This is a genomic window from Shewanella sp. SW32, assembly GCF_025653365.1.
GTDB classification, from domain to species: Bacteria; Pseudomonadota; Gammaproteobacteria; order Enterobacterales; family Shewanellaceae; genus Shewanella; species Shewanella oncorhynchi.
On the sequence record NZ_JAKKSJ010000003.1, the window covers coordinates 57,672 to 173,014 of the forward strand.

At 43.5% G+C, this 115,343-nt stretch carries 90 protein-coding genes, 4 tRNA genes, 3 pseudogenes and 1 riboswitch (2 of these 98 cut by a window edge); of the genes and pseudogenes, 46 read left to right on the forward strand and 51 right to left on the reverse strand.

The window, feature by feature from the left end; all coding sequences use genetic code 11:
- The 10 genes from L5M28_RS02345 to L5M28_RS02390 all read left to right on the forward strand — a co-directional run.
- A tRNA-Val gene (locus L5M28_RS02345) sits at positions 1-5 on the forward strand (it extends 71 nt beyond the left edge of the window).
- A gap of 48 nt (positions 6-53) precedes the next feature.
- A tRNA-Val gene (locus L5M28_RS02350) sits at positions 54-129 on the forward strand.
- Positions 130-157: 28 nt separating this feature from the next.
- A tRNA-Val gene (locus tag L5M28_RS02355) sits at positions 158-233 on the forward strand.
- 28 nt (positions 234-261) lie between these two features.
- Positions 262-337, forward strand: a tRNA-Val gene (locus L5M28_RS02360).
- Between the two features lie 167 nt (positions 338-504).
- The gene (locus L5M28_RS02365; RefSeq protein ID WP_105252063.1) at positions 505-735 is read left to right on the forward strand and encodes a hypothetical protein; all 231 of its coding nucleotides are present in this window, start codon (positions 505-507) and stop codon (positions 733-735) included.
- Positions 736-1,203: 468 nt separating this feature from the next.
- A complete protein-coding gene (locus tag L5M28_RS02370; RefSeq protein ID WP_113941003.1) occupies positions 1,204-2,223 on the forward strand; it encodes a TRAP transporter substrate-binding protein in 1,020 nt (339 codons plus the stop codon).
- Between the two features lie 59 nt (positions 2,224-2,282).
- Positions 2,283-2,939, forward strand: a complete 657-nt coding sequence (locus tag L5M28_RS02375) for a TRAP transporter small permease (protein ID WP_173497702.1) — start codon at positions 2,283-2,285, stop codon at positions 2,937-2,939.
- The gene (locus L5M28_RS02380) at positions 2,939-4,336 is read left to right on the forward strand and encodes a TRAP transporter large permease (protein WP_028761090.1); all 1,398 of its coding nucleotides are present in this window, start codon (positions 2,939-2,941) and stop codon (positions 4,334-4,336) included. The genes L5M28_RS02375 and L5M28_RS02380 overlap by 1 nt, the downstream gene beginning before the upstream one ends.
- 129 nt (positions 4,337-4,465) lie before the next feature.
- A complete protein-coding gene (locus L5M28_RS02385) occupies positions 4,466-6,262 on the forward strand; it encodes an ATP-binding protein (protein WP_028761091.1) in 1,797 nt (598 codons plus the stop codon).
- A 4-nt stretch (positions 6,263-6,266) separates the two neighbouring features.
- The gene (locus L5M28_RS02390) at positions 6,267-7,646 is read left to right on the forward strand and encodes a sigma-54-dependent transcriptional regulator (RefSeq protein ID WP_028761092.1); all 1,380 of its coding nucleotides are present in this window, start codon (positions 6,267-6,269) and stop codon (positions 7,644-7,646) included.
- 16 nt (positions 7,647-7,662) lie between these two features.
- On the opposite strand, the gene L5M28_RS02395 is transcribed toward L5M28_RS02390, so the two are convergent.
- Complete coding sequence (locus L5M28_RS02395) at positions 7,663-8,910, reverse strand: MFS transporter (RefSeq protein WP_219234031.1); 1,248 nt, start codon at positions 8,908-8,910, stop codon at positions 7,663-7,665.
- 162 nt (positions 8,911-9,072) lie between these two features.
- On the opposite strand from L5M28_RS02395, the gene L5M28_RS02400 reads away from it, so the two are divergent.
- Entirely contained in the window at positions 9,073-9,954 is an 882-nt protein-coding gene (locus L5M28_RS02400) for a LysR family transcriptional regulator (RefSeq protein WP_263202342.1), read from the forward strand.
- A gap of 85 nt (positions 9,955-10,039) precedes the next feature.
- Here L5M28_RS02400 and L5M28_RS02405 read toward each other — a convergent pair whose 3' ends face one another.
- The 4 genes from L5M28_RS02405 to L5M28_RS02420 form a co-directional block, all read right to left on the reverse strand.
- Positions 10,040-13,936 (reverse strand): S8 family serine peptidase, encoded by a 3,897-nt coding sequence (locus L5M28_RS02405; RefSeq protein WP_263202343.1) that lies wholly within the window; start codon positions 13,934-13,936, stop codon positions 10,040-10,042.
- A gap of 739 nt (positions 13,937-14,675) precedes the next feature.
- Positions 14,676-15,077, reverse strand: a complete 402-nt coding sequence (locus L5M28_RS02410) for a YbaY family lipoprotein (protein WP_028761096.1) — start codon at positions 15,075-15,077, stop codon at positions 14,676-14,678.
- 1 nt (position 15,078) lies between these two features.
- Positions 15,079-15,945: an acyl-CoA thioesterase II gene (gene tesB, locus L5M28_RS02415; RefSeq protein WP_028761097.1), complete on the reverse strand. Its 867-nt coding sequence runs from the start codon at positions 15,943-15,945 to the stop codon at positions 15,079-15,081.
- Positions 15,946-16,182: 237 nt separating this feature from the next.
- Positions 16,183-17,121 carry an SDR family NAD(P)-dependent oxidoreductase gene (locus L5M28_RS02420; protein WP_173243966.1) on the reverse strand — a complete coding sequence of 313 codons (939 nt, stop codon included), beginning with the start codon at positions 17,119-17,121 and terminating at the stop codon, positions 16,183-16,185.
- A 342-nt stretch (positions 17,122-17,463) separates the two neighbouring features.
- Between L5M28_RS02420 and L5M28_RS02425 the strand changes: the two genes are divergently transcribed.
- Positions 17,464-18,339 carry a 1,4-dihydroxy-2-naphthoate polyprenyltransferase gene (locus tag L5M28_RS02425; protein ID WP_028761099.1) on the forward strand — a complete coding sequence of 292 codons (876 nt, stop codon included), beginning with the start codon at positions 17,464-17,466 and terminating at the stop codon, positions 18,337-18,339.
- A gap of 145 nt (positions 18,340-18,484) precedes the next feature.
- Here the strand turns inward: L5M28_RS02425 and L5M28_RS02430 are convergent, their stop codons facing one another.
- Together L5M28_RS02430 and L5M28_RS02435 are read right to left on the reverse strand one after the other, a co-directional pair.
- Positions 18,485-19,300, reverse strand: a complete 816-nt coding sequence (locus tag L5M28_RS02430) for a DODA-type extradiol aromatic ring-opening family dioxygenase (protein WP_263202344.1) — start codon at positions 19,298-19,300, stop codon at positions 18,485-18,487.
- A 97-nt stretch (positions 19,301-19,397) separates the two neighbouring features.
- A complete protein-coding gene (locus L5M28_RS02435) occupies positions 19,398-19,880 on the reverse strand; it encodes a DoxX family protein (RefSeq protein ID WP_212600842.1) in 483 nt (160 codons plus the stop codon).
- Between the two features lie 163 nt (positions 19,881-20,043).
- On the opposite strand from L5M28_RS02435, the gene L5M28_RS02440 reads away from it, so the two are divergent.
- Complete coding sequence (locus L5M28_RS02440) at positions 20,044-20,943, forward strand: LysR family transcriptional regulator (protein ID WP_168824327.1); 900 nt, start codon at positions 20,044-20,046, stop codon at positions 20,941-20,943.
- A 46-nt stretch (positions 20,944-20,989) separates the two neighbouring features.
- Here L5M28_RS02440 and L5M28_RS02445 read toward each other — a convergent pair whose 3' ends face one another.
- The 5 genes from L5M28_RS02445 to L5M28_RS02465 all read right to left on the reverse strand — a co-directional run bounded on the left by L5M28_RS02445 (position 20,990) and on the right by L5M28_RS02465 (position 28,759).
- The gene (locus L5M28_RS02445; protein ID WP_263186729.1) at positions 20,990-21,457 is read right to left on the reverse strand and encodes a hypothetical protein; all 468 of its coding nucleotides are present in this window, start codon (positions 21,455-21,457) and stop codon (positions 20,990-20,992) included.
- Between the two features lie 10 nt (positions 21,458-21,467).
- Positions 21,468-23,594 carry a S8 family serine peptidase gene (locus L5M28_RS02450; RefSeq protein WP_168824331.1) on the reverse strand — a complete coding sequence of 709 codons (2,127 nt, stop codon included), beginning with the start codon at positions 23,592-23,594 and terminating at the stop codon, positions 21,468-21,470.
- A gap of 833 nt (positions 23,595-24,427) precedes the next feature.
- The gene (gene gndA, locus L5M28_RS02455) at positions 24,428-25,954 is read right to left on the reverse strand and encodes an NADP-dependent phosphogluconate dehydrogenase (RefSeq protein ID WP_263202346.1); all 1,527 of its coding nucleotides are present in this window, start codon (positions 25,952-25,954) and stop codon (positions 24,428-24,430) included.
- Between the two features lie 207 nt (positions 25,955-26,161).
- Positions 26,162-26,476 carry a quaternary ammonium compound efflux SMR transporter SugE gene (gene sugE / locus L5M28_RS02460; protein WP_263202348.1) on the reverse strand — a complete coding sequence of 105 codons (315 nt, stop codon included), beginning with the start codon at positions 26,474-26,476 and terminating at the stop codon, positions 26,162-26,164.
- Positions 26,477-26,800: 324 nt separating this feature from the next.
- Positions 26,801-28,759, reverse strand: coding sequence for a propionyl-CoA synthetase (locus L5M28_RS02465; protein ID WP_263202349.1), 1,959 nt, complete (start codon positions 28,757-28,759; stop codon positions 26,801-26,803).
- Between the two features lie 291 nt (positions 28,760-29,050).
- Here L5M28_RS02465 and L5M28_RS02470 point away from each other — a divergent pair, with 291 nt between their 5' ends.
- The 13 genes from L5M28_RS02470 to L5M28_RS02530 all read left to right on the forward strand — a co-directional run bounded on the left by L5M28_RS02470 (position 29,051) and on the right by L5M28_RS02530 (position 42,997).
- The gene (locus L5M28_RS02470) at positions 29,051-29,458 is read left to right on the forward strand and encodes a MerR family transcriptional regulator (RefSeq protein WP_006082318.1); all 408 of its coding nucleotides are present in this window, start codon (positions 29,051-29,053) and stop codon (positions 29,456-29,458) included.
- Between the two features lie 140 nt (positions 29,459-29,598).
- On the forward strand, positions 29,599-30,768 hold the full coding sequence (locus tag L5M28_RS02475; protein ID WP_263202351.1) for an isovaleryl-CoA dehydrogenase: 1,170 nt from the start codon (positions 29,599-29,601) through the stop codon (positions 30,766-30,768).
- A gap of 116 nt (positions 30,769-30,884) precedes the next feature.
- Positions 30,885-32,492 carry a carboxyl transferase domain-containing protein gene (locus L5M28_RS02480; protein ID WP_263202352.1) on the forward strand — a complete coding sequence of 536 codons (1,608 nt, stop codon included), beginning with the start codon at positions 30,885-30,887 and terminating at the stop codon, positions 32,490-32,492.
- Positions 32,493-32,535: 43 nt separating this feature from the next.
- Positions 32,536-33,405, forward strand: coding sequence for an enoyl-CoA hydratase-related protein (locus L5M28_RS02485; protein WP_263202354.1), 870 nt, complete (start codon positions 32,536-32,538; stop codon positions 33,403-33,405).
- Entirely contained in the window at positions 33,405-35,468 is a 2,064-nt protein-coding gene (locus L5M28_RS02490) for an acetyl/propionyl/methylcrotonyl-CoA carboxylase subunit alpha (protein ID WP_263202356.1), read from the forward strand. The genes L5M28_RS02485 and L5M28_RS02490 overlap by 1 nt, the downstream gene beginning before the upstream one ends.
- A 1-nt stretch (position 35,469) precedes the next feature.
- On the forward strand, positions 35,470-36,393 hold the full coding sequence (locus L5M28_RS02495) for a hydroxymethylglutaryl-CoA lyase (RefSeq protein WP_263163485.1): 924 nt from the start codon (positions 35,470-35,472) through the stop codon (positions 36,391-36,393).
- An 87-nt stretch (positions 36,394-36,480) separates the two neighbouring features.
- Positions 36,481-37,185 carry a CoA transferase subunit A gene (locus tag L5M28_RS02500; protein WP_263163487.1) on the forward strand — a complete coding sequence of 235 codons (705 nt, stop codon included), beginning with the start codon at positions 36,481-36,483 and terminating at the stop codon, positions 37,183-37,185.
- A gap of 127 nt (positions 37,186-37,312) precedes the next feature.
- Positions 37,313-37,969 (forward strand): 3-oxoacid CoA-transferase subunit B, encoded by a 657-nt coding sequence (locus L5M28_RS02505; protein ID WP_006082325.1) that lies wholly within the window; start codon positions 37,313-37,315, stop codon positions 37,967-37,969.
- 572 nt (positions 37,970-38,541) lie between these two features.
- Positions 38,542-39,564: a hypothetical protein gene (locus tag L5M28_RS02510; protein ID WP_263163489.1), complete on the forward strand. Its 1,023-nt coding sequence runs from the start codon at positions 38,542-38,544 to the stop codon at positions 39,562-39,564.
- Between the two features lie 136 nt (positions 39,565-39,700).
- On the forward strand, positions 39,701-40,303 hold the full coding sequence (locus L5M28_RS02515) for a DJ-1/PfpI family protein (protein ID WP_113940987.1): 603 nt from the start codon (positions 39,701-39,703) through the stop codon (positions 40,301-40,303).
- A 38-nt stretch (positions 40,304-40,341) separates the two neighbouring features.
- Positions 40,342-40,659, forward strand: a complete 318-nt coding sequence (locus tag L5M28_RS02520; protein WP_263163490.1) for a cytoplasmic protein — start codon at positions 40,342-40,344, stop codon at positions 40,657-40,659.
- 191 nt (positions 40,660-40,850) lie between these two features.
- Positions 40,851-41,609: a sulfite exporter TauE/SafE family protein gene (locus L5M28_RS02525; protein ID WP_263181603.1), complete on the forward strand. Its 759-nt coding sequence runs from the start codon at positions 40,851-40,853 to the stop codon at positions 41,607-41,609.
- A gap of 170 nt (positions 41,610-41,779) precedes the next feature.
- Positions 41,780-42,997 carry a PQQ-dependent sugar dehydrogenase gene (locus L5M28_RS02530; RefSeq protein WP_263202357.1) on the forward strand — a complete coding sequence of 406 codons (1,218 nt, stop codon included), beginning with the start codon at positions 41,780-41,782 and terminating at the stop codon, positions 42,995-42,997.
- Between the two features lie 148 nt (positions 42,998-43,145).
- On the opposite strand, the gene L5M28_RS02535 is transcribed toward L5M28_RS02530, so the two are convergent.
- Complete coding sequence (locus L5M28_RS02535) at positions 43,146-46,223, reverse strand: transglycosylase domain-containing protein (protein WP_263202358.1); 3,078 nt, start codon at positions 46,221-46,223, stop codon at positions 43,146-43,148.
- A gap of 369 nt (positions 46,224-46,592) precedes the next feature.
- On the reverse strand, positions 46,593-47,189 hold the full coding sequence (locus tag L5M28_RS02540) for a thymidine kinase (protein WP_263163494.1): 597 nt from the start codon (positions 47,187-47,189) through the stop codon (positions 46,593-46,595).
- 541 nt (positions 47,190-47,730) lie between these two features.
- Here L5M28_RS02540 and L5M28_RS02545 point away from each other — a divergent pair.
- Together L5M28_RS02545 and L5M28_RS02550 are read left to right on the forward strand one after the other, a co-directional pair.
- A complete protein-coding gene (locus L5M28_RS02545) occupies positions 47,731-49,830 on the forward strand; it encodes a multiheme c-type cytochrome (protein ID WP_105252040.1) in 2,100 nt (699 codons plus the stop codon).
- A 203-nt stretch (positions 49,831-50,033) separates the two neighbouring features.
- Entirely contained in the window at positions 50,034-52,184 is a 2,151-nt protein-coding gene (locus L5M28_RS02550; protein WP_263202360.1) for a M3 family metallopeptidase, read from the forward strand.
- 144 nt (positions 52,185-52,328) lie between these two features.
- Here L5M28_RS02550 and L5M28_RS02555 read toward each other — a convergent pair whose 3' ends face one another.
- The 3 genes from L5M28_RS02555 to L5M28_RS02565 form a co-directional block, all read right to left on the reverse strand.
- Positions 52,329-53,897: a Na+/H+ antiporter NhaC family protein gene (locus L5M28_RS02555; RefSeq protein ID WP_263163498.1), complete on the reverse strand. Its 1,569-nt coding sequence runs from the start codon at positions 53,895-53,897 to the stop codon at positions 52,329-52,331.
- Positions 53,898-53,976: 79 nt separating this feature from the next.
- A riboswitch (Lysine riboswitch) is annotated at positions 53,977-54,173 on the reverse strand.
- 95 nt (positions 54,174-54,268) lie between these two features.
- On the reverse strand, positions 54,269-55,195 hold the full coding sequence (locus L5M28_RS02560; protein ID WP_263202362.1) for an electron transfer flavoprotein subunit alpha/FixB family protein: 927 nt from the start codon (positions 55,193-55,195) through the stop codon (positions 54,269-54,271).
- Positions 55,196-55,945 carry an electron transfer flavoprotein subunit beta/FixA family protein gene (locus L5M28_RS02565; RefSeq protein WP_028761124.1) on the reverse strand — a complete coding sequence of 250 codons (750 nt, stop codon included), beginning with the start codon at positions 55,943-55,945 and terminating at the stop codon, positions 55,196-55,198.
- Positions 55,946-56,255: 310 nt separating this feature from the next.
- Between L5M28_RS02565 and L5M28_RS02570 the strand changes: the two genes are divergently transcribed.
- The 7 genes from L5M28_RS02570 (at position 56,256) to L5M28_RS02600 (ending at position 65,288) form a co-directional block, all read left to right on the forward strand.
- Entirely contained in the window at positions 56,256-56,648 is a 393-nt protein-coding gene (locus L5M28_RS02570; RefSeq protein ID WP_028761125.1) for an H-NS family nucleoid-associated regulatory protein, read from the forward strand.
- A 216-nt stretch (positions 56,649-56,864) separates the two neighbouring features.
- Positions 56,865-59,954, forward strand: a complete 3,090-nt coding sequence (locus tag L5M28_RS02575; RefSeq protein ID WP_263202364.1) for an amidohydrolase family protein — start codon at positions 56,865-56,867, stop codon at positions 59,952-59,954.
- Positions 59,954-61,300, forward strand: coding sequence for an amidohydrolase family protein (locus L5M28_RS02580; RefSeq protein WP_263202366.1), 1,347 nt, complete (start codon positions 59,954-59,956; stop codon positions 61,298-61,300). The genes L5M28_RS02575 and L5M28_RS02580 overlap by 1 nt, the downstream gene beginning before the upstream one ends.
- Positions 61,301-61,378: 78 nt before the next feature.
- Entirely contained in the window at positions 61,379-61,759 is a 381-nt protein-coding gene (gene rcsF / locus L5M28_RS02585) for an Rcs stress response system protein RcsF (RefSeq protein ID WP_105252035.1), read from the forward strand.
- 193 nt (positions 61,760-61,952) lie between these two features.
- Entirely contained in the window at positions 61,953-62,687 is a 735-nt protein-coding gene (tsaA, locus tag L5M28_RS02590) for a tRNA (N6-threonylcarbamoyladenosine(37)-N6)-methyltransferase TrmO (RefSeq protein ID WP_131523130.1), read from the forward strand.
- Positions 62,688-63,317, forward strand: coding sequence for an acyltransferase (locus L5M28_RS02595; protein WP_131523129.1), 630 nt, complete (start codon positions 62,688-62,690; stop codon positions 63,315-63,317).
- Between the two features lie 255 nt (positions 63,318-63,572).
- Complete coding sequence (locus L5M28_RS02600) at positions 63,573-65,288, forward strand: proline--tRNA ligase (RefSeq protein ID WP_263176958.1); 1,716 nt, start codon at positions 63,573-63,575, stop codon at positions 65,286-65,288.
- Positions 65,289-65,382: 94 nt separating this feature from the next.
- On the opposite strand, the gene L5M28_RS02605 is transcribed toward L5M28_RS02600, so the two are convergent.
- Positions 65,383-66,324 (reverse strand): helix-turn-helix transcriptional regulator, encoded by a 942-nt coding sequence (locus L5M28_RS02605; RefSeq protein ID WP_317629993.1) that lies wholly within the window; start codon positions 66,322-66,324, stop codon positions 65,383-65,385.
- A gap of 186 nt (positions 66,325-66,510) precedes the next feature.
- On the opposite strand from L5M28_RS02605, the gene panB reads away from it, so the two are divergent.
- From panB to L5M28_RS02635, 6 genes are all read left to right on the forward strand, one after another.
- Positions 66,511-67,353 carry a 3-methyl-2-oxobutanoate hydroxymethyltransferase gene (panB, locus tag L5M28_RS02610; RefSeq protein WP_263163514.1) on the forward strand — a complete coding sequence of 281 codons (843 nt, stop codon included), beginning with the start codon at positions 66,511-66,513 and terminating at the stop codon, positions 67,351-67,353.
- 136 nt (positions 67,354-67,489) lie between these two features.
- On the forward strand, positions 67,490-68,614 hold the full coding sequence (locus L5M28_RS02615; RefSeq protein ID WP_028761134.1) for a patatin-like phospholipase family protein: 1,125 nt from the start codon (positions 67,490-67,492) through the stop codon (positions 68,612-68,614).
- A gap of 194 nt (positions 68,615-68,808) precedes the next feature.
- Positions 68,809-69,057, forward strand: a complete 249-nt coding sequence (locus L5M28_RS02620) for a hypothetical protein (RefSeq protein ID WP_028761135.1) — start codon at positions 68,809-68,811, stop codon at positions 69,055-69,057.
- 143 nt (positions 69,058-69,200) lie between these two features.
- Complete coding sequence (locus L5M28_RS02625) at positions 69,201-69,908, forward strand: YjbF family lipoprotein (RefSeq protein ID WP_028761136.1); 708 nt, start codon at positions 69,201-69,203, stop codon at positions 69,906-69,908.
- A gap of 10 nt (positions 69,909-69,918) precedes the next feature.
- Positions 69,919-70,704 carry a capsule biosynthesis GfcC family protein gene (locus L5M28_RS02630; protein WP_028761137.1) on the forward strand — a complete coding sequence of 262 codons (786 nt, stop codon included), beginning with the start codon at positions 69,919-69,921 and terminating at the stop codon, positions 70,702-70,704.
- Positions 70,704-73,067, forward strand: a complete 2,364-nt coding sequence (locus L5M28_RS02635) for a YjbH domain-containing protein (RefSeq protein ID WP_263163518.1) — start codon at positions 70,704-70,706, stop codon at positions 73,065-73,067. The genes L5M28_RS02630 and L5M28_RS02635 overlap by 1 nt, the downstream gene beginning before the upstream one ends.
- 147 nt (positions 73,068-73,214) lie before the next feature.
- Here L5M28_RS02635 and rfbC read toward each other — a convergent pair whose 3' ends face one another.
- The 4 genes and pseudogenes from rfbC to L5M28_RS02655 all read right to left on the reverse strand — a co-directional run bounded on the left by rfbC (position 73,215) and on the right by L5M28_RS02655 (position 77,089).
- Positions 73,215-73,754, reverse strand: a complete 540-nt coding sequence (rfbC, locus tag L5M28_RS02640; RefSeq protein WP_263163520.1) for a dTDP-4-dehydrorhamnose 3,5-epimerase — start codon at positions 73,752-73,754, stop codon at positions 73,215-73,217.
- Positions 73,755-73,798: 44 nt separating this feature from the next.
- Positions 73,799-73,966, reverse strand: a pseudogene (locus tag L5M28_RS02645) (sugar phosphate nucleotidyltransferase); the annotation flags it as partial.
- 214 nt (positions 73,967-74,180) lie between these two features.
- Entirely contained in the window at positions 74,181-75,551 is a 1,371-nt protein-coding gene (locus L5M28_RS02650; protein ID WP_263202370.1) for a GAF domain-containing sensor histidine kinase, read from the reverse strand.
- A complete protein-coding gene (locus L5M28_RS02655) occupies positions 75,548-77,089 on the reverse strand; it encodes a DUF3369 domain-containing protein (protein ID WP_263139279.1) in 1,542 nt (513 codons plus the stop codon). Before L5M28_RS02655 ends, L5M28_RS02650 begins: the two co-directional genes overlap by 4 nt.
- A gap of 259 nt (positions 77,090-77,348) precedes the next feature.
- Here L5M28_RS02655 and L5M28_RS02660 point away from each other — a divergent pair, with 259 nt between their 5' ends.
- Both L5M28_RS02660 and L5M28_RS02665 read left to right on the forward strand, forming a co-directional pair.
- On the forward strand, positions 77,349-77,801 hold the full coding sequence (locus tag L5M28_RS02660; protein ID WP_113940966.1) for a copper resistance protein NlpE: 453 nt from the start codon (positions 77,349-77,351) through the stop codon (positions 77,799-77,801).
- A 146-nt stretch (positions 77,802-77,947) separates the two neighbouring features.
- Positions 77,948-78,706 (forward strand): HutD family protein, encoded by a 759-nt coding sequence (locus L5M28_RS02665; protein WP_411569165.1) that lies wholly within the window; start codon positions 77,948-77,950, stop codon positions 78,704-78,706.
- A gap of 107 nt (positions 78,707-78,813) precedes the next feature.
- Here L5M28_RS02665 and rfbB (L5M28_RS02670) read toward each other — a convergent pair whose 3' ends face one another.
- The 20 genes and pseudogenes from rfbB (L5M28_RS02670) to rfaH all read right to left on the reverse strand — a co-directional run bounded on the left by rfbB (L5M28_RS02670) (position 78,814) and on the right by rfaH (position 103,579).
- Entirely contained in the window at positions 78,814-79,764 is a 951-nt protein-coding gene (gene rfbB / locus L5M28_RS02670; RefSeq protein ID WP_263202372.1) for a dTDP-glucose 4,6-dehydratase, read from the reverse strand.
- A 130-nt stretch (positions 79,765-79,894) separates the two neighbouring features.
- Positions 79,895-80,392 (reverse strand): annotated as a pseudogene (gene glmM / locus L5M28_RS02675) (phosphoglucosamine mutase); the annotation flags it as partial.
- A gap of 159 nt (positions 80,393-80,551) precedes the next feature.
- On the reverse strand, positions 80,552-81,718 hold the full coding sequence (locus tag L5M28_RS02680; RefSeq protein WP_263202373.1) for a nucleotide sugar dehydrogenase: 1,167 nt from the start codon (positions 81,716-81,718) through the stop codon (positions 80,552-80,554).
- A gap of 261 nt (positions 81,719-81,979) precedes the next feature.
- Positions 81,980-82,984, reverse strand: coding sequence for an NAD-dependent epimerase (locus L5M28_RS02685; protein ID WP_263202376.1), 1,005 nt, complete (start codon positions 82,982-82,984; stop codon positions 81,980-81,982).
- Between the two features lie 101 nt (positions 82,985-83,085).
- Entirely contained in the window at positions 83,086-84,225 is a 1,140-nt protein-coding gene (locus L5M28_RS02690) for a glycosyltransferase family 4 protein (RefSeq protein ID WP_263202377.1), read from the reverse strand.
- On the reverse strand, positions 84,222-85,349 hold the full coding sequence (locus L5M28_RS02695) for a glycosyltransferase family 4 protein (protein WP_263202378.1): 1,128 nt from the start codon (positions 85,347-85,349) through the stop codon (positions 84,222-84,224). The genes L5M28_RS02690 and L5M28_RS02695 overlap by 4 nt, the downstream gene beginning before the upstream one ends.
- Entirely contained in the window at positions 85,312-86,151 is an 840-nt protein-coding gene (locus L5M28_RS02700; RefSeq protein ID WP_263202379.1) for a hypothetical protein, read from the reverse strand. The genes L5M28_RS02695 and L5M28_RS02700 overlap by 38 nt, the downstream gene beginning before the upstream one ends.
- 328 nt (positions 86,152-86,479) lie before the next feature.
- On the reverse strand, positions 86,480-87,592 hold the full coding sequence (locus tag L5M28_RS02705) for a glycosyltransferase (protein WP_263202380.1): 1,113 nt from the start codon (positions 87,590-87,592) through the stop codon (positions 86,480-86,482).
- Complete coding sequence (gene asnB, locus L5M28_RS02710; RefSeq protein ID WP_263202381.1) at positions 87,583-89,469, reverse strand: asparagine synthase (glutamine-hydrolyzing); 1,887 nt, start codon at positions 89,467-89,469, stop codon at positions 87,583-87,585. The genes L5M28_RS02705 and asnB overlap by 10 nt, the downstream gene beginning before the upstream one ends.
- 366 nt (positions 89,470-89,835) lie before the next feature.
- Entirely contained in the window at positions 89,836-91,107 is a 1,272-nt protein-coding gene (locus tag L5M28_RS02715) for a glycosyltransferase (RefSeq protein ID WP_263202382.1), read from the reverse strand.
- 1 nt (position 91,108) lies between these two features.
- Positions 91,109-92,521, reverse strand: a complete 1,413-nt coding sequence (locus L5M28_RS02720; protein ID WP_263202383.1) for a lipopolysaccharide biosynthesis protein — start codon at positions 92,519-92,521, stop codon at positions 91,109-91,111.
- Positions 92,522-92,567: 46 nt separating this feature from the next.
- Complete coding sequence (rffA, locus tag L5M28_RS02725; RefSeq protein WP_263202384.1) at positions 92,568-93,698, reverse strand: dTDP-4-amino-4,6-dideoxygalactose transaminase; 1,131 nt, start codon at positions 93,696-93,698, stop codon at positions 92,568-92,570.
- A complete protein-coding gene (locus L5M28_RS02730) occupies positions 93,682-94,248 on the reverse strand; it encodes an acyltransferase (RefSeq protein WP_263202385.1) in 567 nt (188 codons plus the stop codon). The genes rffA and L5M28_RS02730 overlap by 17 nt, the downstream gene beginning before the upstream one ends.
- 15 nt (positions 94,249-94,263) lie before the next feature.
- Positions 94,264-95,124 carry a glucose-1-phosphate thymidylyltransferase RfbA gene (gene rfbA, locus L5M28_RS02735; RefSeq protein ID WP_263202387.1) on the reverse strand — a complete coding sequence of 287 codons (861 nt, stop codon included), beginning with the start codon at positions 95,122-95,124 and terminating at the stop codon, positions 94,264-94,266.
- Positions 95,125-95,196: 72 nt separating this feature from the next.
- Positions 95,197-96,318, reverse strand: a complete 1,122-nt coding sequence (gene rfbB / locus L5M28_RS02740) for a dTDP-glucose 4,6-dehydratase (RefSeq protein WP_263202388.1) — start codon at positions 96,316-96,318, stop codon at positions 95,197-95,199.
- 32 nt (positions 96,319-96,350) lie between these two features.
- Positions 96,351-97,340, reverse strand: a complete 990-nt coding sequence (locus tag L5M28_RS02745) for an exopolysaccharide biosynthesis polyprenyl glycosylphosphotransferase (protein ID WP_263202390.1) — start codon at positions 97,338-97,340, stop codon at positions 96,351-96,353.
- A gap of 97 nt (positions 97,341-97,437) precedes the next feature.
- Positions 97,438-98,403 (reverse strand): Wzz/FepE/Etk N-terminal domain-containing protein, encoded by a 966-nt coding sequence (locus L5M28_RS02750; protein ID WP_263202391.1) that lies wholly within the window; start codon positions 98,401-98,403, stop codon positions 97,438-97,440.
- 304 nt (positions 98,404-98,707) lie between these two features.
- Positions 98,708-99,154 (reverse strand): annotated as a pseudogene (locus L5M28_RS02755) (four helix bundle protein).
- Between the two features lie 255 nt (positions 99,155-99,409).
- Positions 99,410-102,148: an SLBB domain-containing protein gene (locus L5M28_RS02760; RefSeq protein WP_263202393.1), complete on the reverse strand. Its 2,739-nt coding sequence runs from the start codon at positions 102,146-102,148 to the stop codon at positions 99,410-99,412.
- Between the two features lie 924 nt (positions 102,149-103,072).
- Complete coding sequence (rfaH, locus tag L5M28_RS02765; RefSeq protein WP_263162273.1) at positions 103,073-103,579, reverse strand: transcription/translation regulatory transformer protein RfaH; 507 nt, start codon at positions 103,577-103,579, stop codon at positions 103,073-103,075.
- Positions 103,580-104,052: 473 nt separating this feature from the next.
- On the opposite strand from rfaH, the gene L5M28_RS02770 reads away from it, so the two are divergent.
- A complete protein-coding gene (locus L5M28_RS02770) occupies positions 104,053-105,558 on the forward strand; it encodes a peptide MFS transporter (RefSeq protein ID WP_263202394.1) in 1,506 nt (501 codons plus the stop codon).
- Positions 105,559-105,676: 118 nt separating this feature from the next.
- Here L5M28_RS02770 and L5M28_RS02775 read toward each other — a convergent pair whose 3' ends face one another.
- Positions 105,677-106,780, reverse strand: coding sequence for a response regulator (locus L5M28_RS02775; protein WP_198572616.1), 1,104 nt, complete (start codon positions 106,778-106,780; stop codon positions 105,677-105,679).
- A 121-nt stretch (positions 106,781-106,901) separates the two neighbouring features.
- Positions 106,902-107,687, reverse strand: a complete 786-nt coding sequence (locus L5M28_RS02780) for a VacJ family lipoprotein (RefSeq protein WP_219233968.1) — start codon at positions 107,685-107,687, stop codon at positions 106,902-106,904.
- Positions 107,688-107,906: 219 nt separating this feature from the next.
- Between L5M28_RS02780 and L5M28_RS02785 the strand changes: the two genes are divergently transcribed.
- Both L5M28_RS02785 and L5M28_RS02790 read left to right on the forward strand, forming a co-directional pair.
- A complete protein-coding gene (locus L5M28_RS02785) occupies positions 107,907-109,814 on the forward strand; it encodes a hypothetical protein (protein ID WP_263202397.1) in 1,908 nt (635 codons plus the stop codon).
- A 61-nt stretch (positions 109,815-109,875) separates the two neighbouring features.
- The gene (locus L5M28_RS02790; RefSeq protein WP_028761167.1) at positions 109,876-110,184 is read left to right on the forward strand and encodes an EscU/YscU/HrcU family type III secretion system export apparatus switch protein; all 309 of its coding nucleotides are present in this window, start codon (positions 109,876-109,878) and stop codon (positions 110,182-110,184) included.
- A 53-nt stretch (positions 110,185-110,237) separates the two neighbouring features.
- On the opposite strand, the gene L5M28_RS02795 is transcribed toward L5M28_RS02790, so the two are convergent.
- From L5M28_RS02795 to L5M28_RS02825, 7 genes are all read right to left on the reverse strand, one after another.
- Entirely contained in the window at positions 110,238-110,636 is a 399-nt protein-coding gene (locus L5M28_RS02795) for a DUF2802 domain-containing protein (RefSeq protein ID WP_028761168.1), read from the reverse strand.
- A 230-nt stretch (positions 110,637-110,866) separates the two neighbouring features.
- The gene (locus L5M28_RS02800; RefSeq protein ID WP_006082380.1) at positions 110,867-111,361 is read right to left on the reverse strand and encodes a chemotaxis protein CheW; all 495 of its coding nucleotides are present in this window, start codon (positions 111,359-111,361) and stop codon (positions 110,867-110,869) included.
- Positions 111,362-111,368: 7 nt separating this feature from the next.
- The gene (locus tag L5M28_RS02805) at positions 111,369-112,364 is read right to left on the reverse strand and encodes a chemotaxis protein CheW (protein WP_168824448.1); all 996 of its coding nucleotides are present in this window, start codon (positions 112,362-112,364) and stop codon (positions 111,369-111,371) included.
- The gene (locus tag L5M28_RS02810; protein ID WP_028761170.1) at positions 112,348-113,139 is read right to left on the reverse strand and encodes a ParA family protein; all 792 of its coding nucleotides are present in this window, start codon (positions 113,137-113,139) and stop codon (positions 112,348-112,350) included. Before L5M28_RS02810 ends, L5M28_RS02805 begins: the two co-directional genes overlap by 17 nt.
- A gap of 71 nt (positions 113,140-113,210) precedes the next feature.
- The gene (locus L5M28_RS02815; RefSeq protein WP_263202419.1) at positions 113,211-113,732 is read right to left on the reverse strand and encodes a membrane anchored protein in chemotaxis locus; all 522 of its coding nucleotides are present in this window, start codon (positions 113,730-113,732) and stop codon (positions 113,211-113,213) included.
- Positions 113,733-113,745: 13 nt separating this feature from the next.
- Entirely contained in the window at positions 113,746-114,873 is a 1,128-nt protein-coding gene (locus L5M28_RS02820) for a chemotaxis response regulator protein-glutamate methylesterase (RefSeq protein ID WP_263202398.1), read from the reverse strand.
- Positions 114,874-114,893: 20 nt separating this feature from the next.
- Positions 114,894-115,343 carry the final stretch of a chemotaxis protein CheA gene (locus tag L5M28_RS02825; protein WP_263202399.1) on the reverse strand. Its footprint extends 1,794 nt past the window's final position, so the window shows 450 of its 2,244 coding nt (coding positions 1,795-2,244); its start codon lies beyond the right edge, outside the window — the gene reads right to left on this strand; it ends in the stop codon at positions 114,894-114,896.

Below are 115,343 nucleotides of genomic sequence, written 5' to 3' on the forward strand. Positions count from 1 at the left end.
CACCATTCTTTAGTGAAGAATGACTTAAAAAATGTGTAATTTAAGAATGCCCAGGTCGCTTAGCTCAGCTGGGAGAGCACCTCCCTTACAAGGAGGGGGTCACTGGTTCGAGCCCAGTAGCGACCACCATATTCTGCAATACACACGTTATATCCCAGGTCGCTTAGCTCAGCTGGGAGAGCACCTCCCTTACAAGGAGGGGGTCACTGGTTCGAGCCCAGTAGCGACCACCATATTCTGCAATACACACGTTATATCCCAGGTCGCTTAGCTCAGCTGGGAGAGCACCTCCCTTACAAGGAGGGGGTCACTGGTTCGAGCCCAGTAGCGACCACCATAAATCTCCCCCAATAAACTTTACCCACGTGCTCACTCAACTATGCTTGATCTCAATCAGCGAGTGATAAGTTATGCTATTCGGCATTTTATATTTCGTTAAATACTAAGCACTATCGACACTCAGCCTGATTTCATTCTGCTTTAGCATTTTTGGAGATCTACATTATGGCCAGCGTCAGTCAATCCGCTTCTCTTGCCAATATCGCCACTTATTTAAAGCATACCCACGCCTGCGATGAGCAAACGGCTCTAAAAGAAGCGCGGGAAGTCATGCATAATCTCGTCAGCATGCGCCAAAAAGGCTTTATTACCGGTTGGTACTTTGATGAACAAGGCCATTTAGCCTTGTTACCTAGCGATGCTATCCTTAAACGTATTCTTTTAGAGGATGACTAACAGTCATCAAATGAATTGTGTCTTGATTGACTACGATAGCTATCGACTTAACCTCCCTAGACTTCACATCTCACCTACACTGCTTCTCCTAAAGCAACCCACCACAATATTTGTCGTTATATCGCATACTTTTACGGCTTTTTTTGATCTCAAAATAACTAAGTTTGTTTAATTTATCTGCAACGACAAGAGCCGTCAATTTGGGGCCGATCTTCACTATGGGTGGGTTTCCACCCAAACACAAAATCACTGTGAGCGAGATCTCACCCACCAAACTAAAAGTGTGACAAACATCAAATGAACTACACTTTAGTAACCAAACACTTACAGAAGCCAGTGTAAGTTGGCGTGGTATTTGCCTTTAGTAAGACAGACCTCAGGGAAATCAAGGCTGTATTCCTACTCAAACTTGGTAACAAACTAACCAAGACTGAGGACAAATCCTAACAACAGAAAAAGGAACTCAAGATGATATTGAATCAACAAACTGGATTGACCCGTCCACTCAAAACCTTAGTCAAAATGCTCGCTGTTGCCTCCGTATTTGCGACCAGTTTTAACGTATTTGCAGAACCGATTGAAATTAAGTTTTCACACGTAGTGGCAGAAAACACACCTAAAGGCCAAATGGCACTTAAATTTAAAGAACTCGTTGAACAACGTTTACCAGGTGAATACAAAGTCAGTGTATTTCCTAGCTCACAGTTATTTGGGGATAACAACGAACTAGCGGCACTGCTGTTAAACGACGTACAATTTGTCGCGCCTTCACTCTCAAAGTTTGAGCGTTACACTAAACGTCTACAAATATTCGATTTACCTTTCCTATTCAATGATATGGATGCCGTGAACCGTTTCCAACAAGGTGAAGCTGGTCAAACATTACTGAACTCCATGAGCCGTAAAGGAATTGTCGGTCTGGGTTATTTACACAATGGTATGAAACAGTTCTCATCTAACACACCACTTAAAAATCCTGCTGATGCAAAAGGCTTGAAATTCCGCGTTATGGCATCTGATGTTCTAGCAGCCCAGTTTGATGCTGTTGGTGCAATCCCTGTGAAAAAACCTTTCTCTGAAGTATTTACCCTACTTCAAACCCGCGCTATCGATGGTCAAGAAAACACTTGGTCAAATACTTATTCACAAAAGTTCTATGAAGTGCAAAGCCAAATCACTGAAAGTAATCACGGTGTTCTCGACTATATGGTCGTGACCTCTGACACTTTCTGGAAAGGTCTACCTGCTGACAAACGTAAGATCATCAAAGAAGCTTTAGACGAATCTATCGCATTAGGTAACAAGATTGCCGCTGAAAAAGACAATGAAGACAAACAGTTAATCCTTGATTCTAAACGTTCACAGTTAGTAACTCTATCTCCTGCTGAACGTCAAAAATGGGTTGAGGTAATGAAACCTGTTTGGGCTAAGTTTGAAGATCAAATCGGTAAAGATGTGATTGATGCTGCTGTAGCTGCAAATAAATAATAATGATAATAGCCGCTTAAGCTCAACCGAGCTTAGGCGGCCATTTCAGCGAGGGGATTATGGCTGTGATATCGCGAATATTTGGTTATATTGAAGAAGGTGTGCTCAATTTATTGATCACTCTGATGACGCTGCTAGTGTTTTCAGAAGTCGTCGCTCGCTTCTTCTTCAACACGGGTTTTCTTTGGATCCAAGAACTTACATTAACCTTTTGCGGTTGGTTTGTGTTATTTGGTATGTCCTATGGGGTTAAAGTCGGTGCCCATATAGGTGTCGATGCGTTTGTTAAAAATTTAGCACCAAAGGCTAAAAAGATAGTATCTCTTATTACCGCCTTTGTTTGTATCGTCTATTGCGGACTCTTTTTAAAAGGCAGTTGGGATTATTTAAGCCAGATGTATCAAATCGGTTTGCCTATGGAAGACATTCATTTCCCACAATTTATATTAAAAAGCCTTGATCCAGATTTTGCTTGGAACACTTTAAAAATCGATATTGAAGATGGCGCAATACCGATTTGGTTATCTCAAAGTATTTTAATCATTGGCTTTTTTATGTTGACTTGGCGTTTCGTCGAACTCTTTATTGCCATTCTGCGTGACCAAGTCTCAGGCTTCCAATTTGCCGATGAAGCGAAAGAAAGTATGCATTTAATCGATGAGAGCGCTAAAAACGCTAAAGTAGATCCAGTCTCTGACCAAAAGGAGGCTAAATAATGGCTATTGCAACCCTATTTACCGCCCTATTCGTATGTATGTTTCTCGGTATGCCTATCGCTATCGCATTAGGTTTTTCCAGCATGCTGACGATTTTATTGTTCTCGAATGACTCCTTAGCTTCAGTTGCACTCAAGCTGTATGAGTCTTCATCAGAGCATTACACTTTACTCGCAATCCCCTTCTTTATTCTGTCATCTGCCTTCCTATCAACGGGTGGTGTCGCTAGACGGATTATCGATTTTGCCATGGACAGTATTGGACATGTCCGTGGTGGATTAGCGATGGCATCCGTTATGGCGTGTATGCTGTTTGCTGCAGTTTCTGGATCATCTCCTGCGACTGTTGCGGCAATTGGTTCTATCGTCATAGTCGGCATGGTAAAAGCAGGTTATCCCGAAAAATTTGCTGCAGGCGTGATCACGACCTCTGGCACTCTCGGGATTTTGATCCCACCTTCAATCGTCATGTTAGTGTATGCCGCAGCAACTGAAGTGTCGGCTGCAAAAATGTTTATGGCAGGCTTAATCCCAGGTTTAATGATGGGATTTATATTGATGATCGTCATTTATATCGTTGCCCGCTTTAAAAACTTGCCCTCACGTCCTTTCCCTGGCGTTAAACAACTGGGGATTTCAAGTGCCAAGGCAATGGGTGGATTAGCACTCATCTTTATCGTATTAGGCTCTATCTATGGTGGCGTCGCTAGCCCAACCGAAGCATCAGCTGTGGCTTGTGTATATGCTTACCTTATTGCGGTATTTGGCTACCGTGATATCGGGCCATTAAAAGACGTGGCATGGCGTAATCAAGGTGAAAACTTAGCCAAAGCAACTGCGCGTAACTTAGGCCATATGTTCTTAGGACTGATTAAAACGCCTATCGACAAAGACATACGTCATGTTGTGCGCGATGGTGCCAAGGTCAGTATCATGCTGCTGTTTATCATAGCTAACGCTATGCTATTTGCGCATGTATTAACCACAGAACGTATCCCTCACATTATTGCTGAGTATATTGTTAGCATGGGTTTACCCGCCTGGGGATTCCTGATCATCGTTAACTTACTGTTACTTGCTGCCGGTAACTTTATGGAGCCATCAGCGATTGTACTCATTATGGCGCCAATTCTGTTCCCTATTGCAACGCAATTAGGTATAGATCCTATCCACTTAGGTATCATAATGGTCGTGAACATGGAGATCGGTATGCTAACGCCGCCAGTGGGACTCAATCTCTTTGTCACCGCTGGGATCACGGGGCGCAGTATTGGTTGGGTGATTCAGTCGGTTCTGCCTTGGTTACTCGTGATGCTAGCCTTCTTAGCCCTGATTACTTACGTACCACAGATTTCACTCTTCTTACCTGAATGGTTGGATTCGATGCGTGGATATTAGTCTGCAATTCAAGGTTGTGAGATTACCCCTTGATTACAGATAGATTTTAAGCGAGCCTAGTCAGGCTCGCTTTGTCTTATTATGCGCAGTATCAGTTATTGATCCCGTTGCTTTATCAGGATAACCACCATGTTGCCCATGACGCCTAAGGCCAAGAAACGCCTCTTTCTGACCGTTGTGTTACTTGCAGGCCTATTTGCAACCCTCAAACTGACCTACTGGGTGCATTTGCATCAAGGTAAAATCGAGATCCAAAAGCAATCGGAGAAACAACTAAAGGAATTAGTCAGTTTTCTCGATGGTGCACTATCGCGCTACGAAAGTATTCCCCACGTGCTCTCGACTAACCCAATGCTCGCCAATGTCCTGAACGACCAGCAGAATCCAGATAAAGTCCAAGAGCTTAATTTATATCTCGAAGAAATTCAGCATGTCACCGAAGCATCCGATATCTATCTGATCGATGCCTTAGGTATCGCCATTGCCGCCAGTAACTGGCAACAAAGTTTTTCCTTTATTGGCAAGGACTACTCCTTTAGACCCTATTACACAGATGCTATCTCGGGCAATCTAGGCCGTTATTACGCAGTGGGTACCAGCTCAGATAAGCGCGGATTTTATTTCTCTTACCCTATTTATCAACAAGGTGGTAAAGGCATACTTGGGGCCATCATAGTCAAAGTTAATATTGCCGACATAGAGCAACAAAGTACCAGTATCGCGATTGCGGGTCAGTATCAGTTCCTTATCAGTGATCCTGAAGATATCGTCTTTATTTCCAGTATCGATGAATGGCGGTTAAAGTCACTAACCCCGCTTACCCAAGCCAAGCAATATGCCCTTAATGCCTCAAAACGCTATGCAGAACGTCCCATAGGAGAGTTGTTGATGAAGCCGCCCTATGAAAGTGGTAGTCAAGCTATGCTCTACCAGCTGCAAACGGGTACAGACCATGAACAATACATGGACATCCACCAATCAATGGCTAAAGCAGGCTGGCGAGTACACATCTTAGCGCCAATCAAACCTTTACTGACCTCTTTGCCCGCACTGATGTTACTGTCAGCCAGTATTTATCTTTTGCTGGCACTCAGCATCCTATTTAACGCCGAGCGCCGTCGCAATCTACACCGAATGCAACTAGCGCAAAGCCTATTAGAACAGCGAGTTGAAGAACGTACTCAGGACTTACAGCAGGCCAATAATCAGCTCAAAGATACTCAAGATGAGCTGATCCAAGCGGCAAAACTGACAGTAATCGGTAGTTTATCCGCCAGTATTAACCATGAACTCAATCAACCACTCGCGGCACTTCGCAGCTATGCCCAAAATACCCAAACTTTTCTCGCCCGTGATATGCAAGATAAGGCACTGGATAATATCAAGATTATTATTGAACTTACCGACAGATTAGCCGATATTGTTGGGCAATTTAAAAGCTTTACCCGCAAGAGCCAAGGCGCTGATAGCGCAACCGATATTGGCCGCTGTATCAAGCAAGCCCTGACCATAGTTCAACCTGCTATTGATAAACAGGGTGTTGAACTCGATGTGCAATTACCCAACGGCAACTATCAGGTTTGGGGCGATAAGGTTAGATTACAACAAGTGTTTGTCAACATTATGAGCAACGCCATTGTCGCTATGCAACAATCGGTTAAACGCCAATTGGTTATCCGCGTGACCAGTGAAGATAAGTTTTGCATCAGCATCCAAGATTCAGGCCCGGGTGTACGTGAAAGCCAAATGGAGAAAATCTTCGAACCTTACTTTACCACTAACGAGCGCCACGGACTGGGGCTGGGCTTATCAATTTCACAACGCATTATCGAATCCATGCAAGGCCAAATTAACGTTGCCAATGCCGAAGAGGGTGGCGCTATTTTCCAGATTATTTTACCTATTTACTTGCTCGAGGAACGTTAGTTTTATGAGTGTGCCCAATTCAATTCAAGATTATTCTGTTCTCATCATCGACGATGAGCCGCACATAGGCACAGTTCTCGTTCAACTATTTGAACTGGAGGGCATTAAGGCACTCGCCACCACAGAACCCAAAGGTATCGCTAAGTTGCTGCATAAAGATTGGGCGGGAATGGTGATATCGGATGTCAACATGCCACAATTAGACGGCATCAGCTTAATGCAACAAATCCGTCTGCAAGATCCCGATCTCCCCGTTGTCCTACTCACTGGTTTTGGTGATATTGCCATGGCAGTCAATGCCTTAAAACAAGGCGCCTACGACTTTCTTGAAAAACCCTTTAATAACGAACATATACTCGATGTGGTTAAACGCGCCTTAGAAAAACGCAGTCTGACCTTAGAGAACCGCAAGCTTAAAAAGGATCTCGAAAGCCAAAGCGTACCGGGCCCTCGTATTTTGGGCAACAGTGTCGGCATCAACCGTATGCGCCACATCATAACGCAAGTGATAGATACGCCTGCGGATGTGTTAATTGAAGGCGAAACAGGTACAGGTAAAGAACTTGTTGCCCGCTATTTACACGACCACAGCAGCCGCAGCCAAGCCAACTTTGTCGCCATCAACTGTGGTGCAATCCCCGAAAACCTGATTGAAAGTGAACTCTTTGGCGCCGAAGCAGGGGCCTTTACTGGCGTCGATAAGATGCGCATTGGCAAATTTGAATATGCCAATGGTGGCACGTTATTTTTAGATGAAATTGAAAGTACGCCACTGTCTCTGCAAGTAAAGCTGCTGCGAGTGCTTGAAGATCGTAAGGTTGAACGTTTAGGCTCTAACAAGAGCATCAATTTAGATATTCGCGTGATAGCGGCTACAAAAGTCGATTTAAAAGGTCTGTGTGACACGGGGGAATTTCGCCAAGACTTGTTGTATCGCTTAAATCTAGTGACTGTGCCCATCCCTCCCCTGAGAGATCGCCGTGAAGATATTCCGTTACTCTTTTTACACTTTGCCCGCGTCGCATCGGCACGCTATCATAAAGCGCTTATCGCCTTAAATGCAGAGCAAAACGCGATACTTACTTCCCACGACTGGCCAGGCAATGTGCGTGAGTTACGTAATCTCGCTGAACGCTTTGTGCTACTGGGCGGAGAAGCCGCCTTTGCTGGCACGTTAGGCAATACTCCAAGCCTGCACTCGAGTATGTCCCTGCTACAAAGGGTAGAGTTTTTTGAACGGGTACTGATTGAAGAAGCACTTAGCCACAACAAGGGCAGTATTAAGCAGACCATGGAGCAGCTAGAACTGCCCCGCAAAACCCTCTACGACAAAATGCGTAAATACGATTTAGACCGCAAACAATACATTAATTCCGATGACTAAAGGGCATATTTAAGCTTTAGACCAACGCCCGTTTGACATGAGTTTGATGGTAATGCAAACGGGTGATTGCTAAGGCAATCAAGGCTAATAAGGTTAACGACCCCATCACCACACCGCGCCACTGCGCCTCATGCCAAAACATCATCAAATAAGGGCCGCCAATCGCAGCACCTAAGTAATAACAACATAAATAGAGTGACGTCGCCTTAGCTCGATCACGACTGGCCCGCATTGCAACAAAGGAATTACAGCAACTATGGGTAAGGAAGAACCCACAGGCGGTCATTAAAAAACCTAAGCTGATGGTTAAGGTCGTATCAAACAGGGTCAGTAAACTGCCGAGCAACATCACGCACCAAGACCACTGATACAACTTATGTTGGCCAAATTTGGCGAGCCACTTTGCAGTGAAATACGACGCAATAGTCCCGCTGGAATAACACAGGAAAATCAAGGTGGCTTGGAAACGACTCCATTCATAGGGTGGAGCCATCAAATGCAGTTGAATAAAGCTAAATTGATTCACCATCATCATAAAGGTCAAGCCGCCAATCGCGTAGACCAAACGCATTTGCGCATCGGTGAGATGATGACTAAAGCCATGAAGATCTTGCGCTAAACGGGCGCGTTTTGATAAGGAAGGCTCAGTGTTACTTGGTGACATCGACTGCGCATCGGCAAGTGAAGGCAGCAAATAGTTCACTAAAGCCACCCCCGCTAACGTCACTAGAAACAGCAACCACATAGATTCTTGCCAAGATAAAAACTGCGACATTAAACCACCTAGCAGACGTCCAACAATCCCGCCAATACTGTTCGCCATAATATAAATGCCTGCGGCTTTCAGCATAGTGCTTGGTGATAATTGCTCCTTAAAGTACGCCATGGCAATCGCAGGTACGGCAGCGAGTAATGCACCTTGTAGCAATCGCACTAGCACTAACCCATTAAAATCCGGCGCCCAAATTAATAGTAAGTTAGACAATGCCAATAACCACAAGCTGACAATGATCGGTGTGTGTCGACCGATACGATCTGACAGTACCGCATACAAGAGCAATGAAAAGGCTAAGGAAAAACTGGTCACCGACAGGATCAAGGTTGCTTTAGAGCCTGATACCGCAAAATGTTCCGCAATCAGCGGCAACATGCCTTGCATTAAATACAAGTTGATATAGACCACCACTGAAGCGACGCAGAGCGCCCACATCAATCGGGTGTCACGCTGTTTATTGTCAATCATAGTATCTAATACGGCTTGCACGGGAGCCTCGACCAAGTATCACTCATAGGATAGACAAAGATTATCACTGGGCATAACATAACAATAATAGATAATATCTATCGTAATCATTGATTTTTGTTATAGAAATAGCGCGCCAAAAGTACACATCTTGCCACTGATAAAATAGTACGAGCCCGATTAATGGATATTCGCCAACTCAAACATTTAGATGCCCTTGCCAATACCGGCAGCTTTACCGCCGCAGCCAAGAAACTGAATATGGCTCAGCCCGCGTTAAGTCAAAGTATCAAGCGCTTAGAGGTCGCACTCGGCGTCACCTTAGTCAATCGTACGAGCAACAAGAATGATAAACTGCTCACACTCACGGCCGAAGGTATAGTCCTGCATCAACACGCCACTTTGATCCTAAAACAAGTTAAGCAGGCCGAAGCGCAAATCCGCGCCATGGCCAATCTCACCTCAGGGGAAGTCCGCATTGCCGTGCCGGGCATGCTGGGTTCTTTCTATCTCCCCTCGCGCTTAATGGCTTTTCGGCATAAGTACCCCGAGTTAAAACTATCACTGTTTGAAGGCGGGACGCGGGATGCACTGCGCATGTTGCAACAGGAAGAAGTGGATATTGCAATCATTACCGCCCAAGACCTACAGCCCGAATTTGATAGTCAGCTGTTGATCCGTGAGCAAATGGTGATCGCCATGGGTACCGAACACCCTTTAGCGGAACATAGCGCTGTGAGTCTACATGACTTTTTCGACCATGAATTAGTGATGTTCAAAACAGGTTATTTCCACCGTGAGTGGATACTCTCTCAAGCCAAAGAATTAGGCAAAAAGCCCAATATTGCCTTCGAGACCAATTTGATTAATCTGATTAAACAGATTGTTTCCCAAGGATTTGGGATCACCAGTGTACTTGAGATGGCGATAAGCTCAAAAGATGACATTTTAGCCAAACCCTTCGATCCACCGGTATTTTTAAACCTCCATATTGCATGGAAAAAGCAGCGCCCCGTCAGCCAAGCAGACCGCGCCTTTGTCGATTTTTTAATGTCAAATCGCTAACACAAACCAGCAAATACAAAAAGGGCTGATATCAATATCAGCCCTTCTCTCTTACCATTAAACCTTCCGATTTTACTCTGAGGGTTTAGCCTTGTTTACGACGACCAAAAGCAAAAGGTAGCAACAACAAGCTTAACCAACCTAAGGCACCACCATCATCTTTCTTGGCTGGTGTTTCAGTCACAGATACAGACACAACACTTGAATCTTTATTGCCGTGGTTATCAGATACTGTCAGTTGGAATGAAACCGTCTGAGCAGAGCCACTCACGTTTGGTGCAACGAGATTAAGCTTGGCCACATTAGCGTCAAAGTTAAAGCTAGCGCCCCCTAACTGAGTCCATTTGTAGGTCAAAGGATCATTGTTGGCATCCGACGACTTGCTCGCATCGATGAACAAAGGTTTACCTTCTTGGACAGTGGCAGGAGCTTCAATCACAGCGACTGGCGCCACTTCTGGAACATCAAATTGATACTCCTGCTTCAAGATTTCAGCCGAGTCGTTATTCACTTTGTTGGTCAATGCCACTATGTTGCCTTGACTCGCCTTACGTGGCACTAAGTCAAATGTGACATCTAATGCCGCAGCAGCAGAGGCCATTTCGATAGTCCAAGTGATCTTATTGCCCACTTGCGCACCTTGATGGCTAATATTAGCCACTTCATGACCTTCTGGTAATAACGCCTCTAGGGTGTAAACACGGGTTTCTTGCGTTTTGTTCGCTTCAATACGTGTCTTCATCACTTTAGCGGTACCAGGTGTTAATTCACCAGAAACAGTACTGCCTAGAGGAGGTAATACGTCATCACTAACGCGCTCAAATACGACCGGAATTTTAACAGGTGCGACTTTGTCATCAGTGGTGGTCAGCGTCAGCATAGCTATGCCAGCATCTCCCACTAGCATTGCTTGTTTCCATGCTAAGTTGACATTGAAATCTTTATGATCACCCGTAAGATTTGCAGTTAAGTTATCACCCGCTTCATCGTATAAGGTTACTTGTTTCAAACTAAAGGCATCATCCGCATCGGCTGCAGATGCCTGATAGTTTTGTACAACGACAATATACTCACCCTTCACTGGGTTCTTAATGGATACACTTTCCTTTGAACCGCCAAACGCAGAAGATGCCGCGATAGAAAGCTTGCTACCGTCTTTCTTATCGAGTATCACAAACATATCTAAGTCAGGAGAGGTTGTATTACCGATTGATGCATTGAAATATAAAGCTTTATCTTCAACATTAAAGCTAAATACTTTTACGCCATCGGCCAAATCATCAAATGCACTATCGGTATTTGAATCCTGTTTCACACTTGATTCATAAGTAGCGCTTAATTTAAGTGCAGTCACTGTCGCCGCAACACCCGGTAGATCAATCGCTTTCAAGTGCGCCAAATTACGTTCATCTGCATCACGTGAGGCTGAAACATTAACCAAAGCAGGTAAATCGCGTTTAGCTATCTTAGCTACGATCGGCATATTAACCGCTGGGAAAGTATCGGACGTTAATACTAAGTTACCAAAGCCCCAACTTGCACCGACGTCAGTCACATCCGCAGTCACTGTAATCGTTTGGCTTTCACCTTTTTTGAGATTAAAGCTCTCTGGCGTCACAGTTAACGCGAATTTATCCGTTGCGGAAACGCCTTTTGCAGTCCAGCTACCATCAGCCGTTGCAGTGACAGTACGTGTCCAAGTACAAGTATCGATACAACGTGAATCAGCCATGCTTGGAATGTTTAGCTTACGTGGATCGCCACCTGTCGAAGGATTAGCAATCTCGTAGTTTAAGGCACTTTCATCCATCACTAAGCCCGTTTTTGCCGCTAAATCAACACGAATACGACCGGCTCCTACGTCAAACGGATCAGCAACGGTTTTACCATCGGCTTTTTTCATGGCTTGGGCTGTCGTTGACGTCATCATTAGCGCAGAACGAATGTTGTCTGGCGTCCAATCCTTATGCAGCGATTTAAGTAACGCACCAGCACCGGCAACGTGAGGACTCGCCATTGAAGTACCTGACATCAAAGTGAAATCAGCAGGATCTGTACCTGTTTCATCATGGCCAAACTGTTGGTCGGAATAAGCTGCGTAGATGTCACTGCCCGGTGCAGCGACATAGGGTACGAGTACATCGTTAGTCAGATTAGGTCCAATCAATGAACTGGCAGATAAAACATCCGCTTCTTTACTGGCAACTTTAGGGGTTGGAGACAGCGTGATTTCAAGAGCAGGATTTGCCGCCATAGCAGCAATCAATTCTAAGCCATCAATATCACCAATAAATACCGCTGGAATATTCAATTTATCTAGCCCCGACATAGTCAGACGCGCATTATTTTCACCATCTCTATTGAAAACAATCACACCCTTAGCGCCAGCGGCCATTGCTGCGGCCACTTTGATATCGAATGAGCAAACACCGCGTCTTAAAACGGCGATCTTGTCTTTAAAGGCATCTGCTGGGAACGGTTTACAGGCTTCAAAATTGGTCGCATCAATTGCGCCAGCATAAAGGGGAACACCTTTGAGCACTTCAGTTTGAACCGGACCAGAACCAGCAGTGTAATGATAGTTTTTACCATTAAATTCCACGGCGCGTACTATGTCACGGTTATGAGTCGAGTTAGCTACCGAAGTATACCAAGGTGCATTTTTAGGCGTAGAGTAAGGTGTTTGATTAATCGCAGGGCTCGTGCTTGTCGCGGCACGTGTGTTACCCGCAGCCACTGCAGCAAAAATCCCTGCATTACGCGCGGCTAAAAAGCCTTGTTCCGTCGCACTATTCCACGGGTTTCCACCGCCACTGATAGAAAAGTTAAGCACATCGACGCCATCTTTAATCGCATCATCTAAGGCTTTTAAAATCGGTGCGGTCGGGCAGCCAGAATAAGTGTCGCCCGCATTACCCGGATTACAAATTTGATAAGCTATGATGTTTGCATGTGGTGCAACACCTGAGATTTGTTTAAATTCAAGGCCTGTCGCAATGCCATCGCTTTCTAACTTACCTGTTTCACCTTGCACATAAGGCACATTCACTAGGATGTTACCTGCTGCGGTACTCGCAACGTGAGTACCATGCCCACCGTAATCCTCACCATTTTTAGCTGGAGGGGTGTCACCAAACACTTTTGCATCGTCGTAGTTATTTGTTATCTCAGAGTAACTGCGAACTCCAATCAACTTGTCATTACACATGCTCGCGAAATCAGTTTTACAATCACCAATATAGATGCCTTGACCTAATGGGTTTGTGTGGTCATAGCCATCTTGGCCAACATCAGCGAATGAAGCATGATCTGAGTTAATACCTGAGTCGATAATACCGACGATCACGCCTTCCCCCATGGCTTTAGTGCCCGTCGCGCTGCCATCCCATACATTAGGAGAACCGATAAGCGCTTGACTGACATCGGTTTCCATTTGCTCCATACGCTCGCGCTCAACAAACGCAACCTCAGGTAACTCAGCCATTTTCTTCGCTTGAGCTTGAGTAATGCGAACCGCCATACCGTTTAACGCATACTGATATGTCGTTAATGGTTGCAGATTGGTGCCAATAGCCGCACTCGCGTTAGCTAAAAATCGGTTCTGTTTTACTTTCAAATAACTAACATAACTTTTGACTTCAGCTTTAGAAGCATCAAGTTTACCGTTCACAGCAACTTTTGAAGTACCGTTTACCTGCACTCTTTGTGAACTAGTCGCTTTTAATCCTGGAATAGTTCCTTGGTAATTAGCAACCGAACTATCGCGTAAACGGACGATATAAGTATATTCACCCTCACCTAAATCTGCTTCAGGTACAAACTTAACCTCAGCTCCGGCAGCGTTACCGCGTAATGAAGTGACTTGTAATTCACTTGGAATATCTAACTGCAAGGTTTCACCCGTAGGTGATAATACGGTTTGTGCATTTGCCGCCGACGATAACAGTGCCATAGACACTGCTAATGCTATTTTAGTTTTCATTGTGACTTCCCTAATTCTTATAAGTTGTATGATTTATAAAACTCAGGTTTGGGTGGCATGAAAACGCTGCGGCAACCAAAAACATCACCCGTAACTGACATTTTTTATGAATAACCATTCAATTTACTGTGATGATGATCACTGAGTTTTATCGCGATAATTTGTAACACGTGATGATACAAATTAAAACAGCAAGTTAACAGAACGTAATTCAGTAAATGATGAACAACCTCATACCTTGTTAAAATAAATCCATAGAACCTTTATCAGACTGTTTTATGTCCCAACGATAAGTCGTAGTATAAAAATCGATACAAACAAATAATAAACATTAAATCATACAGTTAAACTTAAACTTTAAGTGTCAGCTCAAAAATACCCTTAGGTTAAACAGAATAAATCCCCGTAAATAAATATTCTTTTTATAAATATCATTAGTTACAAAATAAACGCAAAATATCTTTTGCGAAACAATAAACAACAAAAACCACAGCATTAATTTAACAAAATATATACATATTGTATTTGTATGATATTTTACAAAATGATACCCCTTATAAAAATTAACTAACTTATGCATTAATATTCTTAATCCTGTATAGAGCAAGTTAATACTTAATCTCACATTTACAGCATAGCAAGCGGATTAATGATCACAAAAAAGCCCTTTCAATATAGAATTGAAAGGGCTAAATCTTCATCAATATAAAAACAATATTATTGCAGTTGTGGCCAGTGGTTAATTCGCCATCACCGCCTTCATTAACACTTCTGTCGTGAACTTATCATTATTGATAACTGGGAACCTGTCATAGGTTTGGAAGATCACTTGGTCTTGAAACTTGATCATCGCCACTACGCCATATTGAATACTTTTATCGATCGATTTAGCGGGCAATGTAAATTTAAATGGCACAGGTGCTCTGGCGATATTGAAGGTTTTTTGTGCGACGATGACACCTGGAGTATTCAAATCAATAATGGCAATAATGATTTGGCAGCCTTGAGGTAATGGGATCTTCTCTAGATAGCCAGCTGCGCCATTGATGATAATCGGTTGATCAGGTGTTACAGTCACGCAGCCATTGAGCAAGACAGCCATGAGAGAGAACAATATAAACGATTTTATTTTCAGATACATACTAACGTCCTTTTACCATGCGTATCAGGCCTTCTTGGGTAGAAGAAGCCACTAACTCGCCTTGTTGATTGAAAAACTGCCCTCTGACGTAACCTCTGCCACCGCTAGCATTAGGGCTATCGATACTGTAAAGCAACCACTCTCCCATATTAATCGGACGGTGGAACCACATCGCATGGTCGATCGTCGCCATTCGTACCCCAGGACTTAAGAAGGATACACCGTGGGGCTGAGCTGCCGTGACTAAAAAGTTAAAGTCTGAGGCATAGGCGAGTAAATATTCATGGATATGGGCATCATTTGGCATAGGACCATTAGCCCTCATCCAAACATAACGGTACGGCTCGGTTTCTTTAGGCGCAAAAGGGTGCAGTGGATTGACCAATCGCATCTCAATTGGCGCATCGGCCATAAACTTTTCAAGTATGCTCGGCGGTACTTTATCCCGCATCGTCAGCGCCAATTCCTGCTGATTCAACAGACCTTCAGGTCCGGGCACTTGCGGCATAGCGGCTTGATGACTAAAACCTTCCTCAGGTTCTTGGAAGGAGCAGGTCATATGAAAAATCGGCCGACCTTTTTGAATTGCACTAACCCGACGAGCGCTAAAACTACCGCCATCACGCATATTTTCTACTTCATAAACAATCGGCAACTTCTCGTCACCTGCACGTAAAAAGTAGGAATGTAATGAATGGATCTTACGCTCAGCAGCTACAGTCTGTTTTGCGGCGCTCAGTGCTTGACCCATCACTTGACCACCAAACACATGCCCAAAACCCAGATCTTGGCTTTGACCACGAAAGAGGCCAATTTCAATTTGCTCAAGGGAAAGTAATGATAAAAGATCGTCTAATACCTGACTCATGGGATCCTACTGCGTAATTAGCAATTAATCTTAAAGGGTAACTCAGTTAGCCTTAAGCTGACCAGTCTTCTATCAATTATTCACAATCAAATCATCACTCCAACGGTGAGAAATTAAACGAGGCACGCTGGAGTGTCTATGTTATTTATTGTGGTTAGCATTTACGGTTTTATTGAGCCACTTACTGGATTTAAATCGCTATAGATGCAGGCTTAGTTCAAATACAAGCATGGTGAATCAATCGATTTTAATGTGATGTTCTAGCGCACTTAACTTAGACCAAGACAAAACCTTATCCTCTCCACAGGAGTGCAAAGTCACGGGGAAGGATTGGTGTAACTGTGGCCACTGCTGCGCGAGGTTATCTGGCGTAAAAAGACCTTCATTAAAATACATAGGCTGAAACTCGACAAACATGCCGTGGCTAACACTGCCCGCTCCGGCGAGTAGATGTTGACCATTTGGCGCCTGTTCACTCACCAAGAAAGCCGTAGTCGCCGTTAATGATTCAAAGGAAAATAGCGGCTGAATCGCACTCGCTAAATGTTTGGCCGTCATCGCGGTTACGGCCTGAGGGCATAAACTATTGACTCGAATATTATGAATTTCACCTTCTAATGATAAGCTATTCACCATGCCAACCAGCGCCATCTTGCTCGCACTAAAACCAACTTGATGCAAGTCACCGAACAAGGCCGAGGCTCCCGTTGTCATCATTATCCGGCCAAAATGCTGTTGTTGCATATAAGGCCAAACAGCTTGAGTGAGATAAAAGCTGCCATTGAGATCGACATCCAATTGCCGTTGCCACTGCTCAAGTTTAATGTGCTCAAAAGGACAAGCACCATAAACGCCCGCGTTATTAATCAAGATATCAATGCGATGCCAGCGTAGGATCACCTCTTCAATCATGCTATTCACTTCATTTCGCTGACTCACATCAAGCACAAAATAAATGCAATCTCCACCGAGTTTAATAATGCTGCAATAGGTCTGCATTAATTCTAAGTTAGCTTGGCTCGTCTGAGCGCCGTCGGTGGAAATTGACTCATAGGACGATAACGGCTGGTCGACGAGTATCACTTTTGCCCCCCGTTCAGCCAACATGATGGCATACGCTCGACCTAACCCAGCCGCAGCCCCAGTGACTAATGCCACCTTATTGTCAAAACGCATCCAAATATGTCCTTATCGGCATTGTTGTAGCGGCAAAAAATAACGAGCATAGGGTAACAACCGCCTATGCTATCTACTAAACAGAGTATTTAGCGTTACGCCTATGTCATGGACAGCACAAAGCCTCCATCAACATTAACTATGGAAACACAGACTTTTTTGATTTTCTTTGAACTTAACGACAAATCTCATCCTGCATCAGTGAACATATGTGCGCCAATTCAAACTCTGTTAAATGCGTTTATTAGATAGTGCTCACTTTCGTGTTAAATCTTGTTATGCTATGCGCTAATTGAGCCCTTGCTCGGTACCATTCCCATTTACCAATAATGACTGGACGCCATGAATCCTTGGATTTTAGCAATAAGACCCCGTACGCTACCCGCGGCCATAGGTCCCCTACTGATAGGCAACATTCTCGCCCTGCATCTTGAGAGTTACAGCTGGTTAATCGCTGCCACTTCAATGTTGTGTGCTGTCTTATTACAAATCGCCGTCAACCTCGCTAACGACTATTTTGATTTTAAAAATGGCATAGATACAGACGAGCGCTTAGGGCCCGTTCGCGTGACTCAAAGTGGGTTAATTTCACCAACAAGCGTTCGCAATGCCATGATATTTTGTCTCTTAATGGCGCTTGCCGTGGGATCATATCTGATTTGGCACGGAGGCTGGCCCATCGCCATTCTCGCCGCAGCCGCTATTTTAGGTGCTCTTGGCTACAGTGGTGGCCCCTATCCCCTCGCCTCCCATGGGCTCGGTGAAGTAGCGGCATTTGTCTTTTTTGGCTTAGTTGCAGTGGTGGGCAGTTATTATTTGCAGGCGGGCGATACGACTATTAATGCTTGGTTATTAGGCTGTGCGATTGGCTTATTTAACGCTGCGATTATGTTAGTGAATAACACTCGCGACATCCGTACCGACACCCAAGCGGGCAAGCATACTCTAGCGGTACGTATCGGCGAAGCTCAGGCAAAAGTGCTTTATCAAGCCTTAATCTATTTGCCCTTTGGCCTAGTCATCGCTGGCTTTTTATTCGGTATTCTACCCGGTTTACCAGTACTACTTGCGGGATTATCTCTGCTTATTGCCCGCAAACTCAGTAGCGATTTTTATGCAGTTTCTGGTGAAGCCTTAAATCCGTTACTCGGCCGCACAGCTAAGTTAACCATGATTTTCAGTACCTTGTTTAGCGTGGGTTTAGTTTTTACCGCATAAGAGTAAATCCGCTAAGTTAATGCTACACCACAGCTCAATGCTGAATATAAAAAGGTTCATATCTTCGATAGATACGAACCTTTTTTATTGGCGGCAGCACGACTTCAATTTGGCTTATTATCGACGAGGGAAATCCTACCCCCATTTATTGCCAGATATAACCAGAGATCAGCGTGTTTAACAAAATACCATTAAAGTTGCGTTCGGCATGGGATGAACCATTATGGCCTGCACCAAAACACACATGTAGCGGTAATAAATGTTCTTCCCGCGGATGACTGAAACGCGCTTCAGGGGCTGATTTCCAATGAGTTAATGCTGTTTTTACCTCGGCAAAACTAACACTTGCTGTTAAAGTTTGCGTCAACCAATGATCAAATTCTGCACTGCGGCTTTGCACTGTGAGATCGCTTGAGAAAAATGCCCGCATATTGTGAAACGACATGCCAGACCCCACGATCAACACCCCTTGATCCCGCAGCGGCGCTAAAGCCTCCCCAATCGCTATATGGATTTTAGGATCGAGGCTGTGGACTAACGACATCTGCACCACGGGAATATTCGCCTCAGGATACATCAACTTAAGTGGTACAAAAGTACCGTGATCAAATGCGCGTTCGCTATCTAAGCGGGCGGCGATGCCCTTATCCGATAGCATATTCGCAATCTGTGCGGCTAATTCTGGCTCACCGGGTGCAGGATATGTCAGCTGATAAGCCTCAGGTGGAAATCCATAGTAATCATACAAAATACTTGGCTTTGGGCTACTCGACAAAGTCACCACAGATTCTTCCCAATGGGCAGTGATCAACACAATCGCCTTCGGAGTTGGCATTGGCGCTGTTACTGAAGTTAAAAATGCACGCAACTCCCTATGATTAACATCATTGAGCAAAGGCATAGGGCCACCACCATGGGGCACAAATAGCACAGGCATACGACTCGCGTTAACTTGCATCATAATCCTCTCGTGTTGATTAACTTATATCTGTACTACTGGCTTTAAACTCAGCATTTCTCACTTAACTCACGGTTCTACATAATACTTCAATGCACGCTTAAAATGCGGAACGACTCTGCACCAACTGCCGCTGAAATCGCACTAAACGCTCAACAATTTCATCGAGTTTAATAATCAGAAAGAGTCCTGCCGATAAGCTCAATGCCGGCAGTGCATTAATCGGCGCTTCATAGTTAAAGTGGAAATAAATCGCCCCCAGCATAATCGCCAGTAAACCGCTCGCCGATAGCACTCGGTAGTCACGTAGACACAACCCAAGGGCACCAATCACTTCCATCAAACCAATAAAATAGCCAAATCCGGTGGGAAGATTCATCAAAGTAAACGGAACATGGAACATAGACACGCTAAATAACTTGGCAAATCCCGAGATGAAAAACACTATGCTCATCGCCAATGTGACGGTTGCAGCGGCGCGATTGAGTGTATTGGCACAAAGGAATAACTTCTGTGTATCAACCTCTGCAACTAAGCCATTGATACTTGAACCCTTAGTATCACATAAGTTTGAAAATCGCATCGCACACACCCCATTAAACGTGATATTTGCCGTCAGTCTTGGGCATAAATTCGCAGACGACGAGCGAGAATGGAATCGATTATGAGCCGATAAAAGATAAATAAATATGGAATAAAATCTAATATCTCATAAACTAATAATTTACGACTTGCGAGCAATCCCAGTGACCTTAGACCAACTGCTGATGTTTAAAACCGTGGCTGAGGCGGGCTCACTCAAAGCTGCTAGTGACAAGCTACATAAAACCCAACCCGCCATTAGCCAAAGTATCAAACAGTTAGAATCCCAACTCGATCTTATCCTGTTTAATCGCGAAGGTTATCGACTCGCCATCACTGAGCAAGGTCGAAAACTGCTGCAACATACCCTGCGGGTACTGAATGAAGCGCAAGAAATGAAGCAAGTAGCGAAGCATTTAGCCAAAGGTAACGAAGCAAGCATCACCTTAGCTTTTGAAGCCTCTTTCAATCTCGCTCGAATTTTGCCGATTTTAGAGCTGACTCAAAATGAGTTTCCCTATACCCAAATTATTCTCAAACAAGAGTTTTTAACTGGTGCACTCGAAGCGCTGAATCAAGATAAAGCTGAAATCATCATCTCCGCAGGCGGAATTGAGCCCATACGTTCGAGCCATTTAGAATTAGCCTATCTTTTTTCCGGTAGCCTTCTCGATGTTGCCGCGCCGCGCATGCTTGAGCGTCATCCGACACTGACCTACGCACGAGAACTCGTTAATGAATACCAAATCGTGATCCAAGATACAGGCTCAGGCACTGCGAATATTGAGTTTGGGGTACAGGCGGGGCAACGACGTTGGTATGTTAATGATTTTTACACCAAAAAAATGCTTATTCAAAGTGGTATGGGCTGGGGCAAGCTGCCGCACTATATGATTGAAGATTCACTCAAACAAGGTGCATTGATTGCACTGGATCTGCGTGAAAGGCAAAACAATATTCAACTCGATTACTATGTGATGCGAAAACCCCACTCACCTTTAGGCCCCGTCGCCCAAGCACTCTGGCAAAAGCTGATCGCCTTTGCTACTGATGAACTTGCATAATTAAAAAGTAAAAAGGGCCAACAGGCCCTTTTAAATCAAACAAAAACTACTGTATTTCTTGTTTGGCAATGGCACGATCTAACTTAGCTCGTTCAACTTCGGGTAACGCCTTAATCGCGTTCACTAAGCTGATGAGATCTGTGCCTTCTTCAGCGGCTAACAAGAGTAAATTACTCTTGTTCTGCCAATCCACTTTCAGGCCATGAGCTTTTGCAAAATCCGCAGCAGAAACACCAGGTTTGAGCTTAACAACTAATTTTCCTGTCATTTCTGCAAATGGCTTACCAGACTGAGTCACCACTTTTTGCCCTTTCGTCAACTGTTTTGCTTCTTTCACCACGCCAGCGTCAGTTTTGACAAAATATTGGCTGTCTAAGTTCAAGAATTGCGCTCGGCTCATAGTAACCTCTTTTACTTCTTCCTGAGGTTTATCCAAATCGATTTTGTCATGTGCCATAGCTTGTGCAGATAACATAAGAGCAACTGCAACTAATGATAGATTCAATGCTTTCATTTAATACTCCTTAAGATGCAGACTTGGCAGCGTGGCCATGGAAGCGAATTGACCAACCTTTCAATTTACCATCAGCTTCGTTAGCAATAGAAATAGGAGTACGGCCTTTATCAAATTGAATAAACGAGTAGTCCCCGCTATTTACATCGATAAGCTTGATGGTCCATTCCCCCTTTGATGATTCACCATAGAAAGCATTAGACAGCATAGGCGTCGCATCGAAACCTGTTACTAAATCTTCTGGGTTGGTTTTATCCATGACACCTTGATATACCAAACCATTATAAGGCGTCATTAACACACTTTTAGTTCCTGCTGGAGATATTAGCTCAACAGCCAGATCCGGTAGGCGTAAGTGATCTGCCGTTAACTCGATTTGTACAGCTTCAATCACTAAATCATCCGCCACCACTTGAGTATCACTGACACCATTGACGTCCGCATCAGGAATCGTTTTTGCCAATTCTTGACTTGCTTGCCATTCAGTTACCACGTATTCACCTAAATCCTCAGCATAGGATTTAGCCAGTTTTACCGCTTCGCTGACGTTAACACGGCCAAAACCATAAAAATTATGGAATGAATAACCCGCAGCATTTTGTTGCCATCCCGGAATAGCAGCATATTCTGGAGCACCTTCACCCTGACCAATAGTAACGGTTTTAGCCGCAATATCAGCTTTCACTTTGGTTGAAGTTTTGGCTAGAACATGACGTATATCGCGCCAAGTCAAATCTGGATTTGCACTCATGATCACAGCGACTGCACCTGAAGTATTTGGTGCCGCGGATGAGGTACCGTTCATCGTTGAAGTGTAATCACAATTTGAGTTTAAAGGATGTAACCCACCGTGGAACGGCGTGCTTGGACGATCTTCTGCAATCGCTGAACCACTCTTACACCCCATAAAATCCGTTGTTACAATCGCAGGATCATCACCCCCATCTTCACCACCGGGGGCTGTTACAAAAATATTCGAGCCCACAGATGAATAGCTAGAGAGTTCACCATTAGCATTAATCGCGCTAACGACTAAGTTATAAATGTTAGCATTGTCAGAGGACATGTTGGAATTATGGAAAGGTAAACCATGGTTAGCGGGATTTTCCGCCGTTGCCGTGAAGTAATCTCCCGGTATCCAAAAAGTATTCCAACGGTAGTATTTATAACCATTACCTGCCGATTTAACGAAGATACTGCCTTTACCATCGAAGCTTTGAGTTGCAATATCTTGATAAACTTCGGTTTCATCTTCATTAAATTTATCGGGAAATGGCACACTGTAACCATAGCTTTGGTTAAAGACACGCGCACTGTCGCTGTAGGCACTGGCACCATGTGATTTTGTAAAGTTTTCAAATGTTTGAACATTTTTAACTTTGCCTGTTGGGTCAGAATCTAAGAAGTTGAAACCAATCAATTTTGCCTTAGGCGCCACACCGCGACCACCGATACCATTCCAACCTTCGGCTGCAATAATCCCACCTACTGCAGTACCATGAGCAGCATCAGCAGAACCGGAGAAAGGTGTAGGGTCAACAGTACCAGTAATTAAATTGTATGAGCCACCATTCACACTGTTGTTCATCAGATCTGGATGAGCAATTTCTAAGCCGCTATCCACCACTGCGACGATCACGCCTTGTCCCATAAATTGGTCTGAAATAGCACCACTCACATTCATATCTTCACCAGCGACACCACGGTTTAGCGCAAAAGCATTCTGTCCTGTATTTTTTAAATGCCACTGGTAAGCATATAATGGATCGCCATTTCTGATATGGATCGTTAAGCTGGCCTCTGCTTGATACTGACCGTCAGATACTTTAAATCTGACAACTTCAGTACCTTCACTCGCATCGGAAGAATAAGTGAATTCACCAGTATTCTTATTAACTAGAGTAAAAGTACCTAGTTTTAAATCAGTAGGATCAACTAAAGAGTAAGTCAAACCACCTTCGACATCTGTCGCATCTAATTTGCCGGTGAATAATAGAGACTGCGACACATCAATGGTCATATCGACAGTTGTTGGTGCTGTGTTGACCTTAGCAACTGGCTCAGGAGCCTTTTTGTCACTTCCACAAGCCGTCAATAAGGCGGCCGTGATGCTTAATGCAACAATGGACATACGCATGGATAGACATTCCTTCTTGTCATTACATTTTATTATTTAATATTGGATAACTAGGATTTATTCGTTATTTATCCGCATTAAATACTGTTATTTTAATTATTATTGAACACCAAAAACCAACATTAGCATTTATTGGTGATACATCTTTTAACATATGAATAATGAGAATGAAAACGACAATAAACAGAACGGTAGATTGAATATATATCTCCTAGCTATAAACCCAATAAAAATAGACATACTAAATTTAGTTTAACCTTTAAATCACAAGAAAATTAACCAATAAAATCATTAGACTAAATGTAATTTCAAGGAGTTACAATTAATAATACATCTGTTTGATTATATTTTAAAATTTAAAATATATTGTTACACTTTCATAAAAAATAAACATAACAACATGACGTACCAATTTAACCTCAAACAAATGGTTACACTTTAACAAGAGATAGAAATAACAACATGACGTACCAATTTAAATCTAATAAAATTCTGAATATCTTATAAATACATAACGAACTTAAATATTGAGTAGCAATTCAAACTATAAAAAAACATTAAAGCGTATTGAAATTAAATATTAAAAATGAACCGCTGAAAAACCATATATGCAGAAAATTAAAACCACAGACATGATCTTACCAACTATTAAATCTAATTAAGAATTTAACTCTAGGGATAAGGTCCGTCGCGAAAAAATAATAAAAAAGTCATAACTATTATCTTTGGAGATAATGAGTTAATTTTCAGTTCAAATCGATGTAGATCGGGCATAAAAAAAACCTCAATTATGAGGGCTTTTTTATAATATTACGTACGAATTTTCACATTCACTAAACCTTAGCCAAGGTGCGCTCTTTGGCGCTCCAATCTAAGTGATATTTCTCGCCAGCAGGGGTATCGATACGCTCAAATGTATGGGAACCGAAAAAGTCACGCTGACCTTGGAGCAAGTTTGCTGGTAATGTTTCGCAGCGGTAACTGTCGTAATACGCCAGAGCCGAGCTAATACACGGTGCTGGAATGCCTTGCATCACCGCAGTCGCGACTGCGGTACGCCATAGGCCTTGCTTTTCAGACAAGGCAGACGCAAAACTGTCCGCCATCAACAGATTGCTAAGATCGGCATTGTCTTCATAGGCTTGAGTGATTGATTGCAAGAACGTCGCGCGAATAATACAACCCGCACGCCAAATTTTTGCAATTTCAGCAAAGTTTAACTGCCATTTTTGCTCATGGGCCGTCATTGCCATCAACTGGAAGCCTTGCGCGTAACAACACACTTTCGCGCAATATAACGCACTTTCAAGGGCTTCAATCAACTGCGCTTTTTGCGCATCATCGATAGCAGGTGCATTTGGCCCAGCCAATTTCTGGCTAAGTTGTAAACGTAAGGATTTTTGGGTACTTACGGCGCGAGCATATACAGCTTCAGCAATCGTCGGTGCCGGACAACCAATTTGTAAACTGCTCACGGCCGTCCACAAACCCGTGCCTTTTTGGCCCGCTTTATCTAAGATCATTTCCACCAACGGTTTACCCGTTAATGGATCGGCCTGTTTTAAGACTTCGGCACTGATCCCCATCAAATAGCTGTTTAAGCTGCCTTTGTTCCAGCGTTCAAACACATCGCCCACTTCTGCAGCGCTCATGCCTAAACCGTCATACAGCATTTGATACGCTTCGCAAATCAACTGCATGTCAGCGTATTCAATACCGTTGTGCACCATCTTCACATAATGGCCAGAACCCGCAGGACCAATATAAGTCGTGCATGGCTCGCCTTCTGTCACTGGATTACCCGGCTCAAAGCGCTCTATGGGTAAACCTGTACTTGCATCAACCTTAGCGGCAATGGCTTTCCAAATAGGTGCAACGTGATGCCATGCATCGATATCGCCGCTTGGCATAAGTGATGGACCGAAACGCGCACCGACTTCACCGCCCGAAACCGCAGAGCTGAAAAATACAAACTGACCTTTGTAGCGCGCTTCACGCTCAACAGTGTCAGTCCATAGGCTGTTACCAGTATCGATAACGATATCATCGGACTCAATTCCGGCAGAAATCAAAGCACTACAGACACCATCGACGGGTGCACCCGCGGGAACAGAAAGCACAAGAATACGGGGTTTTGTGAGACTGGCTAACATTTCGGTAAGATTAGCACAGCCAAGAATGCGAGGTTCGAGTCCAGCACGTTCCTGTTTTTCTTGCTGTATTACACCATTAACTTTAACAGGATCGAGGTCAAATGCGCTGACGTGATATTGGTTATCTGCGATGTTTAGCGCGAGGTTTTTACCCATAACACCAAGGCCAATTACGCCGATATCATTAAGATTGCTGTGGTTTTGCATTATATTATTCCCACGGGTCACAGAGGTTAGAGCTAACCAATTTTGAGGGGTAATTATACCGATCTTTGTAACTTAATTACCAGAGAGAAAAGGCGATGCATACGATTGGCAATCTCGATTGCAGTGAGATTGCCAATCCCGTATTGAGAAACGGGTTAGTTAGAACTTAGCCCAAGTGATACTTGTATTGGCACGTTTATCGACAACTTAGTTTGCGAGTTTAAGTCCTAAAACCCCCAGTAATATCAGTATCAAACTGGCAATTTTAAGTAAGCTAACTCCTTCTCCTAACAGGATAATTCCCGCAATTGCGGTGCCCATAGCGCCAATACCGACCCACACGCCGTAAGCCGTACCAATAGGCAAATGCTTAACCGCGAGTCCTAGTAGCAACACACTCACTGCCATCGACGCCACTGTAAAGATACTTGGCCACAAACGCGTAAAACCGTCGGTATATTTAAGCCCTATAGCCCAACCAATTTCAAATAAACCCGCAAGAACTAATAAGAACCAACTCATAGTGAACTCCCATAAAGGGGTCGTCCCCATGTTAGATTAGGCGTATTTAGGGTCGTCCCTAAGCCATTTGATTACAGTAAAACTGTAGGTGATATAGCTGTACGTGATAACAGTACGTGACAGCTGTGCTGTGATAGCTGTACGTGATGAGCCTGCAAGACTAGCAAATTTGAGGTGAAAATTTCAATCTTTGATTTTGCCGAAATAAGAAATGCCATGCGCAAAAAGGCGATAGCAAGCTTGGTCAGTTAACTATCGCCTTGATATTTCAACTCTCTATAAGACCTTTACACTCTTTCTATAAAAGCCTTTACGCTCTATTTCTTACACTAAGGCATCGGCATAACCCATGCGAGTGAGCGCGGTACGCACTAACTCTAAGGTCTGTGGATCTTCTATGGTCGCTGGCGCAGTATATTGCTGATTATCGGCAATTTTTCGCATAGTACCGCGTAAAATTTTACCTGAGCGCGTTTTAGGTAATTTTTGAATCGCACTCACTAACCTAAAGGAAGCGACGGGACCAATTTCTTGGCGTACCAGGGTTATTAACTGTTTATGCAGCTCTTCATCACTGATCGTCACGCCTTTCTTGAGTACCACTAATCCGAGGGGAACTTGGCCCTTAAGCCCATCATCTACCCCAATTACCGCGGCTTCGGCCACATCAGGGTGTTGACATAACACTTCTTCGAAGCGTCCCGTCGATAACCTGTGCCCCGCTACATTTATGATGTCATCGATACGACTCATAATGTAGAGATAGCCGTCTTCATCGGTATAACCCGCATCGCCAGTTAAGTAGTAACCCGGATACATAGACAAGTAACTATCTTGATAGCGTTGATCATTTTGCCACAGTGTCGTTAAGGTTCCCGGCGGTAGAGGCAATTTAATCACCACATTACCTGAAGTATTGGCCGCAACTTGCTCACCTAATTCGTCTAGCACTTCAACCGCATAACCTGGCACAGGTAAAGCTGGCGAACCTGGTTTAATGGTAACCGGCGCTGTGCCCATCAAATTTGCTGCGACAGGCCAGCCCGTTTCGGTTTGCCACCAGTGATCAATAACAGGTTTAGCGAGCTTAGTGTGTGCCCAAACTAAGGTATCGGGATCGCAACGCTCCCCCGCCAAAAACACATTTTTAAGACAAGCTAAATCAACACCTTGTAGATATTCACCATCAGGATCTTCACGCTTGATTGCGCGAATAGCCGTCGGCGCGGTGAAGAAACTTTTGACCTTATATTTGGCAATCGTGCGCCAAAATGCGCCGGGATCTGGCGTTCCCACAGGTTTGCCCTCATACATTAAGGTGGTGGCGCCCACCAGCAGTGGCCCATACACAATGTAAGAATGACCCACAACCCAACCCACATCGGACGCAGCCCAAAACACATCACCCGCTTGAATATCGTAAATATGCTGCATCGACCAAGCCAGTGCCACTGCATGGCCACCATTATCGCGTACCACACCTTTAGGCTGACCCGTGGTGCCTGAGGTATAAAGCACATACAAGGGATCGGTAGCCTTAAGCGCGACACAGTCGGCCTTAGGTGCAGTTGCTAACGCGGCTTGCCAATCTAAGTCACGGCCCTCCTGCAAATCGGCTTGATACTGGCTGCGATTTAAAATCAGGCAATGCTCCACCTGATGAACAGCATGTTCCAATGCTTTGTCTAGTAAAGGCTTATAAGGAATAACGCCCGAAGGCTCAATTCCGCAGGATGCCGACAGTACCAATTTAGGCTTAGCATCATTAATCCGAGTCGCGAGTTCATTGGCGGCAAAACCACCAAAAACCACAGAATGAATCGCACCTATGCGAGCACAGGCCAGCATAGCGAAGGCGGTTTCCGGCACCATAGGCATATAAATCACCACACGGTCGCCCTTCTCTATCCCAATAGATTGCATAAAGCCCGCGAGTCGGCTTACTTGAGCCTGTAACTCCGCGTAGCTAATGCCGTATTCAGTGTCTGTCACTGGGCTCACATATTGGATCGCCACTTGATCACCGCGTCCAGCCAACACATGGCGGTCAACGGCGTTATAACAAGTGTTCATCTCACCATCGGCGAACCAGTGATAAAACGGCGCCTGCGATTCATCGAGCACCGTTTGCGCCGGCTTAATCCAATCGAGCGTCTTCGCCGCTTCTCCCCAGAAATCGGCTTTATTAAGCAAGGATGCTTGGTGCAACGCTTGATGTTTTTGTTGGTTCTGTTTTTGATTTGTGGCTTGCGCTACAGATGCATTTTGCTGTTCGGTCAACATATGTCCTCCAATCAGGACTGCGACTCACATCGTCAGCCGCAATAACTACCCCTTCCTGCTTCTATTATTAGCAAGGAGGTCTAAAGCCCACTATTAGACGTTAGCCTATAACCAGAAGATATTTGTGGTTTTATGTGAGAACACTAATTTAAAGCACACGTTTTAATCTCGCTGCACAGGCTTATGGCAATTGGGATTGACACTTTTATGGCAACAGAATAAAAGCCAAAATCTTTACCTTTACGTAAACTTCATATATCTTGCTTAAAACTGATTATTTAGGGTGCATGAATGAGCGCAACGAACACACCACAAACGACTTACTCGATCAGTGATCTCTCAAAAGAGTTTGATATCACTACTCGTAGTATTCGTTTTTACGAAGACCAAGGTTTGCTTAAACCTAAACGCCGCGGCCAAACCCGTATTTATAGCCTCAAAGACAGGGTGCGTCTCAAGCTCATTCTTCGCGGTAAACGCTTGGGCTTTTCTTTGGCAGAAACCCGTCGTTTGTTCGAATTATACGATGCCGACAAGAGCAGCACCTCACAGCTCAATACCATGCTGGCGCTAGTGGAAGAAAAGAAATCCGCACTACAACAGCAAATGGACGACATCAAAGTCGTATTGATGGAACTCAATTCCGCCGAGCAGCAGTGCCGTTTAGCCTTAGAAGATAACAAAACGGCAAAAGCCTAAATCCCCGTTGACACAAAATCAAATCAATTTGATAGCGATAACGACTACGGATTTAAGTACAAGATTTAAAAGACTCAAGCACCTAAAAATCATAAAAACTATAACAATCTGAAATTAGAACATCTGAAAGGACACAAGCAATGAACTCTCTCTACACAAGTCTGAATTTTGGCCTAGGCGAAGACGTCGATATGCTGCGCGATGCAGTGCAGGATTTTGCCGCGAATGAAATCGCCCCAATTGCCGCGAAAGTGGATCACGACAATGCCTTTCCCAATGAACTTTGGCCTGTGCTTGGAGGAATGGGACTGCTCGGAGTAACGGTACCCGAAGAGTTCGGCGGCGCGAACATGGGCTACCTAGCCCACGTCGTCGCAATGGAAGAAATCTCCCGCGCATCCGCTTCTATCGGCCTAAGTTACGGCGCCCATTCCAACCTATGTGTCAATCAAATCAACCGTAATGGTAACGCAGCGCAAAAAGCCAAATATCTGCCAAAACTGGTGAGCGGTGAGCATATTGGCGCGCTGGCCATGAGTGAGCCAAACGCGGGTTCTGACGTGGTTTCGATGAAGCTGCATGCCCGTAAAGAAGACGACCGATTCATCTTAAACGGCAACAAAATGTGGATCACTAACGGTCCAGATGCACACACCTATGTCATTTACGCGAAAACCGACTTAACCAAAGGCGCACACGGTATTACCGCCTTTATCGTTGAACGTGATTCGAAAGGTTTTAGCCAAGCGCAAAAGCTCGACAAACTCGGAATGCGCGGCTCTAACACCTGCGAACTGGTGTTTGAAGATGTAGAAGTACCAGAAGAAAACATTTTAGGCGGCCTCAATAACGGCGTAAAAGTGCTGATGAGCGGCCTCGATTACGAGCGTGTCGTACTGTCTGGCGGTCCGCTGGGGATCATGAATGCCTGTATGGACATCGTTGTGCCTTACATCCACGAGCGTGAGCAATTTGGTAAATCGATTGGTGAATTCCAACTAGTGCAAGGCAAGTTAGCCGACATGTACACAGGTATGAATGCCGCTAAATCCTATGTCTATAACGTGGCAAAATCCTGCGATCGCGGTGAAACCACCCGTAAAGATGCCGCAGGCGCCATTCTTTATAGCGCAGAACTCGCCACCAAAATGGCACTGGATGCAATTCAACTGCTAGGCGGCAATGGCTATGTCAACGAATACGCCACAGGCCGCTTACTGCGTGATGCCAAGCTGTATGAAATCGGCGCCGGCACCTCAGAAATTCGCCGCATGCTGATTGGCCGCGAACTGTTCAATGAGTCGAAATAACGCGAGTTTAAATAATCTCTCACAAGTGGATGGGTAGCACCTCACTGTAACTTACAGTTTGCGCCACCCATTCGAGCAAGGTGATACCGAGTTTCCGCTTTATAAGGACAATCAAAGTGACGCAATTAAGCAGTCGTATCAACGCCCGTAGCGATGAATTTAAAGCAAAATCCGACGATATGGCCGCCCTAGTGGCCGATCTTAAAACTAAACTCAATAAAATCGAACTCGGTGGCGGCCCTGTGGCGCTGGAGCGTCATTTATCTCGCGGTAAATTACTGCCACGTCAACGGGTTGAAAAGCTGCTCGATGCAGGTTCACCCTTTTTAGAACTGTCGCAATTTGCGGCGTTTGAAGTCTACGACGAAGAAGTGCCCGCAGCGGGCATTATTGCCGGTATCGGCCGTGTGAGTGGCGTGGAATGCATGATCATCGCCAACGACGCCACAGTGAAAGGCGGCACTTACTACCCGATTACCGTCAAAAAACACCTTCGCGCCCAAGATATTGCCAGCCGTTGTCACTTGCCTTGTATTTATTTAGTCGACTCGGGCGGCGCTAACCTGCCCCGCCAAGATGAAGTGTTCCCAGACCGCGACCATTTCGGCCGTATCTTTTACAACCAAGCGCAAATGTCCGCCAAAGGCATCCCCCAAATTGCAGTGGTGATGGGTTTATGTACCGCAGGTGGTGCTTATGTGCCCGCCATGGCGGATGAATCTATTATCGTTAAAGATCAAGGCACAATTTTCTTAGCGGGCCCGCCATTAGTGAAAGCGGCCACTGGCGAAGAAGTCAGCGCCGAAGAACTGGGCGGCGCCGAAGTGCACACCAAAATTTCCGGTGTGGCGGACCATTTAGCCCAAAACGATGAGCACGCGCTGGAGCTTGCCCGCCGCGCGGTATCACGCCTGAATCATCAAAAAGAAATCAAATCACTCTTAAGCCCAGTCAAACCGCCAAAGTTCGACATTAGCGAACTGTATGGCATTGTCGGCACTGATTTGAAAAAGCCATTTGATGTCAAAGAAGTGATCGCCCGTATCGTCGATGATTCTGATTTTGATGAATTTAAAGCCAACTATGGCGCAACCTTAGTGTGCGGTTTTGCCCGAATTCACGGCTATCCTGTCGGCATTGTCGCCAACAACGGCATTCTGTTCTCTGAGTCAGCGCAAAAAGGCGCGCACTTTATTGAACTGTGCTGCCAGCGCAAAATTCCGCTGCTGTTCCTGCAAAACATCACCGGCTTTATGGTGGGTAAAAAGTACGAACACGAAGGCATAGCGAAACATGGCGCTAAGATGGTAACCGCGGTTTCTTGTGCCAATGTGCCTAAATTTACTGTGATTATCGGCGGCAGCTATGGCGCGGGTAACTACGGCATGTGTGGCCGCGCGTTCGAACCGACCATGATGTGGATGTGGCCTAACGCCCGTATTTCTGTGATGGGCGGCGAGCAAGCGGCTGGCGTTCTCGCCACAGTGCGCCGCGACGGTTTAGCCCGTAAAGGCGAAGATTGGTCATTAGAGGATGAGAAAGCCTTTAAAGCGCCGATTGTCGCCCAGTACGACAAAGAAGGTCATCCGTATCATGCCAGCGCCCGTTTATGGGATGACGGCATTATTGACCCAGCGCAAACCCGCGATGTGGTCGGCCTTGCCCTATCAGCAGCGTTAAACGCCCCTATCGAAGACACCCGCTTTGGTGTGTTCCGTATGTAAACCATACGTATACACAGCAAATCAATAAGATAGGGAAACAGTTATGACAAATTTACCAATAACGCCACAGGAATTAAGCAACTTGCAGCACGTGAGTTACTCACTCAATAACGGCGTTGCCGAGCTTATTCTTGACCGAGCAGAAGTACACAACGCCTTCGATGAAGTGATGATTAGCGAGATGATTAGCGTCCTTAGCTATTTTGCTGAGCACAAGGATTGCCAAGTGCTTGTACTCAAAGCGAACGGCAAAAACTTCAGCGCTGGTGCCGATCTCAATTGGATGCGCAAACAAGCCAAAATGGACTTTGAGCAAAATCTAAATGATGCCAAAGCCTTAGCAAAACTGATGCAGGATCTTGATACCTTTCCTAAGCCCACCATTGCACTAGTGCAAGGTGCAGCCTTTGGCGGCGCACTGGGGCTGATTTGCGCCTGTGATATCGCTATCGCCACGACGCGCGCCAGCTTTTGCTTGAGCGAAGTAAAACTCGGATTAATTCCAGCAGTAATTAGCCCTTATGTTGCCCGCGCCATGGGGAATCGTGCATCGCGCCGCTACATGCTGACCGCCGAGCGTTTTAGTGCAGAAACCGCATTAAAACTTAACGTCATTCATGAGATCAGCGATGACTTAGACGCCGCCGCAAAGCCTATGATTGACGCGCTACTTGCCAATAGCCCGCAAGGCATGGCGTGGGTAAAAACACTGCTGTCGCATCTTGAAAACGGCGTGATAGACCAAAACACCATTGATTACACTAGCGAGCGTATCGCCCGCATTCGGGTATCAACCGAGGGCCAAGAGGGCTTAAACGCCTTTTTTGAGAAACGTCAGCCTAACTGGCAACAAGCACACTCAACGCCCTCCAAGCCCATGCAAAAGCCAAGTGATACCCAAGGAGCCCTTTGATGTTGACCAAGCACATGTTTACTAAGTTATTGATTGCTAACCGCGGTGAAATCGCCTGTCGCATCATCAAAACCGCCCATGCCATGGGTGTTCGCACCGTTGCCCTATATTCCGATGCCGATAAAGAAGCGCGCCATGTCGCCATGGCCGACGAATCCTTCTATTTAGGCGGCAGTGCGCCGGCAGACTCCTATTTAAAGGGCGATTTGATTATCGACATCGCCAAAAAAGCGGGCGCCCAAGCCATTCATCCAGGTTATGGTTTCTTATCTGAAAACGCCGACTTTGCCCGTAAATGTGAAGCCGCAGGCATCGCATTTGTTGGCCCAGGCAGTGATGCTATCGATGCCATGGGCAGCAAAAGCGCCGCCAAATCTATTATGACGGCGGCAAACGTGCCCTTAGTGCCGGGTTACCACGGCGATGACCAAACCGATGCGACCTTAAAAGCGGAGGCACTGAAAATCGGCTTCCCTATGCTGATTAAAGCGGCTTATGGTGGCGGCGGTAAAGGCATGCGTATCGTCGAGAATGAAGGCGAAATCATGGAAGCCGTTAACTCGGCGCGCCGTGAAGCGGCCTCTTCTTTTGGTAACGATAAGTTATTGATGGAGCGTTATTTACGCCAGCCGCGCCACGTCGAAGTACAAGTGTTTGCCGACACCTTTGGTAACGCGATTTACTTATCGGATCGCGACTGCTCGATTCAACGTCGCCACCAAAAAGTGGTCGAAGAGGCACCAGCACCAGGCTTAAGCGATGCACTGCGCGCCCAAATGGGTGATGCGGCCGTCGCGGCAGCTAAAGCCATCGATTATGTTGGCGCGGGAACGGTAGAGTTTCTGTTAGATACGGACAATAGCTTCTATTTCATGGAGATGAACACCCGTCTGCAGGTTGAGCATCCAGTTACTGAAATGGTCACAGGCCAAGATTTAGTCAAATGGCAATTGCTGGTCGCCAGCGGTCAGCCACTGCCCCTTAAGCAAGATGAAGTGCGTATTCACGGCCACTCCTTTGAAGTGCGTATTTACGCCGAAGATCCGCAAAATGAGTTTTTACCCGCCAGCGGTAAGCTCAACTTTTTGCTTGAACCCGAGCAAAGTAAATATGTGCGTATCGATTCGGGCATTCGTGAAAACGATGTGATCAGTAACTTCTACGATCCTATGATTGCCAAGCTTATCGTCTGGGATGAATCGCGTCCGCGCGCCCTGCAACGTTTAGTGCATGCCCTAGAGTCTTATCAAATCAGCGGTCTTAAGCACAACATTGAGTTTTTGGCGAACATTGCCGAGCACCCAGCGTTTGCCAATGCCGACTTTAGCACTGACTTTATTGGCCGTTATGGCGACACCTTAATTGGTACAGCTTCAAGCGAAGCCGACACTGCGCTTGCCTTTGCCGCGCTGTATCAAGTGCTTGCCCGTAAAGAAGCCGCCAAAGCGCAAGCGATCAACAGCGCCGATCCTTACTCACCTTGGGGTCAAGTGAGCGGCTTTAGACTCAACAGTTGCAGCCAACACAATATTGCCCTACTTGATGACGCCCATGAATTGCAACAGTTAGTGATGCTCGATTTAGGCGGCATGTATCAGTTGCCACTGCACGGTCAAGATTGGTTGCTAAATGGCGAGCTGAAACAAGACTTACTGCTCGCCGAAATCAACGGCCATAAGAGTAAAGTGCCAGTAAGTGCCCAAGGTGATGACTTTACACTGTTTTTATCCTCTGGCAGTTACCACTTCAAAGCAGTGCAAACTTTAGTGGTCGAAGAACAAGCCAGTAATGCTGACAAGTTAAAAGCGCCCATGAACGGTACGGTAGTGACCCATTTAGTCGATATCGGCACACAAGTTAAAGCGGGCCAAGGTTTGCTGGTGATGGAAGCCATGAAGATGGAATACACCATCGAAGCCCCCTTTGACGGCATAGTCACTGAGTTCTACTTTAAGGCGGGCGAGCTAGTAACCGATGGCGCAACCTTGCTTAACGTAGAGCCGTTAAACCTAGCGCCATTAAATGGGATTGAGGCTGAGCCCACTGCGACCAAGGAAGCCTAAGATGTCTTTCGTCAATATGAGCCAAAGTCTACACGCCAAAGACACGGTCAGCATTTTCGAGATGGGCGCACGCGACGGCCTGCAAAACGAAGTCGCCGTGCCGACGGCAGCAAAAATCGCCTTGATTGAATCGCTGGCAGGTGCGGGGCTTAAGCGTATCGAAGCCGGCAGCTTTGTGTCACCTAAATGGGTGCCACAAATGGCCGATTCTGCCGATGTGCTCAAGCAAATACAGCGTCAAAGCGGCGTGGTGTATAGCGCTCTCACACCCAACGTTAAAGGCTTTGAACTGGCACTGGATGCAAAAGCGAGTGAGGTGGCAATATTTGGCGCCGCCTCACAAAGCTTTAGTCAGCGCAATATCAACTGCTCGATAGAAGAGTCGATTGAACGCTTTATCCCTTTGATGAAATTAGCAAAAAAACACAATATCCCAGTGCGTGGCTATGTGTCCTGTGTGCTCGGCTGCCCCTATGAAGGTGAGATAGCGGTCAGTGAAGTGGCCCGTGTGTCTGAAATCCTTTACAAAATGGGCTGTTACGAAATATCGCTTGGCGACACCATAGGTGTAGGCACGCCGCAAAAAGCCCGTAGAATGCTGCAAACTGTGGCTGAGCGCGTCCCAGTCGAAAAACTGGCGCTACACTTTCACGACACCTATGGCCAAGCATTAGCCAACATTTTAGCCTGCTTAGACTTAGGTGTGCGGGTGTTTGACTCCTCGGTTGCGGGTCTTGGTGGTTGCCCCTATGCCAAAGGCGCATCGGGCAATCTTGCCACCGAAGACTTAGTGTATATGCTGCACGGCATGGGATTCGAAACGGGTATCGATTTACAAAAACTCGCGTTAGCTGGGCAAGCGATCAGCACACAGTTGAATCGCAACAACGGTTCGAAAGTGGCCACTGCCCTGTTAGCAAAATAAAACAAAAACCATTAACGACACCAACAACCGTTATTAAAAACGCGCGTTATTTCCCGCGCGTTTTCTAAAGCATAAAAGGACATCACAATGGCAGGACTCAATAAAGTCGTCAGCAGCTATGAAGAAGCGTTAGCAGGCTTATCGGACGACATGACCATTATGGTCGGCGGCTTTGGCCTATGCGGCATTCCAGAAGGCTTAATCAATCAAATGGTTAAGATGGGCGTTAACGGCTTAACGGCGATATCAAATAACGCTGGCGTTGACGATTTCGGCCTTGGCTTACTGTTAAAACATCGCCAAATCGCCACTATGATCGCCTCTTACGTGGGTGAAAATGCCACCTTTGAACAGCAAATGCTCTCTGGCGAACTGAACGTGATTTTAACGCCCCAAGGCACGCTGGCGGAAAAGATCCGCGCAGGCGGCGCAGGTATTCCGGCATTTTTCACCGCTACAGGCTTCGGCACGCCAGTCGCTGATGGCAAAGAAACCCGCGAAATCAAAGGTCGCCATTACGTGTTAGAAGAATCGCTGACCGCAGATTTTGCCTTAGTGCGCGCATGGAAAGCCGATACCATGGGTAATTTGGTGTTCCGTAAAACCGCAGCCAACTTTAACCCTATGATGGCGGCCGCGGGCAAAATCACTGTGGTTGAAGCCGAGTTTATTGTTGAGCCGGGCGAGCTAGACCCAGATCATATCCACACGCCGGGCATCTATGTTGACCGCGTTATTCAAGGCACGTTCGAGAAACGTATCGAGCAGCGCACGGTAAAAGCCGCGAAATAAAAGGCGCTGGCAAAACCTTGAAACACAGTTAACGCAATTGGCACTTAGCTCCCTAAAGTAAAAACTAAGGGTAAAAACCTAAGAGTAAAGACCAAAGCGTCAAAGCCAAATAGAAAGGATAGATATCATGGCATTATCAAGAGAACAACTGGCTCAGCGCGTCGCCAAAGAATTAAAAGACGGCTACTACGTCAACCTTGGCATCGGCATTCCCACACTGGTCGCTAACTATATTCCGAGCGGCATGGAAGTCATGCTGCAATCGGAAAATGGTCTACTTGGCATGGGCGAATTCCCTACCGAAGACACCATAGATCCCGATTTAATCAACGCGGGTAAACAAACCGTTACCGCAGTGAAAGGTGCTTCATTTTTTTCATCGGCGGAAAGCTTTGCCATGATCCGTGGCGGCCATGTGGATTTAACCGTACTCGGCGCCTTTGAAGTCGATGTGAATGGCTCTATCGCCTCATGGATGATCCCCGGCAAACTCATCAAAGGCATGGGCGGCGCGATGGATTTAGTCGCGGGCGCCGAAAACATTATCGTGACTATGATGCACGCCGATAAATACGGCAATTCTAAGCTGCTACCCGTGTGCGAATTGCCACTAACCGGTTACGGCTGCATTAAACGCGTCGTCACAGATTTAGCCTTTATCGAAATCAAAGATGGCGCATTTCATTTGTTAGAGCGCGCGCCAGGCGTCAGCGTCGAAGAAATCGTCAGCAAAACCGCCGGCAAATTAATCGTGCCAGAGCATGTACCAGAAATGGTGTTTTAAGCGTTCTCTAAAATGCGCAAGTAACGTATAGCGGCTAAGGTTGAAACTCAAGTTAGTTTGAAAGCTTTAGCCTAAAGAGTTTTGAGCGTTAACCGACGTTTTACGATACCAACAAGGCCCAGAAAATGATTCTGGGCCTTGTTGCTTTTGTCATCCCCGCGAAAACGGGGAACCATGAGTAAAATTCACCACCAGCTTGTTCACTACAAACCTTGTTTTTTGTGAGCTTTTGCAGTCTAGGTACTTTTTGAGAGCTTATCGCCATAAACAGCACTAATGCTCTGGCGACACGCCGTAAACCCATCCTTGGGGGCTCAACGAAAAAGTCCCTTTTTCCGATGGTCGCCAACGCAAGAGTGCGGTTTACTCCCCATCCCAGCATATTCAATAATGAACAATGTCGCGCATTAAACTGATAACACCAAATGTTAGTAAGGTTCTTTGCTGGCGAATGTGTGTTCACCATCGCTACAACGGAGTCGCTTAATGCTTGCTTCAAAAATGCTACAGATAGTCATATTTAGCGCCGTTACGGTAAACTTGACGCCAGCTAAGTAAAAAGGATACACAGAATGTTAGATAAGTTTCTCAATAAACGCAGCCGAAGCCGCAAGCTGATGCGCGATTATCCAAAAAACGTGTTTGAATACAACCAGTATTTGTTGACTGGTTATATTGATACTGGGATAGCGGAAAAATTCGAGAGATTAAAAGCATATATTGATTACCCTGATGATTTTCGCCAGTGGGAGTTATTTGGATCTGAGTTCGCAGTACCTGAATGCCATTGGAATCTTGCGGCACAACTTACGTATATTGAATCAGGCAAGCTCGAGGCGGCACCGCTGCTGCATTCGCTCGCTTACGGCTATTTTGATACCGCCATAGACTATTACAAATACTGCACTGCGGTTGAAAACACCGGTGGTTTTACTAATGCTAGTTGGGATACAACCCATGTATTCAGGCTGGTGCTGATGCTTTTTTCAGGGCTTAAGACTGAGGCCGACGAGCTGTATTATGCCAACGCAATGGCTTGGCGCTCAGGCTGGATAATTCGCTCCCACAGTTTTATAGGCGATTTTTTGGTGCTGCTGTATGGGCGCTATTTGGGCGTTATTGAGCCGCCTTTTGCCACGGAAGTGCAAGTGACACTGCGAAAAACGGCTCCTTTCCCCTATGCGCCATTTTTAGATAACTGGGACACACAGGATATCGAATTCATCAGCACTATGCTGCAAACCCTGTGTGATCATCAGGTAGAACAAGCAGTTATTGGGGATAAAAAGTGCTTTTTTGAGTTCAATGGTGGACCGCACACATATTTACCATTGACAGCGTTAATGCTGCTGAAACTGCGATCCCTTAGGGGTTTGCCTAACCCACAATTCAGTCATCCAGCCTTTGGCGAGATCACAGCTTTGTTTGAACAAGTATCCACATCATTTAGTGATTATGTTGCAACGTTAGGGATACAGCGGATTGAAGATGCTGCTGATGAGGTGTTAACCAACACATTAACCAGAATGCAAAGCCAAGATTTTGATGCCCATGCTATTTTCGCCAAGCGACTGCCATCGTTTAGTGCTGGTTAAGATTTTGATTAACCAAATTTTCATAAAAAATGGATAACCAATAAAATTATGATTCTATTAATATTGAGGACCCAAGGCTTAAGGTTGAGCGTATTCAAGCCTTAAGTCATCCACAATACAAGCCAGAGGAAAGCTTATGTACCAGATTGCGATTGTGATATTTGATGAATTTACCGATATCGATTTCTTCTTAATGCGCGATATTCTCGGCCGTACAAAAACCGATTGGACAGTAAAAGTACTCGGGACCAAACCTAGCCACATATCAAGCTTGGGGATGACGGTTGCAACCGATGGTCATGTGGCCGAAGTCGCTGATGCCGACGTGGTATTATTCAGCAGTGGTTACAAAGGCGTACCTGCGGCACTTGCTGATACTGAGTTTATGTCCGCCCTTAAATTAGATCCCACACGACAATTGCTTGGCAGTATCTGCGCTGGGTCATTCTTCTTTGCCAAATTAGGGCTACTCGACAATCTTTCAGCAACGACTCACCCCGATGCAAAACCTGCCCTAGTTGCCATGGGCGTCGATGTAGAAGACTGCGCCCTCGTGATTAATGGCAATATTGCCACTGCGGGTGGCTGCCTTTCCTCACTCTATTTAACCGGTTGGGTTGCGGAGCGTTTATTCGACAGTGCGAAACGCCGCGAAATTCACAGGCAGCTTATTCCTGCCGGGCAAACAGATATTTTTGAAGCATTAATCCAATCCTCCATCTCCGCGGCCATTCGTTAAAAGTGATGTAGATACTCTCGATGAATGAAAAGGATCCCATGATAAAACTTAAAAATCTTCTCGAGGCTATAAAAGCCGAGCATCAAATAACCACCCCGAATGAGCTTGTGGCTTTGCTATCGCAAAATGAATTACTCATTCAGCAAATCCAAACTGCTGATGCGCAGCATTGGGTGCATTTTGCTAAGAATACCTTCGATGGTTGGTATTGCATTCGAACACCTATGCTCAGTACCTTTCATGTTTATTACCAAGAACGTGGACAAAACTGTTGGGGAGAAGATGTTTTTACCGAGCAAAGTGAAGCCATAGCAGCGGTTATTTTTATGTCTGGTATTTGGGATCAAGTACCCTAGCACTAAGCAAGTAAAAGCCTGCTCACTCATCCTATATCTTCACCTTCACGAATGGCGATATGTAACGAATCATTACGCGACTTTCAATATCGAAATCATCCTGTTAGGGTGAGTGCTTAGATTGACTCATAATAACAGACACATTTTTAGCGCTCTGTTTATCTCTCTCATTGTCCAAAGGAGCGGTATCTATGGACTGGCTTATTATTGCACTCGCAGGCTTTTTAGGCGGCATGCTCAATGCAGTTGCCGGTGGTGGCAGTTTTATTACCCTTTTAGCGTTAGTGTTTGTCGGGGTTCCACCGATTGCGGCGAATGCCACGGGGACAGCCGCGCTGCTGCCCGGTTATATCGCCAGCGCATGGCGTTTTAGAAAGGATATCGAATATCCGGCGAGTCTTAGCCTTAAGAATCTGATCTTAATTGCTTTAATTGGCGGCAGTATTGGCGCGGGTATTTTGCTGACCACCAGCGAGCAAGTCTTCGCAAAGCTGATCCCTTGGCTGATTCTACTGGCCACCGCGGCCTTTATTGTTGGCCCTTGGTTGCTCAAACGAAGAATCGCTGAGCAAGGCGAAAACACCTCTACGCCAATGTTAAGTCCGATAACGGCACTGATAATGCTGTCGGCTGTGTGTATCTATGGCGGTTATTTTAATGGTGGCTTAGGCATCATACTACTCGCAAGTTTTGGCCTGATGGGGCAAACCAATCTACATGGGATGAACGGACTTAAAAATCTGATTTCAGCCCTGCTCACCGCCATCGCCGTTGTGGTTTATGCCGCGGGCAATGTGATCGATGGGCAATATCTGTTGCTGCTTGCCGTTATGGCGATTGTCGGTGGTTATGTGGGGGCGGCGCTGGCCTACCATATTTCACAGCCCTTGCTACGCGGCTTTATTGTGATCGTCGGTTTAGCGATGGCCTTAGGCTTTTTCATGCGCTAGTTTTTCATGCGTTAGTTTTCATACGTTAGACTTTTGATTTGTGAAGCTTAAGCTCATAACAGCTGGACAGGCGAGTTTTCGATACAAGGTCTCACCGATAAATTGCCCTTATGTGACTGACTTGTTACTCTGATCCATCCTATAGGAGAACAGTGTGATTAAGGATAGCGATGAAACTGATGACCTTGAAGCTGAGTACCTTGAGACTGAGTAAATTAATGCCAAAGACCTTGAAGCTCAGCACCTTAAATCTTGCCCTGTGTCTTATTGCATGCTCACCGGCTATTTACACCGAAACCGCTAGCGCAGCGACCATTAGCGTCAAAACGGAAACGGGTAATATTCAGGTAAAAACCATAGCCCAAGGGTTAGAAAATGTCTGGGGCATGGCATTTTTACCCGACGGCAGCATGCTCGTGACTGAACGCGCTGGCAGAATGCGCATTGTCAGCACCGCAGGCAAAGTGGGTGAACCCTTAACGGGTTTACCGCCTATGTATGCCAAAGGTCAAGGTGGTTTACTTGATGTCGTGCTTGCGCCAGATTTTGCTAGCAGCAAAAAAATCTATTTCAGTTATTCAGAACCCGCTGAAGGTGATGCAAGCGAGCTCAATAGCACAGCGGTCAGTTTTGCCACTCTCAATGGTAACAAGCTTGAAAATCTCACCCGCGTTTTTAGTCAGCACCCCAAAATCAACAGCGGTCACCATTTTGGATCTCGTTTAGTGTGGGCGCCTGACGGCACACTGTTTATCACACTCGGCGATCGCTATAGTGAAAAAGATAGCGCACAAACATTGGACAATCATTTAGGCAAAGTGGTGCGTATTCATGCCGATGGCTCAGTGCCTAAGGATAACCCCTTCGCCAATACGGTTGGCGCCTTACCCGAGATCTGGTCTATCGGTCATCGCAATATGCAAGGCGCGGCCATTAATCCCACCAGCAAAGTATTGTGGACGGGCGAGCATGGCCCCCAGGGCGGCGATGAACTCAATATCGACCAAGCGGCTAAAAACTATGGCTGGCCAGTGATTACCTATGGTGAGAATTATGGCGGCGGCAAAATCGGCGAAGGCACCCATAAGGCGGGAATGGAGCAACCCGTCTACAAATGGGTTCCCTCGATTGCCACGGCGGGCTTTATGTTTTACACAGGTGATAAATTTCCACAGTGGCAAAATAATCTGTTACTCGCCAGCCTAAAGGGAAAAACACTGGTGCGTTTAGTGCTTGATGGCGACAAGATAATTAAAGAAGAGCGGCTGCTGAAAACTGAATTAGGGCAAAGATTGCGTTCAGTAGTACAAGGGCCAGATGGACTGATTTATCTCGTAACCGATGAAGCTAAATCAAAAATTTACCAGTTATCGCCGAAGCAATCTTAATCGCTGCACTTTTATCACAGTGCTTTAACTAAACCATGTTAACCACAGCAATAAACTCAATCGATAGATAATTTAAGCCTTAAAACGACAAAGAGTGTTGATCAGGAACACTCTTTGTCGTTGGCGTGGCACTTATTAATTCATGCCTTTATTCGTTCACCACACACATGCCCTGCTCGGTTTGTACATAGGGAGCTAAAATAGGCATCATGCCCTTCATCACCTGCAATGGCAGCGCCGAAGTAAAACTAAAATCATCAGATTTACTGCCTGGCACGAAGGCGGTCAAAGTACCGAAGTATTTGTCACCTAGATAAAACACGAATGTCGCGGTGCGGTTCATCGCCGTAGTCGCCACTTTTTTACCTTGCTGCATCTGAGTCACAATACGGTTATCACCGGTGCCGGTTTTCCCGCCTATAGCTAACATGCCACCTTTTTCATCGGTAAAAATGCCCTTTAAACGACGTGCGGTGCCGTTTTGCACTACGTTCGCCAGCGCTGCTTTTAAGGCTTGTGCTACTTCATGGCGCATTACCCGCTCACCTTGGGTGTTCTGATTCTGCAATCTCACTTCATAGGGCGTATCTGCGGCGAAATGCAGCTGATTGATACGCACTGTGGGCAAACGATAGCCGTCGTTTTGAATAATGCCCATCAGCTCGGCTAAGGCTGCGGGTCGGTCACCCGAGCTACCCAGTGCTGAGCCTAAGGATGGCACCATAGAATCAAAGGGATAACCTAAACGCGCCCAACGTTGATGTATGTCAAGGAAGGCTTCAACTTCAAGCATCACTTGCACTCGTACGTCACGGGCGTTTTTATGCCGCGTCCTAAACAACCAACGGTAAACCTCTTGACGTTGTGTTTCACTCGCCTGCTTAACATCGTTCAAGTTGGCATCAGGATTATGATTAAGGTAATCCAGCACCCACAATTCCAAGGGATGCACCCGTGCGATATAGCCTTGATCTGGCAAATTATATTTATCCGGACCGTACTTGTTATATAAGCTCTTAATACGACCATCGGTATAGCTTACCTGTGGCAATCTTTGCTTCAAGAAAGCCTTAAATGCCGCCATAGGTTCATCGGGCAGTAAATAGCGATACGCCGCCGTCAACTGCTGCTCCGACTGGGACAAACCGTCAAAAAACATGTCGAAACGCTCATTCGCAGCCACTTTTTTGTACTTGCGATAAAACTTAGTAACGAAGGTATTACCTTCTCTATCAGCAAATACCCGCAGATATTCGTCACGGCGCGGATCTTTATCATTACGCAGCAACTGGGCCATATTGCCCTCGTTTTGCATACTACTGCTGTAATTCACGATATCGCGCATGAGGCGCACAAACGGCAAGTTAACCGAATCCTGCAGGGCTTGGTAAAGTGTTGGCGTTTTTAAATCTTCTGTTTTTTTAAAGTTATTAAATACATGCAACCCGCCACCGGTAAAAAATTGTTCACTGGTTGAGGCCGAATATTCTCGCTGTAACGCCGCATCTAACATGCGATCTAAACGTCTGTCGGGATTCAAAATCAAGTAATCAATCGCCCAACGGGTTAAATGATCCCTTGGTTCGATAATGATGGATTCCAATTCAATCCCATGTTTCTTGGAATACTTGTCGTGGATCTCGGCAATGATTTCTAAGTAGGTCGCCATCACCCGCAATTTAGCGGTTGAGCCCAATTCCAACTTGCTGCCCTCGTTAATATCAAAAGGCTGATCAGTACTATCCGTCTGCACTCTAACTCGGTTGGCGGTATCAGTGCGCTCATAAAGCGTAAAGCTATACAGCACGTTTTGCAGTTGGCTTGGGTCGAGTAACCGTTCGCCAAGCAGACCCACTTGCTCCGCGGTAGGCACTTGCGCCAGACTGCGTAAGTAGTGACTGACTTTCTGCTGTAAGTCACTGTGTAAGCTACTATTGACCGTCAAATCGAGCCTGTCTAAATCATACAGCCCCACATTTAACATGCCTGCGGTGCGAATGCGAACTGTGTTCACGCCCTTATCTGCGCCAGATTGGGTATTACGTTGCGGCTTGGCGACCTTAAACTGCAATTTCTGCGCGAGTGCAGCATCACGTAGACCACGATCAATCAAATAATACTGGCCGAGTAAACGGATATGGCTATCGACTAAGTTTTCAAGATCTTCATGACCTTGTAATAGATAGTAGGACGGACGACGTTGGGCGATCATCAAGGCTACCACTTGTCGGAATACTTGTCCGCGCTTGGTGGCATTACCTTTGATCTGCGGCGATGCTAACAGCTTGTTTGCAGTATCGAAATCGGTACCAAACCACGCCCACAATCCATCACCAATACCATGAACTTCGCCATGATTTGGCGCCGAAGATAATGGCACGGTATTCAGATAATCTTGAACGATGCGCTTACGAGCAGGTTCAGTGTTTTCACCTTGTTGATACACGCGCACACTGGCCGAGCCAATTTGCAGTAACTTATCCTTAATACTCAAGGTTAAACCTTGGGAAGAATGGCGGAATTTCTCAATCTGAGTCGCGAGTGTACTGCCACCCGCGGTAGAGACATTCATACCAACCATTTCAGCAATTTGGCTCATGCCTGCCACCACAAAACGTGGCCAGTCGATCACAGGATTGAGTTTCTCTTCCGTCGTCCATAACTCGCGGTTTTCAATAAACAGTAAAGTATTAACGATTTCATTGGGGATCTTATCGTCGTCCTGATAAACCCGTTTAGGATAGGCAAATTCGTATAAATCGGTATTGCGGCAATCGAGCAGCGTCAACCCAGATTGGGCCTTTTCATGGTAAGGTGGAAAAAATCCAAGTTGAGCGTATTCCTGCAACGCTGGCGAAAACGCCACTTGTTGCGTTACCTGAAAATTCCGTTGCAATAACCTATCAATATATTGAGGTAACTTACTGTAGCCATGTCGCTCATCAAAAGGACCATAACTAGGATAAATAACCGCTTGGCTCGGTGAGCTTTCTAATTCATAGGTGAGCGTCTTAGCATATTGATTGATAAATTTTGCTTGATAAAACGAAGTTTTAACCTCAAGTCCAATCAGCAATGCAGCGCAGCAAATCAGAATGAAAAATAAGAACCAGACCCTGCCCTTTGATCTGGCTTTACGCGGCGGCTTAACCTTAGCTTTAGGCTCAGGTTGTGGTGGACGAGGACGATAATTTTCGAACTTCATCTCTGATGTGGAATTAGGCAAAACAGCTCCAAAAAAACACTAAAATATTCATCTTTCATGCAACTCAGCAAATCCGTTGCCACTCAGTAAAGCAAGATATCAAACTCATCTAGCCATTATCCGGCTCTATTAATTAGTCTTAGTACCCATTATGTTCCACACTTTATCAAACCTAACTTCACTGTAAAGAAGGGTGCCTGTGACCCACAACCGCCACTAATCAATACTAATGTTAAGCTGATAGTACATTTTGCCAAATATTAATTTGTTGATATCAAGGTATTTTCAGCGATTAAGGCAACAGACAGTATGACTTAAAAACAAAACGAACTAATTTAAGTCGCATAAAAAGAATGAGTCGCTCAATAATCACACGCGATTAACGAAGCCTCATCCCACATATTCATGCGCATCCCAGATAAATTCACGAAAATGTTTGCGACAGACAGACTCGTAACTTTCGTTACCGCCAATCGCCACTTGCTCACCCTCGCGCATCACCTTGCCTTCACCATCAAGACGCACCACCATGTTAGCCTTACGCCCACAATGACAAATAGTCTTCAACTCAACTAATTTATCGGCCCAGGCTAATAAATAATGACTGCCGCTAAAAAGTTCGCCTTGAAAGTCCGTTCTTAGGCCATAGCAGAGTACAGGAATATCAATATTATCGACCACATGCGTCAGCTGCTTAACCTGTTCTTTACTCAAAAACTGACACTCATCCACCAGCACACAGCTTAATGGCGTGGCTTGATGCACATCGCTAATCATTTGAGTCAAATCATCTTGGCTACTAAATACCTGTGCTTCGGTTTCAATGCCAATACGCGAGGCCACTTTACCTTTGCCATATCTGTCGTCTATGGAGGCTGTCATGACCAAAGTATTCATACCGCGTTCACGGTAGTTATAGGATGACTGTAATAGGGAAGTGGATTTACCCGCGTTCATAGACGAATAATAAAAATACAATTGAGCCAAGACTTATACCCTTTAAAAACGTTAGCGCTTACGCGTCTGCTACCAGAGCCAAATTGAGCGCTAGTCTAACATTGCGCTTCACATCAGAACACTAGCAGCCGCTAAGCTTTTATCATGAAATTCTGCAATGACACCAACTTATCAATCATTTTAATCCCCAATCGCCTCCTGAAATATTTCTAGTCCACTTCATTTAATACTCTTCCCTGCAAAAAACATAAAAAACGTCCCGATGCCGTTCAATTGTTAATGAAAGCTTAACTGAAACTTAAATGTTGTTTCGTAAGGAAAAATTAGTAAAAGTTAAATTTAAAAAGTGCGATCTACCTCCAAAGTAATAGGTATAAATGGGCTTGCGCTCAAAAAACAAACATAGCGTTAACAGTAATATTTCATTCGAGACAAAACGTGCTCAATTAAAAAAAGAAAAGTATTCGATAGCTTGCAAATTGAGACCAACGGTCAAAGCACTAATCTACCCTGCAAACTTTAGTGCTCCACTCCGTCCTTTATTCGCATATTGGATCAAATGGAGATTATGATGAGAATTTTCACCTCTAGAAAACTGGCATATTTAGTTGCCTTAGCACTAACTGGCGCCCTTGTTGGCTGTGGCGATGATGGTAAAGATGGTGTAGATGGAGCACCAGGAACGCCCGGTATCCCTGGAACACCCGGTGAACCTGGAACACCCGGTGAGCCTGGAACACCGCCCCCTGTCACCAGTTCTACTATGACTAACGTCAAAGTGATCAACTATAGCTTTGGCGAAGGCAGTATCACTTACGAATTTGAAATTACAGATGAAAACAATAACCTAATCAACGGACTGTTAAATGCTCAAGCCAAAGTGGCTGCACTAACAGATAAAGGCTTCATCACTAACCGCACCGAAGCTGATAAAAATGGTGTTGCAGATAACGTCCATATTGGCGGTGAAGCAACTCAAGCAACCGTCGGCGCTGAATTGACCGCTTTAGCTGATGGTCATTACCAATTTAAAGTACCAATGAAAGGGGTTAATCCAAGTACTGAAGGTATCGTTTGGTTACGTGTCGGTGGTAATAATGGTATTGCGACCTCTAAACCTCTGGTCGTTAACAAACCTGAAGGCACCCATTCAACCACAACTGATAGTTGTTACTCTTGCCATATCGACTATTCAACAAGCCCTCGTCGTCATGCAAGCTATGTCGCTACCGGCATGGACAGCGAAGTCACTTTCGTGGAAGGCTGTTTAGTGTGTCACGGCTCAGTCAGCCGCGCAGTTGTCAATGCTGAAGGTTTCTCTACGGGTGGCTATGCGACAAACACCCTATCTAAAATTGGTCATATCAATCACCAAGATTTTACTAAAGACTTTTCAGTACAAAACTGTACATCTTGTCACGTTGAAGCACCTAAAAACATCAACGTAGCTGGACCAGGTTGTATTGATTGCCATGACAGTGGTGGCGTACCAGGGGCTATTATCCCAAGTAATGGTGCGGATCTGCGCATTATGCACGAAAGCAAAGCGGGTATAACCGAACGCCAAGCGATTCGCGCTAAGTATAAATTGAGTCTATCAACACCTGTTAAAGTAGATGATATTTCTACCAAGACAGACCACTATGCGCCGACAGGTGCTGCGGCTGCAGTAACCGCCCCAGGCTGGTGTACAACGCTGACAGTGAAAGACACCGATGGTAACGTCTTTAGCATTAAAGACAACTTTAACTATTCTAGCCCGCTAGTATATGACGCTAAGAAACCCGTAGTTTATGCGGGCGCTTATTTACATTCCTATGAAAATGGCAGCTTAGTGGGTCGCCCAGGTAACCGTACTAACTACTACTATGGTTACAACACTGACGGCACTAAAAATATCTGTCATTTACTGACAGATATCAGCGCAGTGAATGCTAACTATGTTTATTCTGCCCGCGTGACATTCAGTACCGCTGGTTGGATGGAATATGATGGTAAGCAACGCTACCAAAGTAATGGCAACCTAAGAGCGACAGGTTATGATGGTTCTATGGGCATATCCTTTACGGCTTACTCAGATGTCGTTAACCCTGTCACCACTCAAAAGGTCTCTGGCTTCGAACGTCGTGAGATAGCGAGTACTAACAGCTGTACTACTTGTCACAACGATGCCACTGCGTTCCACAAAAATGGTGCCTTCGATGAAGGTGGTAAAGCTTGTATCGCCTGCCATGACAACGGCATGGAACGTACTTCAGCAGCCTTAGGCGCAGGTTTTGGTCCTATGGTGCACAGCTGGCACTGGGGTAATGGCGCTAAAGTCGGTGAAGTTAAAGCTGATGGAACTCAAGCGCAAACCGCTAACGGTGCAGGCGCGATTGAAGCCTCTACTAGCTGCGTTGCCTGTCATGAAAAAGCGATTGATTTAAGCAAAGTGCCAAATCAATACATCGCTGAACCAGGTAGCAAAATGACAAGTCCAGTCACCGCTAACTGTTATGCCTGCCACACTAGCGATTCAGCTAAGGCGCATATGGCAAGCAACGGTGGTGAAATCAGCATACCAAAGGTTGCTGACTGGTTTAAACAACCGACCTCTGAATCCTGTGCAGTATGTCATGACACAGGTAGAAGTTCTGGTATTGATAAATACCACAAGTTTACTCGCTAATTAATCATCTCATCATCGCGTGATTAAGAAGTAAGTAAAAAGCGGTACCTATTTTCCCTGCAAGGAAATAGCCAAAGGAGTCTCGCTAATGCGAGGCTCCTTTTTTACTTAGACATTCCCGATAACAAGCCATTTTCAGTCCTATTTAAGTTACTAACGTTACAGTCCTAAAAAAACAACAATTCAAAGGAAGTCACTCAATTATGCGTAAAAGTTTTATTGCCATCGCCATCGGCGCCACTCTCACCGCCGGATTCATGGCAGGTTGCAGCAGCACAGAAACTAAAGCACCTAACGTTATCTCGGTACCAACCCAAAACCCGCTGTTCCAAGCCAGTAACCTGCAATATCAAGCACCCGATTTTAGCCTCATAAAGAATGAGCACTTCTCGCCAGCCTTAGAGCAAGGCATGGCAGAGCAGTATCAAGAAATTCTCGCAATAGCCAATAATCCGGCAGCAGCAACCTTCGATAATACGATTGTGGCTATGGAGAAAAGCGGCGCCCTACTCAACCGTGCATCAAGCGTGTTTTATAATTTAGCAGGGTCGAATAGCAATCCAGAACTGCGTAAAATCCAAGGGGAAATGGCGCCAAAAATGGCGGCCCACTCAGATAATATCAACTTAAACCCAGCGCTATTTTCCCGTATCGAAGCCATCTATAACGACCGCACCAACTTAGGATTAACCCCAGAAGCAGTACGTTTGGTTGAGGTATATCACCAACGCTTTATCATGGCTGGGGCTAAACTTACCGATGAACAAAAAGTTAAAATCCGCGCGTTAAATGAAGAACAATCAACACTAACGAATGAGTTCTCTCAGCGTTTATTACGCTTAACCAAAGAAATCGCCGTTGTGGTGGATTCAAAAAGTGAACTTGCTGGGTTAACCGACGGTGAAATCACTTCAGCCGCGAACGATGCCAAAGCGGCCGGTCACGATGGCAAGTATCTGATTAACATCACCAACACCACTCGCCAACCTGTGTTGGCATCACTGGAAAACCGTGAGCTACGCCAGCGTATTTGGGAAGCCTCAGCGAACCGTGGCTTAACTGGTGAAAACGAAACTGCGTCACTCGTATCTCGTTTAGCGAAACTCAGAGCCGAGCGCGCAACACTATTAGGCTATGAAAACTGGGCAAGTTATCGATTAGCACCGCAAATGGCCAAAACACCCGAAGCGGTTTACAGCATGTTTGGCTCAATGGTGCCTGCGGTAGTTGCTAACACAGAGAAAGAAGCGGCCGACATTCAAGCGATGATCACTAAAACCGGTGGGAAATTTGAACTGGCACCGTGGGACTGGGAGTTTTACGCAGAAAAAGTTCGCCAAGAAAAATACGCCCTCGATGCCAATAGCATTCGCCCATACTTCGAGTTTAATCGTGTGCTCGAAGACGGCGTATTCTACACACTCAAAGAACTCTATGGCGTCACCTTAAAACCACGCCCAGATTTACCGGTTTACCATCCCGATGTGAAAGCCTACGAAATGTTTGATGCCGATGGCTCAAGCATGGCCATTTTCTACGCCGACTATTTTGCCCGTGAAGGTAAACGTGGTGGCGCTTGGATGAGTTCGTTCGTCGGTCAATCCTTCCTCGAAGGCACTAAACCTGTGGTCGTCAACGTGATGAACATAAAGAAAGCGCCCGAAGGTCAACCCACCTTCGTCAGCTATAACGAAGTCACTACTATGTTCCATGAAATGGGTCACGGCACCCACGGCATGTTCTCTAAAGTGACTTATCCAAGTCTGGCGGGCACCTCGGTTTCACGCGACTTTGTCGAATTTCCATCGACGTTTGAAGAAGATTGGGCCGCCCATCCAAAAGTGTTAGCGAACTACGCGAAACACTATGAAACAGGCAAACCCATTCCCGATGAACTGCTGCAAAAACTGCTGAAATCTGGCAGCTTCAACCAAGGCTTTGACACTCTGGAATACATGGCCGCTGCATTAGTAGACATGGAATGGCATTCATTAACCCCAGATACCCCGCTGCAAGATGTACCAACATTTGAAGCCAATGCTTTGAAAAAGCACGGCTTAAACATCAGTGCCGTACCTCCGCGTTATAAGTCGACCTATTTTGCCCACGCCTTCCCCGGCGGTTACTCGGCAAGTTATTACGCTTATATGTGGAGTGAGATTTTAGCGGCGGATGCGTTTGCCTATGTACAAACCCAAGGCGGGCTCAATCGTGAAATCGGCATGAAGTACCGCAAAACGATCCGTGAAGTGGGTAATAGCATAGCGCCAATGGACGCCTACAAAAACTTCCGCGGACAAGAGCCAACCACAGAAGGCTTACTTAAACGCCGCGGTCTAGATCAAGCACGCTAAGCTAAGAGTTGATAGCCTTAATGCGATAAGCTAGAGATAAAAACAAACTCAGCCTTAACCAAAAAAATCAGCCAGCATAATGCTGGCTGATTTATTTTGACTTATTTGTCGTGAACGTTTGCAGTGAAAGGTTTCAATTAACGTCTAGCTAATTGTGCCTTTAGATTTGATTTTAAGTACGATAATACTAATTACAAATGCCACACTACAAGCCACTAAACCCGCGACAACAGACTCGGTAAATCCAAGTGCCACATAACCCACTAAGCTAATAAACGCCGCAATGAGTGCATAAGGTAGCTGAGTCACCACATGGTCGATGTGGTGGCAACTGGCGCCCGTAGACGACAAGATAGTCGTGTCGGAAATTGGTGAACAGTGATCGCCAAATACAGCCCCCGCCAGCACAGAGGCAAGCATAGGTAGCATCATGCCAGTGTGACTTCCCATCGCCATATCAGCAGCAATCGGCAACATGATCCCGAACGTACCCCAGCTAGTACCAGTTGAGAACGCGGTAATACCTGCTAGCACAAACATTAAGGCGGGTAAAAATGCGAACGGAATATTTCCTGTTGCTAAACTAGCCATAAACTTACCGGTTTCGAGTTGACCAATCACACCTGCGATTGTCCAAGCAAATAACAGGATGTAAATCGCCGGCAGCATAGAGCGAGCGCCCTGCACTATACCTTTGACTATCATCAATTTCTCAACGCCTTGCACTAAATTCAATATCAGCGAAACCGCTAGACCAATTAATGCACCAAAGAAAAGTGATGAACTGACATCGGTTTTCTCAAAAGCAGAAATAATATTAAATTCAATCCCTTCCGCCGCGAGTACTTGAGCGCCACTGTTAATCATAAAATAGAGGGTTGCAAATACCAACACGGTAATCGGCAGAAATAGACCTAAAATCTTACCGGTTTCGGCTTCAGGTAAATCCGCGTTCGCCCCAGGCGGTAATCCTTTAGACTCATCGTATAAATTACCACGTTGGGCATTGAGCTCATGCTCACGCATTGGCCCAACATCTAATCCCATAAAGACAACAAAAAGTAATAATAACAAGGAGAAGATTGCGTAAAAGTTCATCGGGATCATTTGAATAAAAATACTCAAATGACCCGTATCAGCAAAACCATGGGCAGTTAATATCCCGCCAATGAGTGCGATAATATAAGCACCCCAGCTCGAAACTGGAGAAATAACGCACACAGGCGCCGCAGTAGAATCTAATAAATAAGCTAACTTAGCGCGGGAAACATAATAACGATCGGTAACAGGTCGAGCGACCGAACCAACAACTAAACTATTGAAATAATCATCAATAAAAACTACGCAACCTAAAAACATGGTCAATAGTTTAGCATCACGTTTATTACGTATATGTAAACGAGCCCAATCGGCAAAAGCCCGCGCGCTGCCACTTACGGTAATTAACGCTGTGATCATTCCCAGTACAATTAAGAAACCGAGAATATATAAGTTCCACGAATTTAGACCTTTATCAGTCCAAAAAAGCCCTTTAACGCCATTAAATACAAACTCACCCGTTGCTAAAGGTGAAAATTGATTGAGCAATAAAGCACCAATTAAAATACCTAACCCCAAAGAAAGCAGTACACGGCGAGTCAAGATCGCCAACACGATAGCCACCGCAGGCGGCAACAAGGAAAGTGCCGAATCGGCATAATTCATAACAGTCATTGATTATTATCTTCGTTAAATACGAATGGAGGGCGACTGAACTGGTGGGAAAAGGCAATAGATACCCAAGGTCACCTGTCCTATCAGTAGCGCTCCATAGTAACTATTCCCAATATCCATATCGGAAAATACTATGGCAGTGCTGCACCTATTAGGTACAACCCCAGCAGTTGATCGTGATAAATCGAACCACTTCGGCACCAAATCCTTTCGCAATCGATCAACGGAATCACCCTACTGATCACTACTAATATTTGGCGCGCCTCTACTTCTAAGAACGCCCTTGCACGGGCGTGAGGCACATAAAAACATAAGCGGCTTAGCAGATGCTACCGCAAAGCCACTTAATGTGACCTAGATCACAGATAAAATCAACTGAGACTTGTAATCAGCTCAGGAACCGCCTCAAACAGATCAGCAACGAGTCCATAATCGGCAACTTGAAAAATCGGCGCTTCAGGATCTTTGTTGATTGCAACGATGACTTTAGCGTCTTTCATGCCGGCTAAATGTTGAATCGCGCCAGAAATACCGACGGCAATATACAAGTTTGGCGCAACGATTTTACCGGTTTGACCCACTTGTAAATCGTTAGGCACAAAACCTGCGTCAACTGCAGCGCGTGATGCGCCAACTGCTGCGCCGAGCTTATCAGCAAGTTGCTCCAACATGCCGAAGTTTTCACCACTGCCCATGCCTCGGCCGCCAGATACGATAATGCCAGCATTGCCTAACTCTGGACGGGCAGAAACTGTCAGCGATTGAGAAACAAACTGAGTTCTCGCTTCAAACACTTTATCAAGTGTCGTCACAGCCGCACTGTTACCTTCTGGCGCAGCGTCAAACGCACTGGCGCGCACTGTTATCACTTTAATGGCATCATGGCTTTGCACTGTCGCTAAGGCGTTACCCGCATACACAGGGCGCACAAAGGTATCGGCATTGACGACGGTAATAAGTTCTGAGATTTGCGCGACATCTAATAATGCTGCAACGCGCGGAAGCGTGTCCTTACCTAAACTTGAAGCCGAGGCCAGAATGTGACCATAGTTTGACGCTAAGTCCACCAGCAATTTGGCAAAATTTTCCGCTAAATGCGCTTCATACACGCTGGCATCGGCAACGAGTACTTGGCTAACGCCTTGTAGTGCCTGTGCGGCTTGGACAACCGCGCCACATTGATGACCCGCAACTAAGACATGTACTTCATCGCCTATGGCACGGGCGGCGGTAACAATTTTTGCCGTATCGAGTTTCAGTGCAGCATTATCATGTTCAGCTAATACTAAAATGGCCATTTAGATCACCTTCGCTTCATTTTTTAACTTTTCAACTAGCTCAGCTACCGACGCTACCATAATGCCCGCTTTACGTTCAGCTGGCGGAGTGACCTTCACAATCGTTTGGTGACTCTTTAACGTCACGCCTAAGTCTGCCACAGTAAATACTTCTAATGGCTTACGCTTAGCTTTCATTATGTTAGGCAATGAAGCGTAACGGGGTTCGTTCAAACGTAAATCGGCGGTCACAACAGCAGGTAAAGGCAGTTTAAGAGTTTGCATGCCGCCGTCAATTTCACGGGTGACTTGTAATGTATTCGCTTCTAATTTGATTTCTGAAGCAAAGGTCGCCTGTGGCATATCCATTAACGCGGCAAACATTTGGCCAGTTTGGTTATTATCACCATCGATGGATTGCTTACCAAAAATCACCAGCTCTGCTTGTTCTTTGTCTTGTACCGCTTTGAGCAATTTGGCGATAGACACTGGCACGAGCTCTTCTTCAGTATCGATATGAATTGCACGATCTGCGCCTAATGCAAGCGCGGTACGCAGTTGTTCTTGCACGGCTTTATTACCAATACTGACAACAACCACTTCAGTAGCGCTACCCGCTTCTTTTAAACGAACCGCTTCTTCTACTGCGATTTCACAAAAAGGGTTCAACGCCATTTTTAGGTTTGCAGTGTCAACACTTGTATTGTCAGCTTTGACCCTGACCTTCACATTGGCATCAACAACGCGCTTAACGGGCACCAATACTTTCATAGGGTTTCCTTCCTACACTTTCATGTACATGGACAAAACATTGGTTAATACCAATGCAGGATAGAGCAACTTTACGTCCTGTTAACGTTAACGTCAACCAAAGTCAAACGCCTGTTTGTATTTTTTAATCCGCTGCAACGGCCACTTTTTTGGACACTTATTTGAGGGAATAAGAAAAGTTCAAAAAATAAATAATATTTAATTTCCTTAAAACGCATAATTTTATTTGATTCGAGCTATATTAGTTTCTATCATTTAGGTGTTGTTCACCATTATCCTGTATTAAAAATAGAGTGGGACGAAAATAGATATGAGCGAATTTTTAGAGATATTAACTCACGGCCGTCGTTTTAAAGCTGCAGTAAAAGAACTTAGCGTTGAAGAGCTACGTGATTTAGCCGACAAATTAGATAAAATTTTAGTAGAACGCGAGTCTATGGCTGAGGAAGAAGAACAAGCCATGGCAGCTCGTAATGCTAAGATTGAAGAAATCCGTCAACAAATGGAAGCCGTTGGTTTATCAATTGATGACTTAGGTGGCGTAGCTGTTAAAGCTGCTGCGAAGAAACGCGCTCCTCGTCCAGCCAAATACCAAATTGAAGTTGACGGTGAAATGGTTCAATGGACTGGCCAAGGCCGTATGCCTACCGTATTTAAGAACGAGATCAACAAAGGTCGTTCTATGGAAGATTTCTTAATCTAATCCAACCAAGTGTGATGGCGCTAATTTGCCAACACAAGTTTGCATAAAAGCTCGCATTAATTGCGAGCTTTTTTATATCCATCAATCGTTTCAAACTTAAACGACAGCCGTTAATTCCGCACCTCACTCCCGCTCAAATTACGTTACAATTCAGCCTTAGTATTTACATCTGCTTTCAGTTACTCTTTGTTCACCCTCACTCGATTGAATAAAATAATGCAGATAAACAATAAGATAATGATAAGCTGCAGCATAATCGCTAGCTTAGTATCACAAACAACATTTGCCCAGCTCAATACTGGAACAACATCCAGTAAACTCACTGCATTTACCCATGCTGAATTAATTATTGCCCCGGGAAAACGTTTAAGCGATGCCACTTTATTAATTGAAAATAATCGAATTAAAGCCATTATTGAGCACAACGACATTCCCGCTGGCGCATTTAGAATCGATTTGAGTGGTTATACAATTTATCCCGGATTTATCGATCCTTTTACTGATTATGGGATTGAGTTCGAATATCCCAAACTTAAGCTCACTCGCCCCGTCTATGATATAAAGCGTATAGGTGGTAATGCGGAAAATGGTGCAATTCATTCTGAAAAAGAATGGTTTAATTACGTTTACCCCAATAAAGAACGCGCAAAAGAGTGGATTAATAATGGTTTCACCAGTGTGCAAAGTAGCAAACTCGACGGTATCTTCCGTGGGACGGGTGTCAGCCTTTCATTAGCAGACAAAACGGCTAATGAAGTGATTTATCGCGCCCGCAGTCAACCTTTTATGGCATTCGATAAAGGTTCGTCTGAACAAGATTATCCCTCATCATTAATGGGCAGCATTGCACTTATTAGGCAAACCTTTGCCGATGCAAATTGGTATAACCAAAATAAAAACAAACCTGCCAATGGCGCAATAAACAATCAAGTCGAATTTAATATTGCCTTTGAGCGTTTAGATAATTTAGCCGATAAGCAAATTATCTTTGAAACCAAAAATCTCAACGACCAATTACGTGCAGCCCATTTACTCAAAGAACATAAACTGCCAGCCAACCTACTTGGTAATGGTCAAGAATACTCACGCATCAATGAGTTAAAGGCGCTGAACTATCCGTTGATCTTGCCTTTAAACTATCCGCAGGCACCCGATGTCGGCACAGATGACGCTGATCGTGAAGTATCACTGGCGGATTTAAGACAGTGGGAACGTGCACCAACCAACCCTGCAGCGGTAGCTAACGCGGGTATCCCCTTTGCGTTAACGCAGTTTGGGATTAAGACAGATGCCTTCTGGCCGCGCCTACGCCAAGCCATTGCCCAAGGTTTAAGTGAAGAAAAAGCTCTCGCGGCACTCACCACCCAAGCCGCAGAGATGACAGGCACCGCCGACTTTACCGGTAAACTCGCGCCCGGTTATATGGCTGACTTTGTTATCACTAAAGGCAATATCTTTAAAGATGGCCAGATCTACAGTGTTTGGTTGCAAGGTCAGGAGCAAAGTCTGCGCTCACTTCCCCAAGCACGATTACTGGGAGATTACCAATTAAGCCTCAATAACCTCACGCTAGATTTATCGCTACATGATGAAAGTAAAAGTGATAAACCCAACATCCAAGGCAATTTAAGCAGTGGCGAACAAAGTATCTCACTCACTCAACTTAAGTTAGATGATAACGGAAGATTGAGCTTTACTGCCAATTTGAGCGCCGCAGGCATTAACGGCCTTAGCCGCTTTACGCTGTGGATGGCCGATGACGGCATTCAAGGTCGTATGGTCGATGCAAAAAGTCGCACTACAAATGTTGCCGGTGTCGCTATGACTCAAACTGCAAAGCTCAAAAATGCAGACCAAGCAAACAATCAAGCTCCCAAGAATGAAGCCAACACGAGCCTAGTGAGTCACCTCACCTTCCCTAACGTCGCTTACGGACTGAGAGAAGCCCCTAATGTTGAGAAGCTACACATCAAGAATGCCACCCTGTGGACATCGGATAAGCAAGGCATTCTCGAACATGCTGATCTCTTGATGGCCAATGGCCGCATCGAAAAAATTGGCCAACAATTAAGTACACCATCAGGTTATCAAGTCCTCGATGCAACAGGTAAACACCTCACCGCCGGCATAGTCGATGAACACTCGCATATCGCCATTAATGGCGGTACTAACGAAGGAACAGACGCAGTTACCTCTGAAGTACGCATTGGCGATATTATTAATCCCGACGATATTTCAATCTATCGCGCCTTAGCGGGCGGCGTCACCAGCGCGCAATTACTCCACGGTAGCGCCAACCCTATCGGTGGCCAATCACAACTGATCAAAATGAAATGGGGCGAGCCAGCCGAACAACTCAAATTTGTTAACGCGTCCGCCAGTATCAAATTTGCTTTAGGTGAAAACGTCAAACAGAGTAACTGGGGTGAGAAATTTGTTCAGCGCTTCCCCCAGACTCGCATGGGAGTAAAAGCGTTATTTGAAGAAACCTTCGACGCTGCTATCGCCTATGAAAAGGCGTTAAAAACCTATGATAATCTGCGCTCCAGCGATAAAAAGAAAACCGTCGCCCCGCGTCCAAGTTATCGTCTGCAGGCGGTCGCCGAAGTATTAAACCAGCAACGCGACGTACATATTCATTCCTATGTACAGTCAGAAATCCTGATGTTTATCCGCTTAGCCGAGGCTTATCACTTTAAAGTGCAAACCTTTACCCATGTGCTCGAAGGTTACAAAGTGGCGAGTGAACTGGCCGCCCATGGCGCTGGCGCTTCGACGTTTGCCGATTGGTGGGCCTATAAGTTTGAGGTGTACGACGCGATTCCACAAAATGCGTGTTTGATGCAAAACAAAGGTGTGACCACCAGCATTAACTCTGACGATTATGAAATGCAGCGCAGACTCAACCAAGAAGCGGCTAAGTCTATGATGTATTGTAATATGTCGAAGGAAGACGCTTGGAATATGGTCACTATCAATCCAGCCAAACAATTAAGAGTCGATGAGTTTGTGGGTTCACTCACCCCAGGCAAAATGGCCGATATCGTACTCTGGAACGCAGAGCCTCTGTCTATTTACGCCAAAGTGACGCAGGCATGGGTTGAAGGAAAACGCTATTTTGACCGCGACCAAGACCAAATTGCCCAGCAAGCTGTGGTGAACGAGCGCGCCGCACTTATCCAAAAAATTCTCAGCAGTGATGACCAAACTAAAGCGGGTGAAAAAGTTACGCCACTCAACGAGCCACAGTGGCACTGCGACACCCACTATCAGGCATGGGGCCACGCTCATGAGGGAGCCAAATAATGCAACATTTATCTAAAACCGTTTTGTTTGTGGCGCTACTCGGCGCAATTTGCACCACGCAGGCCCCAGTTATGGCCAATGATATCGTACCTACGCCTAAACAAAGCCGCAGCGTACTGATTAAAAACGCCACTGTGCACACAGTCACTCAAGGCGTGCTCAGCAACACAGACGTCTTAATTGAAAATGGCAAGATCACGGCCGTTGGGCCTCAACTGACCAGCCAAATCAACAATGCAACCGCAGAAACCAGTGACACTCAAATCATCGATGCCAGCGGTAAACACTTATATCCGGGCTTAATTGCCCTCGATACCAGCTTAGGTTTGGTTGAAATTGAAATGAGCCGCCCAACGGTTGATAACGCCGAGGTAGGTTATATCAATCCGCAGATCAGCACGGCCACAGCTTACAATCCGGATTCGGAGCTCATCCCGACCATACGTTACAACGGCATTACCCACGCGCAAATCGTCCCAAGCGGTGATGGGTTAGCTGGACAATCGGTACTGGTGGATCTCGATGCATGGACGATTGAAGATGCGCTGACGCCAAGTGCTGGACAGTTCCATGTCTATTGGCCGCAAATCAAACGCATGCCAGAAGATGAAAAAGAGAAAGCCAAGGCCATCGAGAAAAATCAGCTGGCGATCGACAAGCTCAATATCGCCTTTGAAAATGGCTATCGCTATTTCTTAAGTGATAAGGCCAACGGTAAAGACAAAAACCAGGATGAAGATCCGCAGTCCGCGACCAACAACCTGCGCTGGCAGGCCATGTTGCCACTATACCAAGGCAAAGCGACACTGTTTGCCCATGCCGACAGTGTTGGCCAAATTGAGCAAGTGATCGCCTTGACGAAAAAATACCAATTCAAACTGGTAATTGTCGGCGGATACGATGCATGGCGTTTGGACTCAAGCCTAAGGGAAGTTAAGGCTGGAGTCATTTACCCTCATACCTTGAGTCTGCCTAAACGTAAAGATGAGCCAGTCGATTTACCCTTTAAGATCCCATCTTTACTCGCCAATGCAGGCATTCCCTTCGCCCTTGGGTTCTCATCGGACTGGAATAGCCGTAACCTCCCCTACGCCGCAGGTTACAGCGCCGCTTATGGTTTAACGCCTGAACAAGCACTTAAGTCCATCACCTTAGATGCCGCAAAGTTGCTAGGTGTCGATGATTTAGGTGCGATAGCGGTGGGATACCAAGGCAGTGTCGTGCTGTCAAAGGGGGACATTCTCGACCCTATGACCAATAAAATTGAGGCAATCTGGATTGAAGGACGGCAGATAGATCTGAATAATCGCCATCAGCAGCTTTATCAAAAGTACCTTAAGCGGTAGAATTTACTCAGATAATAATATCGCATCGGCGCAGCCTACCAAGGCTGCGCAGTTTTCTCCTCAACCTCAGGTCAAACCATGAAAATTATCCTCTCAAGTGCATTAGTGCTCCTGCTCAGTGCCTGTGCAAGCGACTACAGTTTTAACAGTAATTTGGACAGTGAGGCGATTAATGACTATTTCAAGGCATCCGATGTCATCCTTTATGAAGGTGATACCTTGCCGAAAGGTCATTATGAATTAAAAGGATTGGTCGAAGGTGAGTCCTGTCAGGCCGATACCAACGGTGCGCCCGCATCACTTGCCGATGCCAGAACCGAAGCCCGTCGCAATGCGGCAGATAAAGGGGCTAACGGCATTATCATCAAGCAATGTGTCATATTTGAAGAAGCTGCCCAAGGTTGTATCAGCCGCGCATTATGCGTTGGTCAAGCAGTAAAAACGGCTACAACAGAGTAAGCCTCACGCATATTAAGCATACTGCTCGCGGCGTGATCCTATAGTGTTCTAAGATTGCCCCTATCAACCGCTTAATGGCTAACGCTTCATGACCAACGCTGCATTATTAGCACACAAAGATGGGCCTTAATGATTAGCTTAGAATGATGAGCTTAGGCGGTTGTTATATTTATCTTTTTAGGTAATTTTTTGCATGACATTTACCAACCAAATTATCGCAGTGGCAACATGCCGCACACCCTATAAACAAAAATTTGGCATTCCAAGACAACCCGGACTTGTTGAAGCGCGTGGTTATGTCGAGCTCGAGCCCCATGTGAATCATATCGATGCGGTGCGTGGCATAGAGCAATATTCACATCTCTGGTTACTGTTTTGCTTCCATGAGAATCTTGCCCAAGGTTGGAAAACCACAGTGCGCCCGCCGCGTTTAGGCGGCAATGAAAAACTCGGCGTGTTCGCCACTCGCTCCACTTTTCGCCCCAATGGTATAGGTCAGTCTGTAGTGAAATTGCACGGTGTAGTGCAGCGCAAGGGCAAAGTGTGCCTCGAAATTTCCGGTATGGATCTGCTCGATGGCACACCGATAATTGATATTAAGCCATACATTCCTTTCTCAGATTCGATTACCGATGCTGTGGGTGGCATTGCCCAAGACGCGCCTAAACTGATTTCAGTGGTGTATTCTGACCATGCCAAGACACAGATTGAGCGTTACGCCCAGCAGGAAACCTACACAGATTTAGCCGTACTTATCCGCGGAGTCTTGGGGCAAGATCCGCGCCCCGCCTATAAAAAAGCCAAGGACGATCCTAAGTTATACCAAGTCGCCCTCTATGATTTAGATGTGTTTTGGCAAATGGCAGTCGATGATAATGACCAAGAATACATCTTGGTACTGGAACTCAAACCGGGGAAATGTGGCTAAATGTCTGCGCCAACGCCTGCATCAAAACCTGATTATCAAAGCCAGCATAAAAAGCGGCTCTCTTGGATGCCGTGGCTGTATTTTTCTTTAAAAGAGAAACATTTAATCTGGGCTAAACCTTGGCAAGACGATATTCAAGCAAAACTTTGTGCCCTCGAAACCATCAACATCGGCGAGCAATGCTTTATCGCCCCCGAGGCGCAGTTATTTGCCGAACCCAATCGTGATATCCGCATGGGTAATCGCTGCATGATCGCCGCCGAGTGTTTTTTGCATGGGCCTATCACGCTAGGGGACGAAGTGGCGATTAATCATGGCTGCTCCTTCGATGGCGGCAGGGTCGGGATTCAGATAGGCAATCAAACCCGCATCGCCAATAATGTCACTATTTACGCCTTCAACCATGGCATGGCGCCAGATACCCCCATATATCAACAAGCTGCCAACTCCAAAGGCATTGTTATTGGCCAAGATGTGTGGATTGGCGCTCAGGCAGGCATAGTCGATGGTGTGACCATTGGCGATCACGCTGTGGTGGGTATGGGCAGCATAGTGACGAAAGATGTACCCGACTGGGCGATAGTGGCTGGCAACCCCGCCAAAGTGATTGGTGATAGACGGGATAAGTAAGCAGTAAGGATAATCTTGATACTAGCAGTGACGAAGTCACGCTCTAACAGCACAGCGCTCTTCCTTTCGTTATCCGTTATCCGTTATCCGTTATCCGTTATCCGTTATCCGTTATCCGTTATCCGTTATCCGTTATCCAGCATCAAAAAATGCTATTTATCTCCCAGCTAGTTGAATTTAACCTAAATCCCTAGGTGACATCACCAAAGCAGGTGATAAAATGGCGACCATTCAACTCAAATTTGGACATCGGTAATGCGCGTCAGCAAGTACCTGCTATCAACACAGAAAGAAACTCCTGCCAACGCAGAAGTCATTAGTCATCAATTAATGTTACGTGCGGGCATGATCCGTCGTAATGCGTCGGGCCTTTACAGCTACCTCCCCACGGGCTTACGCGTATTGCGTAAAGTCGAAGCCATTGTTCGTGAAGAAATGAACAAAGCCGGTGCAATTGAAATTCTAATGCCTATGGTGCAACCGGCAGACTTGTGGGTAGAAACGGGTCGTTGGGAAAAGTTTGGTCCCGAGCTGTTACGCTTTAAAGATCGTCACAATCGCGACTTCGTACTGGGGCCAACCCATGAAGAAGTGATCACCGATCTCATTCGTAAAGAAGTCAGTTCATACAAGCAATTACCGCTGAATCTTTACCAAATTCAAACCAAATTCCGTGACGAAGTTCGTCCACGTTTTGGCATGATGCGCTCACGCGAATTCTTGATGAAAGACGCCTACTCTTTCCACCTTGACGTCGATACCATGAATGAAACCTATGAGGCTATGTACACAGCCTATAGCAACATTCTATCGCGCATGGGCTTAGCTTTCCGCCCAGTTTTAGCTGATACGGGTTCAATCGGTGGCAGCATGTCACACGAGTTCCATGTTCTAGCACAAAGCGGTGAAGATTTAATTGCTTACTCAACGGGCAGCGATTACGCGGCTAACATTGAGAAAGCCGAATCACCTATGCCAACTGAACCCCGCGGCGCAGCCACTGAAGCATTGCGTTTAGTCGATACCCCAAATGCGAAGACCATTGCGGAATTAGTTGAGCAGTTTGGTTTGGATATCACTAAAACGGTCAAAACCTTGATCGTAGTCGGTGCAACCGAAGCCGCTCCGCTAGTGGCGTTAATCGTTCGTGGCGACCATGAACTCAACGAAGTCAAAGCCGACAAGTTAGATTTAGTCGCATCACCATTGGAAATGGCGCCAGAAGCCCTAATCCGTGACGCCATTGGCGCAGGTCCTGGTTCACTTGGCCCTATCGGTCTTAAAATCCCTATCGTTATCGATCACAGCGTTAGCGTCATGAGCGATTTTGCCGCCGGTGCTAACGTTGATGACCAACACTATTTTGGTATCAACTGGGAACGCGATCTGCCGACAGCGCAAGTTGCCGACATCCGTAACGTAGTCGAAGGCGAGCCAACACCTGATGGTTCAGGCACTTATGCTATGGCACGCGGTATCGAAGTGGGCCATATTTTCCAACTGGGCACTAACTACTCTAAATCGATGAACGCGACTGTACTTGACGAAAATGGCAAGTCACAGGTGCTACTGATGGGTTGTTACGGTGTCGGCGTGAGCCGTATTGTGGCAGCAGCCATCGAACAAAACTTCGATGACCGTGGCATCATTTGGCCAGAAGCGATTGCGCCATTTAGCGTGGGTATTCTGCCAATGAACATGCACAAGTCGCACCGCGTAACCGATATCGCCGAGCAGTTATACAAAGACTTAAACGAAGCGGGTATCGAAGTGTTATTGGATGATCGTAAAGAGCGTCCAGGCGTGATGTTCGCCGATATGGAACTGATTGGTATCCCACATACAGTGGTGATTGGCGATCGCAATATTGATGCTGGCGTATTTGAATACAAAAACCGCCGCACAGGTGAAAAACAAGATATTCCATTCGATCAACTGCTCGACTTCCTGAAAAACGCAGTTAAAGGCTAAGCCTCAACGCGAAATGTAGACAAGCTGAAGATCAAAAACGAAACGCACTTGAGCCCAGCTTAAGTGCGTTTTTTATTGGACTTTTTATTGACCTTCATCGTTCACATTGGCTCGCAACATGACTTTTTATGTGTGGCTGTTTACTGCTGTATTTTGGGCACTGTATTTTTGGCAAGGTATTTTGCGCTAACAGATACTGACTCGGAGCGACGCCCATCAACTGCCTAAACATATAACCAAAGGCTGAACCCGAGGCATAACCTAAGGATAACGCTGTAGTGAGCACTGATTCACCTCGGCTGAGCATCTGAATCGCTACCTGCAATCTAAGCCTTTGCAACCATTGGCTATAACTCAGCCCAGTTTGCTGTTTAAATAATCTCGCTAACGTGCGGGCCGAGGCACCGACCTCCCGCTGCCAATCAACCAAAGTGCGCTGTTCGCTTGGATCGGCAAGCAAAGCCTCGGTAATGCGCAGTAATTTTTTATCCCTAGGATAAGGTAAATCCAAGGCGACCTTAGGGGCGAGTACCATAAAGTCACGGATCACCATCAAGAGCCGCATGACGCGATCCTTAAAATCGGGATCAATTAGCCCAGCCTCACTCTTCACTAAGGTATTAGCCTCTTGCAGTAATAACTGCAAAACTGGCTTCACACTCAAACAAGTACTGTCGGGTGGAAACCCGCCTATCCGGGTTTCATCCAAATACAGACTACTCAATTGCACCTGACCTAGCGCGATAACCTCATGATCGACAAAGGGAGGCACCCACACCGCTTGTTCAGGCGGCACAATGTAACGCCCAGCAGGCGTAATCACACTCAACACGCCTTGACTGGCATAAATGACCTGTCCCCAAGAATGACTATGGCGCTGCACATGTTCAAACGGCTTGAGTGTTCGCTTAAGCAACATGATGGAGGCACTTAGCCCTGCGGCGGCTAAACGTGAAGGTGCGACCTGCGTGTGCTGAGTAATATGCTGCTGGGATAAATGCGTGTCAGTGACTTGATTCAAGGTGTTATCGCCCAAGGTGATTTTTATATCGAAGCTTCTTTTCGTATTATCGAGCCTCTTCCGTATAGAAGCGCCTCTTTGTTTAGAAGCACCTTTTGTAAATAAGTGTCTTTTTATCTAGACATTAAGTCAATCTATCGAGCTCAAGCCAAAGCTGCAAACGCTAACATGTCATATCAGACTGAATAAATTGGAGATGACATGAGTATCCACATGGATAAAAATCGCGTAACGCCCGTTACATTACAAAAAATGAAAGGTAAAACCCCCATAGTTGCTCTCACCGCCTATGAAAAGCCGATGGCAGAAATTATCGATCCCCATGTGGATATGATTATCGTCGGCGACTCCGTCGGCATGGTGGTTTATGGGCAAGACTCTACACTCGGGGTCACCTTAGAAATGATGATTAATCATGGTCTTGCTGTCACTCGCGGCGCAGCACATGCCTGCGTTATTATCGATATGCCCTTTGGGAGTTATCAAGAATCGCCTCAGCAAGCCTTCAGACATGCCAGCCAAGTATTAATACGCACAGGCGCGCAAGCAGTAAAACTCGAGGGTGGCGCAGAGATGCTCGACACCACTCGTTTTTTAACCCAGCGAGGGATCCCTGTGATGCCACACATAGGATTAATGCCGCAACACGTGAATCAATTGGGTGGATTTAAAACCCAAGCAAGGGATGCTGCCGCCATCGAAGCCCTCGTTAGTTTAGCGAAAGACTTTGAGCAAGCAGGCGCTTTTAGCATACTGATTGAAGGCACATCCGAGCTCGCGGCGCGCACAGTGACGGCAGGAGTCTCAATCCCAGTCATAGGCATTGGCGCCTCACCCGCCTGCGATGGTCAAGTGCTCGTGACTGAGGATATCTTAGGCTTATTTTCTGACTACACGCCTAAATTTGCTAAACGCTATATCGACTTAGGACCATTGATCACTAAGGCCTGCGCCCAATATGCCCAAGAAGTGAGAACGGGTGAGTTTCCAACATCGGAGCATTGCTTTGGCCTCAGCAAAACGACTAAGGTTACTGCGGATTAATTGTCTAAAATTAAATGATCCAGCAATCGAATAAACGATAAATCGAAATTTACAACTAATTGAGTCTACCGACTTGCTTTTTATAGGGGGGCGTTGCTTTAATAAAACTATTAAAACAATAAATTGAGTCTGAAGATTGCCTACATCAACTGCATTAGTCTTAGGCGGTGGCGGCGCTAGGGCGGCCTACCAAGTCGGCGTGTTAAAAGCACTGGTCCAGCTTTATCCACGCAATCATGGTATTCCCTTTAAAATTATTTGCGGAACCTCTGCGGGTGCCATCAATGGCACAGCTATCGCGACCCATGCCTCTTGCTTTCACCTTGGTGTCAGAAAACTCGAATGGGTTTGGCGTCACTTTGAAACTCGAAAAGTCTACCGAGCTTCGATCACCGGTGTTCTCAGCCATCTAACTAAAATGGCCCTCAAAGGCATGCAAGATGATAAGGTCAATACCGATGCAGGCAGTCTGCTCGATAATGATCCGCTAAGAGGCTTACTCAATGAGCTCATCGACTTTAAACGTATCGACCGCAATATCCGTAATGGCTCACTGACGGCACTGAGTGTGGATGCCTCTTGTTATAATAACTCTCGCTCAGTGACCTTTTTCCAAGCCGCGAAAGAAATCGAAAACTGGACCCGTGCCCGTCGCAGTGGCGAACGTATCATGCTCAATACCGAGCACCTACTCGCCAGTTCGGCAATCCCTATGGTATTTCCATCCATTAAACTCAACCAAGCCTATTATGGTGATGGTTCAGTCCATCAGCTAGCACCGCTCTCAAGCCCTATCCATTTAGGCGCCGAAAAACTATTAGTCATTAACTTAGAGAGTCCACACAAGCATTTCCCAATGGAACTGGAATATCACCCAAAAACAGCGACCATAGCGGGTCATCTGCTCGATACCATCTTTTCAGATACCTTAAATAGCGACCTTGAGAGACTAGAAAGGATCAATAACACTTTAAGCCTGATTCCTGAGTCAAGCCGTAACAAACTCGCCTTGCATCCGATTAAAGCCCTAGTCATCAAACCTAGCGAAGATCTCAGCAAAATTGCTGCCCGCTTCTATGACGACATGCCATGGGCCGTTAAAACCTTACTCGGCTTCATCGGCATAGACAGGCAGTCAGACTCAAGTATTGTGTCCTACCTACTCTTCGAAAAAACGTATACCAGCGCTTTAATCGACTTAGGCTATAAAGATGCCATGGAAAAAATCGATGAACTTAAAGATTTCTTTTGTTTAAAATAAGCTAACGACTTAATCAGTTTCTTCACTAAAAATCATGCCAAATGGATAGATATAGCTTGAATATTAGTGCCGAAATTCAAACTTTCGCATGAGCAAGAAGATGGATTTAACATTGATAATTTTGTTTGCATCGCTTAATATGCTGTACTAGATTATCAAAAAATCATGCACATTTTTTCAAAAAGGGAATCACGATGAAAAAAACTTCACTAGCACTTATCGTTGCAATGACAGCATTCAGCTCTATGGCTGCAAATGCAGTTGAAGGCGAAGCTGCCGGTACTGGTACTGCTGCAAGCACTAGTACTGGTGTTATCGTTGCTGGTAGCGTAGCTGCTGCTGCTGCAATTGCTGGCGCAGTTGTTATCTCTAACAGTTCTGATGGTAACCCAATTACCAACACAGGTACTGGCACAGGTACAACTACAGGCACTGGTAACTAAGCTATTGTTAGTATGCTTCTAAACAGCCGCCCTATGGGCGGTTGTTTTTTTTGAGTGTTTACAAAGTTAATTTCATAACTTGAAATCTGTCTGATACCTCTTTAAATTCGCTATTTAATCCTAATTGAGAATAAGCAACTCGGATGCGTATACATAAAAAATTACTGTCACTACTGACAATCTCGATTGTGTTAGTAAACACAACCGCTTGTAGCCAAAGAATCAGTGCACTTAACGATACTTTGAAGTTAGCCTTTATCGGTGACAAAGATACTCAATTGTCGGAACAGCAAGTTAATAATATCCCCTATGCCAGTATCTATGCTCGAATCGATGGTATACCTCAAGCGTTCATTGTACTTGCACTTGCAGAGCCTAAGTTCACCTTAACGCTGCCACCGACTCCTGCAATAACAGAGTTAAAATGGCTCTCTGCAGATAAAGCCATGTTAGTAACAATAAATGGACGATTGGTTAGGACGAGCAACCTATTAACAGGTGATTTAATTGCAGTAGAAAGCAATGAGCCAGATCCTATACTCTTAGGCTTACATTTAGACAGCACTCCCAAAACATGGACTCGAACGATTGATTGGCAACCCGGATATCACTTTGGCTACCGCGTAAATTCACATTTTAGTTTTATTGCTAAAGAAAACATTCTCATCAACGATACTCCAACCCAAGCGCTACATTACCTTGAATCAGTTTCGGTAGATAATCTCAATATTCAGTATCAAAATGAATTTTGGCTCACACCAGAAACAGGTCATGTGATTAAGAGTCGTCAAAAAATTGCCCCTAATCAGCCTTTTATCGAAATTACATTACTCAAGCCATTTGCGTCTTAGTGGAGTCCCAATGAGATCCTATTTAATGCCCTTAGCGCTACTGGTCAGTTCTGTTTTAGCGACAGTAGCTCAGGCTGAAACCCAATTGTTAGTTACAACGTCGTCAAACCAAGATGCACAAGTTGAATTACTTTATCCAACATCGATTCGTCTTGATAAAGTAGTTCTGGACGGCTTACAACAACTTCAAATACATAATAAAAACAATCATAAAGAGATAACCCCTATTTATTGGTTGGGTGCAGCACTACTCGATATCCAAAACACTGCCGCTTTAGAAGCTAAGCGCAAAGAAACCCTGTCCCAACTAGCACAAATGGGTCAAGCTGCAGATGACAGTATCTATACAGCAAAGCTTGCAAAACTTGCGCAGTTTTTACGACAAATCAAGCTCGGACAGCGCGTAATGCAGCCATTACATCCTGATCTAATTAGGATAAATGACTCATACAACCCTCTAATTGATGGCCGTTTCGAACTTATCTTACCTCAGAGACCTACGACAGTACTTGTCATGGGTGCGGTAGCTAAAGCGGGAAGTTTTGAATGGCAAGTCAATAAGAATAGTAAAGACTATTTAGCGAAAGCGATTCCATTAGAAAACGCTGATAATAGCTTCGTATGGATAGTTCAACCAGATGGTAAAGCACTAAAACAACCAATAGCCTATTGGAATGCTCAAGCGCAAGATATTGCTCCAGGAGCTGTGCTTTATGTTGAATTTTCAGACTTAGTAGAAGACTACAGCACATTGAACGCCAATATTATTGAATTACTAAGGAATCGGGCTCTGTAATGAATAACGCTACCCATTCTAATCTTACGTTAAGTAAACTTTCAGCTATTGCTCTGGCTCTTTTCCCTTTATTCCATATCCAAGCCGATGAATTTAGCTATCCTCCACTCTTAGCCTCACAATCGGACTTTGGTGGTGTAGGATTAATGCAAATGCCTACAGGACGTATGGCTCCTGAAGGTGAGTTTAATTTTGCAACAACTTATAACTCTGAATACCAGCATTTTTCAGCTTCAGTGCAATTATTCCCTTGGTTTGAAACTACGGTTCGTTATACCCAAGTACAAGATCTACTCTACAGTAACGATCCGAGTTTCAGCGGTAACACCAAGTACACTGATAAAGGTATCGACTTTAAAGTCCGTCTAGTAGAAGAAAGTTACTGGTTACCAGAAACTTCTATTGGTATAAGAGATTTTGGCGGTACAGGCTTATTTGATGGCGAGTTTATTGCGGCCACTAAACGTGTTGGTCCAGTCGACTTTACCTTAGGGATAGGCTGGGGCTATATAGGAAATAGCGGTAACCTGACTTCGGATAAAAAAGATCTTAATGATAATTGTGATCGAGACACATCTTTTGGAGGAAAAGGTGGAACTGTCGACTACCAACGTTGGTTTAAAGGCTGTGCGGCATTATATGGCGGTATTGAATATCAAACGCCGTGGGAACCTTTACGAGTAAAAGTAGAATATGATGGAAATGATTATCTAGCAGATTTCCCCGTCACTGGTGGTGGCGTCGATATGTCACAAGACAGTAAATTTAACTATGGCTTACTCTACCGAGCAACGAGCTGGAGTGATTTCCACCTAAGCTATGAGCGTGGTAATACTTGGACGTTAGGCGTTAGCCTGCAGACTAACTTCAATGATTTACGACAAATTAAACGTGATACTCCTGCAGAGAAATATAAACCTATAGCAGCAGTACCTATGTCGGGTAAAAGAGTAACGCATGACGGTACAGAAGAAACAGCACAATCCTCTACCGATACGGCTATTTCAACGGTAACAACTCAGCCATTAGTAACAACTGAGTCATCAAAGTCAGAACCGGTTACAAACACGACTATCCACGCTGAAATGCCCAGCCAAACTGATTGGGACAGAGTAGCGACTGAGCTTAGTACTATCGCTGGTTACGACAATCCAAAAATCTATCTTGATAATCACAGTGTGACCGTGGTTGCAGATCAAGTAAAGTATATGGACCGTAAAGAAGCCCACCATAGAGCCGCCACTATACTGGCAAATAACACTAACAAGCAGATAATTACTGAATATCGTCTTATTGAAACCCGTTATAAGCAGTCGATAACAGAGACACGTATCGACGCTGATAAATTCGCTCAAGTAGCTACCTATGGTTATATCAATGCAGATATGGCGGATAGCACAGAAATCAGTGTACCAAGGTCGCCTCAAGGAACATTAGTAACCCAATCCCATGAGGATTGGTTGGATAAATTAAGTTTTGATATTACCCCCACTATGGTGCAATCCTTCGGTGGTTCAGAAGGTTTCTATATGTTCAACATAGGTGTTACTGGCAGTGCAGCGTATCGATTTAATGATCGCTTGGAAATTTCGGGATCACTTTATTTGAATCTCTATGATAACTACGATAAATTTTTGTACGATGTTCCACCTGATGGTACCGACTTAAAACGCGTAAGAACGCTTATTCGTCAATATGTCCATGACTCAACGGTCAGAGCGACTAACTTACAGCTAACTTGGATGGATAATCTGAGCGATAACATCTCCTATCAAGCCTATGGTGGTTATTTAGAGATGATGTATGGTGGAGTAGGTACAGAATTCCTTTATCGACCGCTAAACAGTGAGTGGGCATTCGGTTTTGATGTTAACTATGCGAAACAAAGAGATCCTGACAGCATGTTTGGTTTCTTCGAGGATGAGCATCAATACGATCCTATTACAGGTCCATATCGCGTACAAACCGGTGTAGTGACTGGACATGCAACAGCTTATTACCAGCCTAAGTGGTTCCCGAATACCTTGTTAAAAATCAGTGCAGGCCAATATCTTACCGAGGACAAAGGCATAACTGTCGATTTCTCAAAACAGTTTGATAGTGGCGTTATCGTCGGTGCATTTGCGACTAAGACTAACTTGTCAGCAGAAGAATACGGTGAAGGTAGCTTTACCAAGGGATTCTATATTTCAATTCCATTCGATTTAATGACAATTAGACCGACTCAAAGCCGTGGCTTCCTCTCTTGGATGCCGTTGACCCGTGACGGTGGCCAAATGCTTGGTCGTAAATACAACTTATTTGATATGACTGATGCGCGGTCACCTTGGTATACCAGACCCAGTGTAGACCCCATTAAATAGTTAGTACGCAGCTAAACCTCAAAACGGGCAAGATAATTCTTGCCCGTTTTGTTTTCTGCCATTAGGACTAACTTACAATAGTAAAATCTGCACTGCCAAATTAGCTCACGACTCAATCATTCCTTTTAATACAAGCAGTGATTGGTCTTATGAGGGTACACTGGCGATGCTATCTCTGGTGGATAAAATCGGTGCGGCAATTAATGGCCAATCAATGGCAAACTCAGCACTGTTCCAAGCTAAAACGCTTTCATCTTCAGGATCATAATATTGGGTACATTGATAAATAACATCAGCATAATCACTGAGGACATAAAAACCGTGCGCAAAGCCCGGCGGGATCCACATTTGCAGATGATTCTCTGCCGATAGCACTCGCCCAACCCACTTTCCATAGGTGGCCGAGTCAGCCCGAATATCGACGGCAACATCAAAAATGCTCCCTGCACAGACCCGCACCAATTTACCCTGCGGTTTTCGCCGTTGAAAATGCAAGCCTCGCAGAACATTGTGTTGCGAACGACTCTGGTTTTCCTGCACAAATACGGGAGGCTCAAGTCCTCTTGCAGTAAAACAAGCATCAAAATAGGATTGCCTGAACGTTTCCTTAAAAAAACCACGCTCATCACCAAATACTTGAGGTTCAAACACCAATACTTCGGCTAATTCTGTTTCGCTATATTTCATCCAATACCTGCTTATAAAGTCATGCACGAAACAGCGAAATAGTAGGGTATAAAAAGGATCAATATATCCCGAATCTCAGCTTGCATCAGAGTGGCCAAAGGGTAATAAATCATTGGTTTATCATAAATGGGCAGTAATTGCTTACAGACAACTTGCGTCATAGGATAAAGACGCGAGCCAGTACCGCCCGCCAGTAAAATGCCTTTTCTCATTGAAATATTTAGGATTGATAAGCCATGTTGAAGTGCCAAGATTGTAGCATACAAAATGTCGCGAGCAGGAAGAACGGATAACAGGGCTGCTGGCTGTTAATGCAGGAAAAACAACGCAACAGAATATTAAACCGCAAAAGCCAATACCATTTTGGCCAGTAAGATTTCAATTCGTCTGTTACTTAATAAACATATAAGAAGACGCTAACCTATCTCAACCCTTACTACTTTCAGGGATCAGCATCTCAATACGTAACCCCTGATTAGGCGCTGAGAAGAGTGACACATTACCGTTCAGCTTTTGTGTGATCAGATTATAAATAATCGACATCCCCAAACCTGTTCCACCACTCTGCCTTGCGGTGGTGAAAAAAGGCTCGAATGCTTTGGCTTTCACTTCATCGGACATGCCTACGCCATTATCTTCATAAATCATCTTGATCTGCGAAGCCATTTTTTCAACCACTATCACAATTTGCTTATCACCGACAAAATCATCGGGAAAAGCATGACGAAAACTGTTCGCGACTAAGTTAGTGAAAATTTGTGCGATCGCACCGGGGTAAGAATCAATAAAAATATTATCGTCAAGTTCGACTTTTAAAGTGATATTTTTCTTACGCATCAAGGGTTTTAATGAACTAAATATCTGAAAAATATAATTCTTCAGATTAAAGCGCTCGCGTTCCAGTATCGATTGGTCTGCAGCAGTACGCTTAAAGTTATGCACCAGTTCTGCAGCACGGGAAAGATTACGCTCAATTAAGCATAAACCATCCTGCATTGTATTGATAAAGCTGACAAATTTATCCTCATCAAGCTCGTTTTTCTCAAAGAGTCCTTTCAATAGGGATAACTCATCCAAACAATGAGTCACTGATGTGACAGCTATGCCAAGGGGGGTGTTCACTTCATGGGCAACACCGGCGACTAAACTGCCTAAGGCCGCCATTTTTTCATTTTTAATTAAATGCTTTTGGGTTGATTTTAAGGTCGATAATGCCGTTTCAAGCTCCGCGGTGCGCAACTCAACTTGATGCTCAAGATCGGTATTAATGAGCTTGAGCTGTTGCTGATATTCAATGATCTCTTTAGCACTCATGGCTCGACCAAAAAGGTCGGCCAGTGCCGAGGCAAAGGCCTTCTCATCCCGAGTCCATTCCCTCGCCTCGCCCTGATGTTCAGAACAAATAATCCCCACCATTTTGCCGTGGTGACGAATAGGACTATCCAACAAAGAGCTGATCTGATTCGGTTTCAGATAGGTTTCGACAAATTCTTTAGTGGCGGGATCCGTTTGCGCCTTATTGGCGACAATTGTGCGCTCATTGTCGAGCAGGCTAAAGTAATGGGGAAACTGTGCGCGAGTGAGCACTAACGCTTCTTGTGGCTGCTGATTGTCGAGTGAATAATAACAAGCGATGCTCTGATTATCCGGACTCAACAACCAAATGCCCGCCCGAGAGATCAGTAATCCCTTACAAATTGAGCTCACGATAAGTTGTGATGCTTGAATGAGATCACCCTCATCAATAACCTGAGACTTACTGACATCAAATAAAATTCGATCAAGCATTCGGGTCATAGTGGCTCATCCGGAATATGAATATGTAGGGAGGCAAACACATCTAACAAATCAAGGCTGGCTTCACATAACACGGGATCAAACTGTTTACCCGATTGCGCTAAGATGTACTCGCGCACCGCCTCAACTGACCAAGCCTCTTTGTAACTTCGCTTGGAAAGCAAAGCATCAATCACATCAACAATCGCCATCAGGCGACCTTCAATCGGAATGTCTTCCTGCGATAGCCCACGGGGATAACCTTGCCCGTCCCAACGTTCATGGTGAGTATAAGCAATTCTAGCGCCCATTTTGGCAATAATGCGATTTGAGCCAACCAACAGGTTATACCCCTTCTCTGCGTGGGTTTGCATAATCGCCCATTCTTCGGCATCGAGTTTACCGGGCTTATGCAAAATACTCTCAGGGATACCGATTTTGCCTACATCATGAAGTGGCGCCGCATAACGAATGGTTTCGATAAAGTCTGCTTTCATACCAATGGCAATCGCGAGCATTTCTGTCATGCGGGCTACGCGGCGCACATGGGCTCCAGTCTCCTTACTGCGCTGCTCAATGGCATCTCCAATGATTAAAATTAGCTCCCTTTGTGTCTGCTGCACATTTTCGCGGCCCGATAAGTTCTCAAAGGTTAAGCTCACATTTGCCGCAAATAGCTCAAGAATACTGACTTGAAAATCCGTTAACTTAGTGTTGTGTTGTAAATATAAAATACTAGTGACATGACCACTAAGCTCATAAAATCCAACATAAATATTGTCACGGATCAGCGACGTTTTTAGCGCTATCGCTTCAATAATATGTTCCCGCACATCCCCTGGCAGAGTCTCAACGCTTCCACCTTCAAAGTAACTGATCATATCTCCCGTGGCGGCCAGCAGATTCATTTGAGTATCGAGGTAAAGGTCTTGATGATAACTCGTGAGATAAAGAGCCGAGCTTTCAAGATTGAGCAGCTGCAAGGTCTGTTCGAGCACTGCACTACCAAAGTTATGCAATGTATGGCTCTTAAGTACAGAGGTGGAAGCAGCAATCACTTTTTCCATCCCCTTTTGACTTTGCTCGATAATTTTTATATCGCGATAGGAGCGCAATGAGGTGTACACACAAGACTTAAGCCGAGCCGCGGTGAGCTCTGTTTTAGCTTTATAATCGTTAATGTCAAAATCCCGAATGACTTGCTCTTCAGGTGCTTGCCCCGGCTGACCCGTACGCAAAATAATGCGGGTACTGTGGTTATTTAATTCAGTGCGAATTTTTTGTACTAGCTCTAAACCTGCATGATCGGTTTCCATGACGACATCAATAAAGGCCAAGGCGATATCTGATTCAGTTTGAAATAATGTTAAACCTTCAGCAGCGCTGTAACAGGAGTAGAACTGCAAGACTCGATTATCTAAGGTCAGATTTTTTAACGCAAATCGAGTGACATCATGGATCCCAGGTTCATCATCAATAATGGCCACCTTCCAAATGCCTTGTTTAGGCTTATGGGATGTATCTTCGATAACATCAGCACTTTTCTTAAATAACGCCACAAAACCACCGTTTACGATGAATAGTTACGTTTTAGTATAGATTCAATCTTGAAAGTGACTAGTTTCAAAGGATAAATTATCATCCCATTAATTACCGCTTAGGACTAACAACTAACATACTGGCCACTTAAAACCCACACAAAAACAACTTAAGCTATTGTTATAAAAATAGAAATAGCAAAAGTTAGCCTATCCTAACCTTGGCGGGTATGATGAGTGCACTTGATGCATAATTCCCAAAATTTCTATTGGAGCTACTATGAAAAAATCACTATGTTACATCGCACTACTGGCTTTATTCACCACGGCTTGCTCAGAAGCACCAAAAGAAGAAACGGCAGTCAATACAGCCCAAGCACAAACAGAAGCGGCAAAATCAGTCCCAGTAGGTGATACCAGCCAGAACTCGCTCGATTGGGCAGGTAGTTATGAAGGCGTATTGCCTTGCGCCAGTTGTGAAGGAATGCAAACCCTAATCACTTTGCAAGCTGATAATAGCTTTGTTCAAGAAACAGTTTATTTAGGTAAAGATGAAAAGATTTTAAAACTGATGGGCAAAGTGACATGGGATGAACTGGGCCAGAAAATCACCCTAGAAGATGGTACACAATATTTGGTCGGTGAAAATCAGTTGATCATGTTAGACACTGAAGGCAAACGGATCACCGGCGAACTTGCTGCAAATTATGTGTTGAAAAAGAAAGGTCTATAAAAGCAGATCTGGCAGCTAGCACTCAGCTGCAGTTTTAGATTATGGATAACGGAACGCTGCACTGACCGTAAGAGCAAAGCCTCCGTACCGTTATCCATAAGTCACGCTGAAATGTTCTGCAATCGCAAAGCGACGTTCTAGAAGTTGTGAAGCTAAAAAAGGCGAAACAAACCTTCTTAACCAATAAAGAGGTTATTTTGAATAACAGCATACAACTGATCCGCTATCAAGATTGCCCATCAACACCATGGAAAAATGGTGGTGGAAGCACAAAACAGCTACTCATTTCCCCCATCAATACCGAACTTACTGAATTTGATTATCGGATCAGCATTGCAAGTATTAGCAGCAACGGACCTTTTTCATCATTTATTGGCATAGACAGGCAACTGGTCATTCTGAAAGGTGATGGTGTTGAACTCAGCATCAATAGTCATGAAAGGACAAAACAGATAAATGGCCTTGGAGCTGGAGAAAAGATATCAGGAAATACAGATACAACTGAGTATAAACGACTCACACCCACAGATAGCCCATTCTGCTTTACTGGTGAAACCTCAATAACAAGTCAATTATTAGGCAGTAATGTTATTGATTTCAATGTCATGACCAAACGCGGCGCATTTAAAGCGCATACGCAAAAACTTAGCTTTGATGACACATTTATCGAAGAACAGATTGCAACCTCAAACAACTATCCAAATGAACTGCAAAAAACTGAAGCTTACGTCCCTATCATCCAAATACTTTGCTGCTTAGATACCGTGACATGGGAGCACAATGGCCAGGTTATCAAGATCATGCCCTATGATATTCTCGTTTTCCAACAAGGGGATGGTATAAGGTTAAAATCAACAAGACCAAGTAGACTGCTTAAAATATCTATTACTGCCAATCCTCTATAACAGTATTTACAAGTTAATCTCCAATATTACTCAATTTGCGCGTTAAAATACCGAGCCACTATCCACTCGACAGTTTTTCTGAGCCCAGAATCGAAGGACTCTAATGGTTACCAACCAAGTTCTCGCTGGATCTTACTCGCATCAATAGCATAGCGCACATCATGCCCAGGTCTGTCTGTAACATGTTCTATCAAACCTCGAAAACCAACACCATTAATAACAAAAGCTTGCGGATGAGTGGGTACTAACTTTTCGAGTAAATCGCAAATTTGGTAAACAACCGCTAGATTGCTAAGCTCATTAGCCCCTCCAATATTATAGGTCTCCCCGACTCTGCCCTGTGTTATAACAAGAAACAAGGCACGCACATGATCATCAACATATAACCAATCACGTACTTGCTGACCATTACCATAGACAGGTAACGGTTTTCCGGCCAATGCATTATTGACCATCAAAGGGATCAATTTTTCAGGGTATTGAAAAGGCCCATAATTATTGGAGCAGTTAGTGATAACTATCGGTAAACCGTAGGTGCGATGCCATGCCCGAACAAGATGATCCGCCGATGCCTTGCTGGCTGAGTAAGGAGAGCTAGGATCATAGGCTGTAGTCTCAGAAAAGAATCCGGTAGCCCCTAATGAACCGTAAACCTCGTCGGTGGAAATATGATGGAATCTAAAAACTTTTCGCTTATCCGCATTCAAACTTTGGAAATAGCAGCGGCACGCCTCAAGCAATGTATAAGTGCCCACTATATTGGTTTGGATAAATTCAGCAGGCCCATCAATTGAGCGATCAACATGGCTTTCGGCCGCCAAATGCATCACCACATCTGGCCGATAATCCTGAAATACGGCATCTAATTTCACTCTATCGCAAATATCAGCCTGAATAAAATGATAGCGCTCACTATTGGCAATAGAGGCTAAGGACTCAAGATCACTGGCATAGGTCAACTTATCAAAATTGATCACGACGCACGTCGTTTGCCCTATCAGCATACGGACCAAGGCAGAACCGATAAAGCCAGCTCCTCCCGTAATCAGTATTCGCATATCACTCACCCAACAAAGTTAAAGGTTAGAAAACAAAAAGCCAGAAAGTATACAACTTTCTGGCTTGAAAATTCAGCATATTAAGATCTGAATGGACACTTAGCGCCATTAGTCTTTACAGACTCCAGCTCTAAGCTGTTCGGACTGCATCCGCTATATATTCTGCTTGAGTCTGCGTCATAATATTATCGGTAGATTCGACCATTACGCGAATAAGCGGCTCTGTACCGGATTTGCGCAACAATACACGCCCTTGGTCACCTAAGATCCCTTCGGCTTTAATCACAGCTTGCTGTACGCTGATTGTCGCTAAAATGCTGTCAGCATCAGCCGTGACCAAACGCACATTAATTAACACTTGAGGAAGTTTAGTCATGCCAGCTTTAATCTCAAACAAACTCTTCTGGGACTCTAATATAGCTTTAAGCACCTGTAAGGATGCAACAATGCCGTCTCCTGTTGAAGCATGTTGCAAGCTCAAAATATGTCCAGAACCCTCACCGCCAAGTTGCCAACCGGTATGCTTAAGTTGCTCAACAACATAGCGGTCGCTCACTTTCGCGCGAACAAAAGGGATATCCATCTGCTTAAGCGCAAGCTCTAAGCCAAGATTTGACATTAAGGTGCCACAGCCCAACCTAACTTCATGGTAAAATCAGGAGTAATAGGGAAGTGCCTACTTTGCCACGCACACCATCGGAGCCAAAATGCTTCCGAAATACAAAATTCTTTTAAAAAACTGAATAAAATTCAGCTTTAAAATCTAATTATCAGTCTTAAATAAGGTTTAATCACTACCAAATATATCACGGGTATATACTTTATCAGCGACGTCAGCCAGTTCCTTGGCCATACGATTAGACACAATCACATCAGCTTGGTCCTTAAATTCAGCAAGATCCGTAATAACTCTTGAGTGGAAAAACTCGGGCTCTTTTAAAACAGGTTCGTAAATAACAACTTCAACTCCCTTGGCCTTGATACGCTTCATGATGCCTTGAATACTAGAAGCCCTAAAATTATCAGAACCCGACTTCATGATAAGGCGATAAATACCCACTACTTTAGGGTCGCGACTTAAAATGGACTCAGCGATAAAGTCTTTACGCGTCGTATTAGAATCCACAATCGCACCAATAATGCTGTTAGGTACATCGGCATAATTAGCCCGTAATTGTTTTGTATCTTTAGGTAAACAATAACCACCATAACCAAAAGAGGGGTTATTGTAATGGCCGCCTATACGCGGGTCTAAACAGACTCCCTCAATAATCTGCCGTGAATCTAGCCCATGAGTCTCAGCATAGGTATCAAGTTCATTAAAATAAGCGACACGCATGGCAAGATAAGTATTGGAGAATAATTTAACGGCTTCAGCTTCAGTGGAGTCAGTAAATAACACTTGAATGTCTTTTTTAATCGCGCCCTGCACTAATAACTCAGCAAAAACCTTAGCACGTTCACTGCGCTCACCCACAATAATGCGCGAAGGATGTAAGTTGTCATAAAGCGCTCTTCCCTCACGCAAAAACTCTGGCGAAAAAAGGATATTATCACAGTTATATTTTTGCTTAACCTTGGCAGTAAAACCCACTGGTACAGTAGATTTGATCACCATCACGGCTTTAGGATTAACCGCTAACACATCTTGAATAACCGATTCGACAGAGGAAGTATTAAAATAATTAGTTTTAGGATCGTAATCCGTAGGAGTTGCAATTATGACAAAATCGGCGTTTTGATAAGCTAACTTTTTATCTAAGGTAGCGATTAAATCGAGTTTATGATGAGCTAAAAAATATTCAATTTCAGCATCCAGAATTGGCGACTGTTTACTATTAATCAATTCAACTTTTTCAGGAATCACATCAACAGCAACAACTTGGTGGTTCTGGGCTAATAAAATGGCATTAGAAAGACCAACATAGCCAGTGCCAGCAATAGCGATTTTCATTACTTATGTCCTAATGTGTGTAAGCAATGTCTAATCTGCTCACAAAAAATATCACTCAATATGTCGTCATTCCTGTGCAGGCTGAAATCCATTACAAATAGCCAAGAGTTACAATCATGCAGAGAAAATACAAACCATCAGGCGAATTACTACCATCAAGAATGGCGACAAAACAAGGCATTCTACGTACGCAAAGCGCGTTATAAATTTCGTCTTACAATTTAAATGGTTTAAATAATTAAAATGACATTTTTAACAAACTTAAATCCGGTAATAACTGCGATACCATGCCACAAACTCAGCCACGCCTTCTTTTACACCAACTTTAGGTTGATACCCTGTAACAGCAAATAAGTCTTGGGTATCCGCATAGGTTTGATAAACATCACCAGGCTGCATCTCGCGGAAGTTCTTTTTCGCTACAATACCTAATTCATCTTCAATGGCTTTAACAAAGTCCATTAAATTAATTGGCGAACCGTGACCGATGTTATACACCGCATAAGGCGCTGAGCTGCTAGCGGGAGTACCAGTTTCAACCGTCCAGTCATTATTGCGTTTAGGAATCACATCGCTGATACGCACCACACCTTCGACAATATCGTCTACATGGGTAAAATCGCGCCACATATCCCCATTGTTATTAATATCTATGGTTTCACCTTCTAAAATCTTCTTTGTGAAAATAAACGGCGCCATATCAGGGCGACCCCAAGAACCATAAACGGTGAAAAAACGTAAACCCGTGGTCGGAATATCGTAAAGATGAGAATAACTATGCGCCATCAACTCATTTGCCTTTTTGGTGGCAGCATATAAGGATACTGGGTGATCAACGCTGTCACAGGTGGCAAAAGGAGTTTTAGCGTTTAAGCCATATACAGAACTGGAAGAAGCATAAACTAGATGCTTCACTTTTGTTTGCCGGCAACCTTCTAGAATATTCAAATGACCCACTAAATTTGAATCAGCATAGGCATGCGGGTTTTCAATTGAATAACGCACGCCAGCTTGGGCGGCGAGATGAATCACTCGGTCAAAATTCTCTTTCTCAAAAATCGACGCCACGGCGGCGCGGTCTGCAATGTCTAAATGAATAAAGCGAAACAACGGATTTTCAATACCAGTTAACCTAGCTTTCTTTAAATTGATGTCGTAATAGTCGTTAATATTATCAATACCAATTACAACATGACCTTGCAGACAGAGACGCTGACAGACTGAACTACCAATAAATCCTGCGGCACCCGTAACTAAATACACCATACTAATACTCCGATAAATTTTTTTGATCTGGTTTAATAACTAAACGGTGGCCACATCCTTACCCCAGTCTCTCGTTAGAGTATGTGCCATTAGTTATACCGCTATTTACCTTTGGTAATCAGCTTAATCAACTTCGGGGTGATTTTCTTCTCGTCAAATTTATCAACCGCAATTTGATAGCTCGCATCACCCATTGATTTAATAAGGTCTGGCTGCAGAATAAAGCTTCTCATTGCTTTAACCAACGGTTCAACATTCCATTTCGGCACAAGAAAACCATTGTAACCATTTTGTACTGTTTCCCGGCAACCGGGAACGTCAGTGGTGATCACCGCCCGACCAATAGCCATAGCCTCTTGTGTTGAACGCGGCACGCCCTCTCGATATGATGGTAAAACAAACACATGTGCAGAACGTATCCGTTCGTGCACATCATTCACAAAACCAGGGTAAATAATTGTACCGTCATTAATAAATTCCTTTAATTGATGAAGCTTGATGCCGCCAGGGTTTTCTTCATCTAACCCACCTAACACTACAAATTCTGCATTAGGGTATTCAGATTTTATTTTTTTTGCAGCAGCAAGGTATTCGAAAATCCCTTTTTCTTTAAGTAACCGTGCCACAAATACAAATCGAATTTTATCTTTATCTAACTGAGGAACCTGATAAGGATAAGAAGCTAAATCTAAACCGATCGGACCAAAAACTTCGATTTTATTTTTATTGATAAATGCAAATTTATTTAAATCTTGAGGATCGTCAGGATTTAAAAACAGCACTTTATCAGCAAAGGCATAAGACAAGGTGGCAAGCGTGCCATGCACATACTGCAAGAGCTGACGGTTGAATGATAACCCAGTTTGAGAAGGAGTATGAATAAAACCTAACCCTTCGATCATAGCAATTTTATTTTTACAACCAGCAAACTTAGCCGCTAACGTCGCATACATAGATGGTTTGATAAAGAAACTAAAAACAGAGTCTATTTGATAATGACGAAAAAGTTTTCTTAATTGATATATTGTTGCCAAATCTTTTATTGGATTCAATCCAGCCCGTTCAAGGTCATAATCAATAGGGATAGCTCCTAATTCCTGAATCGCAGTTCGTGTATCCTGAGTATAGTCAACCGCAAAAGCATAAACAGTATGCCCATCATTAACTAAACTTTTTATTAAATCTTTACGAAAAATCAAATGCCCAGGAGAAGCATTTTGTGAAACAAGTGCAATATTCATGAATTAAACCAAACCTGATGATAGCCAGCGACCATCTTCTCTATACTAAAATTATCCACAATCCGCTCACGACAAGCTTTTTTTCTTGCTTGCCACAATTGTGAATTGTGTTGTTTTTCGTCCATCGCCTCTAATATCGCTTTGGCTAAAGCTTGAGGATCTTTCGGTGGCACAACCCAACCAGTTTCACCCACAATTACCGCTGCATCACCAACATCCGTGGTAACACAAGGCGTACTACAAGCCATGGCTTCATTTAATACATTAGGAAAAGCCTCGCTCGAAGATGATAAAATAAACAGGTCAAACCCATTCATGACTGATGGAATATCCTGTCTACGACCGAGTAATAAAATACATTCACCGCAAGTGTTTTCGTTTATTAATCGCTTTAACACGTCATTGCCATCAGTCAAATCATTACCTACCAGAGCGACTTTTACACGATCTTTAAAGTCACTTAATAATCCGATCGATTGAATCAAGTTAGAATAATCTTTAAAAGGATGAAAACGTCCAACATGTCCAATTAAAAACTGTTCATTCGCGATGGCAATTTCTTTCCGAAAAGTCAAGCCTGAATATGAATTAGGCATGAATTGATCAATATTATAACCATTTGGTACAACATGCCCTATCTTAGAATCAAACCCAATCGACTCTTGTACTTGGCGAGATTTTTCTGCGCAATAAATAATACGGCGAGGAATAAATGATGAAATTAAGGCATTTAGTTTTGCGATTATCATCGTGGATAACTTTGATTCCCCTCTTACCAAAGTGGTATGGTGCACTCCCCATACAACATTTTTCACTCGAGCAAGCCTTGAGATTATCCCACCGATTAAATCAGCATGGTACATCCAAGTCTGTACTGCATTCGGTTTAAGTTGGCGTAGTAATTTATACAATTTAACTAAGGCCATCAAATGTATACTGCCTGCGGGCATATTCAAACAATAAACCTTAACACCAATCTCTTCCAGTAAAGGACCATATTTCCCTTTATCCATCAAAGAAATTACAACATGTTCATTATCTCTATCGAAATCGCACAGACGATATAACACAGCTTCTGCGCCACCATCACTTAAACCGGTAATAATATGTAGTATTTTTTTCATAAATAAGAAAAGTTAAAGTATATAAAAATGTTACAGCTGGAATAAAGAAATCACCAATAGTCCAGCCACCCAAAATAGAAACAATGAAAACCGTTATTTTTGTAATATAGTCCAGAGAGCTTTTAAACAACAAAAAACATAAATACCCTAAAAATAAACATAAAGGTAAAATGCCACTTTGTGCTGCAATAGATGTAAATGCGGAGTCGCTAATCCAATTAGTATTAGTCAAACCCCAAAATAAGCTTTCAGGTAACGATGCTAAAAGCTTTTCTAATACAGCTCCTGTAGTATTCTCCCTTCCAGAAAATGAGGCATCTGCTTTTATAGTAAAAGCTCGATTAACGATTCTTCCAACACTTGAATCTAACAGCCATACAAAGGCAAGCATAACAAAAGGTAATAAAGAGATTAAGGAAAAAAATGTTTTTCTTGATAATCTGAGACTCCAAAAACTGCAAGACTTTATTAATGACACAAATAACATTAAAATAAAAAGGACAATAGCAGTACGTGATCCTGTCAAGATAATATAAAAAAAAGTCAAAAACAAAAAGGTGAAATCTTTTCTGACTAAAGAAAAATAAAACATCAAGAAAATACCAACAGATGCGGAACTTAAAGCTGACCCCCATAAAACCCTTGTTCGTAGGACATCAAATCGCATATCACCATAATTATTGATGAAGTCAGAATAATAGCTAAATGACACCATATTTAACTTTGTCAAAATCTCAAAAAAAGAAACTGCCAAGAGAAATAAAACAATTAACTTTAAGAAGCAATCAAAAATAACTTTCATGCATTCTTTTTTTATACTTCGGCAGACTATAACGTAAGTAAAGAACACAAAAACCGGAATAAAAATCAAACCGTTTATATTACCCCTCTTTAAAAAAAACATTAATACCAGAGAAAGCAATGATAACCCATAAAATATTATATGCTGTTTTAACTTCTTATCAATGATAAGTGAATACATATAAATCACAAACACTAAGAGTACAGGGAAATAAAAAACCTTTGATATGAATGAAAAAAAATCTGTAAAAGAAATAAACACTAAAAAAAATAAGAGAACGTACCTATTTAAATAGAGCTTACTATATTCAGCACTTATGCTTATAATATTAAACATGTGGTATAATTAATAGTGATAAATAAATTTTAATAACATTATTTCTTAAGTAGCGACTTGCTGAGAATTGTACTGATTTACTATCTATAGGCTTGTTCAAAAATGTCCTACATGTTGTCTCTAACGCGCTTACAGATTGATAATCAACCAAATACCCATTAACCCCTTCTTGAATAATTTCTCTTGGGCCACTCGGACAATCAAACGCGATCACAGGTGTACCTAACGTGATGGATTCTATCAATACATTAGGAAAGCCTTCATACAGCGAGGTGAGTAATGTCAATTTGGCATGTAAATAGTAAGGAATCATATCCGCTTGAAAGCCCTCAAAATCAACCCTATCGGCTACACCCAAATCTATAGCACATTGCTTTAATGATTGCTCCAAACTGCCTTGGCCAACAATTTTTAGCCGTAGGCTTGGAAAATCATTAGCAATACCAGCAAAACCTTCAATAGCGTAATGAAACGCTTTTTGCTTTTCTAACCTGCCAACACAAAGTAGGTAATCTCGCTTTACCACTTGGGTTAGATCATGAGTTTTTGCGTAGTCTTCGACATGCTTAGAGACAGGGTTATAAATCACACTGGTTTTATCTGCCAAGTGCGGAAATACAGAAACTAGGTCGTCACGCATTGCTTGGCACTGGTTAATTATATGATCAGCTTTACCATAAAAGTGATTAATTAACGGCTTAACAATATAGCGCTGCCAGCTGCCTTGTGGCTTCGCAGTGTTTTGTGAAAAGGTATTAATGTTTCGAGCTATAATTTTGGTTTTAAGACGAAATACACTACGTAACATGACCGCAATTACCGCTAGCTCGTAATTAAACACCAACAGTTTTGCGGGTTTGTGCTTACGGATATAGCGCAGTAAAGGTAAAGGCACATTACGGGCATGGTTAACCCCCAGCACGACTAAATTTACTTTAGGGCTAACACGCTCTAGGTAAGCCGCATTATTGGTGTGCAATACCACCAAATTAACCTGCCAGCCATTATCCGCTAAGCCGTTAGCAACGCTGACACATACACCTTCAGCACCACCGCCGGCGAGAGAGCTGATGAGTAGGGTTATTTTTTTGCTTACTACATCCATCGCTCTCTCCACATTTCGAACATTAATAAAAACCAAATCTGATTAACATTGACATCTGCACCCGCGAGATATTTATCACGTAGGTGTGCAACATAAAATGTATTGAATATACCGGCGCTCTCTATTCGATCATTACTGAGATAAAATAGAATATATTCTTTCAATTCAGATTTAAACCAATCAAAAATAGGTACACCAAAACCCATTTTAGGTCTATCCATGATGTCTTTAGGTATGTACTTGTGTGTGATTTCTTTAAGTAAATGTTTTTTTGATCCATTTTTAATTTTCATACTAGGATCGAGCCTAGCAACAAAATCAATAATATTAATATCTAATAATGGTTCTCTACCCTCTAAACCCACAGACATTGTAGCTCTATCTACTTTAGTTAAAATATCATCTAATTGGTAAGTTTTATAATCAATAGCAAGTATATTATCTAACCAATTTTGGTTTATTTCCGCGTCAAATTCTGTTTTTACTTTATTATACTTATTAACTAATAAGATATCTAAATCTATATCAGTAAAAGTTTGTGAGCCTATTTTTAAAAGGCCTTTCTCATTTTGTTCAAGCATTAGCGAAAATCGCTTTAAGCGAACGTCAGCATTATACATACCAAACTTTTTAGCAGTAGCGTGTAAAACGTCACTATTTAAACCAGTTTTAAGAAGGGGATATAATACTGAGGGGATTTGAGCAAACTTTATTTTTTTATTTTCAATACTAGTGTATTTGTCATAACCAGCAAAAATTTCATCACCACCGTCTGCACTAAGAGAAACAGTAACATCCTTTCTAGCTAACTGACTAACTAAGGTAGTAGGAATAGCAGAAGCATCACCAAAAGGCTCATCCCATATTTCTGGCAACTTAGGTAAAATAGCTAAAGCGTCTTTTTGCGTACAATAGTATTCGGTATGGTCTGTACCTAAGTGATCAGCTACTTTTTTAGCATGATGTGCTTCATTATATTTTGGCTCATGAAAACCAATGGAGAATGTTTTCAGTTTTTCAGTGCGCTCTGACTGTAATAATGCTGTAACTGCGGAAGAATCATATCCACCGCTCAAAAACATGCCCACAGCAACATCTGCAACCATGCGGTATTCACAAGCAAATTTTAATAGTCGCTCGGTTTCATCCATGGCTTCTTGTTCAGAGATATCAAGCTTGGGTTGGTTATAACAGTCTATAACGTCCCAATACTTATCTATTCTTAATGTTGAATTTTTGATGTTGAATGTAAGTGCATGACCTGCTTGCAGCTTGTGGGTGTGATTAAAAATCGTATGCGGTTGCGGGATATAACCATATTGCAAAAACAAAGCAAGGCCATCGTGGTTAAGTTCCTTTACAAAGGCAGGATGCTCGTGAAAACTTTTTAGCTCGCTCGCGAACATGAGCAATCCGTCTTTATGATACCAGTACAACGGTTTAACGCCTGCACGATCACGAATCAAAGTTAGAGTTTCTTGCTGGCTATCAAAAATTGCTATCGCAAACATACCGTTAAAACGATGTACAGCTTCGATACCCCATTTATGGTAAGCCTTTAAAATCACCTCAGTATCAGAGTGAGATTCAAAGCTATATCCATGCTTCTCTAGCTCTACACGGATTTCTTTAAAGTTATAAACCTCGCCATTATAAATCATAGCTAAATGATTAAAAGACATAGGCTGATGGCCATGGTTTGATAAATCTAAGATGGACAGACGTCGATGCCCTAGACCAACCTGAGTGCTATCTACCTGTTCAAAAAAATAACCACCATCATCTGGACCACGGTGATATAGGATATCAGTCATTTTTTTTAAATCAACAATACTTGACTGTCTTCTAGAATCAAGCAAGCCTGCTATTCCACACATCTAATTTTCTCTCTAAATGACGATTTATTACTAGTCAAAATTTATAGGGCTTTCAATTTTGGGCGAATTAACACGATTGAAATTCAAACTTTGCATGCCATTACCATATTGTAATATTTTGCACTCACATCAGTAGTACTTTGTGCTTTGTGCTTTTTTCTTTCTTTATATTTTTATATTTACAACAAGTTATATTTCGCCAATTGCATATGTCGCCTCCCACTCAGCCCCCATATTAATCTTGCGCATCGCTTATAAACTTGTATATAATTCTCAACAAAAATTCATAGAACATTGAATTAAAAAACTTAGAAATGCTAAATTAGCTGATTTATATCATCAATAGGCATACAATTCTATTAATAATTATTTTTCATTAATATTGCCAAAGTCTTTAAACTCATTTCTCATAGGATGACTACTATTAAATCTCATATTTATTCTATCAACGACACGAGATAACTCATAAATCCAGCGATTGAAATTAAAAAAAACTTTTGGCATTTCAATGTTTTTTAATATATCCATTGAGTTTTGGCAGCTTTCATTAGTAAACGAATCAACACAGTTATTATGCCTTTCTTTTAATTCCTTTCTACAAATTTTCGATCCATTTACAAAATCATAAATAATATCTTCAACATTTAAAAGCGGCAGATCCAATCCTTTCAAGTTATACTCATATTGCCATACATCGCAAAAGTAACCGTATGTTTTAGGTTCTATCATATTCTCTATACCAGTAATACAAGGAACGCCTAATGATGACGCTTGAATAATTGCCGTGCCACTACCTATAAATAAATCATAGCTCGACACGGTTAAATCAAACTTTGAATAGTCTAAAGTGCCTTTTAAAACAATTTTATCTTGTAAGTTGGCTTTATTTATCTTTTCTTGTATTTGCTGTTTTAATGGCCCGTCGCCATAGATAGCAAATCTAACATCAATTCCTTTATCTATTAGCTTTTTAACAACATCTACCATATAAAAATTATAGGTTTTAAATTCAACCAAACGCCCAACAGCTGCAATTTTAAGTGGCGTTACTAAATCCTTTTTAAGTATTACATTCTTTTTGTCAATAACACCTAGTCTAAATGTTTTTGATTTTTCAAATTTTTGTTGCTTATGCTTAAGATATAGGTCGCGATTACCTTCAGAGAAGAAAAGTAATGATTCATCAGGAAGATAGTTAAATACAAAATTTCTATTTACTTTCTCATGCCAAGCAACTTTATTTCCACCCCACAAGTATTTTATATAGTGATAAAAACCAACTGTAATTGGGAGGTTTTTCTCTAATTGTTGAGCTAGTCGACTCCCAAGCAATGCATGCATGCCATCAGAAACGTGAATCTGGTCAATCTCTCTTAACTTATCTAAGAATATTTTCTGTTTTATAGGCATAAGAAGTGGGAGTCGCTCACAAAATAACGAAGGGCCATAAAAGATATCATTAGAAAAGATTACATTTGCATATTTTTTCATCTCACCAAGTAATTCTTGATTACTTTGTTCAGGTTTAGCGAGTAATAAAATTGAGGTTGATAAGTTTTTGTTAAACCGTTCTTTTGCCATTCTTAAAAAAAAAGTTTCAATACCACCAACTGGTAATGCTCCGTAAATGAATAGCATGTCATGCGCCCTTAATAATATTTTTCATTTCAGAAACGATCATTTTAACCCTATTAAAATAAACAACTAAAACTGATAACAGTAGTAGAAACCAAGCAATGAATAAATAATCGAAACGAGATTCACTAAGCACCATTAATACAGTTAGCGTTATATAGCAAATAACTACGCTATAAATTTTAACTCTTGGAAAACTCCACCAAAGCTTTGCCGTTGCTTCTGTTCTAACAACAAAATAAGTAAAAAAAGCTAACAATGTTGCTATGGCTGCACCAGATGCACCTAAATCAGGTATTAACATGTAATTTAATATTGCATTGACAACAAATGCGCATATTGAGGCAAGCATAGAAAACGAAGAACGACGGGTTATACCAATACCAACACCTGTTGTTTCTGATAGCATTATAAAAAGTGGCATAGCAATACAGGCGACAATTAAGTATTCGATAGCAGAATATTCTGGTGGTAAAAAATAAACCAACACAAAAGAAAATACACCTGCTAATGACCAAATTAAACATACTGCAAGTAACATACACTCAATTACATTTAATACTTTAGATTTATCTATTCCATTCTTTACCCACTTGTAAAAAACAGGATGCCATAGGTTTGAAAATATTACCGATAAAACTGATACCACCCCAGCAAGTGCAACCGCAAGGGCATAAACACCTAATTCTTCAAACCCAGAGTAACTACGAAGGAAAAATCGATCCATGGTTGTTAAACCCCAGTATGCAATACCACCAGCAACAAGTGGCAAACTAAAGGTTAGCATTCGATGCATTAACTCACGATTAAGCGGTTTTTTTATAGCGGGTAACCACGTTGTTCTTGTTAACCATGCAAAAATACTAACCGAGCTTGCAACGGCAAGTACATTCATTAACATCAGTGTTTGAAATTCAGCACGTAAATTGAGTAAAAATATAAAACCGATAAATATAAGTAAAAATAGCTTAGGCAGAATTTGGGTTGCTGAAAAAACTAAGCCTCGCTCTTCCATACGTACTACATGTGCAAAAAAATTAATCAAGTAGCTGCAGTAGATGCCAATAACAAGGAACCATGAAAGTAAACTTGAATCGATATTAAACAATAGTTTTGATATTGACCAAGGTGAAAACAATAACAACGCTAAAAATGCTGTTAAAACAATAAGGCCAGGCAACACCGCATGCTTTAACAATGCGGCTTTGTCATTCTCTTCATTGTATTCACGTACATAGGCTTGATGCATGGCTAGGCTGAATAATGACACGCTTAAACTTAGCGCTACTTGTAACATGGTTAAACGGCCGACATCTTCAACACTGAAAAACCACGCTACAAAAGGTAACGTGATTAAACTTAATGCCGCAGCTCCGATTGGACCTATCGAGAACTGTACAATATTTTTAACATTCAAAATATTAAACTCTTTATATAACTTTGATTAATGAAATTACTAATATTTAAAGAGTTTTAACAAAGTTAAAAATCATATTGCAAACATAATCAACCTGCTCATCAGTCAACTCATAAAACAACGGTAGCCTAATTAGGGTATCTGTAAATCTGTCAGAATTTGGTAAATCACTTCCTCTATATTTAGATAAATAATATTCACTTTGATGTAATGATAAATAGTGAAAAACAGCATGTATGCCATTATCTTTCAAGAATTGAATTAACGCGCTACGCTGCTCAAGGCTTTCACACACCAAATAAAACATATGTGCATTATTGGTCGAATAAACTGCAACTGACGGTAACTCAATACCTGAACCAGTTAACACTTGGCTTAATCTGCCATAATATCGCTGCCAAATTGCTTTACGTTTCTCTTGAATGGCATCAATACTCTCAAGCTGAGCATTAAGATAAGCAGCAATAATATCTGACGGTAAAAAAGATGAACCAATATCTACCCAGCCATATTTAGCCACTTCACCGCGAAAAAATGAAGATCGATTAGTACCCTTTTCACGGATAATTTCAGCACGATGAATATATTGCTCATCATTGATAACTAGTAAACCACCTTCACCTGCAATAATATTTTTAGTTTCATGAAAGGAGAAAGTCCCAAACGTACCGATACTACCAAGCGGTTTACCCTTGTAATAGCTATCAATAGCTTGGGCTGCATCTTCTACTACAGGGATGTTATGTTGTTTGGAAATCGCCATTATTGCATCCATATCACAGGCAATACCAGCATAATGAACTACTACAATAGCTTTTGTCTTCGGTGTGATTAACTTAGCTATTTGTACAGGATCAATATTGGGATGGTCAGGATAACTATCGGCGAATATGATATTCGCGCCACGTAAAGCGAATGCGTTTACAGTAGAAACAAAAGTATATGAAGGCGCAATCACCTCATCGCCTGGCTGAATATCTAGTAGGATCGCGGCCATTTCCAAGGCATCGGTGCATGAAGTGGTCATCAACACTTTTTTAAAACCATAACGCTGTTCAAAAAAATCATGACATTTTTTGGTAAACACACCGTCACCTGAAATCTTTCCTGATGCAACAGCTTGGGCAATGTAAACTAATTCTTTACCATGCAGGTATGGTTTATTGAACGGAATCATTTTTTAAATACTCTTGAAAGTGGATAAGTAAATTCTTGCTTCTATTTTTTACTCTTTTGGCGGGCACACCAAAATATACTCCCCAAGGATCTGTTGGTTTATTCACTAAACTCATAGCACCAACTGAACAACCTTCTTTAATATCACATCCTGGCAATATTATTGAACCAGCCCCAATTATTACATGTTTACCGATATAAACAGCTTGAAAAATTTCAGACTTATACATTTTGGGGATAGTTGAATTTGTCATTGTTTCCCCAGTATAATCATCACTTTGCGACATAATATGGCAACCATAGGCTACAGTTGAATAGTCGTCTATATAAACACCAGGTACACCGCCAGCAATGTTACAGTAGACGGTGATATGTATATTTTTACCGATAACTATTCGACCGGATAATACACAAAAATCATCGATTCTTGAGTTACTCCCAATTTCAATTAACTCTGGGTTGTAAATAACACACTTATCGCTAATTTTTACATTATTACCAATATATTTGAAACCAATCGAATTGATTTGTTCCTCTGTTAAAAATGCCATTCGCAAAATCCTTTATTACAAAAGTGATAACAAATATTGTCCATAGCTATTCTTGAACATTAGATTTGCAGTTTTTTCTACTTGTTCATGAGTTAGCCATTTATTACGCCAGGCAATCTCCTCTAAACAGGCAATTTTATAGCCTTGGCGTTTTTCGATAGTTTCTACGAAAGAAGCTGCATCATGTAGGCTTTCATAAGTACCAGTATCGAGCCAAGCAAAACCACGACCTAATAACTCAACATTCAACTCACCCATTTGAAGAAAGGCTTGATTAATACTAGTGATTTCTAATTCACCACGTTCTGAGGGTTTAACTTTTTTAGCAATATCAATTACTCGATTGTCATAAAAATATAACCCAGTTACCGCGAAATTAGATTTTGGGGTAATAGGTTTCTCTTCTATGCTAATGGCCTTCTGATTTCGATCGAACTCCACCACACCAAAACGCTCAGGATCTTTGACTTGGTAACCAAAAACCGTAGCACCTACTTGGCGCTCTGCTGCCCGCTTTAAAATTGGCGAAAAACCTTGTCCCCAAAAAATGTTATCCCCAAGAGCTAAACACACGCTATGGTTACCAATAAACTCTTCACCAATAATAAACGCTTGTGCTAAACCATCCGGGCTTGCTTGAACTGCATATTGCAGATTAATACCAAAGTCGCTACCGTTTCCAAGAAGGCGTTGAAATGATGATTGGTCCTCTGGCGTGGTAATAATTAAAATATCCCGAATTCCCGCAAGCATAAGTACAGAAATTGGATAGTAAATCATTGGTTTATCGTAAACAGGCAATAACTGCTTTGATACCCCCTTAGTAATAGGGTACAAACGAGTGCCAGAACCACCTGCGAGGATAATTCCTTTCATATTAAAATTAGTTCCTAAATCGGCCTTAGGTTTAAAGAAAAATCTGAGCTTTAAACAACATAATAAAAGAGATTAAATGCCTAAGCGCTCACGTTGATAGCTGCCATCTTGAACATGCTGGCACCATTCTTGGTTAGTAAGATACCACTCGACGGTTTTACGAAGGCCTGTCTCAAAAGTTTCTTGAGGTTGCCAATTAAGCTCACGGCTTATTTTAGATGCATCAATGGCATAGCGGCGATCATGACCTGGTCTATCTGCAACTTCAGTGATTAATGATGAATGCTGTGTGTTGAGTGAGTAACCACGCTCGTGCATTGGCGCGAGTTCATCCAAGATTGCACAGATAGTTTTGACTACCTCAATATTTTGTTTCTCGTTATGGCCACCAATATTGTAGGTTTCACCAATTTTGCCCTCAGTAACCACTTTGCATAATGCACGAGCATGGTCTTCGACATATAACCAATCGCGGATCTGGTCGCCTTTACCGTAAATAGGCAATGGCTTGCCTTCGAGTGCATTAAGGATCACTAGCGGGATCAGCTTTTCAGGGAAGTGATAAGGACCATAGTTGTTGGAGCAATTAGTCACTATGGTAGGTAAGCCATAGGTACGTAACCATGCACGAACTAAGTGATCACTTGATGCTTTAGAAGCTGAATACGGACTGCTAGGAGCATAAGGTGTTGTTTCGGTAAACAGCAGCAAGTGCTGGTCACTTGTTATTGGTGAATTGTGATTAGCGCCCACCATGACTTCGTCAGGGTGAGGTAAATCGCCATACACTTCATCAGTAGAAATATGATGAAAACGAAAGGCTTTCTTTGCTTCCGCAGATAAAACATTCCAATAAGCACGTGTAGCTTCTAGGAGTGTATAAGTACCAACAATATTGGTCTGAATGAAATCTGATGGACCTGTAATTGAACGGTCGACATGAGACTCTGCCGCTAAATGCATAACTGCATCAGGTTGATGCTGTGCAAATACTCTATCTAGTTCTGCTCTGTCACAAATATCCACTTGCTCGAATGCGTATCTTTCATTTTTGTCCACGCTTACAAGTGACTCAAGATTGCCTGCATAAGTCAGTTTATCGATGTTAATTACGCTATCTTGGGTATTGTTGATGATATGACGAACGACTGCAGACCCGATAAAGCCAGCACCACCAGTTATTAGAATTTTCATTACGTCTGACCTAAAAAAATAACGAAGGAGAACTATCTTCCCATGCCAAATAACACAACTTTGACCGTTTTTAGTAAAATTTTAATATCCAACAATGAGCTATGGTGCTTGATATAATAAATATCATATTTATGTTTCCAAACCGCATCCTCAACTGATGCTCCATAAGGATAACTGACTTGGGCTAACCCTGTTACTCCAGGCTTAACCGCATGGCGAAAACGATAATAAGGAATTTCTTTTTCTAACTCGGCGATAAACACTTCGCGCTCGGGTCTAGGTCCTACTATTGACATTTCCCCCCTAAGAATATTGATTATCTGAGGTAATTCATCGATACGCGTTTTGCGAATAAAATTACCCACTTTAGTTACTCGGATATCATTTTGCGTTGCCCATTGTGCTCCAGCTTTTTCAGCATCACTGCGCATAGAGCGGAATTTTATCACCTCAAACTCATCATTATATTGCCCAGTACGCCGTTGCTTATAAAATACAGGCCCTGGACTTTCTAATTTTATAGCTAGTGCAGTAATCAGCCCGACAGGTATAGCTATAGAACAAAGTAAAAGAGCTGCAAACAAATCAATTATACGTTTAGCTAGTTGGGTGCGTTTAGTAGATAAAATGGAAAATGCTTTTTGGTGCAAAAAATAACCACTGTGGAGTAAGCGTACTTCAGTATAACCCAGCCTCTCATCCAGATAACTGACCAAAGGTTCAACCCAAGCTCCTAATTCAGTAGCCTTAACCAAGAATTGCCTTTGCTCTTTGGTTAAGCGCGCACTTTCAAAATGGCAAATCACTTTGCAACTTAAATCAGTAATGCTGTAATCATTAACTACCATATCGAATGAGTAATCATCAATAATCTCACCTATCTCTAACTCCCTATCTTTTGGGCAATAGACATAAATAACCTCCTGAGTTAGTACCTGTCGTTTTGACTTAAAACGTTTAATTACTGTTTTAATTGGTTGAAACTCTTCGGCATCTACTATTTCATTTACTCGTAAATTCATACAAAGACCTAATTTGTTAACCATTAGGATGGCCTATGGCATGCAGAGCACAGCTATATGACTTTAAAATCAAATGCGGAAACCCTACGTTGATATTCTATACACTCTGTTTACGAGCAAAGTGCCTTATTAAAACAAACATTACACCTAACATACTGCCAAGCATAGTGCCTAATACGCAAATTAATGCGCGTTTAGGTTTTGCCTTTTCTTCAGGCACTAATGCGGGGTCAATAGTTTTAAAAACGTATTCGTCGCGCACTTCAGCAAACATGATAGTTTTCGCTTGCTCTTCTACTAACTTATACAAAATGGTTCGAATATCTGCCACATTAGTTAAAGCAATTTGTTTATTTAAAAACTCACTGCTACGATTCGCCTCAGCTACATCGCGGTCTTTCATTACTTTGTTAATGTCTTGGATTAACCAAGCGACCCACTGCTGCGCAACAGCAGGTGATAAATACTCAACTGAAATAGTGACCATTCCAGTTTCTTTCGCTTTATTAACAGCAATCATTTTGCTAAAGACTTTATAGGCCTCCTGCATTGATGGTTCTGGTTTAAATGGCGCTTTAGCTTCACGTACCCAAGTATTGGTTTGCTCATTATAAAGCTTAGGATCATAAATTAATTTATCAGCATCCCTATCCCATTTTTCGACTGCCATTAAATCGGCGAGGATATTGTGTCTTTGAATAAAATCACTGGTAAACTGTCGTGACTTTAATACCTCAATGGCTAGCTCTGTTTTATCCGTACCACCCTTAGCACCTAAATTTACCCCAGCTAAGCTAGCTAAGCCGCCAAACTGCGATGCTAATGCACTTAAACCACCGCCTTGCTCTTCAGATGCTGGGGCTAATAAAGCTTCGGATTTATAGATATTGGGTTGTTTTATTGCAAAAATAACCGCACCAATAGCAAATACTGCCGTAATAGCAATGATTAACCATTTGCCTTGCCAAATAACGGCAAATAACTCACGAAGATCGATTTCGTCATCTTGCACAGCCGACGGAAACTTTGCATCTTGTATATATTTGTTTATTTCATTAGACATTTAAAACTTATCTCGTTATGTAAGTTCTCGTAGACGGTTGACGGAACGCTTCGCTCGCAGATAACGGTAAAAGCAAAGCTAAGAACGTTGACGGTTGACGATTGACGGAACGTTCGCAGTCTCACTCACGGAACGCTCGATAACTGCTCCTGCGTTATTCTACCTCCTGCATCCATGCAGTCGTTCGCTTACCGTAAAGGCAAAGCCCGTTCCGTTATCCGTGAGTCACGTATTGACGTTCCGTTATCCTAGTAACATCCGTTAGTCACGTAGTGACGTTCTGTAGCCGCAAAGCGGCGTGCGCTTATTTATTTTCTGAATTTCGACCTTTAATCGATTTGATTAACCCAGCTAGCATGGCGGATATTCTTTCAGTTTTCATTAGTAAATCATCAACATAATTTGGTTCTAAATAACCAATATCTTTACCAATCATTGCTTGCGTAATCAATTCCGCAAGCGAAGCTTTAGCAATATATAAAAACTGTATTTGCTCTTTAGCGCCATAACGTTCCATTCCTTATTCGGTACATCCATGTACCTCACCTCTTCGAGGCCGAGGCAAAAATTCACATCGTTCAAAAGTTGCTCCTGCACTTTTGTCTGCAATATTTGACGGAACAGAAAGGCCGGACCGAGTAATTTGGTCTCTGAAGCCCCAATCTCGGAGGTCTTTTGTAGCTATATAAATAGAAGATGATAATTCGTAACTAAGTTGCCAGACTTCTAGCTTTTGAAACTTCATATCCATTCCTTGGAAAAATTTAAAACCGATCACGGTTGACGGAACCGGAAACGTTGACTGTTGACAGAACGCTTCGCTTACAGATAACGGTAAAAGCAAAGACGTTGACGGTTGACGGAACGTTCGCAGTCTCACTCACGGAACGCTGCGCTTACGGATAACAGACAATGCTTTTACCGTAAGGGCTCAGCCCGTTCGGTTATCCGCAAGTCACGTAGTGACATACTGTATCCGCAAAGCGGCGTTCCTGGCTCCTTAGTTCTACAGCCCTGCGATAACTGATACAGCAACAGCGGTGTTATAGATAATACCCGTGATCTGTGTCCAGAGACTTAGGTTATCTTTATATTCTGTATCTAATGGCACAATAATTGTATCACCCGGTTGTAACTGGTCTTCACTAGTAAACCAACTCGAACGACCAGGCATGAGTACTGAACCATTTGCTTGGATAACGTAAGTGCGGTCTTCATCAGCGCGTTTACGTGCACCACCAGACATAGCTAAATATTGGTCCAAAGTTAAGCCATCTTTAAATCTGTGAGTTGCTGGGTGCTGAACCTCTCCCATCACTGCAATGGTTTGCTTGGTCGAGGGAACATAGAGGATATCGGCATCTTCAAGCTGTATATTCGCTTGTTCAATCCCTAATGAAATTGCAGGTAAATCGACAACGAGGCGCCCTACCGCTTTGATATTTTCTAAATCGGCCAACATCAATTGCGCATCAGCATAATTGACCATAGTGCCATCCTGAGATACACCTCGTGTGGCTATATCTCGACGCAATTGATCGGCTAACTTTTTAATCTCTATTTGCTCTTGCTTACGAACAGATTCGCGCACAAATACGGCTGATGGCAAATAAGCATATTCAGTAAACCCACCCACACGAGCGATTAAATCATTTAGTGTTTCACCGCGGCGGATATTATAGCGTCCTGGGAATTTTACTTCGCCTCGGATTTCAACAACTTTAGATTCTTGCCAATCCGGAGTCGTCATCACTGTTAGCATGTCACGTCCAGTTAAACGGATATTGGCACTTTCGATTCCTTGCAAAGCTTGTGTTAAATCAAGATTATTATGCTTAATTCTCGAGCCATTGATATCGGTTGAGGTAGTGGTTAATTCAGCTCTAGCGGTATAAGCACCTTCTTTTAAACCACCTGCAGCGATCACTAAATCATTCACCCGAGCACCCACAGTCAGTGGATATACTCCGGGCTCTCTTACCTGTCCATCAATAGCAACTATTTTAATACCCGAGCCTGCTCGCCCTTGGCTATTTAATTTAACCATTACTGGGTAAAGTAACTCTTGACGACCCATCTGATTACTGAGTTTAAGTAGTTCTGTATCGTCAAATAAATTAGCCAACATTTTATTGACTACACCTTTAACAACCTCAGCCTCTTCAGACTCTTTCTTATCTGTTAGTACTACACCAGCAAGATCGGTACGTTGCGATAACTTAGTTTTATCGAGTTGAACAAAACCGGCTTTAAATAAATCTGAACCTAAAAGATTACTTGTATTTAAAGAAGTGACTTTTTCAACACGCTCTTTTACTAATTTATTTAACTCATAGCGATTCTGTATATCATCTGAAAAATTAAACAGGATGATTTTATCACGCGCATTTAAGCTAAGATCTTGGCCACTTTCTTTAGCACTAATTGCTTTCCCTGGTGAGAATTGATGCACTTCAATATCACCGTACTGATTCACTTCACGGATCACGATTGCGTAATCGAGATCAGCAGAAGCCGCTAAATCTCCCCATAGAGAAGGTAATACGTCACTCACTTTTTGACCGACAAACCATTGATATTTACCCGGACGAACAACAGCCCCGGCTATTGTGATGGCACTCTCGTATTGCTCCGACGCACTTTTTACACGAACAATGTCACCTGCTTTGGCCGGTGTATTTCGACCTTGCTCAGAGGTCAAGTCTACATTCACTATGGTTTTCAGAGATTTACTATTATAACGTTCTATTGAACTGCTTTTAGGATATGCCCCTGTATTTAACCCAGCGGCCATTGCGATAACGTCAGCCATGCTCTCATTGTGTTTTAGCTCGTAAATGGCAGGGCGTCTTACTTCGCCGGTTACGCTTACAAGGCCACCGATAGAAGGAATAAACACCACATCACCAGAATGGAGTCTTAAATCCCCCGATGCATCACCTCGCATTAACAGGTCATAAAGATCTAAAGTACCAACTAGTTTGCCATTACGTTTCAGCTGTACATTACGTAATGAACCGATCTCGTTAACACCACCAGAGACAAACAGAGCCTGAGTGATAGTTGATAAACTTGAAACCGTATACGAACCAGGTTTATAGGCATCACCGGCCACAAAAATGCGTATCGAGCGCAACTCACCCATAGTGATGTTGGACTCAATACCGATCATTTGCTCACTAATACGCTGGGATAAAGAGTCTCGGAGTTCAGAGAAACTAAGCCCCATGACAGGTATTGGACCCAGTTCAGGGAACTGAATAACCCCCTCACGGTTAATGACGAGGTCATACTCTTTATTTTCTTTACCATAAAGCTGGACTTTAATGTTATCGCCTGGACCAACGAGGTACTCTCCTGGAACAGGGACGTCTGACACAGGTGCAAATGTGCTAGGTTCACCAGCAAACATCTCATAACCGAAACGACGCAATTTTATTTTGCTGGGATCTTCAGAAAAATCTAACTCAGCTTTAGTAGCTTTTTTATCGGCATCAGACACACGAGCATTGGTGTCTCTTTCCCCTACGACTTCAGGATTTGTAACCTGAGTTTGGGCCTGAGAGCCTGAAAGCATATTAGGATCAATACCGTATTGCTTAGCAAGCCTTGCCTGTTCAGATTTAGGTAATTGCTTGAACTGCTCAATCATTTGTGGAGATGGCGTAACGGCATGAACCTGAGCGCCCATCAATATTGTGGCGCCAAGGCCTACTATGATGAATTTTTTGATTTGTTGTAACACCAGATATCTCCGATTGGGTTGAAAACAGGGTGTCGCAGAGCGACTTTTAGATTCTAAAGGCACCATAATACTATGGCTGCTAGGATCTAGAACGCTTCGCAGCGAGAGCCGACAAAGCAAGAACTGAAGAATTTACGGATAACGGAACGTTCGCGAGCTCACTTAACGCTAAGGATAAAGCTAAAAAGCAGAACGCCACCCAGTTAAAACGTCCATTACACAACTTTTATAATCTGAGATGCAGCAGTTTTTATTGCATCACAACAGGCCGCCCTAATTTCTAGCAATGAACCTGCGAGCGACCTACATAATTTTTTAATGTTGAGGTATGCAACTGGTGCGCACATCGTTGCGGGCCTAACGCCCTTCAGCGCTAACTTAACAAATGAAACTATTTATTCTTCAACCATATCCCTCTATAAATGCCAGTTCGGCATCCATGCCTCTTGCTCGAGAGCTTAACCTGCTGTTTCTCACCTTTCAGACACGCTACCGCCCATAGATTGCGGCTTCTAAATTGCCCTTCGCGATGCGAAAATTCATATTTTTCATTAACATAAAACAGTGTTACAAGAAATAGTTAAGCTCCACACTCATTCAGTTTCGCTAGTAAAATACCTTAACCATAGGATGTAAACACTTAAGATAAGAGCTTATATTCTAACTTTATGATTACAGAATCTTACTTCAAAGATTCACTACCGATAGAACATTTAATGTTCAAACGGCCATTTTTAAGATCACACCTTAACAGGTTGCATTTTAAAAATGTAACTACAAACCCTAAACAAAATCAACAAATTGATTTTTAAGTAAATATTAAACACCTTGTCACTTTGGTAGATATTTTATTAACTTCAAGAATGGCTAATATCTTACAGAATACTCAGCATTACTCCTACAAACAGGTTTGTACTTGTGCACTTAAACACAAATTCGTTCCACACTTTGCTGCGGTACAGTAACCGTCTTTATCTGCCCCATAATGTTAAAAAGAACATGGCAACGTTTGTTTGGGCATTTTTCTTGAAAAATGCCTTCGAGATCAACAAAGGGACCATCTGTAAAACGAATTTTCTCCCCCGTTTTTAGCTCTAATTCTTCGGCTAATACTGTTTGGGAAGGCGTTAGTTCTTTCATGCGAATGGCATGGATAATTCTGTCGTCAATGGGCGTCATTTTCTCTTGACAATTAACGATTCGATTCACACCACGAGTAGAATGGACCTGCCTGACACTTGTCTGACTTGGGTCAAAATTGATGAATAAGTAATTAGGAAAGAGTGGTACACGACAGACTTGTTTGCGCCCGCGCTGAGATTTCTCTTCAGAGACCATAGGCAAATACGTCTCTAAATTTTGAAGTGTTAAGTTCTGTTGTGCTCTCGCTTCACTACGAGGTTTACAATACAAAAGGTACCATGCCTTCATAAGCTAATCTCACTACCCTATAAATAAGTGACGTCCATTCACGGGTCGCAATCATAGCAAAGATGCTCAAGTCGGTGGAAGTAATTTTTCGACTATTCCAGTCTCTCGCTCGGTATGCATACAATGACGCTCACATTAACTAATTCATAATTAAAATCACAACACTATACTGCTGATAATGTCACCACTTAGCTTACCAAAATTGACTTTGGTTGCTTTTAAGGGGTATATAAGGTGGGATTTTAGCGAAAATACTCATTTTACTGCTAAACACATTACTTTTATTATAAGAACGTAACAATAACCCATACGTAACTAGCGGTTATTCAACAATTAATGAATGCTATAGCGCGAATTAATGGTTGATAAAAACCTGCAGGCGATATTGGGACGAGCAACAACCATTTTTCTGTGGTGACATCATCCTGTTTCAGGGGCCCACAGGCAATCACGAGCTTAAGGTGGAAGACTTCATGAGCGTAGCAAAACCACAAGGAACGATGCTTGGGCATCCCAAGGGATTGTTCTTGCTGTTTACAACAGAACTTTGGGAACGATTTAGTTATTATGCAATGCGTGCCATTTTGGTGCTTTATCTCGTTGATAGAGTGCAAAGTGATGGTGGACATGGCTTAGGATGGACTCAAGCTGAAGCTTTGTCACTTTACGGCACATTCACAGGTTTGGTTTACTTGACACCACTTATTGGTGGTTGGTTAGCCGATAACATACTGGGTCAACGCAAAGCCATTTATTTTGGTGGGGCATTAATGGCCGCAGGTCAATTCTTGCTTGCTGCGCCGCATAGCTGGATCCCTGGTCTAGAAACTACTGTATTTTATATTGGTCTAGGTACCCTCATTCTGGGTAACGGTTTGTTCAAGCCAAACATTTCCACTATGGTGGGCGATCTCTACGAAGAAGGCGATCACCGTCGTGATGGCGCGTTTACGATTTTCTACATGGGCATCAACTTAGGTGCTGCATTATCAGGTTTTATCGTCGCTTGGGCCTACACTAACTTCGGCCATGCTTCTATTATCGATGGTAAAGAAGTGTTTGTTAACAACTGGCAAGCGGGCTTCTTCTGTGCGGGTGTGGGGATGATTTTCTCTTTAATCATCCAATTTTTATTCGCGCAGAAATACTTAGGCGATATAGGAAGAGTGCCAGCCGCTAAGCTTGAAAAACAAAAAGCGGAAGAGAAAGGCGAAGTGCGTAAGGAACCACTGACCAAAGTCGAACGTGATCGTATTAAGGTCATCATGGTAATGGGTTTATTCACGATTATTTTCTGGGCGGGCTTTGAACAAGCGGGCGGTTTAATGAACTTGTTCACTAACGAGTTTACCGATCGTATGGTTGGCACCTTTGAAGTACCTACCACTTGGTTCCAATCGTTAAACGCTATTTTTATTGTGTTATTTGCCCCTGTAATTGCTTCTATCTGGATCCGTTTAGGTAAAAATGAACCTAATTCGCCAGTGAAATTTGCCTTAGGTTTGTTCTTATTGGCGATTGGCTTCTTGTTCATGATTGGCGCTGTGGTTGAGATGGGTAGCGATCCTACTGCTAAATCAAGCATGTGGTGGTTAGTGGGTGCTTATTTCTTCCATACTATGGGTGAATTATGTTTGTCACCTATTGGCTTATCTATGGTGACTAAACTTGCTCCACTGCGTATTGCCTCTTTGATGATGGGCGCTTGGTTCCTGTTTATTGCGATGGCGAACAAGGTTGCTGGGGTCGTAGGCTCTTTGATTGGTCACGGTGGTGGCAAAGAGGAACAACTTGCTAATGCTATGTCAATTTTTGCTGGTATCGCGATTACAGCGGCCCTGTCTGGCGTGGTCCTGTATTTTATGGCTGACAAATTAGTCGATTGGATGCATGGCGCAGAAACCAAACATCATACTGAAGCTGAAGCCTTAGAAAGCGAAATTGCAGTGACGGCTGAACATGAAGCGATAAAACGTTAATTATCCTGTTCAACTGTTTTTCACTGTTAAAACAAAACGCCTTACTCGCAAGAGTAAGGCGTTTTTGTTAAGTCAGCTATTCGGTTATATACTCAATTTCGCCAAAGCGTCAAAAAAACTAAAGGCTTAACTGTAGAAAACCACCTGCGGGTAGCGTTGCATCATAGACTAAGCCCTTAAACTTGTTATCAAGTAAAGCTTGTTTATGCTCAGGCTCACTTGTCGCAATACATAACTGTTCTTGCGGTAAAATACTGCGGAACTGAATGCTCGGTTTACCCCAATCTAACACGCCAAGCTGCAGGCTCTCAGACAGTGCTAACGGGCTTAATCCCTCGTCATTACGCAGATAACAACGCAGCCCCTTACCCGCCTGTGCAATAGCAGCACGGTACTTAGTTAGCTCAATAGCAACGTAAATCATATCGGCTTTAATATCGAGACCAGATTTCACTAAACGCTCGTTCAAATAGCTCATCATGTTAAAGGGCTCAATAATGCTCTGACTCTGACCATTTCTAAAATCTTTGAGCTTCTGATTAACAAAACTTCTCAGCAGAACGCAAGCAAACGCGGCTCGATTATCCTCTGGGTACAAATGGGCCATGTACATAATCAGGTAATCACTACCTACCATAGTTGAATCAATGAAATAACTGCTTATATCGCTATTTTTATAAAGGCTATAGTCAACCTTGGCTGCCGGATAACTAATATTTGAAGCGGGAAAGAGTTGTTGCTGAACTTGTTTTGCCGCAGCAACACTTTGCTCAAGCAATGCTAGATTATCACTTAATTCTTGGTGGGATAGCGCGTCAAAATCTGCGGCTTGAGTATCATCAATGTAGGAACTATGAAGGCTTTGTTTAATGGCTTGTTCAATAATAAATAAATCAGATACTGGCTTAACGAGATAATCACTTGCGCCAATGCGTAAGGCTTCAACGACGTCAGCCATGACATTATTACCCGAGATCACGATAGAAGGCACTAAAGGTGCTAACCTTGTCATTTCCTTAAGCATATCGAGCCCACCGAGCTTAGGCATACTCAAGTCTGCAAGGACAATATCGAAGCGCTGCGATTTAAAAACTGACAATCCTTGTTCACCATCACAGGCTTGTGTGACTTGCGCACCTCTGCTATCGAGAAAGCTTGCAACAATCTGCCTAAACACGGGGTCATCTTCAACTAAAAGAACCGCAACACCATTTAACGCCATAAAGGTTCCCGAATAAAGTTCATCGCATAGCCATTACTCAAGTGAATATGCCAATAACAAAATTTAACAAGGCGAGCATTTGATGACTAAAGACAAATGCTGTCAAGTACGGCCAATAGGGTTACTCAAGCTCCTGCATATACTGATCGAGCAACTCATCATCATCTTGCTTTTGAGGGACATTACCATCATAGACTTTATAGTCCATGTGTTGTAAATATGCATCTTTGACAAAGGCATAAGGATCGAGTGCATTATCAACAAGTCGCTCTTGATCGATTGCTGATGCTCTAGAATGAAGGTTTTTAAGTCCCCATTTAACAATGGATTGCCACATTGTTAACTCAGACAATGGGAAGTATAGACCATCAACCCAATCAGACGCGAGTTCTCGCACAACATAAGGACCCGCAAAAGGCGCCATGAAGTAAGGTCCATTAGGCACCCCATAATAACCCAGCACTTCATTAAACTCATCTTGCTTGCGGCTCATACCCATCATGTCAGCGACATCAATGACACCTAATAAGCCGACAGTAGAATTGATTGTAAAGCGTCCACCAGCATTAGCTGCCCAGCCCCACTTACCCTGCAACACATTGTTTACTAAGCTGCTAGGTTCCTCTAAATTCTGCACAAAGTTATTGATACCTGTTTTAGCAGGCGTAGGAATATAATCGTTATAACCATGGGCTACAGGACGATATAAATATCTATCTAGGTAGAGATAATTGAAGTCCCACATCGCTCGGTTAAAGCCTTCGAACGGATCGCGGGGATCATCATAGGTAATTTGTACCTTAGCAGGTGTTTCCTGCTGAATGGTATCTGGTAGGGATACTTCAGCCGATTGCACTTTAGGCAACAGCATTAACCCCAAAGATAATCCCATCCATTTTAACTTCATATCGCTCTCTTAATATAAATGTACAGTTTAGACATCAAATTTTCGCTAAAGTGACAATACAAAAATGACGATATAAAGATAATTCGTCTTAGTGGCATACTATCCAGTATAACAGTTCCTTTGTCACAAGGCGCATAAGCATACTTGGCAAAAAAAATTGGTCAATTGTTAATTTTACTAAACGAATGTATCGCAGGATAAACTATATAAGGTCATTAAATGGAGTCGATTCCACTTGTCAGCAGTCAAAATTCGCAGTTACACACTGCGATGGCTAACACTGATGCCCTCAATGCTACTCCACGCCCCATTCCGGCTCAGGTGCAAACATCACCTGAGGGAGATAGTATTATTCTAAACGGTACAGAATATAATTTAAAGCTAGTTAATGCTCAACAGCGGCAAATATTGTTGACTGCTAATAGCTTTTTAGTCACGCCCAATGCGCAGAACAGCTCAACTCCAACTACGATAGTGCAAAACTCAACTAGCCAACTGCTTGCATTAACTACACCTCTCGTACTGAAAATTCCTGAGGCAGTGATCAATCTTGCGCAACAAAATGGCATCTCTCAGACGCAGCTTTCAACGCTCGCGGCTCGCACACAGGGCTATCCATTACCCAACGTCACTATAGTTAACAAGGAGTTTCAATTTGCTAATGGTACCGTTGTAGCACAAGATCCTGGACCCCAGCTGAATCAAGGTGAATTCATCGCGAAAATAGCCTTTCAACAAGGGCGCCCTATTTTATTACTCACCCCAATACAGAGCAAACTCGAAATCATAATTGGGACGCCAGTAAATGAAACTCAGGTTCCCACAAATAAACCATCTTCTGATCTTGTGATCGCGAAAATTGAACCAGCCCAGATCATTGCGTCCTTTCTAAAAAAACTCGAAAATATCAACTTTCTACCTGAGCCCACAAAACAAATTGTCACGGCCAAAGTCGATATAATACAGCTTCAAAGTAAAGTAGATGTTCCATCCGCGCCTACTGCGACTGGCTCACAGAATATCTCTAACGCGCAAGTCATAACGCCAACAACTAAAGACTTAGGTCAGATCAGCACTCAAAACTCAGCCCTTGAAAATCGGCTTGTGGGTCAATCACCAGCATCACAAATGGGTGAAAACGTAAATAGCAAAAACGGGTTGTCTCAAAGCTCAAAAACATCACAAGAAATCCTAAGTGTGAGTCCTACAGACATAAACAAACTTAATAATATTTTAGGATCCAGTAGCCAAAAGAGTGAACAACAAGACAATGATGCTAAGACTGACACTTCGATAAAAGTGGCTGATGTCTTACAAAAAGCGTTCAATAAAGCGGGGGCACTTCCTATTGAGTTATCTCGTTCTAATAGCAGCTCGAATTTAGCATCTGAGTTATTGAAACACCTACCGCATTTAGGGCTGCCACCACTGAGCCAATTAAATGATATCGATGAACTCAAAGCCAATATTCTCGGTCTAGCGAGTCTAAATCTTGCTACGCCTCAATCAAATCAAGCCTCAATGCTCATGAATGGGAGTGCAATAACCTCACTTTTTCAGCTGCTACTTGGCTTTAAAGCCAATAACAATTCGAATTCCGTGAGCAAAAAGCTTGCCGACTACCTTGAACAGTTACAAGCTAAAGTGGGCTTCTCCACTAAACTTCTTGGGCAACTGAGCAAAGCAGGAGGCCTTGATAGCATGGGACTATTAGCCTCTAACCTGCATTTATACCAACAGGCAAGTAATGAGAGCGCTGGCAATTTGGTGTGGTTCTTCGCCCTGCCCTATGGCATTAACCAACGACAGGAGCAACTGGAAGGGAAATTTGAGCAAGAAGCCGATCCTGATGACCCAGATAAAAAAACTGGATGGCGTTTACAACTGAAGTTTAATCTAGCACAAGGACCTCTGCTGATTTCAGCCCAAAACCACAATCAACAATTAGATATCCAGTTTAAAGGCAATAGTCAGATACTACTTAATAAGGTTAATAACTTTTTAACGCCCTTAAGCCAAAAACTATCACAACTGGGTTTTACGCCTGGTGAACTATCAACTCAAATAGCGCAAGTACCAGCAACCTTATTACCTGGTGATCATTTCCTCGTAAAGACAAAAGCTTAATGAGTGACAATGTTCCAACACTAATATTGAGTTCATTATACAAAACATTGGAAATAACGATATGAGCGAAGAGAGTGAACCTAAACAAGCTGTCGCACTGAGCTACGATGGCCGTAACGCTCCTAAAATAGTCGCGACTGGTGAAGGGCTTATCGCAGAAGAAATTATTGCCTTAGCTAAGGCTAACGGCGTTTATATCCATCAAGATCCCCATCTGAGCCATTTTTTGCAATTGCTAGAGTTAGGAGAGGAAATTCCCAAGGAGCTTTACCTGCTTATCGCCGAACTGATTGCATTTGTGTATATGCTCGACGGTAAATTTCCTGAGCAATGGAATAATATGCATAAAAAAATTGTCGAGAAGGCATAAAATAAAAAAGCTAATTCAGAAAAATTAGCTTTTAGTGTTCAATTGGCTACCGATTACTTACGATGCAGACGGATCAACAGCTCGGCTTCAGCTTTAGGTAATTCGCATTCCTTAATCAATTCGTCGACGCCAGCACCAAGCGCGACCATCTTCATGGCTCGAGTATAAAGTTTTGCCTGTGGATCCTGTTGAGTCGTCTCTTCAATTCGTTCAGACTGTTGCAATATGCGTTTCTCTAATTCAATAACACGACGGCCTACACCGATTGTGCCACTGCGTAATTCTTGCAATTCGCGTTTAAAAGACTCTCGCTGCCGATCGCCCTCTTTAACTAACACAGTCAATGCCTCAACTTTGCTTCTTAATTTACTCAATTGCTTTTGTAAAAAGAGTACTAACCCTAAGCATGCGATGACATAGACTAACGCTGCGATCAAAAATTCATCGCCCATCAAAAATCCTTATACTCACTCAAAGCCATAGATTTGGAGCTGGCTTACAATTGAGTTATCTATTCCAAAGTGCTCACTTAACGTCACCAATATAATTGGCCATTGTTCAAGCTATGATAAAAAGACTTCGTCTACCCATAAATCGTAAATACCCAACATCATCGATTTATTCGCAAATAAACAAAATGGCTGAATGAATTCTAATCATTCAGCCTTATCACACTCATTGATTAGATCTGAGTCAACTCGGCCCATTCTTCGTCGGACAATAATTTGTCGAGATCAACTAAGATAAGTAATTCATTGTCGCGGTTGCTCACGCCTTGAATAAACTTAGCACTCTCTTCCGTTCCAACATTAGGCGCATTGTCAATTTCAGAGCGGCGCAAATAAACCACTTCTGCAACACTATCAACTAAGATACCAATGACCTGCTTTTCAGCTTCGATGATAACGATTCGAGTTGAATCATCAACTTCAGCAGACTGCAATCCAAAACGTGAGCGGGTATCAATTACAGTAACGACATTACCACGTAAGTTAATGATGCCTAGTACATAATAGGGGGCACCGGGTACAGGAGCTATTTCAGTATAACGCAGCACTTCCTGCACTTGCATTACGTTGATACCGTAAGTTTCATGGTCCAACTTAAAGGTAACCCATTGTAATACTGCATCATCTTTACTTGCAGCGACTGCTGCTACATTTCTTGTATCTTTCATGTTTACCTCAACCAATTGAGTCCTGACAACCTAAACCCGCATTAAGCATTTCAACTAAGGCTTGTACGTGCAAAATGCCACACATCTGTTCTTTCACTACACCCGCTAACCAAGGGCGTTTACCCGCTTGACTACGCCAGTTGACTTGCGACTTATTAATTTTTACCGCATTGACCAAGGACTCACAAGTCAATCCCCAGTTACTGCCTTCTAATAATACAAGATATTGATAATTTACTGATTGCGCCAGTTTATCTGTGTATTTTTCTGGCATAACCCACGCACAAGTATCAACAATGTTCAATTGCTCCTCCCTATGCGTCTGTACACCAAGAAACCATGCGGGTCGACCAAAGATGTGGTTTATCCGCTCAACTTTTACTATTCCGCCTAAACTCACTAAAGGCACAGCCAATGTTAGCCCTGCTACTTTAAAGAATAGTACCTGAAACTCATCATCGAGCACTTCTTGCAAATCTTTTGTCACACTAGGAGGCGTAATGCCGACTTGTGTTTCTGGCACAACCACTGGCTCAACGATTTCATCAACAACGGTTTCATTAACAACAGGCTGAGCTTGTGGTACTTCTACCACAACAGGTTGAACATCAATAGGTGGCGCTATCTCTACTGAAGGTGGTATCGGTTCTAACCTTGCAGTCTTTAGTACTGGCGCGAGTAATTTCTCTAACGCTTGCTTATTCACTTGAGCTACAACCTGGCTTACCGGAGCAACAAACTCATGTTGTCTTGGCGCCGCTTTTGGCTGCAACTGCGCAGTAGGCGTTATGGCCTTCTCTACATTCTGCGGTGCTGCAGTGCGACCATTTTCAGCCAAAATTGCCGCATCGAGCAATGCTGCCTCTGTTTGATTAACGGCAACATTTTGATTTGAGTCTGCTTTTACAATGCTTTGAGGGGAAACAATCTGGTTTGGACTGTCGTCTTCCTGCAGCAATAATGCGAAAAAATCAAAAACAGTTTCATCAACCGATTTTGACATGGCCAAACTCCCCAACTAATAAGAAATCTAATAATCTTTCATAGGCTTTAACGCCGCGGCAACCACTCGCATAATGCGATGCTGGTAAATGTGCCAAACTGGCATCTCTAAACTTTGTGTCTACTGGAATAACGTCTTTCCACAAAGTATCACTGTATTCTGCACCAAGAACTTGCAAAGCCGCAGGTGATGCTTTGGTGCGTTTATCGTACATGGTTGGCACAACAGTGTAACTGTAGCGCGTCTTCTTAGATCGGCCCATTAACTCCATCGTTTTAATCATCCGCTCTAGCCCTTTAATGGCAAGAAACTCCGTCTGCACAGGAATAATGATATGCTGACTTGCCGCAAGCGCATTGACCATTAATACCCCGAGTACGGGTGGACAATCAACGATAGCAACATCATAATCATCAGCAACCAGTGCTAATAAATTACGTAGTACTAATCCCATTCCCTCTTGATGACCTAAGGCTCTATCTAAGGTAGCCAATGCCATAGTTGCAGGCAATAAATCCAAACCATCGACTAAGGTTGGCACTACATGGGATAAAACGAGTTCCTTAGAAAGGTTTTTATGGGCAAGAAAAACATCAAACAACGAGCCTGGAACCTCTTCAGAATCAATACCTAAGTAATAACCTAACGAAGCATGTGGATCGGTATCTATCATAAGAACACGCTTACCACGCTTAGCTAATGTTCCCGCTAAACTCGCTACCGTCGTGGTTTTACCTACGCCACCTTTTTGATTCGCTATGGTCCAGACTTTCAAGAAGTGACCCCTATCTATACTGGTTAATACGCTAATGAACTAGAAAATTGTGAGTTAACAAATTCTAAAAATTACTGCTCTTTTCTGGTCGTGACTCGAATGCCGCCATTGGGCAAACTAATCACTTTGACACCATCGGCATTCTCAGATATCACCACGGGCAGCATCTCTGCATTTTGGGGGGCAATTGTCTGAGAAACAGCTTTAACCTCTTTTTCTGGCGCTTGAAGCTGTTTAGGAATAGAGGATTCCAGATTAGTTTTTTCCTTCGCCGTATCTATTTCAGTATCTGGTTTGCCCAGCAAAGGCGGAATGCTATTTTGTACCGGCTCAGGACCAATCGCTACAGCCTTCTGCTCACCAGGAGCCACTAATTGCAACATTGCTTTAGTCTGATCGGGATGAGACGCTAACCAAGTTGCAATGGCCTCAGCCTGTTCGTCAGGTACCATTAACAGCACCTGAGTCGATTCCAAACGTTTTACATCCGCCTGCAGCAAACTATTCTTACGCTTGTAATCAAGGCTTAAGGCACCAAGAACCAAAATGGCTATGCCCATCAACAAGATGATGAGCACACTATTTGTGCTCATCGGATATTGGTTTTTAGACACGAACAGACTCTTTTAAAATACATTCGGCCATGTTGTCTAAGGCTATCGACTGGGTGGCAATCCCTGCACTCGCAACGGCTTGTGGCATACCATAAACCACACAACTGGCTTCATCTTGCGCCCAAATGGTAGCGCCTACAGCTTTCAACATCCGCGCGCCTTCTCTGCCATCTGCCCCCATGCCCGTTAATACAACAGCAAGCACATCACCACTAAAGGCTTTAGAAGCAGAAGCAAAGGTGATATCCACACAGGGCTTATAATTCATATCAGCACTGCCAGCGATAACTTTTAATCGGCTACTTGCTCCAGTACGTTCAACCATCATTTGCATACCACCTGGCGCTAAATATGCACAACCCGGTTTAAGAAGATCGCCATTAGCGGCCTCTTTTACTTCAATTTTACATAAGCCATTTAAACGACTCGCAAATGCAGGGGTAAAAGCTGCTGGCATATGCTGAATTAATAGAATTGGGTGCGGATAGTTTGCTGGAAACTGCGTGAGTATTTTTTGCAGCGCAACCGGACCACCAGTAGATGTACCGATCAGCAATAATTTATACTGCTTACCACTTGCACGAATCGTCGTTGCCGTTGACGTTCTAACAGGAGCTGCGACAGGCGTATGAGCCGATATACTCGTTGTACCTAAAACGCTACCTGTTGGACGCACACTAGGTGTTGACGCGACCACAGGACGTGCAATCGGACGAAACATTCTGCGTCGTCCCAATGCCTTAACTCTTTGTTGCAACAATAAAATGGCATCATCTTTGTTGGTCGCAATATCTTCAAAACGTTTAGGTAGAAAATCTAATGCACCAGCATCTAAAGCGTCTAACGTTGCTTTAGCGCCATCATGGGTTAAAGAAGAAAACATCAAGATCGGAGTCGGACACTTAGCCATGATTTCACGAACAGCAGTAATACCATCCATGACAGGCATCTCAATATCCATAGTGATAACTTGGGGATTAAGCTCAGCAGCCAACTTCACCGCTTCGGCCCCATTTGAGGCCGTCGCGATAACTTCCAGTTCAGGATCTTGATTGACTATTTCACTAACACGTCGTCTGAAAAAACTTGAGTCATCAACGACTAATACTTTAATGGCCATTCCATTCCTTAGCTTGGAAACTAATTCTTACTTTTCGCATAATGCTTTAGCAATCCAGGAACATCTAAGATCAGTGCAATACCACCATCCGATGTAATTGTCGCACCAGCCATCCCAGGAGTGCCATGTAACATAGCGCCAAGAGGTTTAATAACAACCTCTTCTTGTCCTATTAAGGCATCCACTACAAAACCAATTTGCATCATGCCTAATTGCACGATAACCACATGACCATGCTTTTTATCGCCATGTTTAAAGGTCGTTTTGTTTCTATGTAGCCAGTGTTCCAAATAGAACAAAGGTACGGCCTTATTACGCACTATGACTGTCAGTTGCCCATCAACAATATTGGTTTTTGTGAGATCGAGATGGAAAATCTCATTCACGCTAGATAGAGGTAATGCGAACACTTGTTTAGCGACATCGACCATTAAGGTAGGCATAATCGCCAGTGTTAACGGTACTTTAAT

Excerpts from the sequence above, each read along its gene's own strand:
- L5M28_RS02795 (WP_028761168.1), bottom strand. The coding sequence starts at position 110,636 with ATGGGCGATGAATTTTTGATCGCAGCGTTAGTCTATGTCATCGCATGC.
- L5M28_RS02595 (WP_131523129.1), top strand. The coding sequence starts at position 62,688 with ATGTCTGCGCCAACGCCTGCATCAAAACCTGATTATCAAAGCCAGCAT.
- tsaA (WP_131523130.1), top strand. The coding sequence starts at position 61,953 with ATGACATTTACCAACCAAATTATCGCAGTGGCAACATGCCGCACACCC.
- L5M28_RS02570 (WP_028761125.1), top strand. The coding sequence starts at position 56,256 with ATGAGCGAATTTTTAGAGATATTAACTCACGGCCGTCGTTTTAAAGCT.
- L5M28_RS02470 (WP_006082318.1), top strand. The coding sequence starts at position 29,051 with ATGAGCGCAACGAACACACCACAAACGACTTACTCGATCAGTGATCTC.
- L5M28_RS02555 (WP_263163498.1), bottom strand. The coding sequence starts at position 53,897 with ATGACTGTTATGAATTATGCCGATTCGGCACTTTCCTTGTTGCCGCCT.
- L5M28_RS02370 (WP_113941003.1), top strand. The coding sequence starts at position 1,204 with ATGATATTGAATCAACAAACTGGATTGACCCGTCCACTCAAAACCTTA.
- L5M28_RS02510 (WP_263163489.1), top strand. The coding sequence starts at position 38,542 with ATGTTAGATAAGTTTCTCAATAAACGCAGCCGAAGCCGCAAGCTGATG.
- L5M28_RS02745 (WP_263202390.1), bottom strand. The coding sequence starts at position 97,340 with ATGAATTTACGAGTAAATGAAATAGTAGATGCCGAAGAGTTTCAACCA.
- L5M28_RS02630 (WP_028761137.1), top strand. The coding sequence starts at position 69,919 with ATGAGATCCTATTTAATGCCCTTAGCGCTACTGGTCAGTTCTGTTTTA.
- L5M28_RS02445 (WP_263186729.1), bottom strand. The coding sequence starts at position 21,457 with ATGAAAGCATTGAATCTATCATTAGTTGCAGTTGCTCTTATGTTATCT.
- rfaH (WP_263162273.1), bottom strand. The coding sequence starts at position 103,579 with ATGAAGGCATGGTACCTTTTGTATTGTAAACCTCGTAGTGAAGCGAGA.
- L5M28_RS02715 (WP_263202382.1), bottom strand. The coding sequence starts at position 91,107 with ATGCTATTCATTTACGGAGCATTACCAGTTGGTGGTATTGAAACTTTT.
- L5M28_RS02485 (WP_263202354.1), top strand. The coding sequence starts at position 32,536 with ATGACAAATTTACCAATAACGCCACAGGAATTAAGCAACTTGCAGCAC.
- rfbB (WP_263202388.1), bottom strand. The coding sequence starts at position 96,318 with ATGAAAATTCTAATAACTGGTGGTGCTGGCTTTATCGGGTCTGCAGTC.
- L5M28_RS02375 (WP_173497702.1), top strand. The coding sequence starts at position 2,283 with ATGGCTGTGATATCGCGAATATTTGGTTATATTGAAGAAGGTGTGCTC.
- L5M28_RS02385 (WP_028761091.1), top strand. The coding sequence starts at position 4,466 with ATGTTGCCCATGACGCCTAAGGCCAAGAAACGCCTCTTTCTGACCGTT.
- L5M28_RS02400 (WP_263202342.1), top strand. The coding sequence starts at position 9,073 with ATGGATATTCGCCAACTCAAACATTTAGATGCCCTTGCCAATACCGGC.
- L5M28_RS02515 (WP_113940987.1), top strand. The coding sequence starts at position 39,701 with ATGTACCAGATTGCGATTGTGATATTTGATGAATTTACCGATATCGAT.
- panB (WP_263163514.1), top strand. The coding sequence starts at position 66,511 with ATGAGTATCCACATGGATAAAAATCGCGTAACGCCCGTTACATTACAA.
- L5M28_RS02785 (WP_263202397.1), top strand. The coding sequence starts at position 107,907 with ATGGAGTCGATTCCACTTGTCAGCAGTCAAAATTCGCAGTTACACACT.
- L5M28_RS02465 (WP_263202349.1), bottom strand. The coding sequence starts at position 28,759 with ATGTTGACCGAACAGCAAAATGCATCTGTAGCGCAAGCCACAAATCAA.
- tesB (WP_028761097.1), bottom strand. The coding sequence starts at position 15,945 with ATGAGTCAGGTATTAGACGATCTTTTATCATTACTTTCCCTTGAGCAA.
- L5M28_RS02495 (WP_263163485.1), top strand. The coding sequence starts at position 35,470 with ATGTCTTTCGTCAATATGAGCCAAAGTCTACACGCCAAAGACACGGTC.
- L5M28_RS02600 (WP_263176958.1), top strand. The coding sequence starts at position 63,573 with ATGCGCGTCAGCAAGTACCTGCTATCAACACAGAAAGAAACTCCTGCC.
- L5M28_RS02700 (WP_263202379.1), bottom strand. The coding sequence starts at position 86,151 with ATGAAAGTTATTTTTGATTGCTTCTTAAAGTTAATTGTTTTATTTCTC.
- L5M28_RS02365 (WP_105252063.1), top strand. The coding sequence starts at position 505 with ATGGCCAGCGTCAGTCAATCCGCTTCTCTTGCCAATATCGCCACTTAT.
- L5M28_RS02780 (WP_219233968.1), bottom strand. The coding sequence starts at position 107,687 with ATGAAGTTAAAATGGATGGGATTATCTTTGGGGTTAATGCTGTTGCCT.
- rfbB (WP_263202372.1), bottom strand. The coding sequence starts at position 79,764 with ATGCGAATACTGATTACGGGAGGAGCTGGCTTTATCGGTTCTGCCTTG.
- L5M28_RS02680 (WP_263202373.1), bottom strand. The coding sequence starts at position 81,718 with ATGAAAATCGCTATTGCTGGCACTGGCTATGTTGGTCTTTCTAATGCC.
- L5M28_RS02815 (WP_263202419.1), bottom strand. The coding sequence starts at position 113,732 with ATGAGCACAAATAGTGTGCTCATCATCTTGTTGATGGGCATAGCCATT.
- L5M28_RS02430 (WP_263202344.1), bottom strand. The coding sequence starts at position 19,300 with ATGATGCAAGTTAACGCGAGTCGTATGCCTGTGCTATTTGTGCCCCAT.
- L5M28_RS02390 (WP_028761092.1), top strand. The coding sequence starts at position 6,267 with ATGAGTGTGCCCAATTCAATTCAAGATTATTCTGTTCTCATCATCGAC.
- L5M28_RS02690 (WP_263202377.1), bottom strand. The coding sequence starts at position 84,225 with ATGAATATTGCACTTGTTTCACAAAATGCTTCTCCTGGGCATTTGATT.
- L5M28_RS02530 (WP_263202357.1), top strand. The coding sequence starts at position 41,780 with ATGAAACTGATGACCTTGAAGCTGAGTACCTTGAGACTGAGTAAATTA.
- L5M28_RS02790 (WP_028761167.1), top strand. The coding sequence starts at position 109,876 with ATGAGCGAAGAGAGTGAACCTAAACAAGCTGTCGCACTGAGCTACGAT.
- L5M28_RS02820 (WP_263202398.1), bottom strand. The coding sequence starts at position 114,873 with ATGGCCATTAAAGTATTAGTCGTTGATGACTCAAGTTTTTTCAGACGA.
- L5M28_RS02520 (WP_263163490.1), top strand. The coding sequence starts at position 40,342 with ATGATAAAACTTAAAAATCTTCTCGAGGCTATAAAAGCCGAGCATCAA.
- L5M28_RS02575 (WP_263202364.1), top strand. The coding sequence starts at position 56,865 with ATGCAGATAAACAATAAGATAATGATAAGCTGCAGCATAATCGCTAGC.
- L5M28_RS02475 (WP_263202351.1), top strand. The coding sequence starts at position 29,599 with ATGAACTCTCTCTACACAAGTCTGAATTTTGGCCTAGGCGAAGACGTC.
- L5M28_RS02660 (WP_113940966.1), top strand. The coding sequence starts at position 77,349 with ATGAAAAAATCACTATGTTACATCGCACTACTGGCTTTATTCACCACG.
- L5M28_RS02500 (WP_263163487.1), top strand. The coding sequence starts at position 36,481 with ATGGCAGGACTCAATAAAGTCGTCAGCAGCTATGAAGAAGCGTTAGCA.
- L5M28_RS02580 (WP_263202366.1), top strand. The coding sequence starts at position 59,954 with ATGCAACATTTATCTAAAACCGTTTTGTTTGTGGCGCTACTCGGCGCA.
- L5M28_RS02730 (WP_263202385.1), bottom strand. The coding sequence starts at position 94,248 with ATGGCATTTTTAACAGAGGAACAAATCAATTCGATTGGTTTCAAATAT.
- L5M28_RS02545 (WP_105252040.1), top strand. The coding sequence starts at position 47,731 with ATGAGAATTTTCACCTCTAGAAAACTGGCATATTTAGTTGCCTTAGCA.
- rfbA (WP_263202387.1), bottom strand. The coding sequence starts at position 95,124 with ATGAAAGGAATTATCCTCGCAGGTGGTTCTGGCACTCGTTTGTACCCT.
- L5M28_RS02805 (WP_168824448.1), bottom strand. The coding sequence starts at position 112,364 with ATGTCAAAATCGGTTGATGAAACTGTTTTTGATTTTTTCGCATTATTG.
- L5M28_RS02490 (WP_263202356.1), top strand. The coding sequence starts at position 33,405 with ATGTTGACCAAGCACATGTTTACTAAGTTATTGATTGCTAACCGCGGT.
- L5M28_RS02550 (WP_263202360.1), top strand. The coding sequence starts at position 50,034 with ATGCGTAAAAGTTTTATTGCCATCGCCATCGGCGCCACTCTCACCGCC.
- L5M28_RS02450 (WP_168824331.1), bottom strand. The coding sequence starts at position 23,594 with ATGCGTATGTCCATTGTTGCATTAAGCATCACGGCCGCCTTATTGACG.
- L5M28_RS02410 (WP_028761096.1), bottom strand. The coding sequence starts at position 15,077 with ATGTATCTGAAAATAAAATCGTTTATATTGTTCTCTCTCATGGCTGTC.
- asnB (WP_263202381.1), bottom strand. The coding sequence starts at position 89,469 with ATGTGTGGAATAGCAGGCTTGCTTGATTCTAGAAGACAGTCAAGTATT.
- L5M28_RS02775 (WP_198572616.1), bottom strand. The coding sequence starts at position 106,780 with ATGGCGTTAAATGGTGTTGCGGTTCTTTTAGTTGAAGATGACCCCGTG.
- L5M28_RS02405 (WP_263202343.1), bottom strand. The coding sequence starts at position 13,936 with ATGAAAACTAAAATAGCATTAGCAGTGTCTATGGCACTGTTATCGTCG.
- L5M28_RS02695 (WP_263202378.1), bottom strand. The coding sequence starts at position 85,349 with ATGAAAAAAATACTACATATTATTACCGGTTTAAGTGATGGTGGCGCA.
- L5M28_RS02770 (WP_263202394.1), top strand. The coding sequence starts at position 104,053 with ATGAGCGTAGCAAAACCACAAGGAACGATGCTTGGGCATCCCAAGGGA.
- L5M28_RS02625 (WP_028761136.1), top strand. The coding sequence starts at position 69,201 with ATGCGTATACATAAAAAATTACTGTCACTACTGACAATCTCGATTGTG.
- gndA (WP_263202346.1), bottom strand. The coding sequence starts at position 25,954 with ATGCAAAACCACAGCAATCTTAATGATATCGGCGTAATTGGCCTTGGT.
- rfbC (WP_263163520.1), bottom strand. The coding sequence starts at position 73,754 with ATGAAATATAGCGAAACAGAATTAGCCGAAGTATTGGTGTTTGAACCT.
- sugE (WP_263202348.1), bottom strand. The coding sequence starts at position 26,476 with ATGAGTTGGTTCTTATTAGTTCTTGCGGGTTTATTTGAAATTGGTTGG.
- L5M28_RS02420 (WP_173243966.1), bottom strand. The coding sequence starts at position 17,121 with ATGCGTTTTGACAATAAGGTGGCATTAGTCACTGGGGCTGCGGCTGGG.
- L5M28_RS02650 (WP_263202370.1), bottom strand. The coding sequence starts at position 75,551 with ATGACCCGAATGCTTGATCGAATTTTATTTGATGTCAGTAAGTCTCAG.
- L5M28_RS02560 (WP_263202362.1), bottom strand. The coding sequence starts at position 55,195 with ATGGCCATTTTAGTATTAGCTGAACATGATAATGCTGCACTGAAACTC.
- L5M28_RS02425 (WP_028761099.1), top strand. The coding sequence starts at position 17,464 with ATGAATCCTTGGATTTTAGCAATAAGACCCCGTACGCTACCCGCGGCC.
- L5M28_RS02565 (WP_028761124.1), bottom strand. The coding sequence starts at position 55,945 with ATGAAAGTATTGGTGCCCGTTAAGCGCGTTGTTGATGCCAATGTGAAG.
- L5M28_RS02505 (WP_006082325.1), top strand. The coding sequence starts at position 37,313 with ATGGCATTATCAAGAGAACAACTGGCTCAGCGCGTCGCCAAAGAATTA.
- L5M28_RS02435 (WP_212600842.1), bottom strand. The coding sequence starts at position 19,880 with ATGCGATTTTCAAACTTATGTGATACTAAGGGTTCAAGTATCAATGGC.
- L5M28_RS02635 (WP_263163518.1), top strand. The coding sequence starts at position 70,704 with ATGAATAACGCTACCCATTCTAATCTTACGTTAAGTAAACTTTCAGCT.
- L5M28_RS02685 (WP_263202376.1), bottom strand. The coding sequence starts at position 82,984 with ATGGTGTATTTAGTTACGGGTGCCGCAGGATTTATTGGTAGTTCAGTC.
- L5M28_RS02800 (WP_006082380.1), bottom strand. The coding sequence starts at position 111,361 with ATGAAAGATACAAGAAATGTAGCAGCAGTCGCTGCAAGTAAAGATGAT.
- L5M28_RS02380 (WP_028761090.1), top strand. The coding sequence starts at position 2,939 with ATGGCTATTGCAACCCTATTTACCGCCCTATTCGTATGTATGTTTCTC.
- rcsF (WP_105252035.1), top strand. The coding sequence starts at position 61,379 with ATGAAAATTATCCTCTCAAGTGCATTAGTGCTCCTGCTCAGTGCCTGT.
- L5M28_RS02750 (WP_263202391.1), bottom strand. The coding sequence starts at position 98,403 with ATGTCTAATGAAATAAACAAATATATACAAGATGCAAAGTTTCCGTCG.
- L5M28_RS02620 (WP_028761135.1), top strand. The coding sequence starts at position 68,809 with ATGAAAAAAACTTCACTAGCACTTATCGTTGCAATGACAGCATTCAGC.
- rffA (WP_263202384.1), bottom strand. The coding sequence starts at position 93,698 with ATGATTCCGTTCAATAAACCATACCTGCATGGTAAAGAATTAGTTTAC.
- L5M28_RS02525 (WP_263181603.1), top strand. The coding sequence starts at position 40,851 with ATGGACTGGCTTATTATTGCACTCGCAGGCTTTTTAGGCGGCATGCTC.
- L5M28_RS02705 (WP_263202380.1), bottom strand. The coding sequence starts at position 87,592 with ATGGATGTAGTAAGCAAAAAAATAACCCTACTCATCAGCTCTCTCGCC.